At 71.1% G+C, this 115343-nt stretch carries 96 protein-coding genes, 5 tRNA genes, 1 pseudogene and 2 riboswitches (2 of these 104 cut by a window edge); of the genes and pseudogenes, 74 read left to right on the forward strand and 28 right to left on the reverse strand.

The window, feature by feature from the left end; all coding sequences use genetic code 11:
• From ACWGJY_RS04280 to ACWGJY_RS04295, 4 genes are all read left to right on the forward strand, one after another.
• Positions 1-210, forward strand: partial view of a DedA family protein gene (locus tag ACWGJY_RS04280; protein WP_453259266.1) — the 3' end only. Its footprint begins 486 nt before the window's first position; the window shows 210 of its 696 coding nt (coding positions 487-696); its start codon lies beyond the left edge, outside the window; it ends in the stop codon at positions 208-210.
• A 64-nt stretch (positions 211-274) separates the two neighbouring features.
• On the forward strand, positions 275-880 hold the full coding sequence (locus tag ACWGJY_RS04285; protein ID WP_453259267.1) for a phosphatase PAP2 family protein: 606 nt from the start codon (positions 275-277) through the stop codon (positions 878-880).
• A gap of 62 nt (positions 881-942) precedes the next feature.
• Positions 943-1632 (forward strand): phosphatase PAP2 family protein, encoded by a 690-nt coding sequence (locus tag ACWGJY_RS04290; protein ID WP_453259268.1) that lies wholly within the window; start codon positions 943-945, stop codon positions 1630-1632.
• Positions 1633-1786: 154 nt separating this feature from the next.
• On the forward strand, positions 1787-2095 hold the full coding sequence (locus ACWGJY_RS04295) for a hypothetical protein (protein WP_453259269.1): 309 nt from the start codon (positions 1787-1789) through the stop codon (positions 2093-2095).
• Positions 2096-2331: 236 nt separating this feature from the next.
• Here ACWGJY_RS04295 and ACWGJY_RS04300 read toward each other — a convergent pair whose 3' ends face one another.
• The 4 genes from ACWGJY_RS04300 to gcvT all read right to left on the reverse strand — a co-directional run bounded on the left by ACWGJY_RS04300 (position 2332) and on the right by gcvT (position 7198).
• A complete protein-coding gene (locus ACWGJY_RS04300) occupies positions 2332-3717 on the reverse strand; it encodes an L-serine ammonia-lyase (protein WP_453259270.1) in 1386 nt (461 codons plus the stop codon).
• Positions 3718-4206: 489 nt separating this feature from the next.
• Positions 4207-5466 carry a serine hydroxymethyltransferase gene (gene glyA / locus ACWGJY_RS04305; protein WP_453259271.1) on the reverse strand — a complete coding sequence of 420 codons (1260 nt, stop codon included), beginning with the start codon at positions 5464-5466 and terminating at the stop codon, positions 4207-4209.
• A 98-nt stretch (positions 5467-5564) separates the two neighbouring features.
• Positions 5565-5942, reverse strand: coding sequence for a glycine cleavage system protein GcvH (gene gcvH, locus ACWGJY_RS04310; RefSeq protein ID WP_453259272.1), 378 nt, complete (start codon positions 5940-5942; stop codon positions 5565-5567).
• 128 nt (positions 5943-6070) lie between these two features.
• Positions 6071-7198 (reverse strand): glycine cleavage system aminomethyltransferase GcvT, encoded by a 1128-nt coding sequence (gene gcvT, locus ACWGJY_RS04315; protein ID WP_453259273.1) that lies wholly within the window; start codon positions 7196-7198, stop codon positions 6071-6073.
• A 33-nt stretch (positions 7199-7231) separates the two neighbouring features.
• A riboswitch (glycine riboswitch) is annotated at positions 7232-7349 on the reverse strand.
• Positions 7350-7445: riboswitch (glycine riboswitch) on the reverse strand.
• Between the two features lie 261 nt (positions 7446-7706).
• Here gcvT and ACWGJY_RS04320 point away from each other — a divergent pair.
• The 9 genes from ACWGJY_RS04320 (at position 7707) to ACWGJY_RS04360 (ending at position 18286) form a co-directional block, all read left to right on the forward strand.
• A complete protein-coding gene (locus ACWGJY_RS04320; RefSeq protein WP_453259274.1) occupies positions 7707-8393 on the forward strand; it encodes an AAA family ATPase in 687 nt (228 codons plus the stop codon).
• A 92-nt stretch (positions 8394-8485) separates the two neighbouring features.
• On the forward strand, positions 8486-9283 hold the full coding sequence (locus tag ACWGJY_RS04325; protein ID WP_453259275.1) for an enhanced serine sensitivity protein SseB: 798 nt from the start codon (positions 8486-8488) through the stop codon (positions 9281-9283).
• Positions 9284-9344: 61 nt separating this feature from the next.
• Positions 9345-10145: an enhanced serine sensitivity protein SseB C-terminal domain-containing protein gene (locus ACWGJY_RS04330; protein ID WP_453259276.1), complete on the forward strand. Its 801-nt coding sequence runs from the start codon at positions 9345-9347 to the stop codon at positions 10143-10145.
• 407 nt (positions 10146-10552) lie between these two features.
• A complete protein-coding gene (locus ACWGJY_RS04335; protein WP_453259277.1) occupies positions 10553-11551 on the forward strand; it encodes an ABC transporter permease in 999 nt (332 codons plus the stop codon).
• Between the two features lie 122 nt (positions 11552-11673).
• Positions 11674-13422 (forward strand): ABC transporter substrate-binding protein, encoded by a 1749-nt coding sequence (locus tag ACWGJY_RS04340; protein ID WP_453259278.1) that lies wholly within the window; start codon positions 11674-11676, stop codon positions 13420-13422.
• Positions 13423-13498: 76 nt separating this feature from the next.
• Positions 13499-14509 (forward strand): ABC transporter permease, encoded by a 1011-nt coding sequence (locus ACWGJY_RS04345; RefSeq protein ID WP_453259279.1) that lies wholly within the window; start codon positions 13499-13501, stop codon positions 14507-14509.
• Positions 14506-15630 carry an ABC transporter ATP-binding protein gene (locus ACWGJY_RS04350; RefSeq protein WP_453259280.1) on the forward strand — a complete coding sequence of 375 codons (1125 nt, stop codon included), beginning with the start codon at positions 14506-14508 and terminating at the stop codon, positions 15628-15630. Before ACWGJY_RS04345 ends, ACWGJY_RS04350 begins: the two co-directional genes overlap by 4 nt.
• Positions 15627-16766 carry an ABC transporter ATP-binding protein gene (locus ACWGJY_RS04355; RefSeq protein WP_453259281.1) on the forward strand — a complete coding sequence of 380 codons (1140 nt, stop codon included), beginning with the start codon at positions 15627-15629 and terminating at the stop codon, positions 16764-16766. Before ACWGJY_RS04350 ends, ACWGJY_RS04355 begins: the two co-directional genes overlap by 4 nt.
• Positions 16767-16876: 110 nt before the next feature.
• Entirely contained in the window at positions 16877-18286 is a 1410-nt protein-coding gene (locus ACWGJY_RS04360) for a M1 family metallopeptidase (protein WP_453259282.1), read from the forward strand.
• 24 nt (positions 18287-18310) lie between these two features.
• Here ACWGJY_RS04360 and ACWGJY_RS04365 read toward each other — a convergent pair whose 3' ends face one another.
• Positions 18311-18946 (reverse strand): trimeric intracellular cation channel family protein, encoded by a 636-nt coding sequence (locus ACWGJY_RS04365; protein WP_453259283.1) that lies wholly within the window; start codon positions 18944-18946, stop codon positions 18311-18313.
• Between the two features lie 96 nt (positions 18947-19042).
• Here ACWGJY_RS04365 and ACWGJY_RS04370 point away from each other — a divergent pair, with 96 nt between their 5' ends.
• From ACWGJY_RS04370 to ACWGJY_RS04395, 6 genes are all read left to right on the forward strand, one after another.
• Positions 19043-19891, forward strand: coding sequence for a thioesterase family protein (locus tag ACWGJY_RS04370; RefSeq protein ID WP_453259284.1), 849 nt, complete (start codon positions 19043-19045; stop codon positions 19889-19891).
• Between the two features lie 116 nt (positions 19892-20007).
• The gene (locus ACWGJY_RS04375) at positions 20008-20475 is read left to right on the forward strand and encodes a CU044_2847 family protein (RefSeq protein WP_453259285.1); all 468 of its coding nucleotides are present in this window, start codon (positions 20008-20010) and stop codon (positions 20473-20475) included.
• The gene (locus ACWGJY_RS04380; RefSeq protein ID WP_453259286.1) at positions 20472-22646 is read left to right on the forward strand and encodes a VMAP-C domain-containing protein; all 2175 of its coding nucleotides are present in this window, start codon (positions 20472-20474) and stop codon (positions 22644-22646) included. Before ACWGJY_RS04375 ends, ACWGJY_RS04380 begins: the two co-directional genes overlap by 4 nt.
• A 42-nt stretch (positions 22647-22688) precedes the next feature.
• A complete protein-coding gene (locus ACWGJY_RS04385) occupies positions 22689-23702 on the forward strand; it encodes an AAA family ATPase (RefSeq protein ID WP_453259287.1) in 1014 nt (337 codons plus the stop codon).
• Entirely contained in the window at positions 23699-27940 is a 4242-nt protein-coding gene (locus ACWGJY_RS04390) for an SAV_2336 N-terminal domain-related protein (protein ID WP_453259288.1), read from the forward strand. The genes ACWGJY_RS04385 and ACWGJY_RS04390 overlap by 4 nt, the downstream gene beginning before the upstream one ends.
• Before the next feature lie 188 nt (positions 27941-28128).
• Entirely contained in the window at positions 28129-29298 is a 1170-nt protein-coding gene (locus ACWGJY_RS04395; RefSeq protein ID WP_453259289.1) for a cysteine desulfurase family protein, read from the forward strand.
• Between the two features lie 142 nt (positions 29299-29440).
• On the opposite strand, the gene ACWGJY_RS04400 is transcribed toward ACWGJY_RS04395, so the two are convergent.
• Positions 29441-30160 (reverse strand): N-acetylmuramoyl-L-alanine amidase, encoded by a 720-nt coding sequence (locus tag ACWGJY_RS04400; protein ID WP_453259290.1) that lies wholly within the window; start codon positions 30158-30160, stop codon positions 29441-29443.
• A 54-nt stretch (positions 30161-30214) separates the two neighbouring features.
• Here ACWGJY_RS04400 and mnmA point away from each other — a divergent pair, with 54 nt between their 5' ends.
• Positions 30215-31345, forward strand: a complete 1131-nt coding sequence (mnmA, locus tag ACWGJY_RS04405) for a tRNA 2-thiouridine(34) synthase MnmA (protein ID WP_453259291.1) — start codon at positions 30215-30217, stop codon at positions 31343-31345.
• Positions 31346-31585: 240 nt separating this feature from the next.
• Here the strand turns inward: mnmA and ACWGJY_RS04410 are convergent, their stop codons facing one another.
• The 3 genes from ACWGJY_RS04410 to ACWGJY_RS04420 form a co-directional block, all read right to left on the reverse strand.
• Positions 31586-31936: a PIN domain-containing protein gene (locus tag ACWGJY_RS04410; protein WP_453259292.1), complete on the reverse strand. Its 351-nt coding sequence runs from the start codon at positions 31934-31936 to the stop codon at positions 31586-31588.
• Positions 31933-32247: a hypothetical protein gene (locus tag ACWGJY_RS04415; RefSeq protein ID WP_453259293.1), complete on the reverse strand. Its 315-nt coding sequence runs from the start codon at positions 32245-32247 to the stop codon at positions 31933-31935. The genes ACWGJY_RS04410 and ACWGJY_RS04415 overlap by 4 nt, the downstream gene beginning before the upstream one ends.
• Before the next feature lie 66 nt (positions 32248-32313).
• Entirely contained in the window at positions 32314-33252 is a 939-nt protein-coding gene (locus ACWGJY_RS04420; RefSeq protein ID WP_453259294.1) for a GntR family transcriptional regulator, read from the reverse strand.
• A gap of 564 nt (positions 33253-33816) precedes the next feature.
• On the opposite strand from ACWGJY_RS04420, the gene ACWGJY_RS04425 reads away from it, so the two are divergent.
• From ACWGJY_RS04425 to ACWGJY_RS04490, 14 genes are all read left to right on the forward strand, one after another.
• On the forward strand, positions 33817-34536 hold the full coding sequence (locus tag ACWGJY_RS04425) for a VC0807 family protein (RefSeq protein WP_453259391.1): 720 nt from the start codon (positions 33817-33819) through the stop codon (positions 34534-34536).
• A 762-nt stretch (positions 34537-35298) separates the two neighbouring features.
• On the forward strand, positions 35299-36675 hold the full coding sequence (gene gdhA, locus ACWGJY_RS04430) for an NADP-specific glutamate dehydrogenase (protein ID WP_453259295.1): 1377 nt from the start codon (positions 35299-35301) through the stop codon (positions 36673-36675).
• A 169-nt stretch (positions 36676-36844) separates the two neighbouring features.
• Positions 36845-37387 (forward strand): LOG family protein, encoded by a 543-nt coding sequence (locus ACWGJY_RS04435; RefSeq protein WP_453259296.1) that lies wholly within the window; start codon positions 36845-36847, stop codon positions 37385-37387.
• A gap of 47 nt (positions 37388-37434) precedes the next feature.
• Positions 37435-38124: an SDR family oxidoreductase gene (locus ACWGJY_RS04440; RefSeq protein WP_453259297.1), complete on the forward strand. Its 690-nt coding sequence runs from the start codon at positions 37435-37437 to the stop codon at positions 38122-38124.
• 117 nt (positions 38125-38241) lie between these two features.
• Entirely contained in the window at positions 38242-38619 is a 378-nt protein-coding gene (locus ACWGJY_RS04445) for a MarR family winged helix-turn-helix transcriptional regulator (protein ID WP_453259392.1), read from the forward strand.
• A 151-nt stretch (positions 38620-38770) separates the two neighbouring features.
• Entirely contained in the window at positions 38771-40204 is a 1434-nt protein-coding gene (locus ACWGJY_RS04450; RefSeq protein ID WP_453259298.1) for an MFS transporter, read from the forward strand.
• Between the two features lie 315 nt (positions 40205-40519).
• Complete coding sequence (locus ACWGJY_RS04455) at positions 40520-41533, forward strand: methionine synthase (protein ID WP_453259299.1); 1014 nt, start codon at positions 40520-40522, stop codon at positions 41531-41533.
• A 31-nt stretch (positions 41534-41564) separates the two neighbouring features.
• A complete protein-coding gene (ligA, locus tag ACWGJY_RS04460; RefSeq protein ID WP_453259300.1) occupies positions 41565-43781 on the forward strand; it encodes an NAD-dependent DNA ligase LigA in 2217 nt (738 codons plus the stop codon).
• A gap of 156 nt (positions 43782-43937) precedes the next feature.
• Positions 43938-46046, forward strand: a complete 2109-nt coding sequence (locus ACWGJY_RS04465) for a putative bifunctional diguanylate cyclase/phosphodiesterase (protein WP_453259301.1) — start codon at positions 43938-43940, stop codon at positions 46044-46046.
• A gap of 562 nt (positions 46047-46608) precedes the next feature.
• Positions 46609-46905, forward strand: a complete 297-nt coding sequence (gene gatC, locus ACWGJY_RS04470; RefSeq protein WP_453259302.1) for an Asp-tRNA(Asn)/Glu-tRNA(Gln) amidotransferase subunit GatC — start codon at positions 46609-46611, stop codon at positions 46903-46905.
• A gap of 5 nt (positions 46906-46910) precedes the next feature.
• Complete coding sequence (gene gatA / locus ACWGJY_RS04475; RefSeq protein WP_453259303.1) at positions 46911-48404, forward strand: Asp-tRNA(Asn)/Glu-tRNA(Gln) amidotransferase subunit GatA; 1494 nt, start codon at positions 46911-46913, stop codon at positions 48402-48404.
• 5 nt (positions 48405-48409) lie between these two features.
• Positions 48410-48643 (forward strand): hypothetical protein, encoded by a 234-nt coding sequence (locus tag ACWGJY_RS04480; protein WP_159471643.1) that lies wholly within the window; start codon positions 48410-48412, stop codon positions 48641-48643.
• A 16-nt stretch (positions 48644-48659) separates the two neighbouring features.
• Positions 48660-50168: an Asp-tRNA(Asn)/Glu-tRNA(Gln) amidotransferase subunit GatB gene (gatB, locus tag ACWGJY_RS04485; RefSeq protein WP_453259304.1), complete on the forward strand. Its 1509-nt coding sequence runs from the start codon at positions 48660-48662 to the stop codon at positions 50166-50168.
• A gap of 74 nt (positions 50169-50242) precedes the next feature.
• A complete protein-coding gene (locus ACWGJY_RS04490; protein ID WP_453259393.1) occupies positions 50243-50932 on the forward strand; it encodes a TIGR03620 family F420-dependent LLM class oxidoreductase in 690 nt (229 codons plus the stop codon).
• Between the two features lie 73 nt (positions 50933-51005).
• Here ACWGJY_RS04490 and ACWGJY_RS04495 read toward each other — a convergent pair whose 3' ends face one another.
• Positions 51006-51848, reverse strand: a complete 843-nt coding sequence (locus ACWGJY_RS04495; protein WP_453259305.1) for a COG4705 family protein — start codon at positions 51846-51848, stop codon at positions 51006-51008.
• Positions 51849-52112: 264 nt separating this feature from the next.
• Entirely contained in the window at positions 52113-53117 is a 1005-nt protein-coding gene (locus ACWGJY_RS04500) for an aldo/keto reductase (RefSeq protein WP_453259306.1), read from the reverse strand.
• Positions 53118-53562: 445 nt separating this feature from the next.
• Here ACWGJY_RS04500 and ACWGJY_RS04505 point away from each other — a divergent pair, with 445 nt between their 5' ends.
• Together ACWGJY_RS04505 and ACWGJY_RS04510 are read left to right on the forward strand one after the other, a co-directional pair.
• Positions 53563-55821 carry an MMPL family transporter gene (locus ACWGJY_RS04505; protein ID WP_453259307.1) on the forward strand — a complete coding sequence of 753 codons (2259 nt, stop codon included), beginning with the start codon at positions 53563-53565 and terminating at the stop codon, positions 55819-55821.
• Between the two features lie 117 nt (positions 55822-55938).
• Positions 55939-56583: a hypothetical protein gene (locus ACWGJY_RS04510; protein WP_453259308.1), complete on the forward strand. Its 645-nt coding sequence runs from the start codon at positions 55939-55941 to the stop codon at positions 56581-56583.
• A gap of 543 nt (positions 56584-57126) precedes the next feature.
• Here the strand turns inward: ACWGJY_RS04510 and ACWGJY_RS04515 are convergent.
• The 3 genes from ACWGJY_RS04515 to ACWGJY_RS04525 all read right to left on the reverse strand — a co-directional run bounded on the left by ACWGJY_RS04515 (position 57127) and on the right by ACWGJY_RS04525 (position 59766).
• Positions 57127-57360 (reverse strand): DUF6191 domain-containing protein, encoded by a 234-nt coding sequence (locus ACWGJY_RS04515; protein WP_453259309.1) that lies wholly within the window; start codon positions 57358-57360, stop codon positions 57127-57129.
• A gap of 86 nt (positions 57361-57446) precedes the next feature.
• Positions 57447-58622, reverse strand: coding sequence for a PQQ-dependent sugar dehydrogenase (locus ACWGJY_RS04520; RefSeq protein WP_453259310.1), 1176 nt, complete (start codon positions 58620-58622; stop codon positions 57447-57449).
• A 103-nt stretch (positions 58623-58725) separates the two neighbouring features.
• The gene (locus ACWGJY_RS04525; protein ID WP_453259311.1) at positions 58726-59766 is read right to left on the reverse strand and encodes an aldo/keto reductase; all 1041 of its coding nucleotides are present in this window, start codon (positions 59764-59766) and stop codon (positions 58726-58728) included.
• 88 nt (positions 59767-59854) lie between these two features.
• Between ACWGJY_RS04525 and ACWGJY_RS04530 the strand changes: the two genes are divergently transcribed.
• From ACWGJY_RS04530 to ACWGJY_RS04565, 8 genes are all read left to right on the forward strand, one after another.
• Positions 59855-60817: a 2-hydroxyacid dehydrogenase gene (locus tag ACWGJY_RS04530; RefSeq protein ID WP_453259312.1), complete on the forward strand. Its 963-nt coding sequence runs from the start codon at positions 59855-59857 to the stop codon at positions 60815-60817.
• A 304-nt stretch (positions 60818-61121) separates the two neighbouring features.
• Entirely contained in the window at positions 61122-64040 is a 2919-nt protein-coding gene (locus ACWGJY_RS04535) for a putative bifunctional diguanylate cyclase/phosphodiesterase (protein ID WP_453259313.1), read from the forward strand.
• Positions 64041-64247: 207 nt separating this feature from the next.
• Complete coding sequence (locus tag ACWGJY_RS04540; RefSeq protein ID WP_453259314.1) at positions 64248-66119, forward strand: acetolactate synthase large subunit; 1872 nt, start codon at positions 64248-64250, stop codon at positions 66117-66119.
• Positions 66120-66158: 39 nt separating this feature from the next.
• Positions 66159-66683 carry an acetolactate synthase small subunit gene (ilvN, locus tag ACWGJY_RS04545; protein WP_453259315.1) on the forward strand — a complete coding sequence of 175 codons (525 nt, stop codon included), beginning with the start codon at positions 66159-66161 and terminating at the stop codon, positions 66681-66683.
• Between the two features lie 100 nt (positions 66684-66783).
• The gene (gene ilvC / locus ACWGJY_RS04550; protein WP_453259316.1) at positions 66784-67782 is read left to right on the forward strand and encodes a ketol-acid reductoisomerase; all 999 of its coding nucleotides are present in this window, start codon (positions 66784-66786) and stop codon (positions 67780-67782) included.
• A 270-nt stretch (positions 67783-68052) separates the two neighbouring features.
• Positions 68053-69645, forward strand: a complete 1593-nt coding sequence (serA, locus tag ACWGJY_RS04555) for a phosphoglycerate dehydrogenase (RefSeq protein ID WP_453259317.1) — start codon at positions 68053-68055, stop codon at positions 69643-69645.
• 300 nt (positions 69646-69945) lie between these two features.
• A complete protein-coding gene (locus tag ACWGJY_RS04560) occupies positions 69946-71085 on the forward strand; it encodes a PRC and DUF2382 domain-containing protein (protein ID WP_453259318.1) in 1140 nt (379 codons plus the stop codon).
• Positions 71086-71193: 108 nt separating this feature from the next.
• The gene (locus tag ACWGJY_RS04565; RefSeq protein ID WP_453259319.1) at positions 71194-71808 is read left to right on the forward strand and encodes a TetR/AcrR family transcriptional regulator; all 615 of its coding nucleotides are present in this window, start codon (positions 71194-71196) and stop codon (positions 71806-71808) included.
• 147 nt (positions 71809-71955) lie between these two features.
• On the opposite strand, the gene ACWGJY_RS04570 is transcribed toward ACWGJY_RS04565, so the two are convergent.
• Positions 71956-73323, reverse strand: coding sequence for a PucR family transcriptional regulator (locus tag ACWGJY_RS04570; RefSeq protein ID WP_453259320.1), 1368 nt, complete (start codon positions 73321-73323; stop codon positions 71956-71958).
• A 305-nt stretch (positions 73324-73628) separates the two neighbouring features.
• Here ACWGJY_RS04570 and ACWGJY_RS04575 point away from each other — a divergent pair, with 305 nt between their 5' ends.
• Positions 73629-74555 (forward strand): proline dehydrogenase family protein, encoded by a 927-nt coding sequence (locus ACWGJY_RS04575; RefSeq protein WP_453259321.1) that lies wholly within the window; start codon positions 73629-73631, stop codon positions 74553-74555.
• 248 nt (positions 74556-74803) lie between these two features.
• On the forward strand, positions 74804-76435 hold the full coding sequence (gene pruA, locus ACWGJY_RS04580; RefSeq protein ID WP_453259322.1) for an L-glutamate gamma-semialdehyde dehydrogenase: 1632 nt from the start codon (positions 74804-74806) through the stop codon (positions 76433-76435).
• A 62-nt stretch (positions 76436-76497) separates the two neighbouring features.
• On the opposite strand, the gene ACWGJY_RS04585 is transcribed toward pruA, so the two are convergent.
• Positions 76498-77181, reverse strand: a complete 684-nt coding sequence (locus ACWGJY_RS04585; RefSeq protein WP_453259323.1) for a Uma2 family endonuclease — start codon at positions 77179-77181, stop codon at positions 76498-76500.
• 351 nt (positions 77182-77532) lie between these two features.
• Between ACWGJY_RS04585 and ACWGJY_RS04590 the strand changes: the two genes are divergently transcribed.
• A complete protein-coding gene (locus ACWGJY_RS04590; protein WP_453259324.1) occupies positions 77533-77664 on the forward strand; it encodes a hypothetical protein in 132 nt (43 codons plus the stop codon).
• Between the two features lie 163 nt (positions 77665-77827).
• On the opposite strand, the gene ACWGJY_RS04595 is transcribed toward ACWGJY_RS04590, so the two are convergent.
• Complete coding sequence (locus ACWGJY_RS04595; protein WP_453259325.1) at positions 77828-79432, reverse strand: purple acid phosphatase family protein; 1605 nt, start codon at positions 79430-79432, stop codon at positions 77828-77830.
• Positions 79433-79561: 129 nt separating this feature from the next.
• On the opposite strand from ACWGJY_RS04595, the gene ACWGJY_RS04600 reads away from it, so the two are divergent.
• The 5 genes and pseudogenes from ACWGJY_RS04600 to cimA all read left to right on the forward strand — a co-directional run bounded on the left by ACWGJY_RS04600 (position 79562) and on the right by cimA (position 85843).
• Complete coding sequence (locus ACWGJY_RS04600) at positions 79562-80602, forward strand: 3-isopropylmalate dehydrogenase (protein ID WP_453259326.1); 1041 nt, start codon at positions 79562-79564, stop codon at positions 80600-80602.
• 368 nt (positions 80603-80970) lie between these two features.
• Positions 80971-82059, forward strand: coding sequence for a branched-chain amino acid aminotransferase (locus ACWGJY_RS04605; RefSeq protein WP_453259327.1), 1089 nt, complete (start codon positions 80971-80973; stop codon positions 82057-82059).
• A gap of 134 nt (positions 82060-82193) precedes the next feature.
• Positions 82194-82382, forward strand: a pseudogene (locus ACWGJY_RS04610) (TetR family transcriptional regulator C-terminal domain-containing protein); the annotation flags it as partial.
• Between the two features lie 152 nt (positions 82383-82534).
• A complete protein-coding gene (locus tag ACWGJY_RS04615) occupies positions 82535-83854 on the forward strand; it encodes an MFS transporter (RefSeq protein WP_453259328.1) in 1320 nt (439 codons plus the stop codon).
• 282 nt (positions 83855-84136) lie between these two features.
• The gene (gene cimA / locus ACWGJY_RS04620; RefSeq protein ID WP_453259329.1) at positions 84137-85843 is read left to right on the forward strand and encodes a citramalate synthase; all 1707 of its coding nucleotides are present in this window, start codon (positions 84137-84139) and stop codon (positions 85841-85843) included.
• An 88-nt stretch (positions 85844-85931) separates the two neighbouring features.
• On the opposite strand, the gene ACWGJY_RS04625 is transcribed toward cimA, so the two are convergent.
• Positions 85932-86573, reverse strand: a complete 642-nt coding sequence (locus ACWGJY_RS04625) for a YceI family protein (protein ID WP_453259330.1) — start codon at positions 86571-86573, stop codon at positions 85932-85934.
• A gap of 240 nt (positions 86574-86813) precedes the next feature.
• Between ACWGJY_RS04625 and ACWGJY_RS04630 the strand changes: the two genes are divergently transcribed.
• The 6 genes from ACWGJY_RS04630 to ACWGJY_RS04655 all read left to right on the forward strand — a co-directional run bounded on the left by ACWGJY_RS04630 (position 86814) and on the right by ACWGJY_RS04655 (position 93364).
• Positions 86814-89312 (forward strand): polysaccharide lyase 8 family protein, encoded by a 2499-nt coding sequence (locus ACWGJY_RS04630; protein ID WP_453259331.1) that lies wholly within the window; start codon positions 86814-86816, stop codon positions 89310-89312.
• 216 nt (positions 89313-89528) lie between these two features.
• Positions 89529-91112, forward strand: coding sequence for an acyl-CoA carboxylase subunit beta (locus tag ACWGJY_RS04635; protein WP_453259332.1), 1584 nt, complete (start codon positions 89529-89531; stop codon positions 91110-91112).
• 57 nt (positions 91113-91169) lie between these two features.
• Entirely contained in the window at positions 91170-91376 is a 207-nt protein-coding gene (locus tag ACWGJY_RS04640) for an acyl-CoA carboxylase epsilon subunit (RefSeq protein WP_453259333.1), read from the forward strand.
• 692 nt (positions 91377-92068) lie between these two features.
• A complete protein-coding gene (locus ACWGJY_RS04645) occupies positions 92069-92725 on the forward strand; it encodes a DUF4360 domain-containing protein (protein WP_453259334.1) in 657 nt (218 codons plus the stop codon).
• A gap of 210 nt (positions 92726-92935) precedes the next feature.
• Positions 92936-93151 (forward strand): Scr1 family TA system antitoxin-like transcriptional regulator, encoded by a 216-nt coding sequence (locus tag ACWGJY_RS04650; protein ID WP_453259335.1) that lies wholly within the window; start codon positions 92936-92938, stop codon positions 93149-93151.
• A gap of 12 nt (positions 93152-93163) precedes the next feature.
• Complete coding sequence (locus tag ACWGJY_RS04655; protein WP_453259336.1) at positions 93164-93364, forward strand: DUF397 domain-containing protein; 201 nt, start codon at positions 93164-93166, stop codon at positions 93362-93364.
• 94 nt (positions 93365-93458) lie between these two features.
• Here ACWGJY_RS04655 and ACWGJY_RS04660 read toward each other — a convergent pair whose 3' ends face one another.
• The 8 genes from ACWGJY_RS04660 to ACWGJY_RS04695 all read right to left on the reverse strand — a co-directional run bounded on the left by ACWGJY_RS04660 (position 93459) and on the right by ACWGJY_RS04695 (position 103844).
• Positions 93459-94037 carry a GTP-binding protein gene (locus ACWGJY_RS04660; protein ID WP_159469791.1) on the reverse strand — a complete coding sequence of 193 codons (579 nt, stop codon included), beginning with the start codon at positions 94035-94037 and terminating at the stop codon, positions 93459-93461.
• The gene (locus tag ACWGJY_RS04665) at positions 94018-94620 is read right to left on the reverse strand and encodes a DUF742 domain-containing protein (protein ID WP_453259337.1); all 603 of its coding nucleotides are present in this window, start codon (positions 94618-94620) and stop codon (positions 94018-94020) included. Before ACWGJY_RS04665 ends, ACWGJY_RS04660 begins: the two co-directional genes overlap by 20 nt.
• Before the next feature lie 84 nt (positions 94621-94704).
• Positions 94705-95118, reverse strand: a complete 414-nt coding sequence (locus ACWGJY_RS04670; RefSeq protein WP_018087204.1) for a roadblock/LC7 domain-containing protein — start codon at positions 95116-95118, stop codon at positions 94705-94707.
• Between the two features lie 10 nt (positions 95119-95128).
• Positions 95129-98257, reverse strand: a complete 3129-nt coding sequence (locus tag ACWGJY_RS04675) for a nitrate- and nitrite sensing domain-containing protein (protein WP_453259338.1) — start codon at positions 98255-98257, stop codon at positions 95129-95131.
• A gap of 401 nt (positions 98258-98658) precedes the next feature.
• On the reverse strand, positions 98659-99252 hold the full coding sequence (locus tag ACWGJY_RS04680; protein ID WP_453259339.1) for a GTP-binding protein: 594 nt from the start codon (positions 99250-99252) through the stop codon (positions 98659-98661).
• Positions 99233-99643: a DUF742 domain-containing protein gene (locus tag ACWGJY_RS04685; protein ID WP_030087818.1), complete on the reverse strand. Its 411-nt coding sequence runs from the start codon at positions 99641-99643 to the stop codon at positions 99233-99235. The genes ACWGJY_RS04680 and ACWGJY_RS04685 overlap by 20 nt, the downstream gene beginning before the upstream one ends.
• Positions 99644-99746: 103 nt before the next feature.
• Positions 99747-100160 (reverse strand): roadblock/LC7 domain-containing protein, encoded by a 414-nt coding sequence (locus ACWGJY_RS04690; protein WP_018087200.1) that lies wholly within the window; start codon positions 100158-100160, stop codon positions 99747-99749.
• A 9-nt stretch (positions 100161-100169) separates the two neighbouring features.
• Positions 100170-103844 (reverse strand): nitrate- and nitrite sensing domain-containing protein, encoded by a 3675-nt coding sequence (locus ACWGJY_RS04695; protein WP_453259340.1) that lies wholly within the window; start codon positions 103842-103844, stop codon positions 100170-100172.
• Between the two features lie 593 nt (positions 103845-104437).
• On the opposite strand from ACWGJY_RS04695, the gene ACWGJY_RS04700 reads away from it, so the two are divergent.
• The 9 genes from ACWGJY_RS04700 to ACWGJY_RS04740 all read left to right on the forward strand — a co-directional run bounded on the left by ACWGJY_RS04700 (position 104438) and on the right by ACWGJY_RS04740 (position 108433).
• Positions 104438-104626, forward strand: coding sequence for a hypothetical protein (locus ACWGJY_RS04700; RefSeq protein WP_453259341.1), 189 nt, complete (start codon positions 104438-104440; stop codon positions 104624-104626).
• An 83-nt stretch (positions 104627-104709) separates the two neighbouring features.
• Positions 104710-105483 (forward strand): fumarylacetoacetate hydrolase family protein, encoded by a 774-nt coding sequence (locus tag ACWGJY_RS04705; RefSeq protein ID WP_453259342.1) that lies wholly within the window; start codon positions 104710-104712, stop codon positions 105481-105483.
• Positions 105476-106957, forward strand: a complete 1482-nt coding sequence (gene gltX, locus ACWGJY_RS04710) for a glutamate--tRNA ligase (protein WP_453259343.1) — start codon at positions 105476-105478, stop codon at positions 106955-106957. Before ACWGJY_RS04705 ends, gltX begins: the two co-directional genes overlap by 8 nt.
• 83 nt (positions 106958-107040) lie before the next feature.
• Positions 107041-107778: an HAD family hydrolase gene (locus ACWGJY_RS04715; protein WP_453259344.1), complete on the forward strand. Its 738-nt coding sequence runs from the start codon at positions 107041-107043 to the stop codon at positions 107776-107778.
• A gap of 87 nt (positions 107779-107865) precedes the next feature.
• A tRNA-Gln gene (locus tag ACWGJY_RS04720) sits at positions 107866-107937 on the forward strand.
• Between the two features lie 57 nt (positions 107938-107994).
• Positions 107995-108067: transfer RNA gene (locus ACWGJY_RS04725), tRNA-Glu, on the forward strand.
• Positions 108068-108157: 90 nt separating this feature from the next.
• Positions 108158-108230: transfer RNA gene (locus ACWGJY_RS04730), tRNA-Glu, on the forward strand.
• A gap of 16 nt (positions 108231-108246) precedes the next feature.
• Positions 108247-108318: transfer RNA gene (locus ACWGJY_RS04735), tRNA-Gln, on the forward strand.
• A gap of 42 nt (positions 108319-108360) precedes the next feature.
• Positions 108361-108433, forward strand: a tRNA-Glu gene (locus ACWGJY_RS04740).
• Positions 108434-108932: 499 nt separating this feature from the next.
• On the opposite strand, the gene ndgR is transcribed toward ACWGJY_RS04740, so the two are convergent.
• Complete coding sequence (ndgR, locus tag ACWGJY_RS04745; protein ID WP_026169203.1) at positions 108933-109649, reverse strand: IclR family transcriptional regulator NdgR; 717 nt, start codon at positions 109647-109649, stop codon at positions 108933-108935.
• Between the two features lie 174 nt (positions 109650-109823).
• Between ndgR and leuC the strand changes: the two genes are divergently transcribed.
• The 5 genes from leuC to ACWGJY_RS04770 all read left to right on the forward strand — a co-directional run bounded on the left by leuC (position 109824) and on the right by ACWGJY_RS04770 (position 113381).
• On the forward strand, positions 109824-111254 hold the full coding sequence (gene leuC / locus ACWGJY_RS04750; RefSeq protein ID WP_453259345.1) for a 3-isopropylmalate dehydratase large subunit: 1431 nt from the start codon (positions 109824-109826) through the stop codon (positions 111252-111254).
• A gap of 3 nt (positions 111255-111257) precedes the next feature.
• The gene (gene leuD / locus ACWGJY_RS04755) at positions 111258-111851 is read left to right on the forward strand and encodes a 3-isopropylmalate dehydratase small subunit (RefSeq protein WP_453259346.1); all 594 of its coding nucleotides are present in this window, start codon (positions 111258-111260) and stop codon (positions 111849-111851) included.
• A 136-nt stretch (positions 111852-111987) separates the two neighbouring features.
• Positions 111988-112233, forward strand: a complete 246-nt coding sequence (locus ACWGJY_RS04760) for an SCO5555 family protein (protein WP_453259347.1) — start codon at positions 111988-111990, stop codon at positions 112231-112233.
• Between the two features lie 125 nt (positions 112234-112358).
• Positions 112359-113012, forward strand: a complete 654-nt coding sequence (locus tag ACWGJY_RS04765) for an HU family DNA-binding protein (protein WP_453259348.1) — start codon at positions 112359-112361, stop codon at positions 113010-113012.
• A 165-nt stretch (positions 113013-113177) separates the two neighbouring features.
• Positions 113178-113381 carry a hypothetical protein gene (locus ACWGJY_RS04770; RefSeq protein ID WP_453259349.1) on the forward strand — a complete coding sequence of 68 codons (204 nt, stop codon included), beginning with the start codon at positions 113178-113180 and terminating at the stop codon, positions 113379-113381.
• Here ACWGJY_RS04770 and cofC read toward each other — a convergent pair.
• Positions 113362-114159, reverse strand: a complete 798-nt coding sequence (gene cofC, locus ACWGJY_RS04775; protein WP_453259350.1) for a 2-phospho-L-lactate guanylyltransferase — start codon at positions 114157-114159, stop codon at positions 113362-113364. The genes ACWGJY_RS04770 and cofC overlap by 20 nt on opposite strands.
• Positions 114160-114290: 131 nt before the next feature.
• Here cofC and ACWGJY_RS04780 point away from each other — a divergent pair, with 131 nt between their 5' ends.
• Entirely contained in the window at positions 114291-115157 is an 867-nt protein-coding gene (locus ACWGJY_RS04780; RefSeq protein WP_453259351.1) for a lysophospholipid acyltransferase family protein, read from the forward strand.
• Positions 115154-115343, forward strand: partial view of an NAD(P)H-dependent glycerol-3-phosphate dehydrogenase gene (locus tag ACWGJY_RS04785; protein ID WP_453259352.1) — the 5' portion only. The gene runs 812 nt beyond the window's last position; 190 of the gene's 1002 nt are visible here — the first part of the coding sequence; the start codon lies at positions 115154-115156; the stop codon falls past the right edge of the window. Before ACWGJY_RS04780 ends, ACWGJY_RS04785 begins: the two co-directional genes overlap by 4 nt.

A 115343-nucleotide genomic window follows, 5' to 3' on the forward strand; every position in this document is an offset into this window, starting at 1 on the left:
TGGCAGATCGCCGGCGGCCTGCTCTGGACGCTCGGCCTCACCCTCGCCGGATACGCCCTGGGGGCGTCCGTACCGAACGTCGACCGCTACCTGCTGCCGCTGGTCGCCCTGGTGGTGCTGGTGTCGCTGGCCCCGCTCGCCGTCGAACTGCTCCGCTCCCGCAGGCGCCCGGAGACGACGACCGGCCCCACGCCGCCGCCCGGCGCCTGAACCACCACACCCGTCCGTCCCGCACCACCGCACCGAAGCCGCCGAGCCGCCAAGGAGAACCCCCGTGAACCACCTCGCCTTCGGGGGAGCCTCGATCGACGGCGGCCCGTACACCCGGATCACCGCGCTTGCCCAGCACGTCCCGCACGGCCTCAACACCGTCATCACCTACTGGACCGACTACGGCCTCGCCCTCTTCGCCGTCCTGATGCTGATCAGCTGGTGGCGGGCGCGGCACGGCGCCTGTGGTGCCATGGCGACAGCGCTGGCCACCCCCGTCGTCGTGGTCGCCGCCTTTCTCGTCAACGACCTCGTCAAGACCTTCTTCGACGAACAGCGGCCCTGCCAGACGCTCCACACCGTCACCGTCGAGGCCTGCCCCGGGCCCGGCGACTGGTCCTTCCCCAGCAACCACTCCGCCATCGCGGCGGCGGCCGCGGTCGCCCTGCTGCTGTGCGACCGGCAGCTGGGCCGGATCGCCGTACCGGCCGCGCTCCTGATGGCGGCCTCACGCGTCTGGGTCGGTGCGCACTACCCGCACGACGTCCTCGCCGGCCTGCTCGCCGGCGCCCTCGTCGCCTGGGGTCTCACCCCGCTCGCCGCCCGCGCGGCCCCGGTCGTCGACCGGATCCGCGCCACCCGGCTGCGCCCCCTGGTGGCCGCGCGGTGACGCCGTCCGGGCAGGAACGGGGGCCGGGACCGCAGCGGCCGCGGCCGGAGACGGAGCCCGCCGTGCGCCCCGGGCCCCGGCGCCGCCCCGCCACCGCCGCGCTCCTCACCTTCGCCGCCGTCTGCGCCGCGCTCTTCGCCGCCGTGGCGGTCACCGTGTGCGTACGGCACGGCGCCCCGCTCGCCCCCGAACGGGCCGCCATCCGCTGGTCCACCGCCCACCACGGGGAGCCGCTGCGCACCATGGCCCGTGCGCTGACGGCCACCGGCACCGGGCCGGTGCCGTATCTGCTGGCGGTGGTCGCCGGCCTGCTGGCGGGCCGGGGCGCGGCGGGCCGGCTCCGCGCCGTGCTCTGCGCCGTCGCCGTCCTCGCCGTCGGGCAGGCGATCCGTTACGGCCTGATGGAGCTGATCGCCCGCCCCCGTCCGCCGGCCGCCGGCTGGGCCGGGCACGCCTCCGGATACGCGTTCCCCTCCGGCCATGCCACCACCTCGGCACTGGCCGCCGGAATCCTGGCCTGGGGCATCGCCCAGCGGGTCCGTCCGGCCGCCGCCCGCACCTGGTGCGCGGTGCTCGCCCTCTGGGCCGCCGGAGTCGGCCTCACCCGCGTCTACCTGAGCGTCCACTGGCCCGGCGACGTCCTCGCCGGCTGGCTCCTGGCGGCCACCCTGCTCGCCCTCGCGCTGCTGCTGGAGCCGCTCGCCTTCCCCCGTCGCACCGCTGCCGACGCGGGCCGGCAAGAGCGCCCATAGCGCACATTCCCATGAAGAGCTGACGATCGGACCAGATCTTCCCCAAGGCGGCATGGACGCCTCCCGCACCGAGCAGCACTGTCCTGGGCGCCGGGGCGATTCCGCGCGGCGCCGCTCATGGCACGTACCACCGCACCGCCAGGGGGACTCACCGATGAACCAGCCACTCGACGCTTCGCCGCCGCGCCCGTCGGCCGGCACGACCGCCGCCTCCAGCGCCCCCCACGGCCGTTGCCCGGCCGCCGACGCCAAGGACCCGACCCCGTGCGAGGGGCCGCGGGACGCCGCCACCCTCGTCGACCGCCAGGGCAGGGAGGTCGCCGGCTGCGTCCACCACTGCGCCCGGCTGCTGGCCGGCCTCGAAGGCGCCCGCGTCCACCCCTTCGTCCCCACGATCCAGGCCCTGGAGATCTACTCCCGGGCCCGTGAACTCCCGCCCTTCGCCTGGGAGATCGGCAAATAGCCGACCGGTCCGGGCCCACCGGCGCTTGGCCCACCGGCGCTTGGTCCACCGGCCCTTGGCCGACCGGTCCGGGGCGCACGGTCCGGGGCCGCACGGTCCGGGGCCGCACGGGCTCGGGGCGCAGCGCTGCGGGTTCACCGCTCAGGTCACCCGGCCCGGCGGATCACCTCCGGGTCCGCCCCCGGCGGACGGCGGGCGCCGTCCCGCCCCCGCCCGCCGTCCCCATGCTCATTTCCTCAGCACTCGATGATGTTGACCGCCAGCCCGCCCCGCGCGGTCTCCTTGTATTTGACGCTCATGTCGGCGCCGGTCTCCTTCATGGTCTTGATGACCTTGTCGAGGGAGACATGGTGGCGGCCGTCGCCGCGCAGGGCCATGCGGGCGGCGGTGACGGCCTTGACGGCGGCCATGCCGTTGCGTTCGATGCAGGGGATCTGGACCAGGCCGCCGACGGGGTCGCAGGTCAGGCCGAGGTTGTGCTCCATGCCGATCTCGGCGGCGTTCTCGACCTGTTCGGGGGAGCCGCCGAGGACCTCGGCGAGGCCGCCGGCGGCCATGGAGCAGGCGGAACCGACCTCGCCCTGGCAGCCGACCTCGGCGCCGGAGATGGAGGCGTTCTCCTTGAAGAGCATGCCGATCGCGCCGGCCGCGAGCAGGAAGCGGACCACCCCGTCCGCATCGGCGCCGGGCACGAAGTTGATGTAGTAGTGCAGGACGGCCGGGATGATGCCGGCGGCGCCGTTGGTGGGAGCGGTCACCACCCGGCCGCCGGCGGCGTTCTCCTCGTTGACGGACATGGCGTAGAGGGTGGTCCACTCCATGGCGTGGGCGGTGGCGTCACCTTCGGAGCGCAGCTGGCGCGCGGAGTGGGCGGCGCGGCGGCGGACCTTGAGCCCGCCGGGCAGGATGCCCTCGCGGTTCATGCCGCGGCTGACACAGGCCTGCATGACCTGCCAGATCTCCAGCAGCCCGGTGCGGATCTCGTCCTCGGTGCGCCAGGCCTTCTCGTTCTCCAGCATGAGGGCGGAGATGGACAGCCCGGTGTCGTGGGAGAGGCGCAGGAGTTCGTCGCCGGTGCGGAAGGGGTGGGTCAAGGCGGTGTCGTCGGGCACGATCGGGTTCTCGCCGGCGACGGCGTCCTCGTCGACGACGAAGCCGCCGCCCACGGAGTAGTAGGTCTTCTCCAGCAGGGGGGCGCCGGCCGCGTCGTAGGCGAAGAGGGTCATGCCGTTGGCGTGGTAGGGCAGGGCCCGGCGGCGGTGCAGGATCAGCTGGGACGACTCGTCGAAGTCGATCTCGTGGGCGGTGCCTATTTCGGCACCGAGCAGGCGCAGCCGCTTGGTGTGCCGGATGCGTTCGACTTCGGCGTCGGCGGATTCGACGTCGACGGTGCGGGGGGAGTGCCCCTCCAGGCCGAGGAGCACGGCCTTGGGGGTGCCGTGGCCGTGGCCGGTGGCGCCGAGGGAGCCGAAGAGTTCGGCACGGACGTTGACCGTCTGGGCGAGCAGGCCGTCCTTCTTGAGGCGTCCGACGAACATCCGGGCGGCGCGCATCGGGCCGACGGTGTGGGAGCTGGAGGGGCCGATGCCGATGGAGAAGAGGTCGAAGACGGAGATGGCCACGGGGGCTGACTCCCTTGTCTGCTCGTGGTGGACGGTGGAGCAATGGGGCAGGAGGTACGTTTCTGCGCCGTTGGTCGAGCGTAACGCGGACCCGGCCGGGTGCCGCCGGACGTAAACCGTCGGGATTCCGTCGCCGGGGGTAACGGCCGGTGTCGGCAGGGACACGGGAAGCAGGGGGCGCCGCCGGCGCACGGGACCGCCCGTCGAGGAGGCCGGCCCGTGCCCGGTCCGCTCCCGGTCCGCCGGAGCGGTCCCGGCCCGGACTGCCGCCTCCCCGTGGAGGGGCTGCTGCCCTGCGCCGCTTCGGCCATGCACGCCGCGGGAATGCCGGGAGGCACCGTGGGGCGTGGAAGAAGTGGAAGAAGGGGAGAGCCGTCGTACAGACCGTGAGCCCGGGGCCAACCGCCCCGGGCTCACCGCTCGTTCACCCGCCGCCCGCCGGTTGCCGGCGGGCGACCGGCGGGCGGCGGACTCAGCGCATGAAACGCGTCACAGGGACGGGTACAGCGGGAACTTGTCCGCCAGCGCCGTGACCCGGGCCTTGAGGGCCCCGGCGTCGTAGGCCGGCTTGAGGGCCTCGGCGATGATGTCGGCGACCTCGTGGAAGTCCTCGGTCTGGAAGCCGCGGGTGGCCAGCGCGGGGGTGCCGATGCGCAGGCCGGAGGTGACCATCGGGGGCCGGGGGTCGTTCGGGATGGCGTTGCGGTTGACGGTGATGCCGACCTCGTGGAGGCGGTCCTCGGCCTGCTGGCCGTCGAGCTCGCTGTTGCGCAGGTCGACGAGGACGAGGTGGACATCGGTGCCGCCGGACAGGACGGAGACCCCGGCCTCGGTGACGTCGGGCTGGACGAGGCGTTCGGCGAGGATGCGGGCGCCGTCCAGGGTGCGCTGCTGGCGCTCCTTGAACTCTTCGGAGGCGGCCACCTTGAAGGAGACGGCCTTGGCCGCGATGACGTGCTCCAGCGGCCCGCCCTGCTGACCGGGGAAGACCGCCGAGTTGATCTTCTTGGCCAGCTCCTGGGTGGAGAGGATGACGCCGCCGCGGGGGCCGCCGAGGGTCTTGTGGGTGGTGGTGGTCACGACGTGGGCGTGCGGCACGGGCGAGGGGTGCAGGCCCGCGGCGACCAGGCCGGCGAAGTGCGCCATGTCGACCATCAGGTAGGCGCCGACCTCGTCCGCGATCCGGCGGAACTCGGCGAAGTCCAGCTGCCGCGGGTACGCGGACCAGCCGGCCACGATCAGCTTCGGGCGGTGCTCCTTGGCGAGGCGCTCGACCTCCTCCATGTCGACCAGGTTGGTCTTCTCGTCGACGTGGTAGGGCACCACGTGGTAGAGCTTGCCGGAGAAGTTGATCTTCATGCCGTGGGTCAGGTGCCCGCCGTGGGCGAGGTTGAGACCCAGGATGGTGTCGCCCGGCTTGATCAGGGCGAACATCGCCGCGGCGTTGGCCTGTGCGCCGGAGTGCGGCTGGACGTTCGCGGCCTCGGCGCCGAAGAGGGCCTTGATGCGGTCGATGGCGATCTGCTCGACGACATCGACGTGCTCACAGCCGCCGTAGTAGCGGCGGCCGGGGTAGCCCTCGGCGTACTTGTTCGTGAGGACGGAGCCCTGGGCCTCCATGACGGCGACGGGGGCGAAGTTCTCCGACGCGATCATTTCGAGGGTGGACTGCTGGCGGTGGAGTTCGGCGTCGACGGCGGCGGCGACATCGGGGTCGAGCTCATGGAGGGAGCTGTTCAGAAGCGACATAAGTCTTCCCGGGGAGTCAGGGGGCGCGAGGGGGGTCTCCCCGGACGGAGTCCGGGGGAGCTTCCCCGCGGGTGGTGGCGGAGGAGGAGCGGGGCAGCTCAGCTCTGGATGAAGGCGGCGTACTCGTCGGCCGAGAGCAGCTCGGCGGGCTCACCGCCGGTCTTCACCTTGAACAGCCAACCACCCTCGAACGGGGCGGAGTTCACCAGCGAGGGGTCGTTGACGACATCCTCGTTGATCTCGGTGATCTCACCGTCGACGGGCGAGTAGAGATCGCTGACCGACTTGGTCGACTCCAGCTCGCCGCAGGTCTCGCCCGCCGCGACCGTGGTGCCGACCTCAGGGAGCTGCACGTAGACGACGTCGCCGAGCGCGTTGGCCGCGTGCTCGGTGATGCCGACCGTCGAGACGCCTTCCTCGGCGCCCGACAGCCACTCGTGCTCCTTGCTGTAGCGCAGCTGCTGGGGGTTGCTCATGGCTCGATTCTCCTGTACGCGAGGGTGTGGTCGTGACGGGGGTCGCCCCCTGGCGTGGCCCGGGGGGAGGGTCTTGCACAGTGAGACGCGCGGGCGCGCGCCGCTGCCGGGTCTGCCGCGGTCAGCCCTTACTTCTGGCGCTTGTAGAACGGCAGAGCGGTGACCTCGTACGGCTCATGGCTTCCACGGATGTCCACGCAGACACCCTCGGTACCCGGCGTGGCGTAGGCCGCATCCACATAGGCGAGGGCGACCGGCCTGCCCAAGGTGGGGGAAGGCGCCCCGGAGGTGACCTCGCCGATGACCGTGCCGTCGGCCGTGACGACCGGGTACCCGGCGCGCGGGACCCGGCGGCCCTCGGCGAGCAGGCCGACCAGCTTGCGCGGCGGGTTCGCCTCGGCGCGCCCGGCGGCCGCCGCCAGCGCCTCACGGCCCACGAAGTCCCCGCCGTTGGCGGTCTTCTCGAACTTCACGACCCGGCCCAGACCCGCATCGAACGGCGTGGTCGCGGTGGTCAGCTCATGCCCGTACAGCGGCATGCCGGCCTCCAGGCGCAGGGTGTCGCGGCAGGACAGGCCGCAGGGCACCAGACCGGCGTCCTTGCCGGCCTCGGTCAGCGCCTCCCACAGGGCGACCGCGTCGGCCGGCCGGACGAACAGCTCGAAGCCGTCCTCACCGGTGTAGCCGGTACGGGCGATCAGCGCCTGGACGCCGGCGACCGTGCCGGGCAGGCCCGCGTAGTACTTGAGACCGTCCAGATCGGCGTCGGTGAGCGCCTTGAGGATGCCGGGGGACTCGGGGCCCTGCACCGCGAGCAGCGCGTACGCGTCCCGGTCGTCGCGGATCGCGGCGTCGAAGCCGCCGGCCCGCGCGGTCAGCGCGTCCAGCACCACCTGGGCGTTGGAGGCGTTGGCGACGACCATGTACTCCTGGTCGGCCAGGCGGTAGACGATGAGGTCGTCGAGGATGCCGCCCTCGGCCTCGCAGATCATGGTGTAACGGGCGCGGCCGGTCTTGACGCCGCCGATGTTGCCGACCAGCGCGTAGTCGAGAAGGTCGGCGGCCTGCGGGCCGCTGACGGTGATCTCGCCCATGTGGGAGAGGTCGAAGAGACCGGCGCGGGTGCGGACGGCGACATGTTCGTCGCGCTCGCTGCTGTAGCGGAGCGGCATGTCCCAGCCGGCGAAGTCGGTCATGGTGGCGCCGAGCGCGCGATGGGTGGCGTCCAGCGCGGTACGGCGGGGGGCATCAGTCATGGTTCTGGGCTCCCAGGCATGGGTGACAAGACGTTCTCCCCATCTGTCATCGGAACCTGAGAGGTTCACCGGGATCCCGCGAACGGACCCGGTTTGCACCTTGGGTGGAGCCGCCCCGTAGGCCGGGCAGTGGCTCGCTTTTCAGATCTGCCTCGCCCGCGCGGTATAGGGGCCTGAGAGATTCAAGGGAGGACTTGCTCCTTCGGCGCCCCGCCATGGCGGCCGGGGACTCTCCCGCGCGGGTTCAAGCGGCCGGTATGGAGTTGGCGGTGCACAAGTGAGACGCGATGTGCACGTGGCGGCCACATCATTGCACGGGATCGCCGGATACAGGAGCCCTGGCGGCTGCCCCGTCCGTGACGTGGGCAGATCGGCCGATCACCTTGCTCGGCATTACCTTTTCTTGACACTCTGCGGGTACGGGGACGGACTCGAACCGGAGCAGAACCGGACGGGGAGGGCGATCACGGTGCACAGTGAAGCGGCACGGGGGGCCACGTCAGGGGTCGTGCCCCCGGGCGTCGCGCCGAAGGCGCCGCCCGCCACGGTGCCCCGGACCGGACGGCCGCCGCGGTCCGTGGTCCGGGCGGGCCGCGGCGCCCGGATCGTGGACCTCCGGGGCGGGGGACGGGCGCGGGGCGCCGCCGAGCTGCGGTTTCCGGCCGGTGACCTGGTGGTGGTCTCCGGGCTGCCGGGCAGCGGCAAGAGCACCCTGATGCATCGTGTGGTGCCGCCGCTGGACGCGCACGGTGCCGCGGTGCACCGCATCGATTCGCAGGACGTACGCGAGCGCTGGGAGGGCGGCAGACTGCGCGGCCTGCCCTACGCCCTCTACCGTCCGCTGGTCCGGGCCGCCCACTATCTGACGCTTCGCCGTGCGCTGCGCTCCGGCGGCAGTGTGGTGGTGCACGACTGCGGCACCCTGGCGTGGGTGCGCGGCTGGATCGCGCGGTCGGCGGTGCGCGGCGGCCGTGGGCTGCATCTGGTGCTGCTCGATGTGGCGCCCGAGGCGGCGCTGTCCGGCCAGGAGTCGCGGGGGCGCGGGGTGTCGGAGTACGCCTTCGCGCGGCACCGCAGGGCGGTGGGCCGGCTGGTCGGCGCGGCGGAGGCGGCCCGGCTGCCGGACGGGGTCGGCTCGGCGGTGCTGCTCGACCGGCGGGCGGCGAGCGCCCTGGAGACGGTCAGCTTCGACTGAGCGGAGCGGCACCCCGCCCCCCGGGTTCCCCCTCCCGCGCTCTCGTCTAGGGTCTTTGGCCAGATGGCGCGGTTCGGAACGGGTGGGTACACATGACATTTCCGCAGCAGGGGATACCGCAGCTGGCGTGGCCGGCGAACGAGCTCGAAGAGGTGCTGGCCGCATCGGTCGGCCATCCGGGCGCCGGCGGCCGGATCGTCGAGGTGCTCGGCCGCAGCCGGGTGTGGGTGCCGCTGCCGAACGGCGGTGGCCCCGAGAGCGCGGGCCCCGGCGCCCGCGGCCTCGATCTGCCCACCGTGGAGCTCGGTGGCGCGGCCTACGTCCCGGTCTACAGCTCCGAGCAGGAGTTCTTGCGGACGGTCGGCTCGCACCTGTCCTTCACCGTCGCCCCGGCCCGGGAGTTCGCGCGCGGGCTGCCGCCGCACATCGGCATCGCGGTCAACCCCGACGGCACGATAGGCGTCCCGCTGCCGCCGCCCGCGGTGGCCGAGCTGTGCCGGGAGGCCCGCCATGAGCCGGCCGGTCTGCCGAGCGGCGGCCGGGTGCGGCTCTTCGAGCCGGACTGGCAGGACGAGCCGGTGGATTTCCTGGCCGCCGCCGGACTGGAGTTCTCCGGCGCCGGAATTGTCCTGACTGCCCGGCGTGCCCTGGCAAGTGTCGAGGGCGACACGCCCGCACTCTTCGTCGGTGTGCAGATCGGGGCGGACCTGACCGCACTGCACGACGGCACCGCCCGCGAGACGGTACTGTCAGCCCTCGGACGTGCGCTCGGCGCAGTACCGCTGCCCTGGCCCGTACAGCTCGTCATGCTCGACATCGCCCAGGGTGACCCGGTCGCCGACTGGATGCTGGAGCGTGTGCGGCCCTTCTACTCCCGGGACCACTCGTAAGCTGGTTGGATGACGGGCGGGCGCACCCACACGTGCCCTGCTGACAGAAGGGACGGACCACGTGAGCGCGGGTGCGCATCAGGGGCCGGCGGCGGCCGGACAGCTGGAGCAGCTGCTCCAGCAGGTCTCGCCCGGCCGTTACGACGCCTATGAGGCACTGCTGCACGCGCTCGCCGCGGGCCAGGTCTGGATGCTGCTGTGGCACGGCCGGGCCGGCTCGGCCGATGCGCAGTACGGGAACATGGAGGTCGAGGGCCTCGGCTATGCGCCGTGCGTGACCTCCGCACCCGAGCTCGCCGCCTCCGGCTGGAACCGCGACCACGAGGTCGTCACCGGACCGGAGATCGCCGCCTCGCTCTTCCCCGACCGCTGGGGCCTGTGGCTGAACCCCCATGCCCCCGGCGGCGGCGTCGGCATCCCGTGGCTGGATCTGCGCCGTATCGCCGGTGGCCTGGACCGGCTGCCGGCCGGCCCGCTGCGGATCTCGGAACCGGTCATCGACATCCCGCAGTTCTATGCGCTGCTGGCCCAGAACGCCCACCGGACGCCCGCCGTACGGTCGTTGCGCCGGGCCTGGGTGCAGCCCGCACTCGGTGCCCCATATCTGGCGATCGGTCTGGATCTGTACGACACCGGTCAACAGGCAGTGGATTCGGTGCGGTTGATGATCCAGCAGTCGATCGGCGCGGTTCCGGACGGGCTGCCCGTCTCCACCGTGGCGATGAACGACGACTACGACCCGGTCGGCATGTGGATGCGGGCCTTGGCGCGCCCCTTCTTCGACCGCGACGGCTACGCCCAGCCGCCGGGGCAGCAGGCCCCCGCGCCGTCGTACGGCTACGGCTACCCCCGCCCTTACTGACAGTGCGCCGCCGGCGTCCGGGAGTGCCTGCCGGGTGTCGGCCTTGTGGTGAATTCCCCCTTCATGTCGCGCAGTTGAGGCCCTCTTCCGCGCGTGATCGCCCCGCTGAGGCCGAACTGCTGTCCGTATAACGGAAAGCAGTGGGACACATCACAGTTACGCATCCTTTCCCTGTCAGGGCTGGTGACTGATCGCGAAAGGGATGAAGACTCCGGAAACAACAGGGCCTCGGTCCTTTGTACGAGCGTCATCCCGTACGGCGTCGCGTGAGCCTCCGGATTTTCCATTGTGCGAACTTCCGTGATGCCCGCAGGACTTGCACCACATTGCACCAGTGAGGCGAACCAGGCCGCTATCCGCGGCGGGCAGGGGCCGGCCACCGTCGGCCGAGAGGGGTCAAAGGCACTGTGACCGCACCGATCGAGACCACCGGGGCGGCTGCTGAGGCGCAGCCGGAAGCGGTGCTGAAGGGCGTCGAAGGAAAGCGGATCGAGGGGCGTTCGCTCGGCCAGATCGCATGGCTGCGCTTCCGGCGGGACAAGGTCGCGGTGGCCGGTGCCATCGTTGTCATCCTGCTCATCCTCATCGCCGCGCTCTCCCGTCCGATCCAGGGCTGGCTGGGCCTGGACCCGGACGCGCCGCAGCAGTCGCTGATCGACCCCAACACCACGCTGCCCAAGGGAGACCTGGGCGGGATGAGCCCGGACCACCCGCTGGGCGTGGACCCGAAGTTCGGCCGCGACCTGCTCGCCCGGGTGCTGGAGGGCTCCTGGGTCTCGCTGATCGTGGCCTTCGGCGCGACGCTGCTGTCGGTGGCGATCGGCACCGTCCTCGGTGTCGTCGCGGGCTTCTACCGCGGCCGCGTCGACGCGGTCATCAGCCGGCTGATGGACATCTTCCTGGCGTTCCCGCTGCTGCTGTTCGCCATCGCGATCTCCGCCTCGCTGCAGGGGGGCGCCTTCGGGCTGTCCGGCCTGCCGCTGCACCTGTCCGTCCTGATCTTCGTGATCGGCTTCTTCAACTGGCCGTACATGGGCCGCATCGTGCGCGCTCAGACGCTGTCGCTGCGCGAGCGGGAATTCGTCGACGCCGCCCGTGGCATGGGGGCGCGCGGTCCCTTCATCCTCTTCCGTGAGCTGCTGCCCAACCTGGTGGGTCCGATCGTCGTCTACTCGACTCTGCTGATTCCCTCCAACATCCTCTTCGAGGCGGCCCTGAGCTTCCTGGGCGTCGGCATCCAGCCGCCTCAGGCGTCCTGGGGCGGCATGCTCAACCAGGCGGTCAAGTACTACGAGGTGGACCCTCAGTACATGATCGTCCCCGGCCTCGCGATCTTCGTCACCGTGCTGGCGTTCAACCTGCTCGGTGACGGTCTGAGGGACGCACTGGACCCGCGCAGCCGCTGATGGCTGCCGGCTCCCGCTCGGAAGCCTCAACTGCGTTACTGCATATCTGAGTTACTGCAATTCAGCGTTACTGCAATCTGACGTGTGACGTTTCTCGACGAACGAAGGGGACACCGACCATCATGCGAAGGTCAGTTCCGGTCGCGGCGATAGCGGCCATCACCAGTGCGGGCCTTTTGCTGGCCGGCTGCAGCGGGGGCACGGATTCCGGCAGCTCCGGGAGCGCGAATGCCGCGACCAAGGGGATTGTCAATGCCTCGGACCAGAAGGGCGGCACGCTCACCTACGCGATGAGCGACGCGCCCGAATCCTTCGACCCGGGGAACACGTACTACGCCTTCATCTACAACTTCAGCCGCCTCTACGCGCGTCCGCTGATGACCTTCAAGCCGGCACCCGGCAAGAAGGGCAACGCACTCGTCCCCGACCTGGCCGAGTCGGTGGGCAAGCCGACGGACGGCGGCAAGACCTGGACGTACAAGCTCCGCAAGGGCGTCAAGTACGACGACGGGTCGGCGGTCACCTCCCAGGACGTCAAGTACGCGGTCGAGCGCAGCAACTTCGCCCGCGACACCCTGTCCCTGGGGCCGAACTACTTCCAGCAGATCCTCAAGGACAACGACGGCGGCTACAAGGGTCCCTACAAGGACAAGAGCAAGGCCGGCCTGAAGTCCATCGAGACCCCGGACGACCAGACCATCGTCTTCCACCTCAAGAAGGCGTTCGCGGAGTTCGACTACCTGGTCAGCGCGCCGCAGACCGCTCCCGTCCCGCAGGCCAAGGACAAGGGCGCCGACTACACCAAGTCGGTGGTCTCCTCCGGCTCGTACAAGTTCCAGAGCTACCAGGAGGGCAAGCAGCTCACCCTGGTCCGCAACCCGAACTGGTCGGCCGCGACCGACCCGCTGCGCAAGCAGCTGCCGGAGAAGATCGTCCTCAAGCTGAAGGTGGCCCAGTCCACCATCGACAAGGACCTGCTGGCCGGCAACACCCTTGTCGACCTCTCCGGCAAGGGCGTCGACGCGCAGACCCAGGCGCAGCTGCTGACCGACTCCAAGGAGAAGGGCAACACCGACAACTCGCTCGGGCAGCGCCTGGTCTACACGGCGCTCAACACCAAGGTGAAGCCGTTCGACAACGTCGAGTGCCGCAAGGCCGTCGAATACGCCATCGACAAGAAGGCCGCGCAGACGGCCCTCGGCGGCCCGATCCGGGGCGACATCGCCTCCACGGTCCTGCCGACCGACCTCGACGGATACCAGAAGTTCGACCTGTACCCGCAGAAGTACTCGGGCGACAAGCTGGACCTGACCGAGGCCAAGAAGCACTGGGCCAAGTGCGGCGCCGGCAAGGTCGACACCACCATCCTGGCGCGCAGTGACCGCCAGGAAGAGGTGGACGCGGCGACCTCGGTGATCGACTCGCTGAAGGCGATCGGCGTCAACGCCAAGATCCAGCAGTACCCGACCAGCAAGTACTTCTCGGACTACGCCGGTGTGCCGACGTTCGACAAGAAGAACAACGTCGGTCTGATCATGATGCAGTGGGGCTCGGACTTCCCCACCGGCTACGGCTACCTGCAGCAGATCCTGCACGGCAAGGCCATCGGCGCCTCCGGCAACACCAACCTGTCGCAGCTGGACGACCCGGAGATCAACAACCTCCTGGACACGGCCATCGCCAATACCGACAAGGCCGCGCGCGAGAAGGCCTACGCCCAGGTCGACAAGAAGGCGATGGAGCAGGCCGCGGTCGTTCCGCTCACCTACTTCAAGGTCCTGATGTACCGCTCGCCCAAGGCCACCAACCTGGTGTCGACCTCGGCCTTCAGCGGTCAGTACGACTACCTCAACATCGGCGTCAAGAAGTAAGCCCCGGAAGGCAGGTGAAGGCATTGGTGCCCGCGGGCCGAGCTGAACCGCTCGCGGGCGCCGACGCCGCATCCCCGTGTTCTCGTACATCATCCGCAGGTTGATCAGCGCGGTGATCCTGCTGCTGATCGTCAGCGCGGTCACCTTCGGCATCTTCTTCCTGCTGCCGAAGATAGCCGGGCAGACCACTGACCAGCTTGCCCAGCAGTACATCGGAAAGGCCCCCACACCTGCGGACATCGCCGCGGTGAAGAAGAATCTCGGCTTTGACAAGCCCGTGTACGAGCAGTACTGGGACTTCCTCAAGGGCATCTTCGTCGGCACCGACTACAAGTTCGGCCCGGAAGCGGCGCGTTGCCATGTGCCGTGCTTCGGCTACTCCTTCAAGACCCATATCGAGGTCTGGCCCGAGATCCAGTCGCGGCTGCCGGTCACCGCCTCCCTCGCGCTGGGCGCGGCGGTCGTCTGGCTGGTCTCCGGTATCGCCACCGGTGTGGTGTCCGCGCTGCGCCCCGGTTCGGTCTTCGACCGGCTGTCGATGGGCATCGCGCTGGCCGGTGTCTCGCTCCCGATGTTCTTCACCGGGGCGCTGGCGCTGGCGCTGTTCACCTATCAGTGGCCGATCTTCGAACGCAGCGACTATGTGCCGCTCTTCGACAACCCCTTCCTGTGGGCCAGAACCCTGGTGCTGCCCTGGGTGACCCTGGCCTTCCTCTATTCGGCGCTCTACGCCCGCCTCACCAGAGCCGGGATGATGGAGACCCTGAACGAGGACTACATCCGCACCGCACGGGCCAAGGGCCTGGGGGAGCGCACGGTCGTCGTCCGGCACGGCCTGCGTGCCGCGCTCACCCCGATCATCACGGTCTTCGGCATGGACCTGGGCCTGCTGCTGGGCGGCGCCCTGATCACCGAACAGGTCTTCTCCCTCCAGGGGGTGGGCGCCTTCGCGGTACAGGCGATCACCGACAACGACCTGCCGAAGGTCCTCGGCGTCACCCTGCTCGCCGCGTTCTTCATCGTCCTTTGCAACCTGGTGGTAGACGTTCTGTACGCCGCCGTCGACCCGCGGGTGAGGCTCTCGTGACCGACTCCTCCGAGGACAGGACCCGGACGGCCGAGGCCGCCACCGCCACCGCCGCCGGGGCCGCGCCGGACCCGGCCACGCCCCCGGCCGCCTTCCTGGACGTGCGCGGTCTGAAGGTGCACTTCCCCACCGACGACGGCATCGTGAAGTCCGTCGACGGGCTCTCCTTCACGCTGGAGAAGGGCAAGACGCTCGGCATCGTCGGCGAGTCCGGCTCCGGCAAGTCCGTGACCTCGCTCGCCGTGATGGGCCTGCACCGCGCCTCGCGCCGGCAGCGCCGCACGGTGGACATGTCCGGCGAGATCTGGCTGGACGGCAAGGAGCTGGTCTCCGCCGGTCCGGACGAGGTGCGCCGGCTGCGCGGCCGCGAGATGGCGATGATCTTCCAGGATCCGCTCTCCGCGCTGCACCCCTTCTACACGATCGGCCAGCAGATCGTGGAGGCGTACCGCGTCCACAACGACGTCGACAAGAAGACCGCGCGCAAACGGGCGGTCGAGATGCTCGACCGGGTCGGCATCCCGCAGCCCGACAAGCGGGTGGACGACCATCCGCACCAGTTCTCCGGCGGGATGCGCCAGCGCGCCATGATCGCGATGGCGCTGGTCAACAACCCCGAGCTCCTGATCGCGGACGAGCCGACCACCGCACTGGACGTCACCGTCCAGGCGCAGATCCTGGACCTGATCCGCGATCTGCAGAAGGAGTTCGGCTCGGCGGTCATCATCATCACCCATGACCTCGGGGTGGTCGCCGAGCTGGCCGATGACCTGCTGGTGATGTACGGCGGGCGGTGCGTGGAGCGCGGCCCGGCCGAGAAGGTCTTCTACCAGCCGCAGCACCCCTACACCTGGGGCCTGCTCGGCTCCATGCCGCGCATCGACCGTGACCAGACGGACCGGCTGATCCCGGTCAAGGGCTCCCCGCCCAGCCTGATCAACGTCCCGTCCGGCTGCGCCTTCAACCCCCGTTGCCCGTACGCGGATGTGCCCGAGGACAACCTCACCCGTACGGTCCGCCCCGAACTGCGCGAGGCCGGCGGCGGGCACTTCTCCGCCTGCCATATGCCGCAGGAGGAGCGGGAGCGTATCTGGACCGAAGAGATTGCGCCGAAGCTGTGACCGAGACGACTGACGACCAGAACAAGAAGATTCCGCTCCAGAAGACGGCCGGTACCCCCGCGGAGCGCTCCGCGGGGACCTCCTCCGACGCCGCGCCGCTGCTCAGGGTCCGCGGTCTGGTCCGGCACTTCCCGATCACCAAGGGCCTGCTCAAGCGGCAGGTCGGGGCGGTGCAGGCGGTCGACGGCATCGACTTCGACGTACGGCCCGGGGAAACGCTCGGCGTCGTCGGCGAGTCCGGCTGCGGCAAGTCGACGATGGGGCGGCTGATCACCCGGCTCGACGAGCCGACCGGCGGCTCCATCGAGTTCCAGGGCCAGGACATCACCCATCTGTCGCCGGGCAGGCTGCGGCCGATGCGCCGTGACGTCCAGATGATCTTCCAGGACCCGTACGGTTCGCTGAACCCGCGGCACACCATCGGCGGGATCGTCTCCACCCCCTTCCATCTGCAGGGCGTCGAGCCCGAGGGCGGGGTGAAGAAGGAGGTGCAGCGGCTGCTGGAGCTGGTGGGCCTGAGCCCGGAGCACTACAACCGCTATCCGCACGAGTTCTCCGGCGGCCAGCGCCAGCGCATCGGCATCGCCCGCGCGCTGGCGCTCAAGCCCAAGCTGGTGGTCGCCGACGAGCCGGTCTCCGCGCTGGACGTGTCGATCCAGGCCCAGGTCGTCAACCTCATGGACGACCTCCAGGAGGAGCTGGGCCTGACGTACGTCATCATCGCCCACGACCTCTCGGTCATCCGGCACGTCTCGGACCGGATCGCGGTGATGTACCTCGGAAAGATCGTGGAGTTGAGCGACCGCAAGGAGCTCTACGAGTCCCCGATGCACCCGTACACCAAGGCGCTGCTGTCCGCGGTGCCGGTGCCCGATCCCCGGCGCCGTACCCAGCGCGACCGGATTCTGCTCAAGGGCGATGTGCCCTCGCCGATCAATCCGCCCTCCGGCTGCCGGTTCCGCTCCCGCTGCTGGAAGGCGACCGAGGTGTGCAGCACCACCGAACCGCCGCTGGTCGCGCTGCGGACGGGGCACCAGGTGGCCTGCCACCACCCGGAGAATGCCGGGGACGCCGGGAACGGCGGGGACGCCGGGGACGCAAGCCCGGCGGCCGGTACGGCGGCAACCGGCAAGTAATACTGAGGACTTGGCAAAGTCCTGGGCAAAGCGCGACGGGAGAGTGCAGAGTCGGCACGGTTGTTCGATCTTGAGGCGAACTTTCATCCGTGTGTCCGAAGGGATGGCTCATGGCACTCTCCCGTTCCGCACGTCGCACCTCCCGCTGGCTCGCTCTGGCCACCGCGGTGGCCTCGGCCGCCACCATCGCCGCCGCGCCCGGTGCCTCTCCCGGCGCCCCGGGCGTCGGTGATCCGTACTTCCCCAAGCTGGGCAATGGCGGCTTCGACGCCCTGCACTACGACCTCGGCGTCAGCTACCAGCCCGGCAGCGGCCGCCTCGACGGCCGCACCACGCTCACCGCCAGGGCCACCCAGAACCTCTCCGCCTTCGACCTCGACCTGCAGAAGCTGACGGTCGATTCGATCCGGGTGAACGGCCGGCGGGCGCACTTCGCCAGATCCGGCGACGAGATATCCGTACGCCCCGACTTCACGCTGCGCCACGGCAAGACGTTCACCGTCACCGTCGCCTACCACGGCGTCCCCAAGCCGCTGAGCGGTCCGATCATCTTCGGCTCCGACTACGGATGGATGAAGACCAAGGACGGTGTCTTCGTTGCCTGCGAGCCGAACGCCGCCTCGACGTGGTTCCCCTCCAGCGACCACCCCGGCGACAAGGCGACCTATGACATCCGCATCGACGCCCCCAAGGGCCTGACCGGTGTCTCCAACGGCCGGCTGATCAGCTCCGGGGAGGCGCACGGCCGCTCGTACGCCCACTGGCGCGAGAGCCGGCCGATGGCGACGTACCTGGCCACCGCCACCATCGGCAAGTTCGACGTCCGTACGGGCACCACCCCCGGCGGCACCCCCATCTATGTCGCCACCGATCCGACGCTGCCCACGGGCAATGTCGATGTCTACGGTGTCACCGCCGCGGCCACGGACTACTGGTCGAAGGTCTTCGGCCCGTACCCCTTCGAGGAGACCGGCGCGATCGTCGACGACATGCCGCAGGCCGGCTTCTCGCTGGAGGTGCAGTCCAAGCCCGCCTACTCGGCCGTGCGCAACGAGACGACCATCGTCCACGAGCTGGCCCACCAGTGGTTCGGCGACTCGGTATCCGTCAAGCAGTGGAAGAACATCTGGCTCAACGAGGGCTTCGCCAGCTATGCGCAGTGGCTGTGGGCCGAGCACCGCGGCACCCAAAGCGCCCATGACGCCTTCCGCAAGGCGTACGACGCCCGGCCGGCGGACGACGCCTTCTGGAAGGTGAAGGTCGCCGATCCGCAGCGGGACACCATGTTCGCCCAGGCGGTCTACACCCGCGGTGCGATGACGCTGCAGGCGCTGCGCGAGCGGATCGGGGACAAGGCGTTCTTCAGGCTGCTGCCGGCCTGGACCGCCGCGCACCGCTACGGCAACGCGGACACCGCCCAGTTCATCGCGCTCGCCGAGAAGATCTCCGGGCAGCAGCTGGACGACCTCTTCGGCGCCTGGCTCAACACGGACCGCAAGCCGCTTCTGCCGGGCAACTAGAAACCCGGGTCCCTGCCGCCGCGGTCAGTCGGAGTCGTGCTGCCCGCCGCGGTTGCGGAGCTGCTGCGGGCGCGGCAGATGCAGCCCGAGGTAGACCGCCCCCATCCGCAGTGCGAACACCACCCCCGCCGAGACCGCCGCGGCGGGGGTGGCCCCGGCGCCGAGGTGGTGCAGCAGCAGATAGCAGCAGCCGCCGGCCAGCGCGGCGATCGCGTAGACGTCCTCCCGCAGCAGCAGCGGCGGGAACTCCCCGCACAGCACATCGCGGATGACCTCACCGGCGACCCCGGTCAGCACCGCCAGGATGATCACCGCGAGCGGGGTGGCGCCTGCCTCGATCGCGGCGCGGGCCCCGATCACCGTGACCACGGACAGTCCGACCGCGTCGACCACCAGCAGTGACTTGTGCGGCAGCTGCCAGAACCGCAGATAGGCCATGGTGCCGACGCCGACGCAGATGATCACGGTCAGCAGCACCCAGTCGTGCGTCCAGTACAGCGGCCGCCGGTCGAGGATGAGATCGCGCAGCGTGCCGCCGGAGATGGACGCGGCGAAGGCGAGCACCAGGCCGCCGAAGGGGTCCATGTTGGCGCGGTAGGCGGCCAGCACACCGCTCGCCGCGAAGGCCGCGACGCCGACGAGGTAGAGCACGTGAAGCATGGCGCACATCATGGCAGGCCCGGAAGGAGTGCTTCCGTCCGAGGTCGTCAAAACTGACACTACCGGTCGGTAACTATCCGGTGTAGCGTGCAACCCATGGCTCCGGTGACCCAAGGCAACAGCGAGTTCGACCGCGATACGGCGGTCACCCGCCGCGCCCCGGGCGTCTATGACGCCCACCTCTCCGCCGGCTGGACGATCATCCAGGCGGTCAACGGCGGCTACCTCCTCGCGCTGATGGGCCGCGCCCTGGGCGACGCCCTCCCGCACCCCGACCCGCTCTCGGTCACCGCGCACTATCTGACGGCTTCGGTCCCCGGCCCCGCGGTCATCCGCACCGACGTGGTCCGCACCGGCCGCACGCTGTCGACCGGCACCGCCACCCTCGTCCAGTTCGCGGAGGACGGCAGCGAGATCGAGCGGCTGCGGGTGCTCGCCGCCTACGGCGACCTCGGTGCGCTGCCCGACGACGTCCGCACCACCGCCAAACCGCCGGCCATCCCCCCGTACGAACACTGCCCGGGTGCCGACAGCGCCCCCGGCGGCCGCCCCGCCCTTACCGGCAGCACGGCCATCGCCGAGCGCCTCGCGCTCCGCCTGGACCCGGCGACCGCCGGCTGGGCCGTCGGTGCCCCCTCCGGCAAGGGCGAGATGCGCGCCTGGTTCGGCCTCGCCGACGGCCGCGAGCCCGACCCGCTCTCCCTCCTGCTCACCGTCGACGCGCTGCCGCCGACCGCCTTCGAGATGGGTCTGTCCGGCTGGGTACCGACCGTCGAGCTGACCGCCCACATCCGCTGCCGCCCGGCCCCTGGCCCGCTGCGCGTCGCCATCACCACCCGCAACCTGGCGGGCGGCTTCCTGGAGGAGGACGCGGAGGTCTGGGACTCCAAGGACCGACTGGTCGCCCAGTCACGGCAGTTGGCGCGGGCGCTGTTGCGGGAGTAGGGGGCGCGGCCGGTACGGCCTCCCGTCCTTTTCGCAGGTGGCTCACGGTGCGGAAGGGGAAAGTGTGACGCAAAAGAGCGGGCGGTCGCCGCGCGGCACATGACAGACTGAGCGGCATGGGGGACGTGGCTCTCAGAATTGATGATGCAACCGTCGTGTGGCTGCGGGCCGAGGGGCCGGCCGCGGCCGGCCGGTCCGGCGCACCCGAGCAGCCCGGCGGACAGCGGCCGCCCGGCGACGGCTCACCCCGGCATCCCGACGCCGACGGTGAGCTGGAGCTGCCCGACGCGTTCGGCTCCGCCCAGCCGGTCAGCGTGGACAGCCGGATGAGCCGGGCGCTGACCCGTGGCGGCGAGGCCCTCGAAGAGGCCCTGCGTCCGCTCAGCGGCGTGCTCGGCCAGATCCACCGCTCGATCTCCAGCGGCAGCCACCGCCCCGACGAGGTCACCGTGGAGTTCGGCGTCACGCTCGGATCCGATCTGAGCCTCGGGGTGTTCTCCGGCAACGGCGAGGCCAGCTTCAAGGTGTCCGCCACCTGGAACCTCGGCAGCGGCGCGGCGGAAGCAGGCGGGACGACGCCGTGAGCGCAGGCGCCGGTCCGGACACTCCGCTCCAGCTGTCCTTCGCCTCGGTGCGGCACGGTGACCGGGCCGTCGGCGCGGGCGTACTGGTCGCCGAGCGTCTCGTCCTGACCTGCGCACATGTCGTCAACAGCGCACTGGGCAGAAGCCGTTTCGCCCAGGACACCCCCGGACCGGGCGACACCGTCACGCTCCGGCTGCCCCATGTCGTGGCCGGCCGCGACCTGCCCGCGCGGGTCGTACGGGAGATGTGGGTGCCGCCGCGGGCCACGGCGGCGGGGAGCGAGCCGGTCGCGCCCGGACGGGTGCCGTACCACGGCGATCTCGCCGTACTGGAGCTGACCGGTGCCCCGCCCGAGGGCGCCGAGCCCGCACCGTTCCTGCAGCACAGCTACGCCAACGAGACCATCGCGTTATGGGCCAGCGGCAATCCGCTGCCCACGGTGCGTGCCGTGCCCCGCGTCTCGGCGCCGCCCTGGATCGCCCTGGACGTGCTCGGCGGCGCCCAGGTCACCGAGGGCTTCAGCGGCGGGCCGCTGTGGGACCGCGCGCGGCAGGCCGTGGTCGGCCTGGTCGCGGCCGTGCACCGGGCCCCGGAAACGGCGGCCGCCGGGACACCGCCGACGACGATGTACGCCATCAGCGTCCCGGCCATCGAGGCCGAACTCCCCACGCTTCCGCCCTCGGCGGTGCCCACCGCGCGGCGTGGCGTACAACAGCTGCTCACCGCGCTGGAGCGGGTGCTGAAGGGCCGCGCGGCGGTCCTGGCGTGCGAGGAGCAGCTCGCCGCCCGGCTCGGCAGGACCTCGGCGGGCCCGGCGGCCGACCTGGAACGTCTCGTCGGGCTGGCCGTGAGCGTCCGCCGCGGCATCCCCGAACTCCTCGACCTGGTACGGGACCACGAGCCGCCGGCCGCCGCCGACCCTTACGACCCGCACCCCCGGCCCGGCCTCCACGGCGCCCGCGAGGACTGGGAGCGGCTGCGGCGTGCCGCCCGTACGGTCCGCCCCGGTGAGCACCTGACCACCCGCCAGCGCCGTGACCTTTCCGGTCTGCTGGCCCACTGCCGCCGTACGGATCCGCGCACCCTCCTGGAGCGCGTACTGCCGCACGCCCCGGAGCTGCCCGCCGTCACCGGCCTGGCCGACGCGATGGACGCGCTGGAGGGCTTCAGCTCCACCACCGGTGCGCCCGTGCCACCGCTGCTGCAAGGTGTGGTGCGGATCAGCGCCGAGGAACGCGCCGCCGGTGCCTATCCGGCCGAGGACCTGGATGCCTGGGTCGAGCGGGTCGCCGCCCGGTCGGGTGTCGACGAGGCGGCGGTCAGCCAGTTCCGCGCCGATGTCGCGGCCGCCACCCCGGTCCGCACCCCGGCACCCGGTCTGCCGGGCACCGGCACCCCCGCCGCCGCCCCGCGCGTACAGGTGGAGCTGCTGCCCACCCCCACCGGGCGCCGTTTCACCTACCAGATCTGGGCCTTCGCCGACCGCCAGCCGCACCGTCTCGCGCTGGTCCGCGATGCCGAGGCGGGCAGTGAGCAGGTGGTCGACGACATCCGCCGGGTGCTGCGCACCGAGGTCCGGGAGGATCCGGAGACCGCCCTGGTGGAGTACTTCCTGCCGTCCGCATGGCTCGGTCTCGACGTCGACTCCTGGGAGTCGCCCGACAGCGACGAGGACGGGCCGTTCGCGCCGGGGATCACCCGGCGGGTGGTGGTGCGCACCACGGAACGGTCCCGGGAGAGCTACGCCGGCTGGAAACAGCGCACCGCGGCCCTGCCCCACGCCAAGCGGCTGGTCCTCGACCACCGGCACACCGACCGGATGGTCGCCCGCGCGCAGCTCGAAGTGCACCGGGACGCCGGGACGGTGATCGTGTGCTGTGCGCCGCACCATCACGGAACGCTGTTGCGGCAGTGCGTCCAGGCGGGCGTCCACACCGTGCTGTGGCACCGCGCCGAACACGGCGCGCACATTGCCCAGGACCTGCTGGCCCTGGTGGACGGCGCGAACCACACCGAGGTCCCCGAGGTGGTACGCCTGGAGCGAGCCAAGGCGATGGCCGACCCCGGGAGCGCCACCCACCACGGCCGCCGGCTGTCCCTGCTCTACGACGCGCCCGACCACCGGCCGCCGCAACTCGCCCCCGACGCCTGGGTGCTGACCCAGCCCTGAATCTTCGAGTGTGGACGCAGTGATGAACGAGGAGAACGTGCGGTGACCGGACAGAGCGCAGCAGGCGCACACGACGACCCGGGGGCGGAACCGGAGGGCTGGTGGGTGTTCCGCGGCCCTTCGGACCTGCCCGCCCCACCGCCCTGGCGCCGCTTTCCGGCCGGCCCCGGGACGCCGCCCCATGCGCCGTACCTCCTGGAGCGCAACGAGATCTCCGTCGTCAACGCCGCGCTGCATCTGCACCGTCCGCTGCTGGTCACCGGCCGCCCCGGGGCCGGCAAGAGCTCACTGGCCCGCGCCGTCGCCGAGGAGCTGGGGCTCGGTGACGTCCTGCGCTGGTCGGTCAACAGCCGCTCCACGCTCCAGGACGCCCTCTACCGCTACGACGCCGTGGGCCGGCTCCGGGAGGCCTCGCTGCGCCGCGAACGCGAGGCGCCGCACGGCGTGGCACGCCGCCCCCGGGCCCGGCACGCCACGGCGGCCGGCGACATCGGCCAGTACCTCCGCCTCGGCCCGCTCGGCAGCGCACTGGCGGCCGACCGTCCCCGGGTCCTGCTCGTCGACGAACTCGACAAGGCCGATATCGACCTGCCCAACGATCTGCTGGTCGTCCTGGAGGAAGGCGAGTTCGAGATCCCGGAGCTGGCCCGTCTCCCCGAGCACCAGCAGGAGGTACAAGTCCTGCTGAGCGGGAGCCGGGAGCGGGTCGCGGTCCACCGCGGGGTGGTCCGCTGTACCCACTTCCCGATCGTCGTCATGACCAGCAACGGCGAACGGGACTTCCCGCCCGCGTTCCTGCGCCGCTGCGTACGGCTGGATCTGCCGGAGCCGACGGGCGACCGGCTGCGGAAGATCATTGAACACAATCTGGGCACGCAGGCGGTCGCCGCCGCGGAGGACCTCATCGAGGTCTTCCACCAGCGCGCGCAAACCCAGACACTGGCCACCGATCAGCTGCTGGCCGCCGTCCATCTGCGCATCAGCGGCGCCGACCTCTCCAAGGAAGAGCTTCTCGCCGCCGTCCTGCACCGCCTCGACGAGCCCATGTCGCCATGATCGACCGACTGCGACGGACGATGGCCGCCGGCGGTTACGACCTCGGGCCCACGGAACTCCTCGATGTGCTGTGGCTGACGCGGGTGATGGAGGGGCGTGCGGCGGCTGCGGCCCCGGGGGAGTCGGGGGAGCCGGGGGAGCGTGTGGACGGGGTGGCGAGCGAAACCGGAGGCGGGACCGGGGGCGGCGCCGGTGACGGTGAGGGGTGCGCGGAGGGCGGGGGCGAAGAGGGTGCGGCGGGCGGACTCGCCGAGGGGGCCGGCCCGTCCGGTGGGCCGTCCGGGCCCGCGGAGTCCGCCGGTCCCACCGGGCCCGCCGGTCCCATGGACTCCGCTCACCCCGCCGAGCCTTCCGAACAACCCGGAACCGCCGGGGAATTGGTGCCCCCGACACCCCCGGGCCCGCCCCGTCGCGCGCTCTATGCCATGGGGAGCCAGAGCGGCGAGCCGGGCGCGGACCACGCCCGCCCCGCCCGGGTGCCCGGTGGACGTGCGCTGCCCGATGCCCAGCAACTGGGCCGGGCACTGCGTCCGTTGCGCAGGTCCCGGGACCACCCGCACCGCACCGTCACCGATATCGAGGCAACCGTCCGGCTCGCCGCAGAGACCGGCTTCCTCGACGTCGTCTCCCGCCCCGAGCAGGAACGGCGCTGGTCGGCCGTGCTGTTGGTGGACTGCTCGCCGTCCATGCAGGTGTGGGGGCCGCTCGCGGCCGAGCTGCGTGCGCTCCTCGCCCGGAGTACGGTCTTCCGCTCCGTCCGGATCCATCCGGTCGACCCGCGGAGGCCGGGCGGCCCGTCGGGCGCACTGCCGTCCGTGGGTGCGACGGTGACCTTCCTGCTCACCGACGGTACGAGCCCGGGATGGCGTGGCCCGCAGGCCGTACGCGCCCTCGCCGCATGGGGCCGCGATGGCCCGCTGGCCGTGCTGAACCCGCTGCCCCGGCGGCTGTGGCGCGGCACGGCCCTGGATGCCCGGCCACGGCTGCTCGCCGCGCCGGGCGAGTTCGGCCCCCTCGGACGGCTCATCGTCTGTGACGCGCTGAGCGGGGAGCGCGATCCGGACGCCGAGGGCCTCCTTGCGCTGCCCGTCCTGCATCCGACCGCCTCAGCGCTGGAGCAGTGGACCGGCCTGCTCACCCGCCCCGGTGTGCCGCATCTGATCGACACGGTGCTGCTGGACGAAGCGCCGGTGCGGGAGTGGCCGGCCGAACCTCATGGCACGGCCGAGGAGTTGCTGGCCCACTTCCGTGGGACGTTCTCCCCCGAGGCCTATCGGCTCGCCGTCCGTCTCTCCGCGATCCGGCCCCTGACCACACCCCTGATGCAGCTGGTGCGGGCCGCCACCATGCGTGACGCGGGGCCCACCCATGTTGCGGAGATCCTGCTCGGCGGCCTCCTGGAGCGCACCGAACAGGAGCGGGATGCCTGCGCCGCCCGCACACTGGACGGTGCCCTGGGCGCGCCGCCACCGGGCCAACTCGACCAGCCCGTGTACGACTTCCGTCCCGGCGTCCGCGAGCTGCTGTTCAGCGGGCTCGGCGCCGAACAGGCCGTGGAGGTCGTCGAGGCGGTCGGCCGGTCCCTGGAGCCGTACATGGGACGGCTGCCGGACTTCCCGGTTCTCATGGGGGACGAGGAAGGGGAGCTGAGTCTGCATGCGTCGGCGCGGGCGTTCGCGGTACTGGCCAGTCCGGTGCTGGAGCGGATGGGGGGCGTGGTGCCCGAGCGCACGGACCGCCGGGTGCCACAGCAGCGTCGCCTCGCGCCCCCGCCGCAGTCATTGCGCTCCGGGGCGGACCGGGCAGATTCGTCTCGGCCGCTGGAGCCCGCGCACGAGCCGGCCGGGCCGCGGGCCGATGTGGTGGCGCTGCCGCCGGCGCCGGAACCCTTCGCCGGACGTACCGAACAGATCTCCCGGCTGGCCGCCGGGCTGCTGGGCGGTACGGGCGAAGCCCCGCCCTGCTGGGCCGTTCACGGGCCGTCCGGCGTCGGCAAGACTGCCCTCGTGCTGCGGGTCGCGCAGGAGGTGGCGGACCACTTCCCGGACGGACAGCTGTTCGTGGACCTGCGCGGCAGCGCCGGCGAGCGGCCGACGACGACCGCCGTCCTCGAAGCGCTGTTGCGCGCGCTGGGCGTGCCGGCCGAGCGCATCCCCCTGTGGCGCGACGGCCGGGCCGCCCTCTACCGCTCGCTGCTGGCCGAACGCCGCGTCCTCGTGGTGCTGGACGACGCCCCCGGCAACGACGCGTCCGACACGGAGGGGGTGGCCCCGCTGCTCCCCGGCCGCGGGGGCGGACCGGGTACCCGGGGCGGACCGGGTGCCCGGGGCGGACCGGGTGCCCGGGGCGGCGCCGTACTGATCACCGGCCGGGACCGCCTCCCGCTTCCCCCGCCCGCCGAAGCCGTCCCGCTGGCCCGGCTGACGGCGGCCGAGGCGGCGGCGCTCTTCACCGGGCCCGGGGCCGCGACGCTCCCGTGGCTGGACGCGCAACTCTCCCCGCCGGCACAGCGGGCCCTGCGCCTTCTCGCCGTGGCGGACGTGGCGGACGTGGCGGACACCGCGTCCGCCACGCTCTCCTTCGGTGCCGCAGCCGCCCTGCTCGGCGCCACCGCACAGCAGACCCGCTCGTCGCTGGGCGAGCTGCTGACAGCCGGTGCGCTCCGGAAGACCCGCGCCGGCCGCTACCGCTTCACGCACGGACTGCGGCACCTCGCCCGCCGGGCCGCCGGTCACGAGCTGACCGAGGCGGAGCACGACGCGGCACTGTCCCGGCTGCTGACCTGGTACCTGGCCGTGGGCCGGCAGGTGCACGCACTCCGGTACCCGGGTGAGCGGCTGCTCCGTGACCTCGGCCGGGCCACCTCCTCCGCCCCCCTGCCCACGGCGCAGGACGGCACCCAGGCCCTGTCGGCCTGGGCCGACGAGACCCCGCAGCTGCTTGCGCTCGTCCGCCAGGCCGCGGTCCGCACCCCGCGGATCGTCCGTGATGCCGCCGATGTCCTGCTGCTCGCCCAGGTGACGGCGGATTCCGGGACGCTCTCCGCCGCGTATGAGCCGGCCGCCCGGACCGTGGCGGAGCGGGCGGCGCGGGAGGGGGACGCACAGGCAGAGGGCCGGGCCAGGGTCGCCCTCGCCGAGGCCTATCTCGCCCTGGGCAAAAGCGCCGAGGCCGAGCCGGAGGCGCGGCGGGCCCAGCAGCTGACCGACCGCTCCCGCGATCCCCTCACGCGCTGCCGCGCGGCGTATGCGCGCGGGATCACCGCCCTCCACCAAGGCCGGCACGACACGGCGGAGCGGCATCTCACGGCGGCCTGGGAACAGTGCCGTCACCGCGACGACCAGCTGGGCGAGGCGGCGGCGCTCGCCGCGCTGGCCCGGCTCTGGGCGGCGGCCGGCAACAGCAGCGATGCCGTCCTGTTCGCCGAGCGGAGCGTCAGTATCCACCGCCGGGCCGGCGGCGGCTCCCCACGGCTCGCGCACGGCCGGTACGCGCTGTCCGAAGCGCTGTCGGCGGCCGGCCGGCACGCCGATGCGCTGCGTGAACTCTTCCAGGCACTGCCCCTGTTCGAGGAGGACCGCCAGCGCCTCTGGGCGGGGCGCACCCGCTGCCGGATGGCCGAGGCGATGGTCGCCCTGATCCGCCCCGGTGAGGCGGTGAGTGCCGCCGAGGACGCGGCGAAGCGGCTGCTGGTGCCGGGCGGGGAGCGGTGGCGCGCCGACGCGCTGACCGCGCTGGGGCACGCCGAGACCGCCCTGGGCCACAAACAGGGCGCCCAGGCGCACTGGCGGGAGGCGCTCGCCGTCCACGAGGCGTTCGGCGCCCCGGAGGCCCGTGGCATCCGCGCGCTGCTACGGGGCGCGGAGCGGGAGCCGTCGGTCGGCCGGGGCCGGCCCGGCCTCTCGCGCTCCGCGGAGACCGCGCGCGCCGGCACCGTCCTGCGTGACCTGACGGCGGCCGTCCGCACCCTGAGCGATCAGCTGCGGCTGCGGATCACGGGTGCGGAGACCGGCGGAACGGCGGCAGAGCTGGCCGCCCACCTCAACACCCTCGACGCCATCGAGGCCGAACTCGCCGGCCTGCTGGCCGACTTCACACGTACCGGCCGGCCCCCGCGCGCCGACCTGAGCCGCTGCCGCGCTTCCCTGGAGACGCTCACCTCGTCCGCAGCGCTGGCGGAGGCGACAGCCGGCGCGGCCACCGCGGTCCGCAACCTCAGCCGCCGCCTCGCGCCCTAGACATGTGGCCCGGCCCGCCGTCCCGTTTGCGGGAACTCCGCCGCCGCCGTCCAACGGAACGGGCCGTCCCGGGGCCGCTCACAGGAGCCCCGGGCCGCGCGGGCGACGGCTCCGCGGGCGCGACGCTCCCGCGCGCTGCGCATGCGCCCCCGGAGCACGCCGCGCCGGCTCGTAGAATCGTGCGCACCATGGTTTACCTCGACCACGCCGCCACCACCCCGATGCTCCCGGACGCGGTGCAGGCGTTGACCGCCCAGCTGACCGTCACCGGCAATGCCTCCTCGCTGCACGCCGACGGCCGGCGGGCCCGGCGTACCGTCGAGGAGGCGCGCGAGTCCCTCGCCGTCTCGCTCGGCGCCCGCCCGAGCGAGATCGTCTTCACCGCGGGCGGCACCGAGGCCGACAACCTCGCGGTCAAGGGCCTGTACTGGTCGCGCCGGGCCGCCGACCCGGCCCGTACCCGCGTCCTCGCCAGCCCCGTCGAGCATCACGCCGTCCTCGACGCCGTGGAGTGGCTCGCCGAGCACGAAGGTGCCCGGGTGGAGTGGCTGCCGGTCGACACCTACGGCCGGGTGCCCGCCGAGGCGCTGCGCACGGCCCTCGTCCGCAACCCCGACGATGTCGCGCTCGCCACGGTCATGTGGGCCAACAACGAGATCGGCACCGTCCAGCCGGTCCGGGAACTGGCCGAGGTGGCCCGGGAGTTCGGCGTACCGCTGCATGCGGACGCGGTGCAGGCGTTCGGCCAGCTGGAGGTCGACTTCGCCGCCTCCGGGCTCGCCGCGATGACGGTCTCCGGCCACAAGATCGGCGGCCCCTACGGCATCGGCGCGCTGCTGCTCGGCCGGGAGTACGCCCCGGTGCCGGTGCTGCACGGCGGCGGCCAGGAGCGGCACGTACGCTCCGGCACCCTCGACACCCCCGCCATCGCCGCCTTCGCCGCCGCCGGCCGGTATGCCGTCGCCCACCGCGAGGACTTCGCCCGCGACATCGGCGCCCTGCGCGACGACCTGATCAAGGCCGTACGCGCCGCCGCCCCCGACGCCGTCCTCGGCGGCGACCCGGACCCCGCGGGCCGCCTCCCCGCCAATGCCCACTTCTCGTTCCCCGGATGCGAGGGCGACTCCCTGCTGCTCCTCCTGGACGCCCAGGGCATCGCCTGCTCCACGGGCTCCGCCTGTACCGCGGGCGTCGCCCAGCCCAGCCACGTCCTGCTGGCCACCGGCATGTCCCCGGAGCTGGCCCGCGGCACCCTGCGGTTCTCCCTGGGCCACACCTCCACGGCGGAGGACGTGGCAGCACTGGCCCAGGCCATCGGCCCGGTCGTGGAACGGGCGCGGAGCGCGGGCCTGAGCTGAGGCCTGCCGGCCTGCCGGGTCTGAGCCAGGGCCCGTCCTCGATGCGGGCGCTGCGCCGGTGAGCCGGGGTATCCCCATGGCGCTCCGGCGGCCGGGGTGTCCCCATGGTGCTCCGGCGCCGCGCCCGCAGCGGAGCCCCCGGCTACCGCTCCCGCGAAGGCTTCCCCACGGGCTTGCGCAGCTCGGCCCGTACGAGCCCCAGATACCGGCCCCAGTCCCAGTGCCGCCCCGGATCGGTGTGATCCGTCCCCGGCACCTCCACATGCCCCACGATGTGCTCCCGGTCGGCCGGCAAGCCGTACCGCCGGCATATCGCGGCCGTCAGTCGCGCCGACGACGCGTACATGGCATCCGTGAACGACTCCGGCCGGTCCACGTACCCCTCGTGCTCGATCCCGACGCTCCGCTCGTTGTAGCCGCGGTTCCCCGCATGGAACGCCACATCCAGCTCGCGGATCATCTGCGCGATATGCCCGTCCTTGCGGACGACGTAGTGGGCGGCGGCCTCGTGGTCCGGATCCTGGAACACGTCCAGCGCGGTCGCGAAGCTGCCCTGGACGACATGGATGACCACCCGGTCGATCCCGTAGTCCGCCGGCCGGTCCGCCCGCCGGTAGTTCTCCGGGGACGCGGCGACCCACTGCGCGCCCCGGAAGTCCACCACCCCCGCCGCGCGCGGCTCGCCATGGCCCGGCAGCCGCCACCACAAGTGCGCCGGCTCACCCCACCCCGCGAGCGCCGCGACCCCGGCGGCCACCGCTCCGCCGCCCCCGATCCACAACGCCCGCCGCCGCGTGAGGCCGGGCGTGGCCCCCTGGCCGTCGCCCTGCTCCGCGTCGCTCTCCCCGTCCCTCTTCCCCATGCGCTGCACAACGCTTTCCCCCCGGTCCGCGGTTCCGTCTACCCTGGACGGGCTATGACTGATGACGCCCCCCGCCGCCTCCGCGTACTCGCCGCCATGTCCGGCGGTGTCGACTCCGCCGTTGCCGCGGCCCGCGCCGCCGAGGCCGGCCATGACGTGACAGGCGTGCACCTCGCACTCTCCGAGAATCCCAAGTCGTTCCGCACCGGCGCCCGCGGCTGCTGCACGATCGAGGATTCGCACGACGCCCGCCGCGCCGCCGATGTCATCGGCATCCCCTTCTACGTCTGGGATCTCGCCGAACGCTTCCGCGAGGACGTCGTCGACGACTTCATCGCCGAATACGAGGCCGGGCGCACCCCGAACCCCTGCCTGCGCTGCAACGAGAAGATCAAGTTCGCCGCGCTCCTGGACAAGGCCCTGGCGCTGGGCTTCGACGCCGTCTGCACGGGCCACTACGCCACCGTCGTCCTGCGCGAGGACGGCACCCGCGAGCTGCACCGCGCCTCCGACATGGCCAAGGACCAGTCGTACGTCCTCGGCGTCCTCGACGACCGCCAGCTGGCGCACGCCATGTTCCCGCTCGGCGACACCCTCACCACCAAGGCGGAGATCCGCGAAGAGGCCGCCCGCCGCGGCCTGTTCGTCGCCAAGAAGCCCGACAGCCACGACATCTGCTTCATCGCCGACGGCGACACCCAGGGCTTCCTGGCCAAGCGGCTCGGCACGGCCCCGGGCGACATCGTCGACGAGTCCGGCGCGGTCCTGGGCACCCACGAGGGCGCGTACGGCTTCACGATCGGCCAGCGCAAGGGCCTGCGCATCGGCCACCCGGCCCCCGACGGCAAGCCGCGCTACGTCCTCGACATCTCCCCGGTCGACAACACCGTCACGGTCGGCTCCGTCGACTCCCTCGACGTCACGGCCCTGACCGCCATCCGCCCCCGCTGGTGCGGCCGCCCCCCAACGGCCGGACCTGCGGCCTACACGGCCCAGCTCCGCGCCCACGGCGGCGAGACCGAGGTCACGGCCGAGCTGGTGGACGGCACCGAGCTCCAGGTCTCGTTCACCGAACCGGTCCGCGGCGTGGCCCCCGGCCAGGCGATCGTCCTCTACGACGGCAGCCGCGTGGTCGGCTCGGCGACCATTGCCACCACGGAGCGGCGGGTGCGGGCGGAGGTGTAAGCGGTCCCGCGAGTCCGTAAGCAGCCCCGTGGGTCCTTCCGTGCGCGACCCGCGGTTTCGTGGCGGGCGCCTGCGCGCCATGCGGCACACCGCCGCTCCGCAACCGCGACGATCGCGAGTGCAGAGCGGCGAATGCGGGCGGGGACCTCCCCGAGGCCGGGCTTACACGGCGGGTTCCCAGGGGTTGACCACTGCGGCGCCGGTGCGCTCGAAATGCTTGGCGTTCCGGGTGGCCACGGTTCAGTCGTTGGCCAGGGCTGTTGCGGCAATCAGCGCGTCGGCCGGGTCGATGTTCGTCCCGGCGGCCTTCAGCTGGCGGTGCAGTGCGACGTAGGTGATCGCTTCAGGCTCACCGATGGGGACGATGCGCATCCGGTACTCCTGCCGTACCTCGGCCAGAGCCTGGGCGTAGCGTTCTTGCCGGTAGGCATCGGGTGTGGCCGCGACGCCTGCCTCGATCTCCCCGATCGTGATCACGCTGACGTAGCGCAGAGGTCGTGGCGTCGTATGAAACCAGGCGAGGACACGCTCGTCGGGCCTCGCCCGGGTGGTCAACTCGGCGATCACATTCGTGTCGAACAGGAAGCTCACTCGCCTTCCTCCTGCTCGTCATAGGACCGGGCACCGAACTCCAGCCCCTCGAAGGGAGTCGACAGGAGAAATTCCTCGAATCCGTCGAACCCCAAGGTGATCCACCGGTGGACCATCTCGGGCAGAGCGCCGATCTCTGTCTCTGCCAGCTCGGCGTCGAAGTGGTGCCGCTGATGCTCCGGCAGCGCCTCACGGATTTCGCGAATGGTGTGCAGCGGATGCGTGTCCTTGCGTGCACTGGTGGGGTGCGGCTCGTCATGGGGCGGTGAAGACGTCATGGGCGACCCCTTCTCGGCGAGTGCGGAACTCATTTCTGTCCTTTCAGGCTACGGCCTTGGGTAGTGACGTGGTCGGAGGATGGTCGGTGTATGGCCCGTTCAGGCGGCAGGTCGCGCTTCGGACGAGGTACGGCAGTCGCGGCAGCGGCCCGGGTGACCGGCACGGAAGGCGCGGTCGCAGCCGTCGCAGTTCTGGAGCGGGACGACGGGTGGGCGACCTGGCTCCGGGAGCGGGGCCGTACGGGCCGGTGGGCGCAGGGCGACCAGGCGGTGAGCCAGCAGGCGGGCCGGGCGGCGGCTGAGGTGTGCGGGGAGGCCGGTGGTCAGGGTCGCGATGACCTCCTGCGGGGGCACGCCCCGGTCGAGCCAGTCCGCGACGGCCGGGGCCAGAGTGGCGATCTCGCGCTCGGAGAGGCGCAGACGGCGGTCCTGGTGGTGGAGACAGGTCAGGAGATGGGCGGCCTGGGGATGTGGCGCGGCTGCGGGTAGGGCTGCGGGCCCGGCTGCGGGTGGGGCCGCGGGTGTGGCTGTGGGTGTTGTGGGCTTCGGCTCGGGTGCGCTTGCCGGAGTGCGGGCCGAGCACGGCTCCGGGACGGGGGCCGGGTGCGAATCCGGGACGGGGGCCGGGTGCGGCGCCTCGGGTGGTGCCGGAGCCGTTTCCGGGACCGGTTCGGGGACCGGTCCCGGGGGGCTCCCCGGCAGGTCGTACGCGAAGGTGCGGGTGACGATCCGGCCGCGCGGCCCGCGCTCGACGCGCCGCTCCAGCCAGCCTTCGTCCGCCAGCTCGCGTAATGCCTCGGCGATGGTGGTCTTGCCCTCGGCGAAGTGGACGCAGAGCGCCTGAATCGTGATCGGTGCGCCGTCGGGGAGGGACAGGATGTACGCGGCGACCCCGACCGTGACCGCGCTACCGGCGCGCTGCGCAAGGCGGTTGGCGAGGACGGTGAAGTGGGCGGTCTGGCGCGTACGGATGTGAATGACGCCGCCGGAAACACGTGAGGGCGCGGATGAGGGCGCGTTAGAATGCGCTGAAGTCATCGGGAAGGTCTGTTTCCTTGTGATCAGGCCCTCGGACCGGGATTGCCGTCCCGCCGGGGGCCGTTTTGCGTGCCGTTGTGGTGCCGCTGTCGCAGTGCAACTGCGCCGAGCCTAACCGCATTTCGGACGCTTCCGTGCCCAAGTCACCCGATAGGGTGAGGAGTTGGGCGGCGGTAGGTAAGGGGGGGTTCTCTTCCCGGGTTCTTTGGTGAGCCGTCCGGCTCACCGCCGGACGGTGGGCCGGGACCTGGTGCCGCCCCACCGGTATCCGCTCGGACGGCTTCCGGCGCGACCTGCGCAGGGGCGACGAGGGACCTGACGGGCCGGGGGCCGCCGGGAACCGGGGAATGTCATCTCGGCACTGACAAATGTCATGGAGAAGCGAGGACAGTCGAAACTGTTGCGGTGTGCGGCCGTGCCCGAAGCTGAACGTGTCGAGGAAAACGTCGTTCAGAGAGCAACTTGGGGGAGCCCGCCGTGAACCGCAATGAGAGCGAGAGTCAGAGCCAGAGCCGGGGCGGAAGCCGGAGCCGGAACCAGAGCCGGGAGCAGGGGCAGGTCGTCGTGGACGGCGCGACGCCGAATCCGCTGGCGCAGAGCCTGTTGCCGCTGGTCCTGGACGTGGGGATTCCGCTGGCGTCGTACTACATCCTCAGCGACGGGTTCGGGCTGAGCGAGGTCGCGGCGCTGGCCTGGAGCAGTGTGGTGCCGGCGCTGCGTACGGTCTGGGGCCTGGTGCGGGGCGCCGGGGTCAACGGCCTTGCGCTGGTGATCCTCATCGTCAATGTGATGGGCCTGGTCATGAGCACGATGACCGGCGATCCGCGGCTGATGCTCGCCAAGGACAGCGGTGTGAGCAGCATCGTCGGCATCGCGGTGATCGCCTCCGTGTTCATGGGGAAGCCCCTGATGACCGCCGGCCTCAAGCCGTTCGTGACGAAGGGGAATGCGGCGAAGAACGCCGCCTGGGACCGGCTGATGGCCGGGTCCGCACCGTTCCGACGGGCCGAGCGGAGGTTCTCGCTGATATGGGGGACCGTGCTGCTGGTCGAGTGTGTGGCACGGGTGGTCGGCGCCTACACCCTTCCGGTGCACACGATGGTCTGGCTGGGGACCGTGCTGATGCTGGTCGCCATCCTGTTCGCGATGGTCATCGGGGGCGGCAGCTGCGCCGATCCGATGGAGAAGATGGTCAAGGCCGAGACGGAGCGCGACGCCGGGCACGGGGTGGGGGAAGCGGCAGCGGGCGCGACCGCCGCCGTGCCGGCCGTGACCGGAAGCTGAAGACCCCAGGGCCCCGAGGCGGCGCCCTCCCTTTGCGGGTGCCGGTACCCCGACCACAGGCAGGCAGGCAGGCAGGCGGGCAGCGCGGCGGGCCGCGGCCAAGGCTCCACGAGAGGCCACAGGACCGGACGTTGCGGAGGTACGGGAGAAGCGGGGCCGTCATGAGGCGGACCGTCGAATCTTCCGCCCGGCAGGGGCGTGCGAGGGGGCGGGCGGGCCGGGACCAGCCGCATCACGGGGGTGGGCTGGTCCCGGCCGGTCCTGTGCAACCGGCCGTCATCCACGGGGCCGGAAGGAGCGGGTGACGGAAAGGACGGGCATCTCGTCGAACGGCCGGCGTCTGTGCGGGGGCACGCGGGACATGTGGGGCATGCAGGGCGCGTGAGGTGCGGCAAGAGTGTCCGCCGGTCAACTGTGAGGTGTTGCACAGTGCACGGCGGGGCGGGGGGTGCGCGGTGCGGGGAGCGGTGCAAGAGGAGCCATACCGGTGCGCTGACCTGCGGGCATGGGGTGGGGGCGGGGCGCGCCGGGGGTGTCGGGGAGTTGGCGGAATTGCGTAAGGGAACGCCGTGTCGCGCATCCCACAGCCGACCGGCGGGGTGGTGACCATAAAGTCGACAACGCGACGGGACGGGACGCCAGAGGTTGCCGGATCGAGGAGTGGTGACGATAAGGACTCACAAGGAGCTGTCGCACTTGTGAGGACTCGTCAGGGTCCGGACCACAGGCGGCCTTTCCGCGGCCACGAAGGGAACGGAAGTCATGTCGACTGTTCAATCTGAGGTCAAGCCCGGGGTTCATCCGACCGGGCCGGCATCCCTGTACGCCGAGCTGGTCCGGCGGAATCCCGGGGAGCCGGAGTTCCACCAGGCGGCACTGGAGGTGCTGGAGACGCTGGCGCCCGTGCTGAAGGCCCGCCCGGAGTTCGCCGAGGCGAGGATCCTGGAGCGGGTCTGCGAGCCGGAGCGGCAGATCATGTTCCGGGTCCCCTGGCAGGATGATTCCGGGGCGATTCACGTCAACCGGGGCTTCCGGGTGGAATTCAACAGCGCGCTCGGCCCGTACAAGGGCGGTCTGCGCTTCCACTCGTCCGTGAATCTGGGGATCGTGAAGTTCCTCGGCTTCGAGCAGATCTTCAAGAATTCCCTGACCGGGCTGAACATCGGCGGCGGCAAGGGCGGCAGCGACTTCGATCCGCACGGTAAGTCGGATGCCGAGGTGATGCGCTTCTGCCAGTCGTTCATGACGGAGCTGCACCGTCATCTCGGCGAGCACACGGACGTACCGGCGGGCGACATCGGCGTCGGAGGCCGGGAGATCGGCTATCTCTTCGGCCAGTACCGGCGGATCACCAACCGCTGGGAGGCCGGTGTGCTCACCGGCAAGGGGCTCGCCTGGGGCGGTTCCAAGGCCCGTACGGAAGCCACCGGCTACGGCAATGTGCTGTTCACCGAGGAGATGCTCAAGCAGCGCGGTGAGGAGCTGGACGGGCAGCAGGTGGTGGTCTCCGGATCCGGCAATGTCGCGATCTACACCATCGAGAAGGCGCAGGCGCTCGGCGCCAACGTGCTGACCTGCTCGGACTCCGGTGGCTATGTCGTCGACGACAAGGGCATCGATCTGGCGCTGCTGCGGCAGATCAAGGAGGTCGAGCGCGGCCGGATCAGCGAGTACGCCGAGCAGCGCGGGGTGTCGGCCACCTATGTCCCCGGCGGGCGGGTGTGGGATGTCGCATGCGACGTGGCGCTGCCGTCGGCGACCCAGAACGAGCTGGACGCGGACGCCGCCCGGGTCCTGGTCCGTAACGGCGTCAAGGCGGTCTCCGAGGGCGCCAACATGCCAACCACCCCCGCGGCGGTGACGCTGCTCAAGGGGGCCGGTGTGGCCTTCGGCCCCGGCAAGGCGGCCAACGCGGGCGGTGTGGCGACCAGCGCCCTGGAAATGCGGCAGAACTCCTCGCGCGAGGCGTGGTCCTTCGAGCGCACGGAGGGCGAGCTCGCGTCGATCATGCGCGCGATCCACCACCGCTGCTACGAGACCGCGGAGCGGTTCGGGCTGCCCGGTGACTATGTCGCGGGCGCCAACATCGCCGGTTTCGAGCGGGTCGCCGAGGCGATGCTGGACCAGGGGCTGATCTAGCGGGAGGGCACGGGCGGCGGGGCGTCCCGTGCGGGCATCGCCCCACCGCCCGGCTCGGCCCGTACGGGCATCGCCCCGGCCGCCAACCCCCTCCCGTACGGGCATCGCCCCACCGCCCGGCTCGCCCCGTACCGGCGCCGCTCCACCGCCCGGCTCGTAAGGTGACGGCATGAATATCTGCGTCTTCTGCTCCGCCGCCGACCTCGACGACCGCTATGTGATTCCCGCCCGCCGGTTCGCCGAGCTGATCGGCAAGGGCGGGCATGCGCTGGTCTGGGGCGGGTCGGACACCGGTCTGATGAAGGTCATGGCCGACGGCGTGCAGGAGGCCGGCGGCAAACTGATCGGCGTCTCCGTGGAGTTCCTGGCGCACAAGGCGCGTGAAGGCGCCGATGAGATGGTCGTCACCAAGGACCTCGCCGAGCGGAAGGCGCAGCTGCTGGCGCGCGCCGACGCCGTCGTCGTCATGGTCGGCGGTACGGGCACGCTCGACGAGGCCACCGAGATCCTGGAACTGCGCAAGCACGGGATGCACACCAAGCCCGTGGTGCTGCTGAACACCGGCGGTTTCTACGACGGGTTGAAGGAGCAGTTCCAGCGAATGGAGTCGGAGGGCTTCCTGCCGATTCCGCTCACCGACCTGGTCTTCTTCGCGGCGGACGGCGTCGGTGCGCTGGCCTACCTGGAGGAGAAGGCGGGCATCCAGGCCTGAGCCGCCGTGTCCCGCGCCCCCGCCGGCCGCTCGTTAGGATCGGACCCATGGGTACGCATTTGATCACGGGCGCAGGGTCGGGCATCGGAGCGGCGGTCGCACGGCGGCTCGCGGAGCGCGGGGAGGACCTGTGGCTGCTGGCGCGCAACGCGGTCCGGGCCAAGGAGCTGGCCGCGCAGTTCCCCGGCGCCCGCACGCTCGTGGGTGACCTCGCGCACCCCGAGAAGCTGTCCTGGGCCTTCGGACAGCAGCCGCTGCCGGACCGTATCGACTCCCTCCAGCACATCGCGGGCGTCGTCGAACTGGGCGCGGTCGGCGATCTCCCGGCCAAGTCCTGGCAGCGGCAGCTGACCGCCAACCTGGTCGCGCCCGCCGAGCTCACCCGGCTGCTGCTGCCGCTGGTGCGGGTCACCCACGGGCATGTCGTCTTCGTCAACTCAGGTGCCGGGCTCCGGGCGAACGCCCAGTGGGGCGCGTACGCGGCGAGCAAGCACGGTCTGAAGGCGCTGGCCGACTCGCTGCGGGCGGAGGAGCACGACAACGGCGTGCGGGTGACCTCGGTCTACCCGGGGCGTACGGCCACGCCGATGCAGGAGAGCACCCACCGCCAGGAGGGCAAGGAGTACGACCCGGCCCGCTGGATCGATCCGGAGTCGGTCGCGACGGCCATCCTCACGGCCATCGATCTGCCGCGGGACGCGGAGATCAACGATGTGTCGGTGCGGCCCGGACGCTGAGCTTCGGGGCGGCCGCCCCGAAGGCTTGCCGCCGTGGCGACGTAGGCTGCATGAGTGACCACTGAAGCGAAGTCGACCGCGGCGGCGGGGTGCGGGTTCCGGGAGATCCGGGGGCTCGTGACGGAACTGGGCCGCCGGCTGGACGCCCATCAGCGCAGCCGGATCGCCGAGCTCGATCTGACGCCGACGCAGGCCAAGGCGCTGGAGGAGCTCGGCGAGCCGAAGACCGCGCGGGAGCTGGCCGGGGTGCTGTGCTGCGAGCCGCCGAATGTCACCTATGTCATCTCCAAGCTGGAGAAACAGGGCATGGTCGTACGCCGTCCGCACCCTCTGGACGGGCGGGCCAAGCAGCTCGTACTCACCGATGCGGGGCGGGAGTTGCGGCTCGGGCTGCTGCGGCGGATGGGGACCGCCTCGCCGCTCGACCACCTTTCGCACGAGGAGCGGGCCGCGCTGCGCGACGGCCTGCTGAAGGCGCTGGGACGGGGCGACTGACCCCGTCGTCGCAGTACTGGCGACTGACCCCGTCGTCGCAGTACTGCTGAAGCGAGGTCCCGGGATGCCCCGGGGCCTCTTTTGTTTCCGTTCAGTAAAGTTATAGCTGTAACCATTGCCGAGGTGAATGGCTACAGCTTTAACTAAATCCATGATCACTGAGAAAACGGCTCCGGGCAGGACGGCGAGCCCCGGCGAGGCCGATGACGGCGCCCGGCCCTCCGGGTCGCACCTCCGGCCGCGCGCCCGCGGCGGTGCCCAACTCCTCGTGCTGGCCCTCGGGTTCGTGATGGCGAGCCTCGATACCGGCATCATGAACGTCGCCGCCCACGAGCTGCGGGCCCGGCTCGGGCTGAGCATGTCCGGCCTCACCTGGGTCGTCGACGGCTATGTCCTCGCCTTCGCCGCGCTGCTGCTGCTCGCCGGCTCGCTGGCGAAACGGTTCGGCGCCCGCCGGATCTACCTCGTCGGACTCGCCGTGTTCACCGGCGCGTCCCTGCTGGGCGCCGTCGCGCCGAACGGCGCCGTCCTGGTGGCGGGCCGCTTCGCCCAGGGTGTGGGCGCGGCACTCTTCATGCCCAGCTCGCTGTCGCTGCTGATGCACGCCTTCCCCGAGCCGGCCCGCCGGGCGAAGATCCTCGGCATCTGGTCGGCGATCGTCTCCACCTCCGTCGGGCTGGCGCCGACCATCGGCGGCCTCTTGGTCGGCACCCTCGGCTGGCGGAGCATCTTCCTCGTCAACCTCCCCATCGGCGTGGCGGGGTTGCTGCTGACCCGGCGGGTCGTCGCGGCCGTCCCGGGCCGCGGCTCGGCACTCGGCGGCAGCGGCCATGTCCTGGGCCTGCTCGCCCTGGGGTCGCTGAGCTACGCGCTGATCGAAGGGCCGGGCAAGGGCTGGTCCGCGCCCTTCGTCCTGGCGGCGTTCACGGTCGCGGTGCTCGCGGGGGCCGGATTCCTCGTCCGCGAGCGGGTCACCCGTACCCCGGTGCTGCCGGTCGCGCTGTTCGCGGACAGCAGCTTCACCGCGGCCAATGTGGTCGGCTTCCTCTTCAACTTCGCCTTCTACGGGGCGCTGTTCGTCCTCGGGCTCTTCCTCCAGACCGCGCGCGGCGCGAGCCCCGTGACGGCGGGGCTGCAGCTGCTGCCGGCCGTTCTGGTCATCCCGGCCGGCAACATGCTCTACGCGCGGATCGGGCCTCGGATCGGCAACCGGGCCGCGCTGGCCGCCTCCCTGGCGCTCTCCGCCGCGGGCTATTGCCTGTTGTTCCTGGTCCTTGCGCCCGGCCTGCCGTACTGGGTGATCGCGGTGATCCTCGCCGTCGCCAACATCGGCAGCGGGGTGAGTTCCCCGGCGCTGACCGGCGTGCTGATGGCGGCCGCGGGCCGCGAGCACGCCGATATCGGCAGTGCGACCCTCAACGCCAACCGCCAGATCGGCTCCCTGGTCGGTATCGCCGGCATGGGCGCGGTGCTGACGAGCGCGGGTGGTGGCCATCGGGGCGCCGGCTACGCCTTCGTGCTGACGGCGGGCGCGCTGGCCGTCGCGGCGGTGGCCGGCCGGCTGGGCATACGCACCCGGGGGTGAGGGGCAGGCGGTCCGGCGTGACGGGTGTACCCGGCCCGGCGTGACGGGCATACGTACCGGAGCGTGACCGCCGTACGCATCCGGGAGGGGCGGGCGGCAGCGCGTCAGGGGCCGCCCTGCCCGCCCCTCCTGCCCGCCCCCTCCGGTGCATCCGGCCATCGCCGCCACGGCCGGGTTGTCCTTGCGCCCGGCGTACCCCGCCCCTCCCTGCCTCGCCCCGCCCCGCCTCTCCCCGCCCCGCCCGGCACCGGTACGGCCGGCCGGTCCGCGGCCCTGGCGCACCCCGCGGGGAGCCGTGCCGCATACCCTTCCCGGGTGAGCGAGAACAGCAGGCAGAAGTGGGCCGCGGGCGCGGCAACCGGAATCGGGTCGATGCCGGGCGGTGACGCGCGGGAAGCGGCCAGAACCGTCACCGGATCGCTGGAGACCTTCCCTTGTCTGCCGGAGCTCCCGGCCCGGGGGCCCGGCGCCGACATGATCGGGCGGACCCTCGGGATGCTCGTCGAGGTCTACGGCCATGTGGAGCCCAGCGGCTGGCGGATCAGCGACCGGCCGGGCCGCGACACCCGGCGCGCCCACTCCTGGCTCGGGGAAGATCTCGACGCCCTGGAGGAGTTCACCCAGGGCTACGAGGGACCGCTGAAGGTCTCCGCGGCCGGCCCGTGGACCCTGGCCACCGCCCTGGAGACGCGCAACGGCGAGGCGGCCCTCGGCGACCCCGGCGCCTGCCGGGACCTGGCGGCGTCCCTGGAGGAGGGGCTGCGCGCCCATCTCGCGGACGTACGGCGGCGGGTGCCGGGCGCCCACGTCGTGCTGCAGCTCGACGAGCCGTCGCTGACCGCCGTGCTCCAGGGGCGGGTGAAGACCGCGAGCGGCTACCGCACCCACCGGGCCGTGGACCGGACGGTCGTCGAGGGCGCGCTGCGTGATCTTGTCGCGGTGGCAGAGGGCGGGCCCGTGGTCGTCCACTCCTGCGCCCCCGAGGTGCCGTTCGGGCTGCTGCGGCGGGCCGGTGTCACGGGCATCTCGTTCGATTTCTCGCTGCTCACCGAGCGTGAGGAGGAAACGATCGGGGAGGCCGTCGAGGGCGGTACGACGCTGTTCGCAGGCGTGGTGCCGGGCGTGGACAGCCGATTGTCAGACCCTGCCGGTAGCGTCATGGGTGTCAGGACGCTGTGGCGCAGGCTGGGGCTGACACCGGGGACTCTCAGCGAGTCCGTGGTCATCACTCCCTCGTGCGGACTCGCGGGTGCTTCGCCCGCTTATGCCCGCTCGGCGCTCGCCCACTGCGTCCGGGCGGCGAGATCACTCGCAGACAACCCTGAGTGACCGCACTCAAGGACCACGGGAGGACAAAACGGTGGCTGGCGAACAGCACGCAGCGCAATCCGAGGTGCCCGCAGCGGCGCGGGAGAAGCACGCGCAGCTCGCTGAGCAGATCGAGGAGCATCGCTTCCGGTATTACGTGAAGGACGCCCCGGTCGTCAGCGACGCGGAGTTCGACAGGCTGCTGCGTTCCCTGGAGGCCCTGGAGGACGAGCACCCCGGGCTGCGCACCCCCGATTCGCCGACCCAGAAGGTTGCCGGCGCGTATGCCACGGAGTTCACCGAGGTCGAGCACCGCGAACGGATGCTCTCCCTCGACAACGCCTTCGACGACGAGGAGTTGGCGGCCTGGGCCGAGCGGATCGCCGGTGAACTCGGCGGCGGTCCCCAGGACGCCGGCTACCACTTCCTGTGCGAGTTGAAGGTCGACGGCCTCGCCGTCAACCTCACCTACGAGCAGGGCCGGCTGACCCGCGCCGCCACCCGTGGCGACGGCCGTACGGGCGAGGACATCACACCCAACGTCCGTACGATCGCCGAGATCCCGCACCGGCTCAAGGGCGACCGGATCCCGGGTCTGGTCGAGGTGCGCGGGGAGGTCTACTTCCCGATGGAGAAGTTCCTGGAGCTCAACGAGCGGTTGGTGGCCGAGGGGAAGCCCCCGTTCGCCAACCCCCGCAACGCCGCGGCCGGTTCGCTGCGCCAGAAGGACCCCAAGGTCACGGCCGGCCGCCCGCTGCACATGGTCGTCCATGGCATCGGCGCCCGCGACGGCCTGGAGACCGACCGCCAGTCGGAGGCCTACGACCTGCTCGAGGAGTGGGGCCTGCCGACGGCCACGCACAACAAGGTCGTCGACTCCCTGGAAGCGGTGCGCGAGTTCATCGCCCGCTACGGCGACGCCGACACCCGCCGTACGGCGGTCGAGCACGAGATCGACGGCGTGGTCGTCAAGCTGGACGAGATCCGGCTCCAGGGGCGGCTGGGTTCGACCTCGCGGGCGCCGCGCTGGGCGATCGCCTGGAAGTACCCGCCGGAGGAGGTCAACACCAAGCTGGTCGACATCCGCGTCGGCGTCGGCCGGACCGGGCGGGTCACGCCGTATGCCGTGGTCGAGCCGGTGACGGTGGCCGGCTCCGAGGTGGAGTTCGCGACCCTGCACAACCAGGACGTGGTCAAGGCCAAGGGCGTGTTCATCGGCGACACCGTCGTGATCCGCAAGGCCGGCGATGTCATTCCGGAGATCCTGGGCCCGGTCGCCGATCTGCGGGACGGCAGCGAGCGGGAGTTCGTGATGCCGGCCGACTGCCCCGAGTGCGGGACGCCGCTGCAGCCCGCCAAGGAAGGCGACATCGACCTGCGGTGCCCCAACGCCCGCGCCTGCCCCGCCCAGATCCGTGAGCGGCTGTTCTATCTGGCCGGCCGCAAGTGCCTGGACATCGAGAACTTCGGCTATGTCGCGGCGACGGCGCTCAGCCAGCCGCTGGAGCCCGCCGAGCCGCCGCTGACGGACGAGGGAGATCTTTTCGGCCTCTCCATCGAACAGCTGCTGCCCATCAAGTCGTATGTCCTCGACCCCGATTCCGGTCTGCCCAAGCGCGATCCGAAGACCGGCGAGGAGAAGGTCGTCACCTTCTTCGCCAATCAGAAGGGCGAGCCCAAGAAGAACGCCCTGGCCATGCTGGAGAACATCCAGGCCGCCAAGCAGCGCCCGCTGGCCCGGATCATCACGGGTCTGTCGATCCGGCATGTGGGCCCGGTGGCCGCCGAGGCGCTGGCGCGGGAGTTCCGCTCGATCGACCGCATCCGGGACGCGGACGAGACGGAGCTGGCCGCCGTCGACGGCGTCGGGGCCACGATCGCCGCCTCGTTGAAGCAGTGGTTCGCCGTGGACTGGCACCAGCAGATCATCGAGAGCTGGCGGGCGGCCGGCGTCCGAATGGAGGAGGAGCAAACGGGTGATGAGGGCCCGCGTCCCCTCGAAGGCGTCACCGTCGTCGTAACGGGCACACTTCAGTCACACACCAGAGATGGCGCGAAAGAGGCCCTCCAGAACCTCGGAGCGAAGGTGACCGGTTCCGTTTCGAAGAAGACCGGATTCGTAGTGGTGGGCGACAACCCCGGTTCGAAGTACGACAAGGCCATGCAATTGAAGGTCCCCGTGCTGGACGATGATGGCTTCGCGGTGCTGCTGGAGCAGGGTCCTGACGCAGCGCGAGCGGTAGCTGTCACTCCGCCTGAGGAGGAGTGAGGTGTCACCCCATCGGCGCATACCAGATTGATCCGCAACGCCGGGTCGCATTCGGGCAACCGTCGCCGATCGCTGCCCGTTGGGGCCATCCGCGGCCTACTGTTGAGGAATGCGCCTGCCGTGGCGCGGGCACAGCCGGCTGTGAGAGGGATCGGAATGAAACCGACCGACAGCGCCGCTCCGGCGTCGCGGCTCCGGCGGCTCGTCGTGCCCGCGCTGCCCGCGACCATCGTCCTCGTGGCGGGCCTCGCGCTCGCCACGGGCGTCATCGTCACCCTCGGCGAAGGTGACGCGCTGTTCCCCGGCGGCTCCATAGGCTGGTCGCTGGCGGTCCTCACCGGCATCATCGTCGGCCATCTGGTCGCCCTCGGCCGGGACCGCTGGTGGGGCGGCACGGGCTCCGGCGCCGCCCTGGCCCTCGCCGTCCTGCTGCTCTACGGCTGGGTGCCCGCCACCCTCGTCAGCCTCTCCGTTGTCGTTCTCGTCGGCACCGCCCGGCGGCACCGCTGGCGACAGGCCGTGGTGCACGGCGCCGTGGACATCCTCGGCATCGGTGCCGCGGCGCTCGGCCTCGCCACGTTCGGCGTGGTCTCCAGTGTCCGCCACCCGTGGGCCCCGCCCGTCTGGAACCTCTCCGTCCTCCCCGAAGTCGTCGTCACCGCCGCCGGCTACCTCTTCGTCAGCCGCGGCCTCCTGTGGGCCAGCCTCGCCCCGCGCACCGGCCAGCTGCCCGCCATCCCCCGAACGGCCGTCCTGCGCCAGGCACTCGTCGGCATCGCGCTGCTCGGCATCTCCCCGCTGATCGCCGTCTGCGCCGTCCACGCCCCCCTGCTGCTGCCGCTGTTCGCGGTCCCGCTCATCGCGCTGGACTCCACCCTCTTGATCGCCCGCGCCCGTGCCGAGGAGCAGCTGCGCGACCCGCTCACCGGCCTGCCCAACCGCCAGTGGCTGCTGGAGCGCACCTGGACCGCGCTGGACGACGCCGAGCGCGTCGGCTCCCGCGCCGCACTGGTCCTCATCGACCTGGACCGCTTCCGCTCCGTCAACGACACCCTCGGCCACCTCGCCGGCGACCGCCTGCTGCTGCAGATCGCCGACCGCCTGCGGCACGCCCTGCCGCGCGGCGCCGAGGCGGCCCGGCTCGGCGGCGACGAGTTCGCGGTCCTGCTGCCCACCACCGATTCGCTGACCAGCTCCCAGCGGGTGGCCCGCAATCTGGTCTCCGCCCTCGGCTCCCCGCTGGACCTCGACGGACTGACCCTCGTGCTAGAAGCCAGCGCGGGGGTCGCCGTCTTCCCCGACCACGCCCTCGATGCCGAAGGGCTGCTGCGCCGCGCCGATGTGGCCATGTACCAGGCCAAGCGGGACCGCAGCGGCGTCGAGCTGTACGAGGCCAAGCGGGACGGCAACACCCCCGATCGCCTGGGCCTGTTGGGCGATCTGCGCCGCGCCCTGGACGCCGGCGACGTCGAGCTGCACTACCAGCCCAAGGTCGGCTTCGACGGGCATGTCGCCGGGCTGGAGGCGCTGGTCCGCTGGGTGCATCCGGACCGCGGCCGGGTGCCACCGGACGAATTCATCGCCATCGCCGAGTCCTCCGGGCTGATGCCGCGGCTGACGGAGTACGTCCTCGAGACCGCGCTCGCCCAGGTGGCGCGCTGGCGCGCGATGGGCCTGGAGGTGCCGGTCGCCGTCAATGTCTCCCCGCGCGATGTGCACTCCCCGGGCTTCGCCGGAGCGGTCGCGGCCCGGCTCGCCCGGCACCGCGTCCCACCGGGCGCCCTCCAGCTGGAGATCACCGAGCACGTCCTCCTGGAGGACCCGCAGCGGGCCGCCGACACCCTCGCCGGGCTCACCGCGCACGGCGTGAAGATGTCCCTCGACGACTTCGGCACCGGCTACTCCTCCCTCGTCCATCTGCGGCGCCTCCCGGTGAGCGAGCTGAAGATCGACCGCTCCTTCGTGGCCCGGCTGGCGGTCGACACGGAGGACGCCGAGATCGTCCGCTGCACCCTCGACCTCGCGCACTCCCTCGGCCTGCTGGTCGTCGCCGAGGGCGTCGAGGACGACGAGACCTGGGAGCGGCTGCGTGATCTCGGCTGCGACGCCGTACAGGGCTGGCTGGTGGCCGCCGCGATGCCACCGGACGAGACCACGGCCTGGCTGAGAGCCCGCGGTGAGCGTGGCTGGCAACGTGAATCGGAGACGGCCGCCCTGGCGGCGGAGAAGGCCGCCGAGCGCCCTTCGGGACAGGTCTTGAACTGACCCGGCCACCGGCCGTCCCGTGTCCCCGCTCCGAAGAACCCGCACAGCCGCCCTCAGCAGCACACCGGCCCGGCGAGCCCGGACCGCCCGGCGACCCCGGACCGCCCGACGGGAGCGGTGCGTCCGGCCGGAGCGGCGCGCCATGCCGGAGCGGCGCGTCCGGTGCGAGAGACGCCTCCGAGGTGTCCGACGCGTCCGTCCCTTCCGTCCCGTCCGACGCGTCCGTCTCGTCCGCCGAACCCATCCCGTCCGCCGAACCCATCCCGTCCGCCGAACCCATCCCGTCCGCCGAACCCATCCCGTCCGCCGAGGCGGAGGGGGCTGCGGAGGCGGATGAGCCGTCCGGACCGGAGGCTTCCTGACCGGCCGCGGCACCCTCCGGCAGATCGTGGAAACCTGCCGCGGCCGACGCTCGTACCCGCCCCCGGCGAAACGGTTTCGCGGCAGCTCTTGCGTACGCCATAGGATTGGGCCGGAAAAGTTCACAGGAGCATTCGACGAGAAGACTCCGCCTGGACTCTCCGCCCGGAACACTCCGCCCAGAACACCAGAGGATCGCTGCATGCCTGGCATCACGCGCGAGGAGGTCGCCCACCTCGCCCGGCTGGCACGTCTGGAGCTGAAGGCAGAAGAGCTCGACCACTTCGCCGGACAGCTCGACGACATCATCGGCGCGGTCGCCCGCGTCTCCGAGGTCGCCGACCAAGACGTACCGCCGACCTCCCACCCGCTGCCCCTGACCAACGTCATGCGGGCGGACGAGGTCCGTCCGTCGCTGACCTCCGAGCAGGCGCTCTCCGGCGCCCCGGCCCAGGAGCAGCAGCGTTTCAAGGTGCCGCAGATCCTGGGGGAGGAGTGACCGACATGGCAGACCTGATCAAGCTCACCGCCGCCGGGATCGCGGCGAAGATCGCGGCCGGCGAGGTCACCGCCGTCGAGGTGACCGAGGCCCACCTGGCCCGTATCGACGCCGTCGACGAGAAGGTGCACGCCTTCCTGCACGTCGACCGCGAGGGCGCGCTCGCCCAGGCCCGCGCCGTGGACGAGAAGCGCGCCCGCGGCGAGAAGCTCGGCCCGCTGGCCGGCGTCCCGGTCGCGCTCAAGGACATCTTCACGACGGAGGGGATTCCCACCACCGTCGGCTCGAAGATCCTCGAAGGCTGGATCCCGCCGTACGACGCCACGCTCACCAAGAAGCTCAAGGCCGCCGACGTCGTCATCCTCGGCAAGACCAACATGGACGAGTTCGCCATGGGGTCCTCCACCGAGAACAGCGCCTACGGCCCGACCGGCAACCCCTGGGACCTCACCAAGATCCCCGGCGGCTCCGGCGGCGGCTCCAGCGCCGCCCTCGCCGCCTACGAGGCCCCGCTGGCCATCGGCACGGACACCGGCGGCTCCATCCGCCAGCCCGCGTCCGTCACCGGCACGGTCGGTGTCAAGCCCACCTACGGCGGCGTCTCCCGCTACGGCATGGTGGCCTTCTCCAGCTCCCTGGACCAGGGCGGCCCCTGCGCCCGTACGGTCCTGGACGCGGCCCTGCTGCACGAGGCCATCGCCGGGCACGACCCGCTGGACTCCACCTCCATCGACGCCCCCGTGCCGCCGGTCGTCGAAGCGGCCCGCAACGGCAGCGTCGAGGGCATGCGCGTCGGCGTCGTCAAGCAGTTCCGCGGCGAGGGCTACCAGGCCGGTGTCATCCAGCGCTTCGACGAGTCCGTCGCGCTGCTGAAGGAGCTGGGCGCGCAGATCGTCGAGCTGGACTGCCCGTCCTTCGACCTGGCGCTGTCCGCGTACTACCTGATCGCGCCCTCGGAGTGCTCCTCCAACCTGGCCCGCTTCGACGCCATGCGCTACGGCCTGCGGGTCGGCGACGACGGCACGAAGTCCGCCGAGGACGTCACCGCCCTGACCCGTGAGGCCGGCTTCGGCGACGAGGTCAAGCGCCGCATCATCCTCGGCACGTACGCGCTCAGCTCCGGCTACTACGACGCGTACTACGGCAGCGCCCAGAAGGTCCGCACCCTGATCACGCGCGACTTCGAGAAGGCCTTCGAGCAGGTCGACGTGATCATCTCGCCGACCACGCCGACCACCGCCTTCCCGATCGGTGAGCGCACCGACGACCCGATGGCGATGTACCTCGCCGACGTGTGCACCATCCCCACCAACCTGGCAGGCAACGCAGCCATGTCGCTGCCCTGTGGACTGGCCCCCGAGGACGGGCTGCCGGTGGGTCTGCAGATCATCGCCCCTGCCATGGCCGACGACCGGCTCTACAAGGTCGGTGCCGCGGTCGAGGCCGCGTTCACCGCCAAGTGGGGTCACCCGCTGCTCGAGGAGGCACCTGCACTGTGAGCGCCATGACCAAGAAGGCCAAGAACTTCAAGAAGTCCAAGTCCGGTCTGTACCTGTCGATCGGCAGCACCGCGTTCGGCGCCATCAGCGTCGCGAAGCAGGCCAAGCTGGCCCGTCAGGAGAGCGACACCCTCCGGCTGGTCGACGCCGCCGTCTCGGCCGCGGCGATCGTCACCGGACTGGCGATCCTCTACCGCGAACTGAAGCGCCTGGGCGACGACGACGTCCTGCTGGGCTGAGAGGGAAAGTTTCACCGTGACTGTCACTGACCTGGTGTCGTACGAGGACGCCCTCGCGACGTACGATCCCGTCATGGGCCTGGAGGTCCATGTCGAGCTCGGCACCAAGACCAAGATGTTCTGCGGGTGTTCCACCACCCTGGGCGCGGACGCCAACGCGCAGACCTGCCCGACCTGCCTGGGCCTGCCGGGCTCGCTGCCGGTCGTCAACGCGATCGGCGTCGAGTCCGCGATCAAGATCGGCCTGGCGCTGAACTGCTCCATCGCCGAGTGGTGCCGCTTCGCCCGGAAGAACTACTTCTATCCGGACATGCCGAAGAACTTCCAGACCTCCCAGTACGACGAGCCGATCGCCTTCGACGGCTACCTCGACGTACAGCTGGAGGACGGGGAGATCTTCCGGGTGCACATCGAGCGCGCCCACATGGAGGAGGACACCGGCAAGTCCACCCACATCGGCGGCGCCACCGGCCGTATCCACGGTGCCCGGCACTCCCTCCTGGACTACAACCGCGCCGGTATCCCGCTCATCGAGATCGTCACCAAGCCGATCGAGGGAGCGGGCGAGCGGGCCCCCGAGGTCGCCAAGGCGTACGTCGCCGAGCTGCGCGAGCTGATCAAGGCGCTGGGCGTCTCCGAGGCCCGTATGGAGCAGGGCCAGATGCGCTGCGATGTGAACCTGTCGCTGCGTCCGCAGGGCACCGAGAAGTTCGGGACGCGCTCGGAGACCAAGAACGTCAACTCCCTGCGCTCCGTGGAGCGCGCGGCCCGCTTCGAGATCCAGCGCCACGCCGCGGTGCTGTCCTCCGGCGGCACGATCGTCCAGGAGACCCGGCACTTCCACGAGGAGGACGGCTCCACGACGGCCGGCCGCATCAAGGACAACGCCGAGGACTACCGCTACTTCCCCGAGCCGGACCTGGTGCCGGTGGCCCCCTCCCGCGAGTGGGTCGAGGAACTGCGGGCCACGCTCCCCGAGCTGCCGCGGGTGCGCCGTAACCGGCTGCGCGAGGAGTGGGGCATCTCCGAGCACGACATGCAGTCGATCCTCAACGCGGGCGCGGTCGACCTGATCACCGCCACCGTCGACGCCGGCGCGGACTCCGCCTCGGCCCGTAAGTGGTGGATGGGCGAGCTGGCCCGCCGCGCCAACGAGGACGGCGTGGACCTGGCCGCCCTGCCGATCACCCCCGAGCAGGTCGCCCGGGTGACCGCGCTGGTCGCCGACGGCTCGCTCAACGACAAGCTGGCCCGCCAGACCATCGAAGGTGTGCTGGCCGGCGAGGGCGACCCGGACACCGTCGTCGACCAGCGCGGTCTGAAGGTCGTCTCCGACGAGGGAGCCCTCGGCACCGCCGTCGACGAGGCGATCGCCGCCAATGCCGCCATCGCCGACAAGATCCGCGGTGGCAAGGTGGCCGCGGCCGGCGCCCTGGTCGGCGCGGTCATGAAGGCGACGCGCGGGCAGGCGGACGCGGCCCGGGTGCGTGAACTCATCCTGGAGAAGCTGGGCGTCGAGGGCTGACGCGGCACCGATCCGGACGTACGAAGCGGCCGTCTTCCCAGGGGAGGGCGGCCGCTTCGCGTACCCGCCACCCGATCGGCCCGGCCCGGGAATGCCGGGACGCCTCCGCCGCGCACGCCGCCGCGCAGACCCTCGCCGAGGCCTACGGGGGCCGCTTCCTGCTCGGCCTGGGCGCCGGCCACGCGCCCCTGGTCGGCCGGCGGGGGCACACCTACGCCAAGCCGCTCGCGGCCATGCGCGAGTATCTCGACGCGATGGACGCCACGCCGTACGACGGGCCGGTGGCCGACCCGCCGCCCGCCCGGGTGCTGGCGGCACTCGGCCCGAAGATGCTGGAGCTCGCGGGAACGCGGACGGCCGGCGCCCACCCGTACTTCGTGACCACGGAACACACCGCCCGCGCCCGCGAGATTCTCGGCGCCGGCCCGCTGCTCGCCCCCGAGCAGGCCGTCCTCCTGGAGTCCGACCCCGCGACGGCCCGCTCCCTGGCCCGCGAACACCACACACGCTTCTACCTGGAGCTGTCGAACTACACCGGCAATCTGCGACGGCTCGGCTTCGGGGACGACGACTTCAAGAACGGCGGCAGCGACCGGCTGGTGGACGCGATCGTGGCATGGGGCGACGTGGACGCCATCCGTCGGCGCGTACAGGAGCATGGCGACGCGGGCGCCGACCACGTGGCGATCCAGCCCCTCGCCCCGAACCGCGGCCTGGGCCTGGAGCAACTACGGGAACTGGCACCGGCGTTGACCGGTTCCTGAGGCCGGGCGCCGGGCGCCGGGCGCAGGGCGCCGCGCACGGAGATTCCGGGCGCGGCTTTCCCCCCGTCCGGCCTCAGGCGGTACCCGCGGCGGTCTGCTCGGACGGCGTGTCCTTGTGACTGACCGCCAGGTAGCCCACGAGCAGCACGATCGGCACCGTGAGTGCGAGGGTGACCGGTCCGGTTCCCCAGCCGAGGCCGCCGCGAGCGGTGGAGACGCCCATCCAGTCGGCGAACGAGGCACCGAGCGGGCGGGTCAGCACATACGCCCACCAGAAGGCGGCGACGGCGTTCAGCCCGAGGAAGCGCCCCGACAGCGCGGGCACCGCGATGAGCGCGGCGAACAGGATGCCGGAGGGGAGGTACCCCAGGTGGAGGGTGCCCGCGGTGAGGTCGCCGACCGCGGTGCCCAGCGCGAACGTGGTGAGCACCGTCGCCCAGTAGAACGTTTCACGGCGGCGGGTGCGGATGCTGTGGATGGACAGCGTTCCCTCGGTCCGGTACCAGGCCGTCAGGAGGGCGGCCAGCGCGAGGGAGAAGGCGACGGCGGAGACCGTGTAGGGAATGCCGGCGATGACGTGGACGACGTCGGCGGCCATGGTGCCGAACACGCTGACCATGACGATCGCGGTCCAGTAGGTCCACGGCCGGTAGCGGGTGGCCCGGAACTGGAGGACCAGGAAGACCACGAACCCGGCCAGTCCGAGGGCGCCCGCCGGTATCGGCCCGAGCGTCCGGCCGAGGTAGTCCGAGGCCGTCTCGCCCATGCCGGTGGTGAGTACCTTCACACCCCAGAACAGGGCTGTGACCTGCGGTACCTTGCTCCAGCCGGGTCCGTGTCCCGGGTGGGGCAAGGGCTCTTGCCCCTGAGGTTCCCCCAGGGGCAGGGTCTGTGCCCCGCTGCTCCACTGCGCCATCGTGCTGTCCGCCCTCCCGGCGCGGTGCGCCGTATCGGCAACCAACTGCTTTTCGGGCGCCGGGCAGCGGACCGCGCGCGGTCGGTGGCCGCTGCCCAGCCATCGTCTACAAGACTGTAGACGATGGTGGATGCGGGTCGTGCACCGCCGTGGCCGGGAGTCCGGGAGTCCGGGAGACCAGGAGTCCGGGAGGCCAGGAGTCCGGGAGGCCAGGAGTCCGGGAGGCCGGCCGCACCGGACTCGGTGCCGGGCGCCGGGCCGTATTCAGTGGCCCAGGCGCTCCAGGGCGGCGAGCGGATAGCGTTCGCCCGCCACGGCGCCGTCGGGCACCGCCGCCCGGAGCCGGGCCGCCTGCTCCGGGTCCAGCGCGATGGCGGTCGCCGCCGCATTCTCCTCCAGGTAGCTGCGGCGTTTGGTGCCGGGGATCGGCACGATGTCCTCGCCCTGGGCGAGCAGCCAGGCGAGGGCGGCCTGTGCCGGGGTGCAGCCGAGGGAGCCGGCGGCGGTGCGCACGGCCTGGACGAGCCGCAGATTGCGCTCGATGTTCTCCTCGGCGAACCGCGGCCACCGGCGCCGGGCGTCCTCGGCGGTGAGATCCTCGCGGGAGCCGAGCGCGCCGGTCAGCATCCCGCGCCCGAGCGGCGAGTACGCGACGATGCCGATGCCGAGTTCCCGGCAGGTCGCCAGCATCTCGCCTTCCACGACGTCGCGCGTGAAGAGGGAGTACTCCAGCTGCACGGCGCTGATCGGGTGCGTGGCATGGGCCCGGCGCAGGGTCTGAGGACTCACCTCGCTGAGGCCGAGATGGCGTACGGCGCCGGCCGCGACGAGCTCGGCCATCGCACCGACCGTCTCCTCGACGGGGACGGCCGGGTCGCGGCGGTGCACGGAGTAGAGGTCGATACGGTCCGTACCGAGGCGCCGCAGCGAGGCGTGGCATGCCTCGCGCACCCAAGTGGCGGACGTATCCACCGCGTTGACCCGCCCGGTGACGGTGTCGTGCCGCAGCCCGAACTTGGTCGCGACGACCAGCCCGTCCCGCTGCGACGCCGTACGGCTGCCCAGCCAGCGTCCGATGAACTCCTCGTTGGCGCCCTGTCCGTAGGCGTCCGCGGTGTCCAGCAGGTTCACGCCCAGCTCGGACGCGCGGTCGAGGGTCCGCACGGACGCGGCGTCGTCCGGGACCCCGTACGAGCTGGACATCCCCATGCAGCCGAGGCCGAGCGCACCGACGCCCGGCCCGTGCGTGCCGAGTGGGCGTTGCTTCATCGTCGTCCCGCTGCCGGCCGGGCGGTGAGGTGGCCGCCCTGGCTGCCGCAGTAGCCGGACGTGCACCGGTCGGGACCGTGAGAGACGTGCTGGGCCGCTGTGCTGGTCATGACTCTCCTGGCAAGTCGTCCAGCAGGCTCTCCGTCTCCTCGGGGGAAGGGCCTGCGACCGCAGCATCCCATACACCCTCGAACGAGGAAGGCGGGCGGGTGAAGACCGCGAGCGGCTACCGCACCGACCCCACCCTTCCCGGCTCTTTGTGGGGAAGTCCACAAACACCTCAAAGGATCTCCCCGGACTGGCACCCTGCACGGAAGAAGGAAGAAGCGGGTCCGCCGCTGCCTCACGGGTCTGCGGTGGCCCCGCCCCGTCCCCGTACATCCGCGCTCGGCACCACCCGCTCCCGGGAGATATCGACGCCCAACCCGGGAAGCAGACGAGGTCCGTGACCGCTCTGGCTCGGTGGTGTCTCAGGCGCCGCATCGTGGTGATCGTTCTCTGGCTCGCCGCCTTCTCGGGGGTCGCCGTCGCCGCGGGGCTGACCGGTTCCGCGTACTCGAACAACTACGAGGTGCCCGGGACCGAATCCGGACGGGCCTCGGCCCAGCTGGCCCGCGCCTTCCCCGGACAGTCCGGCGACAGCGACAGCATCGTGTGGCACACGGACTCCGCAACGGTGCGCTCCGCCGCGGTCCGCACGACGATGACGCACACCCTGGAGAAGATCGCCGGGCTGCCCGGCGTCTCCGAGGTGCAGAGTCCGTACGGCCCGCACGGCGCGCGCGCCTCCGGCGGCCGGGGCGCGCAGCAGATCAGCAAGGACGGGCACACCGCCTACGCCCCCGTGGTCTTCGACCGTGCCACCGACGAGCTGGACCCCGCACAGGTCCGCACGGTCGTCACCACCGCGCAGAGCGCGTCCGGCGGCGGCCTCCAGGTCGAGCTGGGCGGCGCCGGGATCGCACTGACCGAGGCGCCGCGCGCCCAGCTCCCGGAGATCATCGGACTGGGCGCGGCGGCCGTGGTGCTCTTCCTTGCCTTCGGTTCGCTCGCCGCGACCCTCCTGCCGATCGTCACCGCGCTGGCCGCCGTCGGCACCGCCTCGGCCGGCATCACCCTGCTCAGCCACGTGATGACGGTCGCCGACTTCGCCCCGATGCTCGGCATGCTGATCGGTCTCGGCGTCGGGATCGACTATGCGCTGTTCATCGTCACCCGGCACCGCAAGGGCCTGCGCGCGGGTCTGCCGGTCGGTGAGGCCGCCGTCCGCGCCGTCGCGGTGTCCGGGCGCGCGGTCGTCTTCGCCGGGGCCACCGTCTGTATCGCCCTGCTGGGCATGCTGATCCTGCGGCTGGGCTTCCTCAACGGCGTGGCCCTCGCCGCTTCGCTGACCGTCGTGCTGACGGTGGCGGCCGCCGTCACCCTGCTGCCGGCGCTGCTCGGGCTGATCGGGATGCGGGCGCTGAGCCGTCGCGAGCGCCGGCGGCTGGCCGAGGACGGACCGCGGCCCGAGCGGCCCGCCGGAATCGCCGCCCGCTGGTCCGGATTCGTCGAGCGGCATCCCAGGCTGCTGGGGGTGGCCGCGGCGGCCGTCATGCTCGTGCTGGCCCTGCCGACCTTCACACTGCACCTGGGCACCTCCGACCAGGGCAACAACCCGGCCACCTCGACCACCCGCAAGGCGTACGACCTGCTGGCGGGCGGCGGCCCCGGCGCCGGACACGGCAGCGGCTTCGGCCCCGGATTCAACGGGCCGCTGACGCTCGTCGGCACCCTGGACGGTGCCAAGGACCGGATCGCCTTCGACGAGCTGCCGCACCGGCTGCGCGACACCCCCGGCATCGCCCAGGTCGGCGCCCCCGAGTACAACGGCAGCCACAGCACCGGCGTGATCACCGTCGTACCCACCAGCGCGCCGCAGTCCCGGCAGACCTCCGACCTGGTGCAGCACCTGCGGACGGAGGTGCTGCCCGCGGCCGCGGAGGCGAGCACGCTGCGGGTACGGGTCGGCGGCATCACCGCGAGCTATGACGACTTCGCGTCCGTCATCGTCGGCAAGCTGCCGCTCTTCATCGGTGTCGTCATCGCGCTCGGCTCGCTCCTGCTGCTGCTCGCCTTCCGCAGCATCGGTATCCCGCTGAAGGCCGCGCTGATGAATCTCGCGGCCGTCGCCGCGTCCTTCGGGATCGTTGTCGCGATCTTCCAGTGGGGCTGGGGCAGCGAAGCGCTGGGGCTCGGCAGCGCCGGGCCGGTCGAACCGTTCCTGCCGGTCATCATGGTGTCGGTGCTCTTCGGCCTGTCCATGGACTACCAGGTGTTCCTGGTCTCCCGGATGTACGAGGAGTGGCAGCTGACGCACGACAACTGCCGGGCGGTACGGGTCGGCCTCGCCGAGACCAGCCGGGTGATCAACTCGGCGGCGGTCATCATGATCGCGGTGTTCGCGGCCTTCATCCTCAGCGGCGACCGGACCATCGCGATGTTCGGCATCGGCCTGGCCTCCGCCGTCGCCCTGGACGCGTTCGTGCTGCGTACGCTCCTGGTGCCCGCCCTGATGCACCTGCTGGGCGGCGCCAACTGGTGGCTGCCGTCCCGGCTCGACCGGTGGCTGCCCCGGATCGGCATCGAGCCGCCGCCGGAGCCGGGCGCGGCGGCGGGGCCGCCCGGACCGCAGGACGGGGAGAAACCGCTGGTAGGGGTGTAGGGCCCGCCCCGGACGGGCCCCTTCGAGGGGGGCCTCGCCCGGCGTGTCGCCGTCCGTCGCCCGCCCGCTGCCGCGGTTCTCATCCGACTCTCAGACACGGCACCTACGGTCGCGACCATGGGAACGACCAGGACGACCGAGAACCGAACCGACGACGAGACGACCGGGCCGGCGCAGGGGGCCAAGGAGACTGCTGCGATCCCGGAGACCACCGAGGCGGAGGCGGCCGCCAAGGCCGGCGCCAAGGCCGACGAGCACGCCGACGACAATGCCGTCCTCGCCGCGCAGGACGAGGAGAGTGACCTCGACGCGGACGATGACGCCGGCCATGACCAGCACACCACCACCGGGCCCGCCGCCGGCGTCGCCGCCGGGGCCGGTGCCGTCGTCGCCGCGGGGCTCGGCCTCGCGTCCGTCACCGGCACCTGGCTCGGCACGACGCTGGCCGAGCGCGCGAACCTGATGGGCCAGATCAAGATCCAGTCGGGCAAGGCCCAGGCCGCGGACCAGATCTCTGCCGTCTACGGCGCCTCCTGGCACACCAATGCCCTGGTCAACGGCGTCTTCGCGCTGCTCGCCGCGATCGCCGCCGTGCTGGTGCTCACCCGCGAGCGCGCCACCTGGGTGCGGGCCGTCGCCTGGGGCGGGCTGGCGCTCGGTGTGCTGGGCATCCTGATCTCCGCGGGCATGTACCTCGACCTGTTCGGGAACATGCCCACCGTCCCCAAGGCCCCCACGGGTGCCGGGCCCACGGCTCCGTAAGGCCACCCGGGGCGCTCTTCGAGCGCGCCGTAAGGGTGCCGCGGGCGGTGCCTGAGGAGCCCGGCAGCAGCATCGCGGGTTTCCGGGCACCGCCCGGGGCCGGAGATCGGGAACTCTCCCGATGTGGCGGACCCCCCTTGGCGACGAGGCTTGAGCACATCGGCAAGCCGTCGGGACACCACCTCACCGTCGTCAGGGGAGAGACCATGTACCGCTCCGAGCAGGTACCGCTCCGAGCCGGCGATCCGGGTCCGTCACGAAGCGCTGCGCCGCGAGGCCGGCCGGCAGCGCCCGGCGCGCGAGGCGGACGGGGCCCGGAGGCCGGGCGCCGCGGCGCCGCCCGTTCCGGGGCGGACGAACCCGGAGGGCGGGTGACCACCCGCGGCCGGTGGGCGCGGATCCGCCGCGCCACCGCCTGACCGCGAGGCTCCCGTGCCGTCCCGGGCACCGGACCCGCGGGCCGTCCCACAGCCGTCCGCCCGGCCCCGGGTGCTCCTCGCACCGGGCCGGGCGTTCCGCCTGCCGAAACCCCCTGCCGGACGGTCAGATCCCGGTGCGATGCTGACGAGCGCGGAGACCAGGGCCGTGGCCGGCCGGGGTGCCCTCGTCCGGGGCCGGCCGGGGTGCCCTGACGACGACGGTCCCCGAGGAGAGGTCGATCGGGCCCGTGCCGGGATCGCCGTCGCCCACGTCATCGACGACGAGCGACATCTTCTGCCGCTCCTCGTCGGTGTGCTTGCGCCCCGGCGCGAACAGTTCCTCCGCGATGTTGAACATGGTGCCGTGCCCCCTCTTCGGTTGACGCGCACCCGTCCCCCTGCCCGAGTGTAGGCAGCAGGGCACCCGGAAAGGGGATCAGCCGGTCAGCTCACCTGGAGGCGGAGAATCCGGTCATCGCCCTTGCGCGGCCTGCCCCGGCCGTCCGTATTGCTGGTAACCAGCCACAACGCACCGTCCTCGGCGGCCACGACGGTCCGCAGCCGCCCGTAGGTGCCCGTCAGGAAGGCCTGGGGAGCCGCCACCGGCCTCGTCCCGTTCAGGGGGATCCGCCACAGTCGTTCACCGCGCAGCGACGCCATCCAGATCGAGCCCTTGGCGTAGGCGATGCCACTGGGCGAGGCGTCCGCGGTCCTCCACTCCTCGACCGGGTCCACGAACCCGGCACCCGCCGCCGCGCCCTTGGCCTTGCCCTCGGCCTCCGGCCAGCCGTAGTTCCTGCCCGGCTCGATGAGATTGAGCTCGTCCCAGGTGTTCTGCCCGAACTCCGAGGCCCACAGGCGTTTGTCCCGGTCCCAGGCCAGCCCCTGCACATTGCGGTGCCCGTAGTCGTACACCACCGAGTCCGCCTCGGGGTTGCCGTGCGCCGGTTCGCCGTCCGGCGTCATCCGGAGGATCTTGCCGCCCGGCGACTTCTTGTCCTGGGCCAGTGCGGTCTCGCCGCTCTCACCGGTACCGGCGTAGAGCATCTTGTCCGGGCCGAAGGCGATCCGGCCGCCGTTGTGGATCCGGCCCTTGGGGATGCCCTTGAAGATCGTGTCGGGCGCACCCAGCTGATTGCCCTGCGGGCGCTTCTCGTCGTAGATCATGCGGGCGATGCGGTTGTCGGACACGGTGGTGAAGTACGCGTACACCTCGTGGTCCGCCCCGAACGCCGAGGACACCGCGATCCCCAGCAGCCCGCCCTCGCCCCCCGGGTCCACGCCCGGCACCGACCCCAGCTCGGTGATCTTCCCGCCGTGCGCCGCAACCCGGACGATCTTCCCGGTGTCACGGGAGGAGACCAGCAGATCCCCGCCCGGCAGCACCGCCACGCCCCAGGGCGACTTCAGCCCGGTGGCCAGGGTGCCGGTCACCTTCACCGACCCCTTGGCGGGCGGTGCGGGGGACGACGGTGCGGCGCTCGGCGAGGCGGCGGCGCCGGGGCCCTTGGCCGGGGCGGACCCCGCCCCGCCCTGGGGCTGCGCGCCGCCGGACGAACAGCCCGCCGCCAGGAGCAGCGAAGCGGCGGCCAACACGGCGGTCCCAGAACGGCGTCGCACGGCAGAGGTCCTCTCGTCGGCAGGGCGTGGACAAGAACACCACATCGCGGCCCCCGCCGCGCCGTGGACGGCTCGTCGGGGCCCCCGCCGCGCCGTGGACGGCTCAATACCAGGACCCGCGCGCCGGCGGCAGCGAGGCTATCTCCGCCAGGTCCTCGCGGGTGAGTGCCAGCTCCGAGGCCTTGGCGTTCTGCGCGGCCCAGCTTTCCTTCTTCGTGCCCGGCACCGGAACCACGTGCCGGCCCTGCGCCAGCGTCCACGCCAGCGCCACCTGCCCCGGCGTGGCACCGTAGCGGGCGCCGACCCGCCGCAGCCCGGCCACCACCGGCTGGTTCGCGGCCATCATCTCCGCGGTGAAGCGGGGGTGGCGGGCCCGTATGTCCTCCGGTTCGAAGCCCTGCCCCGGGGTGAGGGTGCCGGTCAGATAGCCGTTCCCCAGCGGCATCGCCGCCAGGAAGCCGACGCCGCGCGACGCACACCACGGCAGCAGCTCCTCCAGCGCCTCCGGCGACCACACCGACAGCTCCGCCTGCACACTGCTGACCGGGAACACCTGCTGGATGCGCTCCAGTTGGGCCAGCGTGCCGTCGTGCATCCGGGAGCGGGGGCGCGCCCTGCCGCCCGCCGGGCGCCGCTCCGCACGGGCCGCGCGGGCCGGCCGTACCGCCCGCGCGCCCACCGCGCACAGCCCCAGCGACCGCACCTTCCCCGCCGCCACCAGCTCCGCCATCGCTCCCCAGGTCTCTTCCACGGGCACCTCGGGATCGGCCCGGTGCAGCTGGTAGAGATCGATACGGTCGGTCTGCAGCCGGCGCAGCGAGGCGTCACAGGCGCGCTTGACGTAGCCGGGCCGCCCGTTGGCGACGATGTGCTGCTCGCCCACCAGCAGCCCGCACTTGGTCGAGACGAACGCGTCCGCCCGCCGCTCCTTGAGCACTCGCCCCACCAGCAGCTCGTTGGTGAACGGGCCGTACATATCGGCGGTGTCCAGCAGGCTGCACCCCCGGTCCAGCGCGGTGTGCACGGCCCGCAGCGAGCTGTCCAAGCTGCGCTGCGACTCGGTGTACCCCCAGCTCATCGGCATACAGCCGAGCCCTATGGCGCCCACTTCGAGAGCCGCCGCACCGATTGTCCTGCGCTCCACCTGGTTGTGCCTCCATCCCCTCGCCCCCGGTCAAGGGCCAGACCAAACTAACGTCTGAGCAGAACGTCTCTTCGCATAGCCTGCGGCCATGGCAACCGCAGACCGGCGTACCGAAGCGAACGACGTATGGCTCCCGATCCCGCCCGGCGAGATCGACGGCCTCCCCGACGGCTTCCCTTACGTCCACTGGGACGCCGGCCCCGACTACCCGGCCGACCCCGCCCGGTGCGCGTTCTACGCCGTCCCCTACATGAAGGACGCGGAGGTCTGCCTGCGTGCGCTGTCCCGGATGAGCCGGGTACGGGTGGTGCAGACCCTCACCGCCGGTATCGAGCACATGCTCCCCGGGCTGAAGTGGATGCCGTCCGGCGCTCTGCTGTGCAACGCCCGGGGGCTGCACGACGCCAGCACCGCCGAGCTGGCGCTCACCCTGATGCTGGCGGCGCTGCGCGATATCCCCGGGTTCGTACGGGGCCAGGACGCGGGGGAGTGGCGGAAGGGCTTCCAGCCTGCGCTTGCCGACAAGTCGGTCCTCATTGTGGGCTATGGTTCGATCGGCAGTGCCATCGAAGACCGGCTCACACCTTTTGAATGTGCGCGGGTGGCGCGCGTCGCACGCACCGCTCGTGACACTGTGCGCGGTCCTGTGCATCCACTCTCCGACGTGTCCGCCCTCTTGCCCGACGCGGACGTGGTCGTGCTGGCAACTCCGCTCACCGAAGCGACGCGTGGCCTGGTCGGAACCGATTTCCTGGCCCGGATGAAGGACGGCGCACTGCTGGTGAACATCGCGCGCGGCGCCGTCGTCGACACCAAGGCGCTCCTTGCCGAACTGGAATCCGGACGGCTGCGCGCGGCACTCGATGTCACCGATCCGGAACCCCTGCCCCCCGGGCATCCGCTGTGGCACGCTCCTGGCGTGCTCATCACTCCACACGTCGGGGGCCCCAGCTCTGCCTTCCTGCCCCGTGCGAAGCGGCTGCTGCGCGACCAGTTGACGCTTTTCGCGGCCGGCGAGCCGCTGCGGAACGTGGTCGTCACCGCCGACTGACCGGTTGCGAGTAGCGCTACGAGGCCGTACGAATGCAAAGAGTGTTCGCAAGTCGCTGACAGTCACGCTCCGTAGAGATGCTATGTCCCTGAGTGACGGAACTGGTGTATCGTCCCGAGCGGGGACGACGCCGGGAAGGATGCGGCGCGTGCGAAAGATCCGGAACTCGAGGGGGGCGACGGGCGATGTACAGCCGATGGATGATTCGCGAGAAGCGCGATCCACGAGCGCCCACGGGAATACTGCGAGGTCCCCAGGCGCACCGCTCGCGACGACGCCTGGTCCGGGTGAGGGGAAGAGTCCGGTGAGCGCCCCCGGGGCGATGCTCTCCCGGCCGCCGGCGTCGGCCGGCAATCCGCCGGGCGCGGTGCCGCAGATCGTCCTCGCCGTCGCCTGCGGCGGCTATGCCGTCGGCGCCGCTTTCGGCTGGGGATCGCCTGAAGTCGCCGCGTTCATGGGGGACTTCGGCCTCAGTTTCGCGGCGTTCCTGGCAGCCTTCTCCTGCGGTCTGTACGCCCGCAAGAGCCGCAGCCGGTTCCGCCCGGCCTGGATGCTCTTCGCCGCCTCGTCCGGGATGGCCGGACTCGGCAACGGCGTATGGGGCTGGTACGAGGTCGTCCAGCGCACCGCGGTGCCCAGCCCGTGCCTGGCCGACTTCTGCTTCCTGCTGTTCGCGCCACCGGCCATCGTCGGTCTGCTGGTGCTCGCCAAGAGGCCGGTGACCAGGGCCGGTTGGGTCTGCCTGGGCCTCGACTCCTGGCTGATCGCAGGATCGCTGGTCACCCTCTCATGGAGCCTCGCGCTCGCACACACCGCCCACTTCCAGGGCCGCAGCGTGGCCCAGAGTGCCCTGTCGCTGGCCTATCCGCTGCTGGACATCGTGCTGGTGAGCATGGTGCTCGCGCTGCACTTCCGGCGCTCCTCCGTGCACCGCTCGGCCATCAACACCGCCGTCGCCGCGCTGGCGCTGACCGTGCTGTGCGACGCCCTGTTCAGCTCGCCGCTGCTGCGCGAGCACTACCGCTCCGGGCAGATCCTGGACGCCGGGTGGTTCGCCGGCTCGATACTGCTCGCGTATGCGCCCTGGGTCGCCCGCCGCGTGGGCGAGGAGTGCCCCGAGGAGGACGTCAAGCCCGCCGCCCGCCCGGTCCCGCCGCCCGGCAGCCGCCCGATCGCGGGCTCCCTCGCCGCGCTGACCCCCTACCTCGCCGCCGCCGTCTGCACCCTGGGCATCCTCACCAACGTCCTCGACGGGCGGCGCATCGACCGCGTGGTGCTCTTCACCGGCTGCACGGTCGTGCTGGCGCTGGTGGTCCGTCAGGGCATCATGCTGCTCGACAACATCACCCTGACCCAGGAACTCGCGCAGAAGGAGAACCACTTCCGCTCCCTGGTGCAGGGCTCCAGCGACGTCATCATGATCGCCGCCCCGACCGGTGTGCTCCGCTATGTGAGCCCCGCCGCCGCAGGTGTCTACGGGCGCGACGCCGAGGAGCTGGTCGGCTCCGAGCTGGCTTCACTGATCCATCCCGACGACCTCGGCCGGGTGGTGCACGAGGTCCGCAGATTCCTCGCCGCCGCCCCCGAGGACGAACCGACCACCCGTATCGAGTGCCGCTTCCGCGCCGGCGAGCAGCGCTCCGGCGGCGACGGCTGGCTGAACGTCGAATCCACGGTCAACCGCCACCACGGCGGCCTGATCTTCAACTCCCGCGATGTCACCGAACGCGTCCGGCTGCAGGCCCAGCTCCAGCACAACGCCTCACACGACGCGCTCACCGACCTGCCCAACCGCGCGCTGTTCACCGAACGCGTCACCCAGGCCGTCACCGGCCGCCGGGCCAGCGACCACGACACCGCCGTGCTCTACATCGACCTGGACGGCTTCAAGCAGGTCAACGACACCATCGGCCATCAGGCGGGCGACGAACTGCTGGTGCAGGCCGCCCGCAGGCTCGGTGACTCGGTGCGCTCCGGGGACATAGCGGCGCGGCTGGGCGGCGACGAATTCGCCGCCCTGATCACCGGCGACGGCACCCGCGACCACGCCGCCCGCGAATTCCGTATCCACGAGATCGCCGACCGGCTGCGCATCAAGCTCACCGAGCCCTACCGCATCGACGGCCGGGACGTCCGGGTGGCGGCCAGTATCGGCGTCGCCTTCGCCGACCCCGGTGTGAGCCCCGCGGGCCTGCTGCGCAACGCCGACCTCGCGATGTACCGCGCCAAGCAGGCCGGCAAGGGCCGGGTGGAGTTGTACGCACCTCAGATGCAGAGCGAGGTGGCACACCGTGCCGAGCTCGCCAGCAAGCTCCGTACGGCCCTGCACGACGGCGCGTTCACGCTGCTGCACCAGCCGGTGGTGGAGCTGTCCGGCGGCCGGGTCACCGCGGTCGCGGCCCACGCCCGCTGGCGCTCCGCCCAGGGCATCCTCTTCACCCCGGCCGAATTCCTGCGGGTCGGCGACCGCGGGCGGCTCACCGACGACGGCGACCGCGCCGCGGAGCTGGACCGCTGGCAGCTGGAGGAGGCCGTCGAACAGGCCGCCGCCCGTCACCGCGCCGGGTTCACGGTCCCGGTGGCGGTCCGGCTCCCCGCCCGTCGGCTGATGGACCATGCGCTGTCCCCCAAGGGCGTCGAGTCGCTGCTCACCCGGCACGGCCTGCCCTCGCGCGCGCTGGTGCTGGAACTGTCCGAAAGCGATTCCCGGATCCCGCTCGACGACCTGGAGCGCCGGTTGGTCGCGCTGCGCCGCCTGGGCGTACGGATCGCCCTCGACGGCTTCGGCAGCGGATATGCCGCCATCAGCGCGCTGCGCCGGCTCCCGGTCGACATCCTGCGGCTGGACCGCGGGCTGGTCGACGGCGTGGTGGAGTCCGCCCGGCTGCACAAGATCACCGCAGGACTGCTGCGGATCGCCGGCGACCTGGGGATGCAGTCCGTCGCGGACGGCGTCGATCTGCCCGAGCAGGTTCTCGCGCTGCGCTCCATGGGCTGCACGCACGGCATGGGCATGGCCTTCTCCGGACCGCTCGACGAACACCGGCTGCGGCGGTCCCTGTCGCACGCCCACTATCCGGTGCCGGAGCTGCCGGGCCAGAGCCGGGCGGTGGTGCTCACCGGCAGCGGACTGCCCGTCCGGCACGGCCCACTGGCGGGTCCGGATTCGCTCGCGCATCCGCCATTGCGCTCAAATAGTGAGACCCCCGTCCCACCCACTTGACACTCAGTGCGCGGCGGGGGGAAGGTCAGTGCCATGCGCACCCGAATTCTCGTACTTGGAAAGCGCGTCGGCTGAAGCCGGGTCACTGACGAAACCCGGTAACCGCACCGACGCGCTCCCCTCGCTTGCCACCTGGCACGGGGGGTTTTTTGTTGCACACGACCTCACAAATCCCGTCAAAACCCTCAGCTTCGAGAAGAGACGCAGATGACCGAGCAGGCCTCCGGGGCCCACCATCCGCAGCCGCGGGCCCGTCACTCCGGCGGACCGCAGCAGCCCGCCACCGTCGAGCACGTCACGGGCGCGCAGTCCCTGATCCGTTCGCTCGAGGAGGTCGGGGCCGACACCGTGTTCGGCATTCCCGGCGGTGCGATCCTGCCTGCGTACGACCCGATGATGGACTCCTCGAAGGTCCGGCACGTCCTGGTGCGCCACGAGCAGGGCGCCGGCCATGCGGCCACCGGATACGCCCAGGCCACCGGCAGGGTCGGGGTGTGCATGGCAACTTCCGGTCCGGGTGCCACCAACCTCGTCACCCCGATCGCCGACGCCCATATGGACTCCGTCCCGCTGGTCGCGATCACCGGCCAGGTCGCGTCCAAGGCGATCGGCACGGACGCCTTCCAGGAGGCGGACATCTGCGGCATCACGATGCCGATCACCAAGCACAACTTCCTGGTCACCGACCCTGCCGAGATCCCCCGGACGATCGCCGAGGCGTTCCACATCGCGGCCACCGGCCGCCCCGGCCCGGTCCTGGTCGACATCGCCAAGGACGCCCTCCAGGCGCAGACCACCTTCGTCTGGCCGCCGCACACCGAGCTCCCCGGCTACCGCCCGGTGACCAAGCCGCACGCCAAGCAGATCCGCGAGGCCGCCCGGCTGATCGCCGAGTCCAAGCGCCCGGTGCTCTACGTCGGCGGCGGGGTGATCAAGGCCGGCGCCACCGCCGAGCTGAAGGTGCTCGCCGAGCTGACCGGCGCCCCCGTCACCACCACCCTGATGGCGCTGGGCGCCTTCCCCGACAGCCACCCGCAGCATGTCGGCATGCCCGGTATGCACGGTGCGGTCACCGCCGTCACCGCGCTGCAGAAGTCGGACCTGCTGATCACCCTCGGCGCCCGCTTCGACGACCGCGTCACCGGCAAGCTGGACTCCTTCGCGCCGTATGCCAAGGTCGTGCACGCGGACATCGACCCGGCGGAGATCGGCAAGAACCGCGTCGCGGACGTGCCGATCGTCGGTGACGCCCGGGAGGTCATCGCCGATCTGATCGTCGCCGTCCAGGCCGAGCACGACGCCGGCCACAAGGGCGACTACAGCGCCTGGTGGAAGGACCTCAACCGCTGGCGCGACACCTACCCGCTCGGCTACGACCAGCCCGACGACGGCAGCCTCTCCCCGCAGCAGGTCATCGAGCGGATCGGGCAGCTCGCCCCCGCCGACACCATCTACGCCGCGGGCGTCGGCCAGCACCAGATGTGGGCCGCCCACTTCATCGGCTACGAACAGCCCTCGACCTGGCTGAACTCCGGCGGCGCCGGGACGATGGGGTACGCCGTCCCCGCCGCGATGGGCGCCAAGGCCGGCCGGCCCGACCGTACGGTCTGGGCGATCGACGGCGACGGCTGCTTCCAGATGACCAACCAGGAACTGGTCACCTGCGCGCTGAACAACATCCCGATCAAGGTCGCGATCATCAACAACGGCGCGCTGGGCATGGTCCGCCAGTGGCAGACCCTGTTCTACAACCAGCGTTACTCCAACACCGTGCTGCACTCCGGCCCCGAGGCCGACGGCCTCGTGACGGCCGGCAAGGCCAGCGGCGGCACCCGCGTCCCGGACTTCGTGAAGCTGTCCGAGGCGATGGGCTGTGTCGCGATGCGCTGCGAGGACCCGGCCGAGCTGGACGCGGTCATCGCCAAGGCCAATGCCATCAATGACCGCCCGGTCGTGATCGACTTCATCGTCCACGAGGACGCCCAGGTGTGGCCGATGGTCGCCGCCGGTACCTCCAACGACGAGGTCATGGCCGCCCGGGGTGTGCGTCCCGACTTCGGCGACAACGAAGACGACTGACCCAGGACGACACGGACGCACGGAAGAAGAGAGAAGACCATGTCCAAGCACACGCTCTCCGTCCTGGTGGAGAACACCCCCGGCATCCTCGCCCGGATCGCCGCGCTGTTCTCCCGCCGCGGCTTCAACATCGACTCGCTCGCGGTCGGGGTCACCGAGCACCCCGACATCTCCCGCATCACCATCGTCGTCAGCGTCGAGTCGCTGCCGCTGGAGCAGGTCACCAAGCAGCTCAACAAGCTCGTCAACGTCCTGAAGATCGTCGAGTTGGAGCCGGGCGCCGCGGTCCAGCGCGAACTGGTCCTGGCCAAGGTCCGCGCCGACAACGAGACCCGCTCGCAGGTCGTCGAGATCGTCCAGCTCTTCCGCGCCAAGACCGTGGACGTCTCGCCCGAGGCCGTCACCATCGAGGCCACCGGGTCGAGTGAAAAGCTGGAAGCGATGCTCAAGATGCTGGAGCCGTTCGGGATCAAGGAGCTGGTGCAGTCCGGCACCATCGCCATAGGCCGTGGCGCCCGTTCCATCACGGACCGCTCGCTGCGCGCCCTGGACCGTTCGGCCTGACCCCGCGGTCCGCCGGGACCGTATGGCGAGACCACCCGACCTTTCCCACCCCGCCCGACGTACTGTGTGGGCACCCGCTAGATCCAAGGAGATACCCGAAGTGGCCGAGCTGTTCTACGACGACGATGCCGACCTGTCCATCATCCAGAACCGCAAGGTCGCGGTCATCGGCTACGGCAGCCAGGGCCACGCCCACGCGCTGTCCCTGCGCGACTCGGGTGTCGACGTGCGGGTCGGTCTGCACGAGGGCTCCAAGTCCAAGGCCAAGGCCGAGGAGCAGGGCCTGCGCGTGGTGACCCCCGCGGAGGCGGCCGCCGAGGCCGACGTCATCATGATCCTGGTGCCGGACCCGATCCAGGCCAAGGTCTACGAGGAGTCCATCAAGGACCAGCTGAAGGACGGCGACGCGCTGTTCTTCGGCCACGGCCTGAACGTCCGCTACGGCTTCATCAAGGCTCCGGCCGGTGTGGACGTGTGCATGGTCGCCCCCAAGGGGCCGGGCCACCTCGTCCGCCGCCAGTACGAGGAAGGCCGTGGCGTGCCCTGCATCGCGGCCGTCGAGCAGGACGCGACCGGCAACGGCTTCGCGCTGGCCCTCTCGTACGCCAAGGGCATCGGCGGCACCCGCGCCGGCGTCATCAAGACGACCTTCACCGAGGAGACCGAGACCGACCTGTTCGGTGAGCAGGCCGTCCTGTGCGGTGGCGCCTCGGCGCTGGTCAAGGCCGGTTTCGAGACCCTGGTCGAGGCGGGCTACCAGCCCGAGATCGCGTACTTCGAGTGCCTCCACGAGCTCAAGCTGATCGTGGACCTGATGTACGAGGGCGGCCTGGAGAAGATGCGCTGGTCGGTCTCCGAGACCGCCGAGTGGGGCGACTACATCACCGGCCCGCGGATCGTGAACGAGAACACCAAGGCCGAGATGAAGAAGGTGCTCGCCGAGATCCAGGACGGCACCTTCGCCAACAACTGGATGGCGGAGTACAACGCCGGCCTGCCGAAGTACCACGAGTACAAGAAGGCCGACGAGAACCACCTGCTGGAGACCACCGGCAAGCAGCTGCGCAAGCTGATGAGCTGGGTGGACGACGAGGCGTAAGCCGAACGGACAGGGGGTCGCGAAACAGCTCGCGGCCCCCTCGTCCATGCGCCCGGCCACGGCCGCCGCGGCGCCTTGTCCACCGCGTGGAACCACGCACGGGTGATCCTTCCGCAACGGCACAGGACGCGCCCCCCGCCGCCACTACACTGCAATGCACAAGCGCGTCAGGCTCACAGCGTCGTGCGTCTTCCACGCGGCTTTCCCCCTTCACCGCCTTCGGCCGTCGGGACGGCCGTCCGCGAAGGACTAGTGAGGACTGAAGACCACGTGAGCTCGAAACCTGTCGTATTGATCGCCGAAGAGCTGTCGCCCGCCACGGTCGACGCCCTCGGTCCGGACTTCGAGATCCGGCACTGCAACGGCGCGGACCGCGCCGAGCTGCTCCCTGCGATCGCCGATGTCGACGCCGTCCTCGTGCGCAGCGCGACGAAGGTCGACGCCGAGGCCATTGCCGCGGCCAAGAAGCTGAAGGTCGTCGCCCGCGCGGGTGTGGGCCTGGACAACGTCGACGTCTCCGCCGCCACCAAGGCCGGCGTGATGGTCGTCAACGCTCCGACCTCCAACATCGTCACCGCCGCCGAGCTGGCCTGCGGTCTGCTGGTGGCCACGGCCCGCAACATCCCGCAGGCCAACACCGCCCTCAAGAACGGTGAGTGGAAGCGCAGCAAGTACACCGGCGTCGAGCTGAGCGAGAAGACCCTCGGTGTGGTCGGTCTCGGCCGGATCGGCGTCCTGGTCGCCCAGCGGATGTCGGCGTTCGGCATGAAGGTCGTCGCCTACGACCCCTACGTCCAGCCGGCCCGCGCCGCGCAGATGGGCGTCAAGCTGCTGACCCTGGACGAGCTGCTGGAGGTCGCGGACTTCATCACCGTGCACCTCCCCAAGACGCCCGAGACCGTCGGTCTTATCGGCGACGAGGCGCTGCACAAGGTCAAGCCGTCGGTCCGGATCGTCAACGCCGCGCGCGGCGGGATCGTCGACGAGGCGGCGCTGGCCACCGCGCTGAAGGAGGGCCGGGTGGCCGGCGCGGGCCTCGACGTCTACGCGACCGAGCCCTGCACCGACTCGCCGCTCTTCGAGTTCGACCAGGTCGTCGCCACCCCGCACCTCGGTGCCTCGACGGGGGAGGCGCAGGAGAAGGCCGGTATCTCGGTCGCCAAGTCGGTGCGCCTGGCGCTGGCCGGCGAGCTGGTGCCGGACGCGGTCAACGTCCAGGGCGGGGTGATCGCCGAGGACGTCAAGCCGGGTCTGCCGCTGGCCGAGCGCCTGGGCCGGATCTTCACCGCGCTGGCCGGCGAGGTCGCCATGCGGCTGGATGTCGAGGTGTACGGCGAGATCACCCAGCACGACGTCAAGGTGCTCGAACTCTCCGCGCTCAAGGGCGTGTTCGAGGATGTCGTGGACGAGACGGTGTCCTACGTCAACGCCCCGCTGTTCGCGCAGGAGCGCGGCGTGGAGGTGCGGCTGACGACCAGCAGCGAGTCGCCCGAGCACCGCAATGTGGTGACCGTGCGCGGCACCCTCGCGGGCGGCGACGAGGTGTCGATCTCCGGCACGCTCTCCGGCCACAAGAACACCCAGAAGATCGTCGCGGTCGGGGACCACTCCATCGACCTGTCGCTCGCGGACCACATGGCCTTCCTGCGCTACAGCGACCGCCCCGGTGTCGTCGGCACCGTCGGCCGGATCCTGGGCGAGGCGGGCATCAATATCGGCGGGATGCAGGTTTCCCGGGCCGATGTCGGTGGCGAGGCGCTGGTCGCGCTGACCGTCGACGACACGATTCCGCCGAATGTGCTCAACGAGATCGCCGAGGAGATCGGCGCGACTTCCGTGCGCGCGGTGAACCTCGGCGGCTGATCCGTAGGTTTTCGCAGGTCAACGGGCCTGGACCCCGCTTGGGCGGTGTCCGGGCCCGTTCGCGTGCCCGCATCGTACGGACGCCGGCACGTTCCGCGACTCCACGTCCGGAGATGTCTCATGCGTCAACCATTCACCCGAATGGCGTATTCGGTGGTCGGCTCGCGGGGACCGTCGGCGCCGTCGTGGGGCCGCCGGAGCCGCCCACCGCCGCTCCCGCCGAGTCGCAGCGGGGATGCTCGCGTCGCGCAATGGGACTGTGCGTGCCTCCGCCGGTGCGTGCGGAAGGAGAGAGACGCCATGAATGCACCCCTGGGTGACGCCCCGCAGAGCCTGACCGGCCTGCATGTGGTCGATGCGGACGGCGCGAAGCTGGGCACGGTCCAGCAGGTCTACCGGGACGATGCCACCAACGACCCCGAGTGGATCACGGTGCGTACCGGGCTGTTCGGGATGAAGGAGACCTTCATTCCGCTCGCCGGGGCCCGTCGGACCGGCGATGAACTGCATGTGCCGCACTCCAAGGAAACCATCAAGGCGGCGCCGCGGATCGACGCCGACGGTCATCTCGACCCGTCCGAAGAAGCCGGGCTCTACCGCCACTACGGGATGGCCCGGCCGGGCACGTCCGGCTCCGGTGGACCCGAGGGTGTTGCCGGTGACACCGCGCGCTCCGACACGGTCGCGTCGGCCGGGCCGCCGCCCCGGATGACCGGCGGTGCGACGGGCGTGACGGGCATGACGGGCATGACGGGCATGACGGGCGCGACGGGCGCGGCCAGGGAGCCGGGTGAGTCGGATACGCCGAGCGGGGCAGGGGCGTCGGGCGCGGCCGGCACGGCGGACGGGGCGGGCAGGACGGAGACCAGGGCCCGCACGAGGAGCAACGCCGCTTTCCCCACCCGCGCGGACGGCGAACGGAACAAGCTGACCGACCGGCCGATGGCGGGTGCCGGTGCCGGTGCCGGTGCCGGTGTGCGGTCGGGGCCGGGGTCGGGCGACCGCGGGGAGGCGGACACCGTGCACGGCAAGGAGCAGGCCCCCGAGGTGGTGCTCTCCGAGGAGCGGATGCAGATCGGCACCGAGGAGCACGAGAGCGGGCGGGCCCATCTGCGCAAGCGGGTGGTGACCGAAGAGGTGCACCGCACCGTCCCGGTCACCCACGAGGAGGTGCGGGTGATCCGCGAGCCGATCACCGAGGACGAGCGCCGGACCGGCCGGACCGCCCCACGGATCGGGGAGGGCGGGGAGGTCGAGGTCGTCCTGCACGAGGAACAGGCCACCATCAGCAAGAAGACCGTGCCGGTCGAGCGGGTGCGGCTGGAGACCGAGCGGGTGACCGAGCAGAAGGAGGTCAGCGCCGAGATCCGCAAGGAAGAGGTGGAGATCGACGACGGCACGCACCGGCGCAAGGGGCCCGGACCCGACCCTCGCCGGTGACCGTGCGGATGCCGTGGTGTGCGGCCGGAGGAATGTATACGCCCGTTTAATACGCCCGTTTAATACGGACGTCTGGTACGAGCGTATATGCGGCGATAGGCTGCCTCCATGGGACACCGTGAAGATCTTCTGGAGGGCGCCAAACGCTGCCTCCTGGAGAAGGGGTATGCCCGCACCACCGCCCGCGATATCGTGGCCGCCTCCGGCGCCAACCTCGCCTCCATCGGATACCACTACGGCTCCAAGGACGCCCTGATGCGCCAGGCGGTCATCGCGTCCGGCGAGGAGTGGGGCATGAGCGTGGCCCAGCTGCCGGCCGTCGGTGACGCGGCGAAGGCACCGGACGCGGACCCGCTGGAGCGGTTCGCCGCGACCTGGGACTCGGTCCTGCAACGGATCGCCACGGAACGGGAGTTCATCGCCGCGCAGGTCGAGGTGCTGGGGCTGCTGCCGCGCGACGCGGCGCTGCGTGAGGCGATCGGCGAGGTGCTCCCGGAGGGCGGTGAGGGCCTCGTCGCGCTCTTCGAAGGAGTCCCGGACACCGAGGTCGGCCCGGAGGCGGCGCGCATCGTCGGCTCCTTCTACCGGGCCCTGCTCACCGGCCTGATGGTCCAGTCGCTGCTCACACCGGACGCGATGCCCTCCGGCCGGGACCTGGCGACCGCGCTGCGCCGGGTCACCGCGGGCGAGGTGCTGGGGGGCGAGGTGCTGGGGGAGGAGTGATCTGCGGCGGTGCCGGCCGTGGCCCCGGTGTCCCCGGCACCTGCCGCCCGGCGCCTGCCGCCCGGGACCCGGACCCGTCACCCGGACACCCGGGTGATGCCCTCCCGATCCGGTGACCGGCCGGGCGTGCGCACGGCAGAGCGGCCGTCACAGCCGTGCCGCCTTGAGTGCCATGTGCAGAAGCAGCCGGTGCTCGCCGTCGTCGAGATCGAGGCCGGTCAGCTTCTCCACCCGGCCCAGGCGGTAGTAGAGCGTCTGGCGGTGGATGCCCAGGGCCTGTGCGGTGCGGCTCGCCTGGCCCGCGCAGTCGAGGAACATCTCGGCGGTACGGGCGAGTTCGGCGTGTGCGGGAGTCAGCAGCGGGCCGACGGCCGGGTCGGGTGCGGTGCCCGGCAGCGCGGTCAGCATGCGGTACGGGCCGAGGGCGTCCCACTGGGTGACCGGGCCCAGCCGGGGCTCGGCGCGGGCCGCGCGGGCCGCATCCAGCGCTTCGCGCCAGGCGGCCGGGAGGTCGGTCAACTCCGTTGTGCCGACGCCGATTCCGGCGGCGCCGGGGCAGGGCGGCGGGGGGTGTCCGGCGGGGCCGCCACGCGAGGTGCTGCGCGGCGAGTGGCCGCCCTCGGCCGGCGCGGCGCCCGCGCGCGGGGAGCGCAGCAGATGCTCGGCCACGGCATGGGCCGGGGCGAGCGCGCCGGCCGAGCGCAGCCGCACCAGCGCGGCCAGGGCGGGCCCGGTGGCCGCGGACTGCCCACGGCCCCCGGCCCCGGAGGGGCCGTGGTGTCCGCTGTCGTGCAGTGCGGCGGAATCCGTCTCGTCCGTGCCCTCCGCCGGGGCCGCCGGGGCGCCCGCCCGCAGTGCGCACGCCGCCAGCAGGCCCGGCAGGCTGGGCAGCGGCGCCGCGTCCGTGTCCGAGGTGTCCCAGGGCAGTACCGCGACCAGGGTGAGCGGGACCCCCGGGGTGAAGCGCAGGGTGTCCCGCAGCGCATCGCGCAGCGCGGCCGCGGCGGCCGGCCGGCCGGTGGGCGGTGAGGCCAGCAACTCCCGCAGCAGATCGCCGAGTTCGGAGCCGGCGCGGGCCTCGTCGGCCAGCAGCGCGCCGATCCGGGCGGCGGTCTCCATCGCCTGCGCGATCCGCGGGTCGGGCGGCACCCCACGGCCGCCCAGTTCGAGGTCGGTCAGATGCCCGTCGTCCAGCAGCCAGACATATCCGTGCACGATGCCCCGGTGGCGTACGGGCAGACAGATCCGCCCCTTGAAGACGCCGGCCGCCGGGTCCGGCGGAATGCGCAGTGCCGTTCTGGCGCGGGCGATCCCGAACGCCTCGAACCAGGCCCGTACCGCCGCCGACGAGCGGCGCTGCAGGATCGAGCGGGTCCGTACGGGGTCCATGACCTCGTCGTCGTCCCCTTCGTGTGCCCCGAACGCAATCAGTCCGAAATCCCGGTCCTCCAGCGTCGCCGGTGCGCCGAGCGCCGCCGAGATCTCGTCCACGAGCTGCTGGTAATCGCCCCGCATCCGCCGCCCGGCTCCTCTCCTGTCGTCACCTCACCGGCACCACCGGCACCACCGGCACCACTGGCATCACCGGAACCACCGGCATCACCGGCACCTGGGACACCTCTCACGCCGCTGTCACCCCTGACACGGCTGTTCCTCTTTCATTCTCATACATCTGTCTGAGATCCCAACCACGAAGGCGTGACAGCTGTCGATGGCCGGGAAGTGGCGCGATCCTTAAGTTTCAGGTGGCTCAATCTTGCCGACGCGTTAGCCCGTCCGGCGTCCGCCGGTACTTGTCACCCTGAATCGTGGAGGTGCCCATGCTGGGTCCCGTGCTCCTCGCCGCAGCGCGCAGCGACAGCATCCGCCGCATTGTCGCGGCCGCCCCGGTTACCCGGCCCGTCGTGGACCGGTTCGTCGCCGGCGAGCGCCTGGACGAGTCCATGGCGGCCGTGCGGAACCTGGCCGCCCGCGGCCTGGAGATCACCCTCGACCACCTGGGCGAGGACATCACCGACCCGGCCGAGGCCCTGCGCAACCGCGATGCCTATCTCCAGCTGGCGGCGGCCCTCAAGGAACAAGGGCTCGGCGTCAAGGCCGAGATGTCGGTCAAGCTGTCCGCTTTCGGGCAGGCCCTGGCCGGCGGCCACGAGCTGGCGCTGAAGAACGTCACTCCGGTGGTCGAGGCCGCCGCCGAGGCCGGAACGACCGTGACCCTCGACATGGAGGACCACACCACGGTCGACTCCACCCTTGCGATCCTCGCCGACCTGCGGGAGCGCTTCCCCCAGACGGGCGCGGTGCTGCAGTCCTATCTCTTCCGCACCGAGGACGACTGCCGCGAGCTCGCCGGGGAAGGCTCCCGGGTGCGGCTGGTCAAGGGCGCGTACAAGGAGCCCGCGACCGTCGCCTTCCAGGACAAGCGGGAGGTCGACAAGGCGTATGTGCGCTGCCTGAAGATCCTGATGGGCGGGGAGGGCTACCCCATGATCGGGTCGCACGACCCGCGGATGGTGGCCATCGCCCAGGAGCTCGCGCACCGCAACGGACGCAAGCCGGCCGACTACGAATTCCAGATGCTGTACGGCATCCGCGAGGCGGAGCAGCAGCGACTGGTCGCCAACGGGCACCGTATGCGGGTGTACATCCCCTATGGCACCGACTGGTACGGCTACTTCATGCGCCGGCTCGCCGAGCGCCCCGCGAACCTCGGGTTCTTCCTGAGGTCGCTGGCGACGCGAGGCTGACGGCCATGGGCCGGCGCGTTTTTGGCCGGGGGTCCGGGGTTGTCCCCCGGGAGACCGCAGCCTGAGGGCGTCGGCGGCCCGAGTCCGACCGCCTCTGGCCGATCGCCCCACGGGGCGGGCGCGGGTGGATGCTGGAAGCCCGGGGTGCATCCCGGACGGCACCGCCCGTGGTCGCCCACCCGAAGCGGCCGCGGCCGCACCACCGACGTACGAACACGACGATCGAGATCGAAGGAGACACGGCCGCTATGGACGCTGTGACCCAGGTCCCCGTGCCGGTGAACGAGCCGGTCCACACCTACGCCCCCGGCAGCCCGGAGCGTTCCCGTCTGGAGGCCAGGCTCAAGGAGCTGGCCGGCAACCCGATCGAGCTGCCGATGACCATCGGCGGTGAGCGCCGGATGGGCGGCGGCGAGCGTTTTGACGTCGTCCAGCCGCACCGCCACGCCTCCCGGCTCGGTACGTTCGCCAATGCCACGGTCAAGGACGGCCAGGACGCGGTCGACGCCGCGCTGGCCGCCGCCCCCGCCTGGCGTGCGATGTCCTTCGACGACCGCGCCGCGATCATCCTCAAGGCCGCCGATCTGCTCTCCGGCCCCTGGCGCGAGACGATGGCCGCCGCCACCATGCTCGGCCAGGGCAAGACCGCCCAGCAGGCGGAGATCGACACCCCCTGTGAGCTGATCGACTTCTGGCGCTTCAATGTGCACTTCGCACGCCAGATCCTCGCCGAGCAGCCCCCGGCGAACTCCCCGGGCGTCTGGAACCGCTCGGACCACCGCCCCCTCGAAGGCTTCGTCTACGCGATCACGCCCTTCAACTTCACCGCGATCGCCGGCAACCTCCCGACCGCGCCCGCCCTGATGGGCAATGTCGTGGTCTGGAAGCCGTCCCCGACGCAGACCCTCGCCGCCGTGCTGCTGATGCAGCTGCTGGAGGAGGCCGGACTGCCCAAGGGCGTCATCAACCTCGTCACCGGTGACGGCAAGGACGTCTCCGAGGTGGCGCTGACCCACCCCGACCTGGCGGGCATCCACTTCACCGGTTCGACCAAGACCTTCCAGCACCTGTGGAAGACGGTCGGCGTCAACATCGAGAACTACAAGACCTACCCGCGGCTCGTCGGCGAGACCGGCGGCAAGGACTTCATCGTCGCCCACCCGTCGGCCGACCGCGCCGTGCTGAAGACCGCCATGACCCGTGGCGCCTTCGAGTTCCAGGGCCAGAAGTGTTCCGCGGCCTCCCGTGCGTACGTCCCGGCCTCGCTGTGGAACTCGGGCCTCAAGGAGGAGTTCGCGGCCGAGGTCGACTCCCTGTCCATGGGCGATGTCGCGGACCTGACGAACTTCATGTCCGCCGTCATCGACGAGCGCTCGTTCGCCAAGAACAAGGCGGCGATCGACCGCGCCAAGGCCGACCCGACCGTCGAGATCGTGGCCGGCGGCACGTACGACGACAGCGAGGGCTACTTCGTCCGCCCGACGGTCCTGGTCTCCACCGACCCGGAGAACGAGATCTTCAAGGACGAGTACTTCGGCCCGATCCTCGGTGTCTACGTCTACGACGACGCCGACTATGACGCGATGCTCACCCAGATGGAGTCCGCCTCGGCGTACGGCCTGACCGGTTGCGTCATCGCCCAGGACCGTGCCGCGGCCGCCGCGACCTGCGAGAAGCTGCGCTTCGCGGCCGGCAACTTCTACATCAACGACAAGCCGACCGGCGCCGTCGTCGGCCAGCAGCCCTTCGGCGGCGGCCGCGCGTCCGGCACCAACGACAAGGCCGGCGCCAAGCAGAACCTGATGCGCTGGACCTCCACCCGCTCCATCAAGGAGACCCTGGTCCCGCCGACGGACTACCGCTACCCGCACATGGGCTGAGTGCCCGCGCATACTCCGACGGCCCGGCCCCTCTCCCCGGGGGCCGGGCCGTCGGCGTTGCGTCAGGCGCTGCGCGGCGGGCCGGTGATCGCTTCGCCGATGACGAAGCCCTTGGCGGGGCCTTCGGGGATGGTTACTTCGGTGCCGTACGGCACCCGGTGGCTCTCGGCGTAGGCCGCTCTCTCGGGGGAGGGCGATGACAGCACGGTGACGGTGCCCTGGCCGTCGTAGTCGTCGATGATCACGTAGACGGGGATGCCGGCGCCGGCGTATGCACGGCGCTTGCGGATGCGGTCGCGCTTCTTGCAGTCATGACCGGGTGAGACCACCTCGGCGACGAGTGCTACACAGCGGACATCGAGTCCGATGCCGTCTTCTGCGATGAATTCGGTGTCGCCTGCCGAGGCGACGATGGCGTCTTCGAGGGCGATGAGGGCGTCCGGAATCCAGACCTTACGGCCGTGGATGATGTTGGTGTCGTTGGTGACGGCGTAGGCACTCGACTGCTTGTCGAGGTACTGGGTGAGCTGTCGGCGCAGCTGGAAGCTGATCCTGCTGTGACTGTGGCGACCGGTGGGCGACACCTCGATGGACCCCTCGATGATCTCGGCGTGGTAGCCCTCGGGGAGTTCCATGGCTTTCCATGCCTGCCACAGGACCTCGTCCAGGTCGGGTCCGGGGGGCGTGGTCTCCGGTGTCGTGATCTCCGGCGTCTTCACGGGCGCCTCCTGCGCGAGTGCGGTCATGGTGCAGCACCTCCTCCTAAGTGTGGGCGGGCTCGGCCTGGTGGCACAAGCGACACCGCCACGCTAGGAGCGCCGAGAGGTCCATGACCGGCATATATCCGTGGATCACTCGTTCGAGCACACGGCCGCCGTCTCAGATAGTAGGAAGCCCAAGTAATTGTGCAGACATCACGGCCGAGCTGTCCTAGCTTTGTAGGAGCCGAACGCATCGCTCCATCGAGCGAAAGCGGATGTGGCCCGGTGCGTGAGCGCAGGTGACCCCTGCGGTGCCGAGGCCCCCGCCCCTTCCGGCCGCTTTTGGATCGACGCATCCCATTTGTTCTCGGGGCTCTGGCATTGGAGACGTGAATCATGGCTGAGACCGCCGTCCGCAGGACCCGTCACGCCGCCCGTACGACCAGCGACGCCGACCGCCGCAACGCCGCGGCCGCTCTCCAGCGTGCCCTCGACCGCCGTGACAACGGCGGCTCCACCGGGCACTGAGATGCTGCGCGCGCGACCCGGGCCGGTGCTGTCGAAGTCGGCGTCGGTGCCCTGCCGCTGCTGCTGGCGGATCCGGCTGTCCGTGGCCCGCTGGATCTGTCACCCGTAAACCGTCCGGGGGCGCCCGGAATGCGGGCGCCCCCGCGAGTCGTCGTCCGCCGCCTCACTGCACGGGCGAGCGGGTCACCTCGAAGTGGTCGATCCGCTCACCGGACTCGGCGAGGGCGGTGACCTTCATCCGCGGGCGATGGCCCGGCGAGACCTCGACGGCGATGAAGGAGTAGCCGGTGTAGCGGACCCGGGACCACTCCACGGTGTCCTTGTTCTTCACCTTGCCCTTGGTCCAGTGGTAGGTGTCGACGTGGTCGACGTCCTTGACGTGGCCCTCGTAGCTGTCGGGTGCGGGGAAGTCGTAGAGGGCCCGACCCGCGCCGCCGGCGGTCACGTACACGATGCCCTCGCGGGTGGCGTCGACCCGCTCGCCGATCGGCATCTTCTTGCTGACCCGGCCGCCCTTGAGGGCGTCGGTCCGCTCGTAGACGTGGTTGTGGCCGTTGATGACCAGGTCCACCTGGTGCTTCTCGAAGAGCGGCAGCCAGGCGTCGCGCACCCCGCCGTCGGAGGCGTGCGAGTTGGTGGTGGAGAAGGCGCAGTGGTGGAAGAAGACGACGAGGAAGTCGATGCCGTCGGTGCCGCGCAGCTGTGCCAGTCTGCGGTCCAGCCAGCGGGTCTGCCGGCCGCCGGTGTAGCCCTGGTTGGCGGGGATCTCGTACGAGACATCGTTGGCGTCCAGGGCGATGACCGCGACATTGCCGTAGGTGAACGAGTAGACGCCGGGGGCGTTCTCGGCGTCCGGGCCGTTCCCGGGCAGTGTCCAGCGGGCGTTCTGGCCGCCGTAGCCGTGCGGGGAGTACCAGGCCTCCATGTCGTGATTCCCGGTGGTGACCATCCACGGCACGGACTTGGCCACCGACTCGGTCTGCGCGAGGAACTGGTCCCAGACCCGGGCGTCATAGGTGTCGTGCTCGGAGCCCTCGCCGTCCGGGTCCGCGTAGCAGATGTCGCCCGCATGCAGGTGGAAGGACGGGTTCTGGCCCAGGATCAGCTGGTCGTTGGCGAGCGCGTGGTAGCTCACGCCCTGGTCGCCGAAGGCGGTGAAGACGAACGGCTCGGGGCGGGCCGGGGCGGTGCGGAAGGTGCCGACGGTGGAGAAGTGGCGCGGGTCGGCCGGGTCGAAGCCGTCGTGGCCGACGCCGTAGTAGTACGTCGTTCCCGGCCGCAGCCCGTCCAGCGCGGCGTGCAGGTAGTACTGCTGCACGGCCGGCAGCTTCGCGGACAGCGACGGGGTGTGCAGGTCGCGCACCTCGGCCTCGATCTTGCGCCCCAGGTCCCACGGCTCGAGCCCCACCCGCAGATACGGCCGCCGGACCGCGAGCGGCACCTGCCAGCTCACCCGCATCTGGCTCCTGGGGTCCGCACCGAAGGCCAGATGGCGGCCGAACGGGGCGACCAGCGCACCGTCGACGCCGGCCGCGGCGGTCGCGGTCAGCAGGGTGGGGGAGGCCTGGGCCGAACCGGCCGGCAGACCGGCGGCCGCCACCACTCCCGCGGTCGCGGCCGAGGTGCGCAGCAGTCCGCGGCGGCTCAGCTTCGTACGGAGGTAGTCGTGCTGCTCGGGCATGCTCATCCGGGCCGCCAACTGCTCCGGTATGCCGACACGCGGGGTGGGGGAGGGCTGGGGGCCGGTCGCCCGGGTGTTTCCAGTCATGCCGCCGAATGTCGCAGCGCGACCCGACCGCGAGCCGGACGCGGGGTGAACGGCAGCTGACCGACTCCCTTCTTGTCCGTATGGCGGACGTGACGTGTCAATCAATGGGACGGAGAGTAGGGTCCCACCATGTCTCGCAGCATTCGCCTCGCAGTGATCCCCGGTGACGGTATCGGCCAGGAAGTCGTGGCCCAGGGCCTCAAGGTCCTGACCGCGGTCCTCCCGCAGGACGTCAAGCTGGAAACCAAGGAGTACGACCTCGGTGCCCGGCGATGGCATGCGACCGGTGAGACCCTGCCGGACGCGGAGCTGGAGTCGCTCAAGCAGCACGACGCGATCCTGCTCGGCGCGATCGGCGACCCGTCCGTACCCTCCGGGGTGCTGGAGCGCGGTCTGCTGCTCAAGCTCCGCTTCGCCTTCGACCACTTCGTCAACCTGCGCCCGTCGAAGCTCTTCCCGAACACCACCACGCCGCTCGCCGGCCGCCCCGACATCGACTTCATCGTCGTCCGCGAGGGCACCGAGGGCCCGTACACCGGCAACGGCGGCAGCCTGCGCACCGGCACCCCCGCCGAGGTCGCCACCGAGGTCAGCCTCAACACCGCCTACGGCGTCGAGCGCGTGGTCCGGGACGCGTACGAGCGGGCCAACGCCCGCCCGCGCAAGAAGCTGACGCTGGTGCACAAGAACAATGTCCTGGTGTACGCGGGCCACATGTGGAAGAACATCTTCGACAAGGTCGGCCAGGAGTACCCCGAGGTCACCACCGACTACCTGCATGTCGACGCCGCGACGATCTTCTTCGTCACCCAGCCCGAGCGGTTCGACGTGATCGTCACCGACAACCTCTTCGGCGACATCCTCACCGACCTCGCCGCGGCCGTCGCCGGCGGTATCGGCCTGGCGGCCTCCGGGAACATCAACCCGACCGGCGAATTCCCCTCGATGTTCGAGCCGGTGCACGGCTCCGCGCCGGACATCGCGGGCACCGGCAAGGCCGACCCGACGGCGACGGTCCTCTCCGTGGCCCTGCTGCTGCGCCACCTCGGCTTCGAGCCGCAGGCCGCCCGGATCGAGGAGGCCGTGGCGGCCGACCTGGAGGCCAGGGACGGCTCGGCACGCAGCACGGACGAGATCGGCGACACGCTCGTCGCACGCGTAGCGGGCTGAGGCCCGGCAGCGCACACACGCACCACGGACAGCGCCGGGCCACCCCAGGGCCCGGCGCTGTCCGTGTCGGTCCGCTCTGGGTTTACCGCCCGGTGGGTGCGACCATCGGAACCGGACCGCGCACTCGGTTCCGGCGGCGGAGACCCACGGGCGATAATCGGACGTGGCATCGCCGCTCGCGAGGAAACTCGGACGTCCCAGTAACGACCGGTACGTCCAGGACGTCGTGCGCGGTCGCCATCACACCGGTGCCGCATGGTGAGGGCCGACCCCTTGCCCCCGGCCGGAGGGCTGGGCCGGTGACGCTCCTCCAGCAGGCGCTGGGAGGTGCCCCAGGTCTCGGAACACGCAGTGAAGGACATGCATTGATGACGACGCCCACGATCGAGCTCAAGCCCTCCTCGCATCCGCTCGCCGACGCGGAGCGGGAGCAGATCCTGGCCGCCCCCGGCTTCGGCCGCCACTTCACCGACCACATGGTGACGATCAAGTGGACGGAGGGCCGCGGCTGGCACGACGGCCAGCTCGTGCCGTACGGGCCGCTCTCCCTGGACCCGGCGACCAACGTCCTGCACTACGCGCAGGAGATCTTCGAGGGCCTCAAGGCCTACCGGCAGCCCGACGGCTCCGTCGCCACGTTCCGCCCCGACGCCAACGCCCGGCGCTTCCAGGCCTCCGCTCGCCGGCTGGCCATGCCGGAGCTGCCCGTCGAGACCTTCATCGAGGCGTGCGACCTCCTTGTCCGGCAGGACAAGGACTGGGTGCCCGCGCACGGCGGCGAGCAGTCGCTCTACCTGCGCCCGTTCATGATCGCCACCGAGGTCGGGCTGGGTGTGAAGCCCGCCAACGAGTACCTTTTCGTGGTCATCGCCTCGCCTGCCGGGGCGTACTTCGCCGGTGGCGTCAAGCCCGTCTCCATCTGGCTGTCCGAGGACCGGGTGCGTGCCGTCCCCGGCGGTATGGGCGACGCCAAGACCGGCGGCAACTACGCCGCGTCGCTGCTCGCGCAGGCCGAGGCCGCCGCGCACGGCTGCGACCAGGTCGCCTACCTCGACGCCGTGGAGCACAAGTGGGTCGAGGAGCTGGGCGGCATGAACCTGTACTTCGTGTACGGGGACAAGATCGTCACGCCCACGCTGACCGGCTCCCTCCTCGCCGGAGTCACCCGCGACTCCCTGCTGTCCGTCGCCCGCGACCTGGGCTACGAGTCGGAGGAGGCCCGGGTCTCCATCGACCAGTGGAAGGCCGACACGGAGAACGGCACGCTCACCGAGGTCTTCGCCTGCGGCACGGCCGCCGTGATCACCCCGGTCGGCACGGTCAAGAGCGCGGGCGGCGAATGGACCCAGTCCGGCGGTGAGCCCGGCAAGGTCACGCTGAAGCTGCGGGACGCGCTCCTCGACATCCAGCGTGGTATCGCCGAGGACACCCACGGCTGGATGCACCCGCTGGGCTGACCCGGTCCTCCCGGAGCATGACCGAGGCCGCCACCGGCACGATGCCGGGGGCGGCCTCGGCCGGGTCCGGGCCGGCTCAGCCGGCCTGCGCGGGGGGCCTTGGCCGGGGCGGCCGGGGGAGCGGGCGGTACGGCGCGCGGGGCCGCGACAAGGGCGAGTTCCGCCCCGTCGACGCCGAACGCTTCGCCACCCGCACCCGCGCCCTCCTCGACGGCTTCGGCACCCACCTCGTCGTCGGCCTCCCCGGCGCCGGCCGGGAACAAGTGAGCGGCCATGTACGGGACTTCCTCGACGAGTCGCGCTCCGCCGCCCCGCGGGACTGACGGGACCGTGCAGTACGGCTCCGCGACGACGCCGACGAGGGCGCATCGCGCACCTGACCGGCCTCCTTGTGACCACAACGCACGTAAGTAGCTGCGATCGTTGCCGACCGCGCTCTTGCCGAAGGCTGCCGGGTCCGCGACCGTGAGCGGCTATGGGACGAGAGCAGTGGAAGAAGATCTGGGTCGGGTCGGCCGGCAACATGGTCGAGTGGTTCGACTGGTTCGTGTATGCCAGCTTCGCGGTCTACTTTGCGGATTCCTTCTTTCCCCGGGGCAATGACACCGCGAACCTCATGAACACCATGGGGATCTTCGCCGTCGGCTTCTTCATGCGCCCGGTGGGCGGCTGGGTGCTCGGCCGGGTCGGGGACCGCAAGGGCCGGAAGGCCGCGCTCACGCTGACCGTCACCTTGATGTCCGCCTCCGCGATCCTGATCGCCGTCGCGCCGACCTACGCGGTCGCGGGCTACGGCGGGGTGGCCGTACTGCTCCTGGCCCGGATGCTGCAGGGGCTCTCGGTCGGCGGGGAGTACGCGGCCAGCGCCACCTACCTCACCGAGGCCTCCGCCCCCGGGCGGCGCGGCTTCGCCTCCAGCTTCCAGTATGTGTCGATGACCGCGGGACAACTGCTCGGCCTCGGGCTGCAGATCGTGCTGCAGCGCACCCTGTCGGACGACGCGCTGCACCACTGGGCCTGGCGGATCCCGTTCATCGTCGGAGCGCTGGGCGCCGCCATCGTCTTCTATCTGCGCCGCAACATGCTGGAGACCGAGGTGTACGCCGAGGACGAGGGCGCTCACGCCGACCCGGCGCGCGGCACCCTCAAGGCGCTGCTGGCCCACAAGCGCGAGGCGTTCCTGGTCATGGCGCTCACCATGGGCGGCACGGTCGCGTACTACACCTACACGACCTACCTCACCAAGTACCTCTCGGGCAGCGCCGGGATGGACAAGCCGACCGCCTCGCTGGTCAGCTTCTGCGCCCTGTTCCTCTTCATGTGCCTGCAGCCGCTGGCGGGGAAGCTCTCCGACCGGATCGGCCGCCGGCCACTGCTGATCACCTTCGCGGTCGGCTCGACCTTCCTGACCGTGCCGATCATGACGCTGCTCCGGCACGCCGGCAGCTTCTGGCCGGCGCTGGGGCTCTCGATGCTCGCGCTGGTCGTGGTCACCGGCTACACCTCGATCAACGCCTGTGTGAAGGCCGAGCTGTTCCCGACCGGCATCCGTGCGCTGGGCGTCGCGCTGCCGTACGCCCTCGCCAACGCGCTGTTCGGCGGCACCGCGGAGTATGTGGCCCTGTGGTTCAAGGACGGCGGCATCGAGTCCGGCTACTACTGGTACGTCGCCGGCTGCGCCGCCGTCTCGCTGATCGTCTACGTCACGATGCGCGAGACCCGGACCATCGATCTGCACCGGGTGGGCCGGCAGGACGCGGGCGCGGGCAGTGACACGCGCGTGCTCGCATCCTGAGACGGGCCGGGCGCCGGGGGTGGTCGTGTGCCAGACTGCCCCCGTGCTCTCGTTCGCCATGATTATTGGCAGCAGGCGCGCCGGTCCGCAGTGACCGCCCCGTACGAACCGAGTACGGCGTGGCCATCGTCGTCCCAGACCCGCGCGCAGACCTCTCGCACCCGCGAGAGGTTTTTTCGTTTCCGGCCCACAGTTCACCGGAGGCGGAGCGTGCGGGAGCATGGAGGGGCGGTGGAACCGGTTATTCCGGTAGACCGAGATCCCGACAGGAGCCAGACCAGCATGACGGACGCACCCACACCCCACCCGTCTCCGGCCACCACCCCGGCCGGAGCCGCTGCGCGGCGCCCCTCCCCGAATTCGTCTCCCGCCCCCCGCCCCGACGGCGCGGTGTCCGACGACTTCCATGTCTTCGACACCACGCTCCGCGACGGTGCGCAGCGCGAGGGCATCAACCTCACCGTCGCCGACAAGCTGACCATCGCCCGGCACCTCGACGACTTCGGCGTGGGCTTCATCGAGGGCGGCTGGCCCGGCGCCAACCCGCGGGACACCGAGTTCTTCCAACGGGCCCGCGAGGAGATCGACTTCCGGCACGCACAGCTGGTCGCGTTCGGCGCCACCCGCAAGGCCGGGGTCCGGGTCGAGGACGATCCGCAGGTCGCCGCGCTCCTGGCGTCCCAGGCCCCGGTGATCACGCTGGTCGCCAAGTCCCATGTCGGGCATGTGGAGCTGGCGCTGCGGACCACCCCACAGGAGAACCTCGCGATGGTGCGGGACACCGTCGCCCACCTGTGCGCCCAGGGCCGCCGGGTCTTCCTCGACTGTGAGCACTTCTTCGACGGCTATGCGCTGGACCCGGTCTACGCCAAGCAGGTCGTGCGCACCGCGAGCGAGGCCGGCGCCGATGTCGTGGTGCTCTGCGACACCAACGGAGGCATGCTTCCGGCGCAGGTCACCGCCGTCGTCCGGACCGTCCTCGCGGACACCGGCGCACGACTGGGCATCCACGCCCAGGACGACACGGGCTGCGCCGTCGCCAACACCCTGGCCGCGGTGGACGCGGGCGCCACGCACGTCCAGTGCACCGCCAACGGCTACGGCGAACGGGTCGGCAATTCCAACCTCTTCCCGGTCGCCGCCGCACTGGAGCTCAAGTACGGGCGCCCGGTGCTGCCCGAGGGCAAGCTCGCCGAGACCACCCGGATCTCGCACGCCATCGCCGAGGTCGTCAACCTCATCCCCTCCACCCACCAGCCCTACGTCGGTGTCTCCGCCTTCGCCCACAAGGCCGGACTGCACGCTTCCGCGATCAAGGTCGACCCGGACCTCTACCAGCACATCGACCCGGCGCTGGTCGGCAACACCATGCGGATGCTGGTCTCCGACATGGCCGGGCGGGCCTCCATCGAGCTCAAGGGCAAGGAGCTGGGCATCGACCTCGGCGACCACCGCGAGCTGGTCGGCCGGGTCGTCGAGCGGGTCAAGGAACGCGAGCTGGCGGGCTACACCTACGAGGCCGCGGACGCCTCGTTCGAGCTGCTGCTGCGGGCGGAGCTGCAGCGGTCGGAGGGGGGCCGGCCGCGCAGCTACTTCACGGTCGAGTCCTGGCGGGCGATCGTCGAGGACCGCCCGGACGGTACGCACGCCAACGAGGCGACCGTGAAGCTGTGGGCCAAGGGCGAGCGGATCGTCGCCACCGCCGAGGGCAACGGCCCGGTCAATGCGCTGGACCGGGCGCTGCGGGTCGGCCTGGAACGGATCTATCCGCAGCTGGCCCACATGGAGCTGGTGGACTACAAGGTCCGCATCCTGGAGGGCGCCCTGGGCACCGGCTCGATCACCCGGGTCCTGGTCTCCACCAGCGACGGCCGGGGCGAGTGGTCCACGGTCGGCGTCGCGGAGAACGTCATCGCCGCGTCCTGGCAGGCGCTGGACGACGCCTATGCGTACGGGCTGCTGCGGGCCGGCGTCGAACCGCAGGAGTGAACGCCCCGTCGGGGGTGTGACCGCGGCCCCGTACGGCCCTCGGGGGAGGGGCCGTACGGGGCCGCGGTCAGGTGGCGGGCCGATACGGTCAGGCCTGCGGGGCCGCCTTGACGGCGGAGATGTCGAAGGTGAGCTTGATCTTGTCGCTGACCATCACTCCGCCGGTCTCCAGCGCGGCGTTCCAGGTCAGGCCCCAGTCGGAGCGCAGGATCTCGGCGCTGCCCTCGAAGCCGACCCGCTCGGCGCCGTAGACATCGGTGGCCGAACCGTGGAACTCCAGGTCGATGGTGAGCGGCTTGGTGACGTCGCGGAGGGTCAGTTCGCCGGTGATGCGGTAGCGGTCGCCGGACACGCGCGCGGCGGCGGTGCTGCGGAAGGTCATCAGCGGGAACGTCTCGGCGTCGAAGAAGTCGGCGCTGCGCAGATGGCCGTCGCGGTCCGCGATGCCGGTGTCGATGCTGGCGATCTTGATGTCGAGGGAGGCGCTGGAGCGGGACGGGTCGGCGCCGTCGAGGTGGAGCGCGCCCTCGTACTCGCCGAACGCACCGCGGACGTTGGTGACCATGGCGTGCCGGACGGTGAAGCCGATGCTGCTGTGTGCCGGGTCGATGGTGTAGTCGCCGGTCAGCGCCGCGAGCGCGGGGTCCGCGTCGAGGACGGCAGCACTGGCGGTCGCGGGGGCGGTGGTGTCGCCGGTGTCGGCGGTGCGCTTGCGGTGGAACAGAGCCATGGCTCCTCCTCGAAGACGGCGCACCGGGTGGGTGCGCAGATTTGTTTAAGCTTCAACGAGATTCACCGTAGCGGGATCTGGTTCAATATTCAACCTCTTCGTCGGCCGGGCTCCGCCGGACGGGTGGCGAGCGGTGTTCCGGCGCGGTCATTGCCGCCCCGCGACGGCTCGTGCTAGACCATCGGGAACTCCCAAGTGCGCAGCGCCACACCCCTGTTGACGCCATGGAGAGGACCGACCGTGCCGCCTGTACCCGCCACGTCCGTCTGGTCACGCCGAGGAATTCTCGCCACCGCTACCGCCACCGCCGCCGCGAGCGCGCTCGGCCTCACCGCCCGCCCCGCCGGTGCCGCTCCCGGGCCGGCCGTCGCTCCCGGGCCGGCCGCCGCTCCCGGGGACGAGTTCACCACCCTCCGCGGCCGCTGGTGCGAGCTCACCCTCGGCAGCGGCTTCGACCCCGCCGCACCGCCCTACGCCGCTGCCCTCAAGGAGACCGGCGACCTCGCGTGCACCTTCCGGGCGAGCATGCGGCCGGCCGCGGGATCCCTCTGGCCGGACTGCCGCTACGACCCGCCGTCCGGCATCACCCGGAGCTACGGCCGGCTCGCCACCATGGCCCAGGCCTACGCCCAGCCCGGCACCGGCCACACCGGCGACCCCGGCCTCGCCGAGGCCCTCGTCACGGGGCTCGGCCACCTCGACGCCACCGTCTACCACTCCGCCACCGCCCTCCCCCAGCTATCGCTGGGAGGTGCCCCCTCCGGCAACTGGTGGGAGTGGCAGATCGGCAGCCCCAGACTCCTCCTCGACACCCTCGCCGTCCTCGACGACCGCCTGCCCGACGGCGGCCTCCCCGCCGGTCTGCGCGACCGCTGCCTGGCCGCCGTCGACCACTTCGTCCCCGACAGCATGCTCGGCGACTACACCGGGACCAGCACCGGCGCCAACCGCGTCGACCTGTGCCGGGTGGTCGCGCTGCGCGGCGTCCTCGGCCGCGCCCCCGCGAAGATCGCGCTGGCCCGCGACGCCCTCTCGCCGGTCTTCCCCTACGTCACCAAGGGCGACGGCCTCTACGCCGACGGCTCTTTCGTCCAGCACACCTGCGTCGCCTACTCCGGCACCTACGGCTATGTCCTGCTGGACGGCCTGGGCCGGCTGTTCACCCTGCTCGCCGGATCGTCCTGGCAGGTCACCGACCCGGCACGGCAGATCGTCCTCGACAGCGTCGAGCACGCCTACGCCCCGCTGCTCCACAACGGGCTGATGATGGACAGCGTCAACGGGCGGGCCGTCAGCCGCGGCTACCTCCGCAGCGACGAGCGGCACGTCCTGCGCAGCGACCACTACCACGGCCATGCGCTGATCGCCGCCATCGCGCTGCTCGCCCAGACCGCGAGCGGCGCCGAGCGGGAGCGCTGGCACGCCATGGTCAAGGGCTGGATCGCCCGCGACCGTACGCTGCCGGTCCTCACCGACCGGCAGTACCCGGTCGCCGACCTCAGCCGCCTGCGGAAGATCGCCGACAGCTCCGCGCCCGCCGCTCCCGAACCCGTCGGCCACCGGCTGTTCCCGGCCATGGACCGCGCCGTGCACCGCCGCCCCGGCTGGGCCGCCGGCCTGGCCATGGCCTCCGACCGGATCGCGTACTACGAGAACGGCAACGGCGAGAACCCGCACGGCTGGCACACCGGCGCCGGGATGCTCTACTGGTGGGGCGCCGACTTCGGCGGCGACCAGTACACCGACGCCTTCTGGCCCACCGTCGACCCCTACCGGCTTCCCGGCACCACCGTGTCCACCAAGCGGCTGGCCGACAACGAAGGCGGCGGCTGGGGCGAGCCCAAGCCCGCCGCGCGCTGGGTCGGCGGCACCACCGACGGCGAATTCGCCGCGATCGGCCAGGACCTGCGCGGTCTGGCCTCGACCCTGACCGCCAGGAAATCGTGGTTCGCGCTCGCGGACTGCGTCGTCTGCCTGGGTGCCGGCATCACCGCGCGCGACGGGGTGCCCGCCGAGACCGTCGTCGACAACCGCTGCCTGGGCGAGACCGGCACCGCGCAGCTCACCGTCGACGGGGTACCGCAGCCCGGCACGCTCGGCACGACCCGCTCCTTCCGCCGCGCCCACTGGGCCCACCTCGCCGGACACGGCGGCTATGTCTTCCCCGGCGGCGCACCCCTCAAGGCGCTGCGCGAGGCCCGCACCGGCTCCTGGCACGACATCAACACGACCTCCTCCACCGAGCCCTTCACCCGCCGCTATCTCACCCTCTGGCACGACCACGGCACCGACCCGGCCGACGCGGGCTACGCCTACCTCCTCATGCCGGGCGCCACCGCCCGCGCCCTCGCCGCCCGCGCCGCCGACCACCGCTGGCTGACCCTGCTCGCCAACGACGCCGGCCGGCAGGCGATCGCCGTCGACCCGCTCGGCGTAACGGCCGCCAATTTCTGGCGGGCGGGCAGTGCGGGCCCGCTCACCAGCAGCGGTCCGGCGAGCGTGCTGGTCCGCGAGCGGCACGGACGGTGGCCGGCCGGCCGTACCCGTACCGCGCGGCTGTGTCTCGCCGCCCCGGAACGTACCGGCGATCCGCTGGAGATCACCTGGTCACGGCCGGTGCGTGCGGTGCTCGCCCACGACCCGGCGATCGAGGTGCTGGCCACCGGGCGCGCCCTGCGGCTGCGGCTGACGCCCGGCACCGGCTGTGCCACCCACCGCTGCACGGTGCGGCTGGGCTGACTGGTTCCGGCCCTGACGGGTCATCCGGTCACGACAACATCACTCCGCCGCCGTTTGTCGGCCTCATACAGAAGCGGGGCGCCGCCGCCACCCGAACGGACGCCGGGACGCGGGGCCCGTACAGCACGGTTCTGTACTGCCTGCCCACCAAATCGCATGCGACGTTGTACGAAACCGACATCGGTGTGGGGCGCCTCGCCCACGTACCGTCGGTACATGACCACTGTCGAAGATGTGCCCGCCGGCGCCAACGACGCCCGCGGGCGCGTCGCCGAGCTGCACGCCATCCGTGAGCAGGTCCGGCGAGGCCCCAGCGAGCGTGCCACCGAAGCGCAGCGTGCCAAGGGCAAGCTGACGGCTCGCGAGCGGATCGAGCTGCTGCTGGACGAGGGTTCGTTCAACGAGGTCGAGCCGCTGCGGCGGCACCGGGCGACGGGCTTCGGCCTGGAGGCGAAGAAGCCCTACACCGACGGTGTGATCACCGGCTGGGGCACCGTGCACGGCCGGACCGTGTTCACCTACGCGCACGACTTCCGGATCTTCGGCGGCGCGCTGGGCGAGGCCCACGCCACCAAGATCCACAAGATCATGGACATGGCCATCCAGGCCGGTGCGCCGCTGGTCTCGCTGAACGACGGCGCCGGCGCCCGTATCCAGGAGGGCGTCTCCGCGCTGGCCGGCTACGGCGGCATCTTCCAGCGCAACACCAAGGCCTCGGGCGTCATCCCGCAGATTTCGGTCATGCTCGGCCCCTGTGCCGGCGGCGCGGCCTACAGCCCGGCGCTGACCGACTTCGTCTTCATGGTCCGCGAGACCTCGCAGATGTTCATCACCGGCCCCGACGTGGTGCGTGCGGTGACCGGCGAGGAGATCACCCAGAACGGCCTGGGCGGCGCGGATGTGCACGCCGAGACGTCGGGTGTGGCCCACTTCGCCTACGACGACGAGGTCACCTGCCTGGAAGAGGTCCGCTACCTCCTCTCCCTCCTGCCGGCCAACAACCGGGAGAACCCCCCGGTGGTGCCCTGCGAGGACCCCGCCGACCGCTCCGGTGACGCACTGCTGGACCTGGTGCCGGCCGACGGCAACCGCCCGTACGACATGCGCAAGGTCATCGAGGAGATCGTCGACGACGGCGAGTTCCTGGAGGTCCACGAGCGCTGGGCGACCAACATCATCTGTGCGCTGTCCCGGCTCGACGGGCGGGTCGTGGGCATCATCGCCAACCAGCCGCAGTCGCTGGCCGGCGTGCTGGACATCGAGGCGTCCGAAAAGTCCGCCCGGTTCGTCCAGATGTGCGATGCCTTCAACATCCCGCTCATCACGCTCCTCGACGTCCCCGGCTTCCTGCCCGGCGTCGACCAGGAGCACGGCGGCATCATCCGGCACGGCGCCAAGCTGCTCTACGCCTACTGCAACGCCACCGTCCCGCGGATCTCGCTCGTGCTGCGCAAGGCCTACGGCGGCGCCTACATCGTCATGGACTCGCAGTCCATCGGTGCCGACCTCACCTATGCCTGGCCCACCAACGAGATCGCGGTGATGGGTGCCGAGGGCGCCGCCAACGTCATCTTCCGCAAGCAGATCGCCGAGGCGGACGACTCCGAGGCCATGCGGGTGCGCATGGTCAAGGAGTACAAGTCCGAGCTGATGCACCCCTATTACGCGGCCGAGCGCGGCCTGGTCGACGACGTCATCGACCCCGCCGAAACCCGTCACACGCTCATCCGTGCCCTGGAGATGCTGCGCACCAAGCACGCGGACCTGCCGGCCCGTAAGCACGGCAACCCGCCCCAGTAGCCGCACCCCGCACCCCGCACCAGGCACTACGCCCACCGCGACGACGGAGAAGACATCGTGAATCCTGCCCACCGCAACGACCCGATCCGCGTGGAGAAGGGCCAGGCCAGCGAGGAAGAGCTCGCCGCCCTGACCGCCGTCCTCCTGGCCCGCGCCGCCCACCGGCCGACGGCCGCCCCGGCCCGCCCGCACGCCACGGCCGCCCGCTGGCGCCGCCTGGAGCGTCAGAACGGCTTCCACGGAGCGACCAGCTGGCAGCGCTGAACGCCTTACCGAACGGCGAGGGGCCCGCACTGCGGGCCCCTCGCCGTGTGGTGGCTTGTGTGCCGTGTCCGGCCGGTGGGGGCTGGTGCCGGGGTTGATGACGACTGGGCTGCACGCGCGGCCAATGCCCTGCCAAGGGGCGCGCGCAGTGGTGGCCGTAACGGTCATCGGTAGGGCGGGACGGTCGCCGACGTGCGGCGGTCGGAGGGGATGTCCGGTGCCCCGCCCGCAGGACCGGAGCGAACGCCGGGGTGCCTTCTGCACGTACCAGGGCCGCCCGCGCCGTGGGGGCACCTCCCGGCCGAAGGCTGGGGGAGGGGTACCGGGCGTCCCCTCCGACCCACCACCCACAGCGACTGGGCGCACCGGCCCCAGCCACAGGCAACGTGCACCCGTCCCCGCCGCGAGCCGACCACGTGTCCGGCCTGAGCCACACCCCACGCACCCCACTCCCAGCAATCGCATGAGGGATATACCGCTCAACAACCCACCAATGACTGCGATATGAGGCCTCATCACTTTTCGGACTCGGTGTTCCGGTTTGGCATGTGGCGTCCGGATCAAGGCGTAGGTTCGCCCCAATTCTGGGGAGCAGAGCTGTTCAAGCCGCCATGACCGTGCTGGCATGCGCTCGTCAACCCACTCCTGGTGTTCCCGTAGTGCGGGCGCCAGGACGACCGGAAGGAACGTCCATGCTCAGCACGCTCAGTGCTGGTGCCGCCGTGGCATCGTTGCTCCTCGCCGGATCGGCATCCCCCACCACCGCCACACGGTTCGGCGACGACCCGCCGACCGGCAAGATCACCATTACCGTCGCCACGGTCAACGGTTCGGGCTGCAGACCCGGCAGCGCCGCCGTCGCCATCGCCCCCGACAACACCGCCTTCACCGTCACGTACAGCGAATATCTCGCCCAGGCGGGTGCCGGCAGCACGCCGACCGACTCCCGCAAGAACTGCCAGATCGCGCTGAACGTGCATGTCCCGCAGGGCTTCACCTACGCGGTCGCCCGAGCCGACTACCGCGGCTATGCTTCGCTGGCTCCGGGCGCCAGGGGGCTGGAACAGGCGGGCTACTACTTCCAGGGCCAGCAGCAGACGGCCCGTAAGAGCCACACCTTCACCGGGCCCTACGACTCCAACTGGCAGACCTCGGACGAGACCGACGTCGACGCGCTGGTGTACGCACCCTGCGGCGAGGAGCGGTACTTCAACATCAACACCGAGATGAGGGTGGACGCCAAGTCGGCGGACCCCAAGGCCACCAGCTACATGGCCATGGACTCCACCGACGGCAGCATCAACACCATGTACCACTTCGCATGGAAGGAGTGCCCCGCCGGAACGTGACGGCGGGCCGGACGAACGGACACCGGGCCCGCACGCGCACTCGCGTGCGGGCCCTTCAGGCGCCCCCCGGCCAGATGAGCCACGCCTGCGTGCCCTTCGGCCTCCCGAACCAGCGCACCGCGCTCTCGGGCGAGCTGAGACTGAACTGCGTCCTGCCGCCGTCGCCGACCACCTGCGCCCGCCCGTTCTCGTACGCCAGTCCCCAGGGAGGTGTCGTTTCCGGTTTCAGGCCATCCCATCGTCTACGCCTCTGGCCCCGTTCCCCAGCTCGACACCGTGGAACTCGACACGGAGTACGGGTGTGATTTCCTGGACGCCGAGGCTCAGTTGGAGAAGTACCGGACAGTTCTGGACCGGATGGAGTCCCGCGCACTGAAACCGGGTGAGTCGCGTGACCTGATCCGCCGGGTCGCACAGAACGCCTGAGAGGGAAGGCACATGACTACGTACGACTGGCAGAAGTCTTCGTACAGTGCACAGGGATCAAACTGCCTCTACGTCGCTGCCCCCGACGGCCAGACGATCAAGCTGCGGGAGAGCGACGACCCGGATTTCATCCTGACCACCACTCCCGCCAATTTGAAGGCGTTCATCCTGGGCGTCAAGGCGGGGGAGTTCGATCACTTCATCGACGGCTGAGACGGCCGCCGCGAACGGCGAAGGCCCCCGCTACCTGGCAGGCAGGTGCGCGGGGGCCTTTCGCGATACGGCGTGTCCGGGGCCGTAGGCCCCGTCAGCGCAGCCGCGCCATCAGCGCGTGCTCCACGAGCGTGATGAGCGCGCTCTTGGCCTCGCTGCGGTGCCGGGCGTCGGTCACGATGATCGGCGCGTCCGGGCCGATCTGCAGCGCCTCACGCACCTCGTCGGGCGTGTAGGGCTGGTGTCCGTCGAAGCCGTTGAGGGCGATGACGAACGGCAGTCCGCTGTTCTCGAAGTAGTCGACCGCGGGGAAGCAGTCGGCGAGACGGCGGGTGTCGACCAGCACCACCGCGCCGATGGCGCCACGGACCAGGTCGTCCCACATGAACCAGAAGCGGTCCTGACCCGGCGTACCGAACAGGTACAGGATCAGGTCCTGGTCCAGCGTGATCCGGCCGAAGTCCATCGCCACGGTCGTGGTCGTCTTGTCCGGCGCGTGCGTGAGGTCGTCGATCCCCGCCGAGGCGGAAGTCATCACGGCTTCGGTACGCAGCGGATTGATCTCTGAAACGGCCCCGACGAACGTGGTCTTGCCCACGCCGAAGCCGCCCGCCACCACGATTTTCGCGGAGGTGGTGGAGCGGGCTGCACCGCTAGAGCTTGCGAAGTCCACTGAGCACCCTTTCGAGCAGTGTCACATCTGGCTGTCCGCCGGCGGTCTCGTCCCCGCCGGGCTGATGGATGGCGACGAGTCCGGCCTCCGCCAGGTCGGCGACGAGGATCCGGGCGACGCCGAGGGGGATGGAGAGTAGCGCGGAGATCTCGGCAACTGACTTGATCTCGCGGCAGAGGTGGCAGATGCGCTGGTGCTCCGGCAGCTGGCCCTGCAGCTTCGCGGGGTCGGCGGTCGTGCTGACCAGCGCCTCGATGGCGAGCTGGTAGCGCGGCCTGGTCCGGCCTCCGGTCATGGCGTACGGGCGCACGAGCGAGTTGTTCGCACTGGGTGCGGGCGCGGGCGCACGCCGCTGGGGCTGTACCGGCTGGATGCGCGGTGCCTGCGGCTGGTCGTACACCGACGGCTCGTACGGCTGGGAGTCGTACGGCCGGGGCTGCTGCTGCGGAGGCCGCTGCGGCTGCTGCCGCGGTGGCCGCTGACTGGGCGCAGACGGGAAGTTGAAGCGGTTGTGATGGGTCTCGCCCACAGGCCCGGACTCCTGCCCGGAACCATAGGGGTATCCGCTCGGGGGCGTTGCCACGTCTCCTCCTCCAACTTGCCTGTCTGACGCCGGTCACGCCACCGAACCATAAGGCGCGGTGGCGGGAAACGCACTGCCTGTCTGTTAGTTGAGAAGGCTGCCCTGCAGTTCGGCGCGCAGATCCGGTGTGAGCACCGTGCCCGCGCGGTCGACCAGCAGGGCCATCTCGTAGCCGACCAGACCGATGTCGCACTCGGGGTGCGCGAGCACGGCCAGCGACGATCCGTCCGAGACGGACATGATGAAGAGGAAGCCGCGCTCCATCTCCACCACGGTCTGGTTGACGCTACCGCCCTCGAAGATGCGGGACGCGCCGGAGGTCAGCGAGGTCAGGCCGGAGGCCACCGCCGCCAACTGATCGGCTCTGTCACGAGGGAAACCCTCGGACATGGCAAGGAGCAGCCCGTCCGCGGAGACCACGACCGTGTGGGACACCCCGGGGGTGTTGTCCACGAAGTTGGTGATCAACCAGTTCAGATTCTGCGCCGCCTGGCTCATCGGGCTCACACTAACGCTCCTGATCGTAGGTGCTGCCGGGGCCGAAGCCCTGTTGGTCATTCTGGGGGACCCCGGAGGGGTCCGTGCCGACGTTGCGTCCCTGCTGGACACCGCGGCGCAGGTTACTCAGCCTGCCGCGGACGTCCTCCGGGGCACGGGAGACCTGGGGGCCGCCCTGCGCCGTCTGCTCCGCGGCACCTTCGACCAGGTTGGCCTTGGGCACCCGCCGGGGGAGGCCGGAGGAGGTGACTCCGCCCGCCTTCGGCTCGCGCAGCCGCTCCGCCCGCTCCCAGCGCTCGTCGTTGGAGCTGCGCCAGTCGGAGCCGTCCTGGCCGGTCTCCGGCGTGCTCCCCGGCTGCTGCACCTGCGGTGCCTGCTGGTCGCGGCCTCCGCGGCGCGGAAGGCCGGCGTCCGTCCGCGAGGGGGCGTCGCTCGGTATGGGGCCCGGACGCTCGAATGGTACGCGCTCGGCGGCGTCAGCGGGAGCGGCAGTGGTATTCCGGCCGGATTCCGCTTCGGTACCGAAGTAGCCCTCGAATGCGGGGTGTTCGGCCCATTCGTCCGACTGTGCCGCTTCGTGGGAAACGAAAGGCTGCTGGCCGGTGGTGTCCGAATAGCTCTGCTCGCCGAATGCCCGGTGACCGTGCGGCCGGTCGTCGTAGAGCGGCTGATCCGCTTCCGCATATGCCTGGGAGGGGTAGTCCTGGTAGGCGCCGCCGGACTCCTGATAGGCGCCGTTGGACTTCTGGGGGTCACCGGCGGGCGGCACCTCGTCGCGGAAGAGCGGACGCTCGCCACCCTGGTACTCGGCTGCCTGCTCACCGGCCGTCTGGGCTTCCAGGGCGGCCCGGCGCTCCTCACGGAGCAGCGAGCGGCCCATCATGTCCAGGTCACCGGTGTCCGTGCGGCCGTAGCGGCTGTCGTCGAAGCCCAGCTCGGCGGCGGTGCGCTGATGGTCCTCGTACGACGGCTGCTGGTGCTCCGGAACGATCCGGGAGACCGTGAAGTCGTCGTCGTACTGCTCCTCGCCGCCACCACCGTGGGTGATCGCCTCGGGCAGCATGACCAGGGACGTGGTGCCCGCCTGCTCGCCGGAGGGGCGCAGCTGCACCCGGATCCCGTGCCGGTCGGCCAGCCGGCCGACCACGAACAGGCCCATGCGCTGGGAGATCGCGGCATCCACGCTCGGCGGGTTCGCCAGCTTGTGGTTGATGTCCGCGAAGTCCTCGGGGGTGAGCCCGATGCCCTTGTCGTGGATCTCGATCATCACCCGGCCGTCGGGCAGCCGGGTCGCGGCCACCCGCACCTTGGTCTGCGGGGAGGAGAACGTGGTGGCGTTCTCCAGCAGCTCGGACAGCAGGTGCACGAGGTCGGTCACGGCGGTGCCGTGGATCTCGCTCTCGGGGACGCCGGTGAGCTCTATTCGCTCGTACGACTCGACCTCGGAGATCGCCGCCCGCAGGACGTCGATCAGCGGCACCGGCTGGTTCCAGCGCCGGCCGGGCTCCTCGCCCGCGAGGATGAGGAGGTTCTCGCCGTTGCGCCGCATACGGGTGGCGAGGTGGTCGAGCCGGAAGAGGCTCTCCAGCTGGTCCGGGTCCGCCTCGTTGTTCTCCAGGTCGGTGATCAGCTCCAGCTGGCGCTCGATCAGGCCCTGGTTACGGCTGGAAAGGTTGGTGAAGATCGCGTTGACGTTGCCCCGCAGCAGGGCCTGTTCGGCGGCGAGCCGGACGGCCTCGCGGTGCACCTGGTCGAAGGCGCGGGCAACCTCACCGATCTCGTCGGTGGTGGAGATCGGGATGGGCTGGACGCGGGTGTCGACCCGGCCCGGGTCGGTCCGCGAGAGCTGGTCGACCAGCATCGGCAGCCGCTGCTCGGCGATGCCGAAGGCGGCGGTCCGCAGCTGGCGCATGTTGCGGCTCATCCGGCGGGCCATCCGGCCGGCCACGACGAACGCGATGATCAGCGCGGCCAGCACGATCCCGGATTCGGTGAAGGTGGACTGCTTGGCGTCGTCGGAGATCCGGGCCGCCTCGTTCACGGCCTTGTCCGCCAGGTCCTTCTCGAGGGACCGGTACATGTCGAACTTGCCGGTCGCAGCCGCGAAGTAGCTGTCGGTGGTGATGCCGCGGGCGCTCAGCGTCTCCGGCGCCGCGCCGGTGGCGATCAGCGTGGACATCTGGTCGATCGATGGCGGAGTGCGGAACGGCCGGCCGGCGGCCTGGGCCTGCGCCTTTGCCTGTGCGATCTTCTGCTGCCCGGCCCGCTTGAGCGCCCCGGCGTACTTGTTCAGCCGCTCGACGTCCTCGGGCATGCCGGCGGAGGTGAACTCGCCGATGGAGATGCCCTCCAGGTAGTGGTACGAGGCGAAGGCGGTCAGCTGCTGCTTGTGCTCCTTGCCGCCCGACGGGGTCGCCGGGTCGACCAGGAGGTGGGTGCCGATGGAGCGCTGGAGCGACTCGGCGGCCTTGGCCAGCGAGATGGCGTAGACCGTTCGGCCGTAGGAGGTGATGTTGCCGGTGCCCAGGCCGAGTTCGTTGGCGAACTCGTTGAGCGGGTGCTGGACCTCGACATAACCGTCTTCGGTCTGCACACCGGGCAGCCGGGAGGTGTAGGCGGCCTGGCGCAGCTTCTGGAGCTTGGGCTCGACTGTCGCGAACTCGGCGAGACGGCGCTTGAGGCCCGGCTTGTCCGGTATGGCCTTGGCGGCCTCGTGGAACGTGCCGGCGGCGGCGTCGGTGGCGTCCCGCGCCTGCCGGACGGCCGGGTCGTCCTTCTTGCCCTGCAGCAGCGGCGCCGCGGTGCGGTCCCGCTCGTCGATCAGGGCGTTGCTGTAGGAAAGCGCGGCGCGGACGAGCTTCGCGGTGTTCTCCGCATCCTCGGCGTCCTGCCAGGTGCCGAACAAGCTGCCCACCCGCAGGCCGCCGAAGGCCAGGGCGAGCAGTACGGGGATCAGCAAAATGGCGTTCAGGCGGGTCGCCACGCGCCAGTTGCGCGGGGAGTACTTACCGCCACTCACCGGAGGCTTCGCGACCGTATTTTCGGGCGCTTCGGAAGCCGGCAGGCCACCTTTGGATGGCGGGGTGAAGTTGCCCCGCCGCGATTCCTGCGGCTCGGGGCTCGCCTTGCTTCGCCTCACTCGACCAACAACCTCTCGGCGCCGGCACTGAATTGCTGTGCCGTTTCTTCTGATGCGTCCTACTCCGGAGTTCAGCGAATTTCAGCACGTCAGGGCGGTGCGTTCCAAACACTGGACAAAGTCGGAGCGGGGGCGAAAGGGCCTCAGATAAAAGGGGCGTTAAGGGCGAGCCGCGTCAAAATACAAGAGATCTGTGAGCGCAGCGAAGCCAGGCATGCGCGCGGGGTGCCGAAATCACGCTGATTCAGTGTTGAAACGTTATGAAGCAAAATTGCGGGCGTGTCGAAGGACACAGATCCACGCATGGATGCCGGGAACCCGGCCGGGGCAAGGTGGCGCATCCCGGCCGGTGACCACTGCCGTACGGCCCGCTCCCGCTGCGGAGCGGGCCGTCGGCGGAGCTACTTCAGCCGCGCCATCAGCGCGTGCTCCACGAGCGTGATGAGCGCGCTCTTGGCCTCGCTGCGGTGCCGGGCGTCGGTCGTGATGATCGGGGCCCCCGGGCCGATCTGCAGCGCCTCACGCACCTCGTCGGGCGTGTACGGCTGGTAGCCCTCGAAGCCGTTGAGGGCGATGACGAACGGCAGTCCGCTGTTCTCGAAGTAGTCGACCGCGGGGAAGCAGTCGGCGAGACGGCGGGTGTCGACCAGCACCACCGCGCCGATGGCGCCACGGACCAGGTCGTCCCACATGAACCAGAAGCGGTCCTGACCCGGCGTACCGAACAGGTACAGGATCAGGTCCTGGTCCAGCGTGATCCGGCCGAAGTCCATCGCCACGGTCGTCGTGGTCTTGTCCTGGACGTGGCTGAGGTCGTCGACGCCCGCCGACGCGGAAGTCATCACGGCTTCCGTGCGCAGCGGGTCGATCTCCGAGACGGCCCCGACGAACGTGGTCTTGCCCACGCCGAAGCCGCCCGCCACCACGATTTTCGCGGAAGTCGTGGCGCGGGCTCTGCTCTCGCCGGAGCCGCTGTCAGAGCTTGCGAAGTCCACTGAGCACCCTCTCGAGCAAGGTCACATCCGGCGTGCCGCCGGCCTCACCGCTGCCACCGGGCTGGTGGATGGCCACCATCCCGGCCTCCGCCAGGTCCGCGACCAGGATCCGCGCCACACCCAGCGGGATGTGCAGCAGCGCGGAGACCTCGGCAACCGACTTCACCTCACGGCACAGGTGGCAGATCCGCTGGTGCTCGGGCAGCAGTCCGGGCAGCTGAGAGGGGTCGGCGGTCGTGCTGACCAGCGCCTCGATGGCGAGCTGGTAGCGCGGCCTGGTCCGGCCTCCGGTCATGGCGTACGGGCGCACCAGCGGCTGGTCACCTTCGCTCCCGTACGGCGCTTGGCTGTAGGCGCCGTACGGGCCGGAAGTGGCGGGTGGCGGGGTCATGGGTCCTCCGGGCGGGACAACTGACTGTCGTCGGGTTGGGCCGGTGGGGGGTGCGGCACATGGGTGGTGGGGTGCTGAACGGTGCGGCGCTGCGGACGCCGCCTCAGTGCAGCAGGCTGCCCTGCAGTTCGGCGCGCAGGTCGGGCGTCAGGACGGTGCCCGCGCGGTCGACCAGGAGCGCCATTTCATAGCCGACCAGGCCGATGTCGCACTCGGGGTGCGCGAGCACGGCCAGCGACGATCCGTCCGAGACGGACATGATGAAGAGGAAGCCTCGCTCCATCTCCACCACGGTTTGGTTGACCGTCCCGCCCTCGAAGATGCGGGACGCGCCGGAGGTCAGCGAGGTCAGGCCGGAGGCCACCGCCGCCAACTGGTCGGCACGGTCGCGGGGAAAGCCCTCGGACATCGCGAGGAGCAGCCCGTCCGCGGAGACCACCACCGTGTGCGACACCCCGGGGGTGTTGTCCACGAAGTTGGTGATCAACCAGTTCAGATTCTGCGCCGCCTGGCTCATCGGACTCAACTAACGCTCCTGCTGGTGTGTGGGATCGACAATGCCGTGGGTGCCGGTGGACGACGTCCCGGCCTGCCGGCCTTGCTGGATACCCCGACGGAGATTGGTCAGCCGCCCCCGCACCTCGCTGGGCGCACGGGAGACCTGCGGACCGTTCTGGGTGGACTGCTGTTGCGCGGTGCCCGCGACGAGGTTCGCGCGCGGGACCCGGCGGGGCAGCCCGGAGGTGGTGATCCCGCCCGCGGCGGGCTGGCGGATCTGTTCCGCCTGCCGCCATGTCTCGTCGTTCGGCGAGCTGCGCCACTGCGTGCTCTCGGCGGGCGCCGCGCTGCGTGCACCGTTGACCGGTGCGTCATTGCGGGCGCCGCCGTGTGCGTCGCCGCCCTGGGCGGACCCGCGGCGCGGCAGCCGGGGCGCTTCGGGCTCGGCGGCACCCTGGGGCGGCACACCGGCCGCGGCGGCCGCGGGGTGGTTGAACCAGTTGGACTCGATGGTGTCGAAGATCGGCGTACGGCCGTCACCGGGACCGGCGTCCGCGCTGCCGAGGACGTCGGCGGACGGCGCACCGCCGTCCTGCGGCTGCGGCACCGGGAATTGGCCGGTGCCCTGCGACTCGTCGGCGTACGCGGCGCGGTCGGCGTCCGGCCGCGGGTACCGGCCGGTGTCGGCGTTCGGCCGCTCGTACTGCCCGGTGTCGCTGTCGGGCCGGGCGTACTGGCCGGTGTCGCTGTCGGGCCGCCGGTACTGCCCGGTGGTGCTGTTCGGCTGCTCGTACTGCCCGGTGTCGTACCGGTCCGTTGCGCTCTGGGGCAGGGCGAACTGCCCTGTGTCACCGGGCCCGTTGCCCGTGCCCCGGCCGGCCGGACGCGCGCCCTGCGGGCCGCGCCCGCCCTGGGAGCCGTCCGCGGCGGGCGGCGGACCGTTGAAGTCGGGACGGGCGAAGGCCGCGGTGTCACCGGGGCCGCCGCTCGGCGCGGGCCGCTCGAAGCTGCCGGTGGTCTCCGGCTCCACGTGGCCCCGCGGCCGGTCCTGCGCCTCACGGGGCGTCAGCGGCCAGTCGTCGGAGCCGCCGCGCTCACGGCGCGCGCCCCAGCTCGTACCGCCCGGCTGCTGAGCACCCTGGCCGCCCTGGCCGCCGGCGGACGGACCGCCCGGCAGCTCGGCCGCGGCGCCCCGCGCCGGCAGCTGCGGACGCTCCTCGCGGCGCGGTGCGCCGGTGGGCGGTGCCACGGTGGGCGCCGGGCCTTTGTCCGCGCCGCGGGTGGGCAGCGAGGGCCGAGAGCCGGCGGGGCGGCCGGTGGCCGGGCGGGCTTCGCCGCCCTGCGCCGGCGCGGCGGGGGAGCCTGCGCCGCCAGGCGCCGTACGGCCGGACGGTGCCGGGGCACCGAAGGCGTTCGGGGCGCCGCCGCCGGGCCCGCCGCGGCCGGGCAGCGCGGGGCGCCCGCCGGCCGAGGGGCCCGAACCGACCTGGCCGCGCGGCTGGAGCCCCGCGAGCCGGCTGGAGGGCGTGCCGCCGAGGTCACCGGTGCCGCTCTTGGCGTTGCTCGGCGCCGGCTTCTTGCCGCCCTGGGCGACATCGACCGGCAGCATGACCAGTGCGGTGGTGCCGCCGGAGTCGGAGGGCCGCAGCTGGATGCGGATGCCGTGCCGCAGCGACAGCCGGCCGACCACGAACAGACCCATCCGCCGGGAGACCGAGACGTCCACGGTCGGCGGGCTGGCGAGCCGCTCGTTGATCGCCGAGAGGTCCTCGGGCGACAGACCGATACCGGTGTCGTGGATCTCGACCAGGACGCGGCCGTCGGGCAGCGCATGACCGGTGACCTTGACCTTGGTCTGCGGGGAGGAGAACGAGGTGGCGTTCTCCAGCAGCTCGGCGAGCAGGTGCACGAGGTCGTTGACGACCCGGCCCGCGACCTCGGTCTGCGGAACGGCGTTGAGCTCGATCCGCTCGTACTGCTCCACCTCGGACGCGGCGGCACGCAGCACGTCGACCAGCGGCACCGGCCGCGTCCACCGGCGCCCCGGCTCCTCACCGGCCAGGACCAGGAGGTTCTCACCGTTACGGCGCATACGGGTGGCGAGGTGGTCGAGCTTGAAGAGGGAGGACAGCTGGTCGGGGTCGGCCTCGCGGGACTCCAGTTCGGAGATCAGCGAGAGCTGACGCTGGATCAGACCCTGGGAACGGCGCGAGAGGTTGGTGAACATCGCGTTGACGTTGCCCCGCAGCAGCGCCTGCTCGGAGGCGAGGCGGACCGCCTCGCGGTGCACGTCGTCGAAGGCCGCGGCCACCCGGCCGATCTCGTCCCGGCTGTGCACACCGACCGACTGGACGGAGGTGTCCACGTCCTGCGGGTCGGACTCGGACAGCTGCTTGACCAGCTCGGGCAGCCGGTCCTGGGCGACCTTCTGCGCGGTGTCCTGCAGCCGGCGCAGCGAGCGGACCATGGACCGGGCCACGACGAACGCGCCGACCAGCGAGACACCGAGGACGAGCAGGATCAGCGCACCGCTGACGATCGCGGACTGGGTGGCCTGGTTGCGCAGCTCGCGGGACTTCTGCTCCATCTCGGAGAGCAGCGAGGTCTCGATCCGCGACATTTCGTCGATCTTGACGGTGTCGGAGTCGTACCAGTCGAGGTACCGGTAGTCCTGGCTGCGGATGCCGGCGTCGCTGGCGAAGGCGCGGTGCGCAAAGGCGACCGCGGTCTTGATCTCGTCGTTGTTGCCGTCAAGGCCGCGGGTGAGCGCGCCGGCGTTGTTGGTGTAGATCTGCGAGAAGCGGTCGCGGGCAGCCTTCTCGCTGTCCTCGGCGTTACGGCCGGCCAGCCGGTCGTTGGAGGACAGCTGCGGGTGGCCCTTGTGGGCGAGGCCGGCACTGACCAGGGCGCGCTGGATCGACGCGTACTCCTTGGCCGACGAGAACGCCGCCAGCGCACGGGTACTGCGGATCATCTCCGGGTTGCTGGTCGCCTGCGCCATGTCCTGGGACAGCGACAGCAGCGAGTTGATCAGCTGGTTGTAGCTGGTGACGGTCCGCGCGGCGTTGTTGCCGTCCTTGTAGGCGGAGGAGCGGATCTCGTTGAGGGTGTTGAGCTGGCGGCCGATCTCCAGGACGGTCGCCCGGACGCCGGCCATGGTGGCGTCCTGGCCCTGGATGTCGCCGGTGGCCTGGTTGAACGACAGCTTGGCGCGGTCGGTCGCCTGCCGGGGCGCGACGACGTTCGCGTCGTCCTTGGTGTTGCCGCTGCCGGCCAGCGGACCGGCCGACTTGTCCCGCTCCACCTGCAATGCGTCGGCCAGCTCGGTCGCCTGGCGGGTCATCTCGGTGAGCAGCTGCATCTTGTCGAGCTGGTCGATGTTCTCCATCGACGTGCCGATGCGCATACCGCCCAGCGTGGTCGCGGCGACCACGGGAAGTGCGAGCAGGGAGACCAGGCGGGTGCTGATGCGCCAGTTGCGCAGCGCTATTCGCGAACCGGGGCCGGTGGAGCCCTTCGACGCCTTGGGCTTGCCGCTGTCCGCGGCGTCATTGCCCGGCGCCTGGCGGCCTCCGTCGACGGGCAGCGTGCTCCCGGCGGAACCGTTGCCCTGGGCGCGCTGGGGCGAGGAGGCGCGGTCTGTCCCGCCGCGCAGCTCCGGGTCCGCCGCAGCGCTGCCATCCCTCTTGAAACGTCCCTGCACTAGCGTCGCAACCTCTGGACCAGGCGTCCCACCTCGGCGGGACGGTGTCGAGTCGTATAGGGGACCGCTGAGTCCCCCATGGCGGTCGTGAGTGACCGGCGGACTGCCCTCTCTGGCCGAGAGAGCGGCACCACCGCGCGGCGCTACGTTGCGCCCTGCGCGCCGGCTGAAACGTGCGGCGGTCCGTGGAATTCCAGCACAGTGCAGGATCTCCAACAAGAGCGGAGCCGGCCACTGTGACGTGAGTGACGCAATGTACGGAGCACGTCACGACTTGTAGAACGTTCCGCTGTCGATAACGGACTTTTGCCCGCGAGTCGTTCAACTCCGCCGGCTGTCCCAGGTGCGGTGATCGGGAGCGGAACGTGCACTTCAATCCGCCATTGTCCGATTCGCCCAGGGATGTTGATCATGGGAAATGCGGCATTTGTCGCACAGTTCGTGAGCAAACTCACAGGAAGATCATTGAGTTTCCCCGAACGGCGCAGGGAATAGGCTGCATAGCCTGACGCTTTACACAGTTGCCCCATATGACAAGGCAGCTTTCGAGAAGCCCTTTCCCGACCTTTGATGACGCGAGGCATGCAGCAGTGATGACGACGACGATGTTCCGCAACATAGCCAACCCGCGGCGCACCACCCTGGCCCACCTCGACGACGCCGAGCAGCTCGGCACCGAGGCACTTCAGGCACCGGAGCACACCGTCGACCTCCCGGCCCGGACCGCCAATCCCCGCCGCACCGTCCTGATGGACGCCCCCGCGCAGGACGTCACGGCGTAGCACGTCGCCGGATCGGCAGCGGCCCCGCGATAGCCTGGAGTGTCAACTCCGGCCAGTGATCAATTGAGGGGCAGCGGCAACCCGTGCGCATCGCCAGATTCTCCATCGACGGCAACGTCGGCTTCGGCGTCCTCGAAGGCGACGAACTCGACGTCATCAAGGGGCATCCCTTCGCAGAATTCGAGCGCTCGGGCCAGAAGGTCCCCCTCGACAAGGTCCGGCTGCTGCCGCCGGTCCTGCCCAGCAAAGTCGTGGCGATCGGCCGCAACTACGCCGAGCACGCCGCCGAGCTGGGCAACACCGTCCCGGATGTACCGGTCACCTTCTTCAAGCCGTCCACCTCGGTGACCGGCCCCGGCGACCCCATCGCCTACCCCTCCTTCTCCCAGGAGGTGCACCACGAGGCGGAGCTCGCCGTCGTCATCGGCAGGATGTGCCGGGAGGTGCCCCGCGAGCGCGCCAAGGACGTCATCCTCGGCTACACCTGCGCCAACGACGTCACCGCACGCGATGTGCAGCAGCGCGAGACGCAGTGGGCCAGGGCCAAGGGCTTCGACAGCTCCTGCCCGCTCGGCCCCTGGGTCGAGACCGGACTCACCCCCGAGGACATCGCCGCGGGCCTCACGGTCCAGTGCACGGTCAACGGCGAACAACGCCAGCTCGGCCGCACCAGCGACATGGTCCGCCCGGTCGAGGACCTGATCGTCCACATCACCGAGGCGATGACCCTGCTCCCGGGCGACGTCATCCTCACGGGCACCCCCGCCGGGGTGGGCCCCCTCAACGTCGGCGACGAGGTCGCCGTCACCATCGAAGGCATCGGCACTCTCACCAACAAGGTGATCAAGCGTGGCTAACGCGACCCCCGTCCGCGTCCGTTTCTGTCCCTCCCCGACCGGTAACCCCCATGTCGGCCTGATCCGTACGGCCCTGTTCAACTGGGCCTACGCGCGGCACAACAAGGGCACCCTGGTCTTCCGCATCGAGGACACCGACGCGGCCCGCGACTCCGAAGAGTCTTACCAGCAGCTGCTGGACTCCTTCCACTGGCTCGGCTTCGACTGGGACGAGGGCCCCGAGGTCGGCGGCCCGCACGCGCCGTACCGCCAGTCGCAGCGGATGGACCTCTACAAGGACGTCGCCGACAAGCTCCTCGCCGCCGGCCACGCGTACCACTGCTACTGCACCACCGAAGAGCTGGACGCCCGCCGCGAGGCGGCCCGCGCCGCGGGCAAGCCCTCCGGCTACGACGGCACGTGCCGCACGCTCACCGACGGGCAGAAGGCCGCGTACGAGGCCGAGGGCCGTACCTCCATCGTCCGCTTCCGGATGCCCGACGAGCCGGTCACCTTCACCGACCTGGTGCGCGGCGAGCTGACCTTCACCCCGGAGAACGTCCCCGACTACGGCATCGTCCGGGCCAACGGCGCGCCCCTCTACACGCTCGTCAACCCCGTCGACGACGCCCTGATGGAGATCACCCACGTCCTGCGCGGCGAGGACCTGCTGTCCTCCACCCCCCGCCAGATCGCCCTGTACAAGGCGCTGATCGAGCTGGGCGTCGCGAAGGGGATCCCGGCCTTCGGCCATCTGCCCTACGTCATGGGCGAGGGCAACAAGAAGCTCTCCAAGCGGGACCCGCAGGCGAACCTCAACCTCTACCGCGAGCGCGGCTTCCTCCCCGAGGGCCTGCTCAACTACCTTGCGCTGCTCGGCTGGTCCTTCTCGGCGGACCAGGACATCTTCTCCGTCCCCGAGCTGATCGAGAAGTTCGACATCGCGGACGTCAACGCCAACCCGGCCCGCTTCGACCTGAAGAAGGCCGAGGCGATCAACGCCGACCACATCCGGCAGCTGGACGTGAAGGACTTCATCAAGGCCTGTGAGCCGTGGCTGAAGGCCCCGCACGCCAACTGGGCCCCCGAGGACTTCGATGAGGCCGCCTGGCAGGCCATCGCCCCGCACGCCCAGACCCGCCTCACCGTCCTCTCCGACATCACCGCCAATGTCGACTTCCTCTTCCGCACGGAGCCGGTCGAGGACGAGGCGTCATGGACGAAGGCGATGAAGGGCGACCCGGCCGCGCTGCTCACCACGGCCCGCGCCACGCTCGAAGCCGCCGACTGGGCGTCCGGCCCCGAGCCCCTCAAGGAGGCCGTCCTGGCCGCCGGCGAGGAGCACGGCCTCAAGCTCGGCAAGGCACAGGCCCCTGTCCGGGTGGCCGTCACCGGCCGCACGGTCGGCCTGCCGCTCTTCGAGTCCCTGGAGATCCTCGGCAAGGAGCGCACCCTCCAGCGCATCGACGCGGCCCTGGCCAAGCTGGCCGGCTGACCCCGCCGCTGTACCCACGGGCCCGGCAGCCGCACGGCTGCCGGGCCCGTGGCGTATCCGGAGCGCTCCGCTACATTGCCGGTATGCCCGTCCGCGCCGTCCTGTGGGACCTCGACGACACCCTCTTCGACTACACCGGCTCGGACCGTGCCGGTGTGCTGCGGCACCTCCGGGACGAGGGGCTCCTCGCCGCGTACGGCGGCGAGGAGGCGGCACTGGAGCGCTGGCGGACGGTCATGGAGACCGAGTTCGCCCGCCTCCTCGCCGGCGAGGTGGGCTTCCTCGACCACCGCAGGGCACGGGCCAGGACCTTTCTGGGCGCCGCGCTCCCCGACGCCGAGGCGGACGCCTGGTTCGGCCGGTACATCGCCCATTACGAGGCGGCCTGGGCGCTCTTCCCGGATTCCGCGCCCGCACTGGAGGCACTGGCGCCGCTGGTCCGGCAGGCGGTGCTGTCCAACGCCGCCACCGCCAACCAGGAGCGCAAACTGGCCGCCCTCGGAATCCGCGGGTCCTTCGAGGCGGTGTTCTGCGCCGATGAACTGGGGTGTGCCAAGCCGGCCGCGGAGGCATTCCACGGCGCCTGTAAGGCGCTTGGCCTAACGCCCGGCGACGTCGTCCACGTCGGCGACAAGCTCGACATCGACGCGCTCGGCGCCCGGGACGCCGGGCTGACCGCCGTATGGCTCGACCGCACGGGCACGGGGGAGCGGGCCGGAGAGGAGCTGCCGACGGGGGTGCTGCGGATCGCGAGCCCGGCGGACCTCCCCGGGCTGTTGCGCGGGACTATCGGTTTTGGTGCGCCGTCCACGATCAGGTAATGTTCTTCCTGCGCCGCCCGAGAGGGCCGAAAGGCCCGGCCGGAAAGCGCAAACCAAACAAACCCCCCACCGGGGGTTGAGTTTTGGTGGGCTATGGTGTAATTGGCAGCACGACGGTTTCTGGTTCCGTTAGTCTAGGTTCGAGTCCTGGTAGCCCAGCAAGAGATCTTTCGGTCCACTGCGATCGTGTGGAAGGTTTCTTGATCGCAGTACCAGGCCCCCGTTGTGTAGCGGCCTAGCACGCCGCCCTCTCAAGGCGGTAGCGCCGGTTCGAATCCGGTCGGGGGTACAGATCCTTATCTCTCCGTCTCCTTCGGGTCGCTCCCGGATGCGACGATGCAGAGCCCACGCGACTCCGGTCGCGTGGAGGATCGCTAGGGCCCCCGTTGTGTAGCGGCCTAGCACGCCGCCCTCTCAAGGCGGTAGCGCCGGTTCGAATCCGGTCGGGGGTACTGGTCTAAACCACCATGGGCTATGGTGTAATTGGCAGCACGAGTGATTCTGGTTCATTTAGTCTAGGTTCGAGTCCTGGTAGCCCAGCGCGGTACGTGTCCTCCGGACACGTCAACTGCAGGAAAACTTGCCCCCGTTGTGTAGCGGCCTAGCACGCCGCCCTCTCAAGGCGGTAGCGCCGGTTCGAATCCGGTCGGGGGTACAAGTAGGAGAAGCCCCCCGCATCATGCGGGGGGCTTCTTCGTGTCAACCGCCGCTGCCGAAGCGCTTGTTGGGCTCCGCCGCTGCCCTCGGGCCGGCGCAGGCTCGGCAGCACCGGCTCGTAAGGCACCGGCTCGTAAGGCACCGTCAGGGCCACCGCCGCCTCCACCTGTTCCGCCGGGGTCGCGGCCTCCTCCACCAGGTCGAGAGCGGCGACGGCGAGCTGCGCCGCCCGCTGTGCACAGGGCGGCAGATGCACGGTGATGCACGGTGTCGCCGACGTGGCCGGGGCGGTGCAGTGCGGCGACGGCGGCCACGCGCGCCGTTCCGAGGCGGGAGAGCGGGTCCCGGGAGCCGTCCTCGACGGCGGCGAGGACATCCCGGGCGGTGCCGCTCACGGGCATCCGGCCGGCCTGGATCGGGACGGCGGTCTGAGTGCCGGGGTGCGGACCCGCCCCGCCCGGCCCCCGGGGGAGGCGGGACGGGGCCGCGCGGCCGCGTCAGCCGGTGCGGCGCAGGCCCTCGGAGAGGCGGGCCGCGGCGTCGATGACCGCCTGGGCGTGCATCCGGCCGGGGTGGCGGGTCAGCCGCTCGATCGGGCCGGAGACCGAGACGGCGGCCACCACGCGGTTGGAGGGGCCGCGTACGGGGGCGGAGACCGAGGCCACGCCGGGCTCGCGCTCGCCGATCGACTGGGCCCAGCCCCGGCGCCGTACGCCGGACAGGGCGGTGGCGGTGAAGCGCGCGCCCTGCAGACCGCGGTGCAGCCGCTCGGGCTCCTCCCAGGCCATCAGGATCTGGGCGGCCGAGCCGGCCTTCATGGGGAGCGTGGAGCCGACCGGGACGGTGTCCCGCAATCCGGACAGCCGCTCCGCCGCCGCCACGCAGATCCGCATATCGCCCTGCCGGCGATAGAGCTGGGCGCTCTCGCCGGTCACATCGCGTAGATGGGTGAGCACCGGGCCGGCCGTGGCCAGCAGGCGGTCCTCGCCGGCCGCCGCGGCCAGCTCGGACAGCCGCGGGCCGAGGATGAACCGGCCTTGCATGTCCCTCGCCACCATCCGGTGGTGCTCCAGTGCCACGGCCAGCCGGTGGGCCGTGGGTCGTGCAAGCCCTGTCGCCGCGACCAGCCCGGCGAGGGTGGCCGGACCGGACTCCAGGGCACTCAAAACCAGAGCTGCCTTGTCGAGAACGCCGACGCCGCTAGAGTTGTCCATGCAACGATACTCGCGTCTCACACTGTGAAACGCAAGTTCAATTTTCCGGGGAAGTCGTCAATCTGTAGGTGTGGCCCTCGACCAGGGCCCGGCGTACGGCCCGGCAAGGGGATTTCTGCGGGCATCGCGCACAGACGAGAAAGGCCGGCACTGTGGCCGGCCGGAGGGAAAGCGATGGGACGGACACTCGCGGAGAAGGTCTGGGACGACCATGTCGTCCGGCGCGCGGAAGGCGAGCCCGACCTCCTCTTCATCGATCTGCACCTGCTGCACGAGGTCACCAGCCCGCAGGCGTTCGACGGCCTCCGCAAGGCCGGCCGCCAGGTGCGCCGCACGGACCTGACCATCGCCACCGAGGACCACAACACCCCGACCCTCGACATCGACAAGCCGATCGCCGACCCGGTCTCGCGCACCCAGCTGGAGACGCTGCGCAAGAACTGTGCCGAGTTCGGCGTCCGGCTGCACCCGCTGGGCGATGTCGAGCAGGGCGTTGTCCACGTCGTGGGACCGCAGTTGGGACTGACCCAGCCCGGTACCACCGTGGTCTGCGGCGACAGTCACACCTCCACCCACGGAGCCTTCGGCGCGCTGGCGTTCGGTATCGGCACCAGCCAGGTCGAGCACGTCCTGGCCACCCAGACGCTGCCCCTGGCGCCGTTCAAGACCATGGCGATCACCATCGACGGCGAGCTGCCCGAGGATGTGACGGCCAAGGACCTCATCCTGGCGATCATCGCCAGGATCGGCACCGGCGGCGGCCAGGGCTACGTTCTGGAATACCGCGGCCAGGCCATCGAGAAACTGTCGATGGAAGCCCGGATGACCATCTGCAACATGTCCATCGAGGCGGGCGCGCGGGCGGGCATGATCGCCCCCGACAACACCACCTTCGACTACCTGCAGGGGCGCGACCACGCCCCCCGGGGCGAGGACTGGGATGCCGCGGTCGCGTACTGGAAGACGCTGCGCACCGACGACGACGCGGTCTTCGACGCCGAGGTGCACATCGACGCCTCCGCACTGGCGCCGTTCGTCACCTGGGGCACCAACCCCGGCCAGGGTGCGCCGCTTTCGGCCAGCGTCCCCGACCCGGCTTCGTACGAGGACGCCTCGGAGCGCTTCGCCGCCGAAAAGGCCCTGGAGTACATGGGATTGACGGCGGGTCAGCCGCTGCGCGAGATCGGCGTGGACACGGTCTTCGTAGGTTCGTGCACCAACGGCCGGATCGAGGACCTGCGCTCCGCGGCCTCGGTCCTGGAGGGCCGCAAGGTCGCCGACGGCGTACGGATGCTGATCGTCCCCGGCTCGGTCCGGGTCTCCCTGGAGGCCGTCGCCGAGGGGCTGGACAAGGTCTTCACCGCGGCGGGCGCCGAATGGCGGCATGCGGGCTGCTCGATGTGTCTGGGTATGAACCCCGACCAGCTGGCGCCCGGTGAGCGCTCCGCGTCCACCTCCAACCGCAACTTCGAGGGGCGGCAGGGCAAGGGCGGCCGTACGCATCTGGTCTCGCCGCAGGTCGCCGCCGCAACGGCGGTTCTCGGCCATCTGGCCTCACCGGCCGATCTGTCCGCTGCCGATGTCGCCACGCCCGCGGGAGTCTGAACCATGGAAGCTTTCACCACCCACACCGGCCGGGCCGTCCCGCTGCGCCGCAGCAATGTCGACACCGACCAGATCATCCCTGCTCACTGGCTGAAGAAGGTCACCCGCGACGGCTTCGAGGACGGGCTGTTCGAGGCCTGGCGCAAGGACGGGGAGTTCGTCCTCAACCAGGAGCGGTACCAGGGCGCCACGGTGCTGGTCGCCGGCCCCGACTTCGGTACCGGGTCCTCGCGCGAACACGCCGTCTGGGCGCTGCAGAACTACGGCTTCAAGGCCGTCATCTCCTCGCGGTTCGCGGACATCTTCCGCGGCAACTCCCTCAAGAACGGCCTGCTGACGGTGGTCCTGCCGCAGGAGACCGTGGACCGGCTCCAGCAGCTGCTGGAGGCCGATCCGGCCGCCGAGGTGACGGTCGACCTGGTCGGCAGGCAGGTACGCGCCGAGGGTGTGACCGCCGACTTCGAGCTGGACGAGAACGCCCGTTGGCGCCTGCTGGAAGGGCTGGACGACATCAGCCTCACCCTTCGGGAGGAGTCGTCCATCGTGGACTACGAGGCGAACAGGCCGTCGTTCAAGCCGCGTACTATCGAGGTCTGACCTCGGGTTTTATGGCTCAAAGCTATATTGCGTACGATGCGCCCCCTGTGCAGTTGGCAGGGGGCGCATCTGCGTGTCAAGGCGACTGTTGAGGCCCCGTGAAGCGACAACTCGGCGCAGATGGCACAATTAGCGCATGGAACGCGACGACCAACTCGAGCTCTACGGTCTCGTCGCCGACCGGCTCAAGGACGCACATACAAGAGTGCGCACACTGCAAGTCCCGGAGGGCGTACGGATGGCGCTGACCCGGAAGCTGCTCGTCATCACGGCCGCGGCTAAACACGATCTTGCGGACGCGGCAAGGCGTCTGGAGTGGTTCATGGAAGACCTCGACGAAGGTCGTTATCCCGAAGATGCGCGTGCCGACGGAAGTCCGTGAAGGTCGAGTTCGTTGCGGCACAAGGGTGATTAGCCCGTTTCGTGTTTGATTTGCGGTATATATCTGCCTAACGTGCGAAAAAGCTTGGAAACTTTCGTTCCAGCAATGTCTCCGAAGGGGAAGACGTGAACAAGGCGCAGCTCGTAGAAGCCATTGCCGACAAGCTCGGCGGCCGCCAGAACGCCGCGGACGCGGTGGACGCCGTACTGGACGCAATCGTCCGTTCAGTTGTCTCCGGCGACCGCGTTTCGGTCACCGGATTCGGCTCGTTCGAGAAGGTCGACCGTCCGGCCCGCTATGCCCGCAACCCGCAGACGGGTGAGCGCGTACGGGTCAAGAAGACCTCGGTGCCGCGCTTCCGCGCCGGTCAGGGGTTCAAGGACCTGGTGAGCGGCTCGAAGAAGCTCCCCAAGGGCGGAGAGGTCTCCGTGAAGAAGGCGCCCAAGGGCAGCCTCTCCGGTGGCACCGCCATCAAGAAGGCCGCGGCCAAGAAGGCGACGGCGAAGAAGGCCACGGCGAAGAAGGCCGCCGCGAAGAAGACGACGGCGAAGAAGGCCACCGCCACGAAGTCCGCGGCGAAGAAGACCACCACGGCCAAGAAGGCCACCGCCACGAAGTCCGCGGCGAAGAAGACCACCACGGCCAAGAAGGCCACCGCCAAGAAGGCCACGGCGAAGAAGACCGCCCCCGCGAAGAAGGCGACGGCGAAGAAGGCCCCCGCGAAGAAGGCCACCGCACGGAAGACCACCGCCAAGAAGACCACCGCGCGCAAGCGGTAATTCAGCAGCGGCGACGCCATGCGTCGGGCCGGTCTCCCTTCGGGGAGCCCGGCCCGCGGTGCGTTCGGGGCCCACCGCCGGCGCCGCTTTCGGGACCCACCCGACGCCACGGGCCCCTACGGGCGGGCGAAGGCGCCGGGGACCTGCTCGTCTAGGCTCTCTCCCATGCAGGCCACCGCGTATACATACGACTCCGAGACCCGCTCCGGCAGTGTGCTGCTGGACGACGGCACCCCGCTGCCCTTTGACGCGCCGGCCTTCGACGCCGGTGGTCTGCTGCTGCTGCGGCCCGGCCAGCGGGTCCGTATCGAGGTCACCGGCGAAGGGGACGGCCGGCATATCGCCCTGATCACGCTCCAGACGCTCTGACCTGCGGCGGCAGCAGTCGTGGTGAGCCGTCCGGCGCGTCGGGCCCCGTTGCCTCGCCACCCGCCGGAGCCGCCGCATCACCCGCCGGAGCCGTCGCACCACCCGCCGTCACCCCCGCGCCACCCGTCAGACGCGGCGCCTGGAGTGCCGTGTGCGGGCCCACGCCCAGCGCCAGCGCGGCCAGCAGATCCTCGCCGGTGTCCACGTCCCGGCGCACCGAGGGCACCCCGGGCGTGATGATCTCCCGCGCCCCGGATGCCAGGTGACGGGCCCGCGACGCACTTCCGAATGCCGGTTCCAATTCCACTCCGGAAGTCGCGGTCAGAAGTGTTGTCCCGATATCCGCGGCATCCGCGAGAAATGCACGGGGAAATAGCGAAGCGGAATGGAGCACCAGTTCCAGTTCGGCGGGGCGCAGCGCCGGAAGGTCGGCGTTCAGCGCGGCGACCGCCGCGTGGGGGCGGCGCGCCCGGACGGCGTCCGCGCCATGGGCCAGTGCCGCGTTGAGCCCCGCGGCCGGTGTGTCGGGCACGATGCGCGCTCCCAGCGCCGCCAGCCGCTCGCCGGCCAGCCGGTCATCCGTGACAACCGCCACATCCCGGACGTCCTTGCAGGCCAGCGCCGCTGCGACGGTGTCCAGGGCGAAGGCGAGGGCCAGTCTGGGCCGGAACTCCTCACCGGCGGCCCGGGAGAGCCTGCTCTTGGCCCGCACCAGCGGCTTCAGCGGCACCACCAGGCTCCAGCCCACATCCGCTCCGTCTCTTCGCATCGGCGCCATTCTCACCTGCTGCCGCCGCCCTCCGGGAGCGTCGGGGTTACGGTGTCCTCGACATAGCGGGTACCTGGGGCGACACTTGTGCGGCTGCCGGCCCGCAGCAGCTTTGCAGGTCCCACAAGGAGGGTGTCCCAGTGTCCCGCCGCAGAATCGGCTTCTGGTACCGCTTGGCCGCGGTCATCTGCAAACCGCCGCTCCTGGTTCTGTTCAAGCGGGACTGGCAGGGAATGGAGCACATTCCGGCCGACGGCGGATTTATCACCGCGGTCAACCACAACTCGTATCTTGATCCGCTCTCCTATGCGCACTATCAGTACAACACCGGGCGGGTTCCCCGATTCCTCGCCAAGGCCGGACTCTTCAAGAGCGGCTTTGTCGGCCTGATGATGCGCGGCACCGGACAGATCCCCGTCTACCGGGAAACCACCGACGCCGCGACCGCGTTCCGCGCCGCCGTCAGCGCCATCGAGAAGGGCGAATGTGTCGCCTTCTACCCCGAGGGCACCCTCACCCGCGACCCCGAGCTGTGGCCCATGCAGGGCAAGACCGGCGCCGCCCGGGTGGCATTGCTGACCAGGGCGCCGGTCATTCCCGTCGGGCAGTGGGGCGCCAATGACGCCATGCCGCCGTACGCCAAGGAAAAGAAGCTCCGTCTCCTCCCGCGCAAGACGCTGCGGGTGCAGGCGGGGCCGCCGGTCGACCTGAGCGCCTACTACGACCAGGAACCGACCGCCGAGGTGCTGCGGGCCGTCACCGAGGTCATCATGACCGCGATCACCGAGCAGCTGGCCGCCGTCCGCGGCGAGCCCGCGCCGTCCGAACCGTACGACTGGCGCAGGGCGGTCGCCCGGGAGCGCCGCGCCACCCGGGAAGCCGCCAGGGCCGCCCAGGCCGCCACCGCGGCCACGGCCCCCGCCGAACCGGCCGCCGCCGCCGAACCGGCCGTCGGCCCGCAGCAGGCCCGAAGCACCCAGCAGGCACAGGAGGATGAAAGCAAGTGACGCGCTGCGCCGTCTACGGCACGGGGTCCTGGGGTACCGCCTTCGCGATGGTGCTCGCCGACGCGGGATGCGAGGTGACCCTGTGGGGGCGCCGGACGGCCCTGGTCGACGCCATCAACAACGGCCGTACGAACCCTGACTATCTGCCGGGGGTCGAGCTCCCCGCGTCCGTACGGGCCACCACCG

Source organism: Streptomyces sp. NPDC054765 (genome assembly GCF_053612065.1).

Excerpts from the sequence above, each read along its gene's own strand:
- ACWGJY_RS04560 (WP_453259318.1), top strand. The coding sequence starts at position 69,946 with ATGAATGCACCCCTGGGTGACGCCCCGCAGAGCCTGACCGGCCTGCAT.
- ACWGJY_RS04605 (WP_453259327.1), top strand. The coding sequence starts at position 80,971 with ATGACGACGCCCACGATCGAGCTCAAGCCCTCCTCGCATCCGCTCGCC.
- leuC (WP_453259345.1), top strand. The coding sequence starts at position 109,824 with ATGGGACGGACACTCGCGGAGAAGGTCTGGGACGACCATGTCGTCCGG.
- ACWGJY_RS04420 (WP_453259294.1), bottom strand. The coding sequence starts at position 33,252 with ATGACTTCAGCGCATTCTAACGCGCCCTCATCCGCGCCCTCACGTGTT.
- pruA (WP_453259322.1), top strand. The coding sequence starts at position 74,804 with ATGGACGCTGTGACCCAGGTCCCCGTGCCGGTGAACGAGCCGGTCCAC.
- leuD (WP_453259346.1), top strand. The coding sequence starts at position 111,258 with ATGGAAGCTTTCACCACCCACACCGGCCGGGCCGTCCCGCTGCGCCGC.
- ACWGJY_RS04515 (WP_453259309.1), bottom strand. The coding sequence starts at position 57,360 with ATGTTCAACATCGCGGAGGAACTGTTCGCGCCGGGGCGCAAGCACACC.
- ACWGJY_RS04325 (WP_453259275.1), top strand. The coding sequence starts at position 8,486 with ATGACATTTCCGCAGCAGGGGATACCGCAGCTGGCGTGGCCGGCGAAC.
- ACWGJY_RS04495 (WP_453259305.1), bottom strand. The coding sequence starts at position 51,848 with ATGGCGCAGTGGAGCAGCGGGGCACAGACCCTGCCCCTGGGGGAACCT.
- ACWGJY_RS04590 (WP_453259324.1), top strand. The coding sequence starts at position 77,533 with ATGGCTGAGACCGCCGTCCGCAGGACCCGTCACGCCGCCCGTACGACC.
- ACWGJY_RS04615 (WP_453259328.1), top strand. The coding sequence starts at position 82,535 with ATGGGACGAGAGCAGTGGAAGAAGATCTGGGTCGGGTCGGCCGGCAAC.
- ACWGJY_RS04340 (WP_453259278.1), top strand. The coding sequence starts at position 11,674 with ATGCGAAGGTCAGTTCCGGTCGCGGCGATAGCGGCCATCACCAGTGCG.
- ilvN (WP_453259315.1), top strand. The coding sequence starts at position 66,159 with ATGTCCAAGCACACGCTCTCCGTCCTGGTGGAGAACACCCCCGGCATC.
- ACWGJY_RS04700 (WP_453259341.1), top strand. The coding sequence starts at position 104,438 with ATGACGACGACGATGTTCCGCAACATAGCCAACCCGCGGCGCACCACC.
- cimA (WP_453259329.1), top strand. The coding sequence starts at position 84,137 with ATGACGGACGCACCCACACCCCACCCGTCTCCGGCCACCACCCCGGCC.
- ACWGJY_RS04435 (WP_453259296.1), top strand. The coding sequence starts at position 36,845 with ATGAATATCTGCGTCTTCTGCTCCGCCGCCGACCTCGACGACCGCTAT.
- gdhA (WP_453259295.1), top strand. The coding sequence starts at position 35,299 with ATGTCGACTGTTCAATCTGAGGTCAAGCCCGGGGTTCATCCGACCGGG.
- ACWGJY_RS04510 (WP_453259308.1), top strand. The coding sequence starts at position 55,939 with ATGGGAACGACCAGGACGACCGAGAACCGAACCGACGACGAGACGACC.
- ACWGJY_RS04760 (WP_453259347.1), top strand. The coding sequence starts at position 111,988 with ATGGAACGCGACGACCAACTCGAGCTCTACGGTCTCGTCGCCGACCGG.
- ACWGJY_RS04645 (WP_453259334.1), top strand. The coding sequence starts at position 92,069 with ATGCTCAGCACGCTCAGTGCTGGTGCCGCCGTGGCATCGTTGCTCCTC.
- ACWGJY_RS04360 (WP_453259282.1), top strand. The coding sequence starts at position 16,877 with ATGGCACTCTCCCGTTCCGCACGTCGCACCTCCCGCTGGCTCGCTCTG.
- ACWGJY_RS04415 (WP_453259293.1), bottom strand. The coding sequence starts at position 32,247 with ATGAGTTCCGCACTCGCCGAGAAGGGGTCGCCCATGACGTCTTCACCG.
- ACWGJY_RS04500 (WP_453259306.1), bottom strand. The coding sequence starts at position 53,117 with ATGAAGCAACGCCCACTCGGCACGCACGGGCCGGGCGTCGGTGCGCTC.
- ACWGJY_RS04450 (WP_453259298.1), top strand. The coding sequence starts at position 38,771 with ATGATCACTGAGAAAACGGCTCCGGGCAGGACGGCGAGCCCCGGCGAG.
- ACWGJY_RS04540 (WP_453259314.1), top strand. The coding sequence starts at position 64,248 with ATGACCGAGCAGGCCTCCGGGGCCCACCATCCGCAGCCGCGGGCCCGT.
- ACWGJY_RS04370 (WP_453259284.1), top strand. The coding sequence starts at position 19,043 with ATGGCTCCGGTGACCCAAGGCAACAGCGAGTTCGACCGCGATACGGCG.
- ACWGJY_RS04530 (WP_453259312.1), top strand. The coding sequence starts at position 59,855 with ATGGCAACCGCAGACCGGCGTACCGAAGCGAACGACGTATGGCTCCCG.
- ACWGJY_RS04625 (WP_453259330.1), bottom strand. The coding sequence starts at position 86,573 with ATGGCTCTGTTCCACCGCAAGCGCACCGCCGACACCGGCGACACCACC.
- ACWGJY_RS04375 (WP_453259285.1), top strand. The coding sequence starts at position 20,008 with ATGGGGGACGTGGCTCTCAGAATTGATGATGCAACCGTCGTGTGGCTG.
- cofC (WP_453259350.1), bottom strand. The coding sequence starts at position 114,159 with ATGGCGCCGATGCGAAGAGACGGAGCGGATGTGGGCTGGAGCCTGGTG.
- ACWGJY_RS04440 (WP_453259297.1), top strand. The coding sequence starts at position 37,435 with ATGGGTACGCATTTGATCACGGGCGCAGGGTCGGGCATCGGAGCGGCG.
- gatC (WP_453259302.1), top strand. The coding sequence starts at position 46,609 with ATGCCTGGCATCACGCGCGAGGAGGTCGCCCACCTCGCCCGGCTGGCA.
- ACWGJY_RS04565 (WP_453259319.1), top strand. The coding sequence starts at position 71,194 with ATGGGACACCGTGAAGATCTTCTGGAGGGCGCCAAACGCTGCCTCCTG.
- ACWGJY_RS04690 (WP_018087200.1), bottom strand. The coding sequence starts at position 100,160 with ATGAGCCAGGCGGCGCAGAATCTGAACTGGTTGATCACCAACTTCGTG.
- ACWGJY_RS04390 (WP_453259288.1), top strand. The coding sequence starts at position 23,699 with ATGATCGACCGACTGCGACGGACGATGGCCGCCGGCGGTTACGACCTC.
- ACWGJY_RS04685 (WP_030087818.1), bottom strand. The coding sequence starts at position 99,643 with ATGACCCCGCCACCCGCCACTTCCGGCCCGTACGGCGCCTACAGCCAA.
- ndgR (WP_026169203.1), bottom strand. The coding sequence starts at position 109,649 with ATGGACAACTCTAGCGGCGTCGGCGTTCTCGACAAGGCAGCTCTGGTT.
- ACWGJY_RS04295 (WP_453259269.1), top strand. The coding sequence starts at position 1,787 with ATGAACCAGCCACTCGACGCTTCGCCGCCGCGCCCGTCGGCCGGCACG.
- gcvH (WP_453259272.1), bottom strand. The coding sequence starts at position 5,942 with ATGAGCAACCCCCAGCAGCTGCGCTACAGCAAGGAGCACGAGTGGCTG.
- ACWGJY_RS04655 (WP_453259336.1), top strand. The coding sequence starts at position 93,164 with ATGACTACGTACGACTGGCAGAAGTCTTCGTACAGTGCACAGGGATCA.
- ACWGJY_RS04770 (WP_453259349.1), top strand. The coding sequence starts at position 113,178 with ATGCAGGCCACCGCGTATACATACGACTCCGAGACCCGCTCCGGCAGT.
- ACWGJY_RS04715 (WP_453259344.1), top strand. The coding sequence starts at position 107,041 with ATGCCCGTCCGCGCCGTCCTGTGGGACCTCGACGACACCCTCTTCGAC.
- gcvT (WP_453259273.1), bottom strand. The coding sequence starts at position 7,198 with ATGACTGATGCCCCCCGCCGTACCGCGCTGGACGCCACCCATCGCGCG.
- ACWGJY_RS04465 (WP_453259301.1), top strand. The coding sequence starts at position 43,938 with ATGAAACCGACCGACAGCGCCGCTCCGGCGTCGCGGCTCCGGCGGCTC.
- ACWGJY_RS04400 (WP_453259290.1), bottom strand. The coding sequence starts at position 30,160 with ATGGGGAAGAGGGACGGGGAGAGCGACGCGGAGCAGGGCGACGGCCAG.
- ACWGJY_RS04670 (WP_018087204.1), bottom strand. The coding sequence starts at position 95,118 with ATGAGCCAGGCGGCGCAGAATCTGAACTGGTTGATCACCAACTTCGTG.
- ACWGJY_RS04635 (WP_453259332.1), top strand. The coding sequence starts at position 89,529 with ATGACCACTGTCGAAGATGTGCCCGCCGGCGCCAACGACGCCCGCGGG.
- ACWGJY_RS04575 (WP_453259321.1), top strand. The coding sequence starts at position 73,629 with ATGCTGGGTCCCGTGCTCCTCGCCGCAGCGCGCAGCGACAGCATCCGC.
- glyA (WP_453259271.1), bottom strand. The coding sequence starts at position 5,466 with ATGTCGCTTCTGAACAGCTCCCTCCATGAGCTCGACCCCGATGTCGCC.
- ACWGJY_RS04600 (WP_453259326.1), top strand. The coding sequence starts at position 79,562 with ATGTCTCGCAGCATTCGCCTCGCAGTGATCCCCGGTGACGGTATCGGC.
- ACWGJY_RS04570 (WP_453259320.1), bottom strand. The coding sequence starts at position 73,323 with ATGCGGGGCGATTACCAGCAGCTCGTGGACGAGATCTCGGCGGCGCTC.
- ACWGJY_RS04365 (WP_453259283.1), bottom strand. The coding sequence starts at position 18,946 with ATGCTTCACGTGCTCTACCTCGTCGGCGTCGCGGCCTTCGCGGCGAGC.
- ACWGJY_RS04395 (WP_453259289.1), top strand. The coding sequence starts at position 28,129 with ATGGTTTACCTCGACCACGCCGCCACCACCCCGATGCTCCCGGACGCG.
- gatA (WP_453259303.1), top strand. The coding sequence starts at position 46,911 with ATGGCAGACCTGATCAAGCTCACCGCCGCCGGGATCGCGGCGAAGATC.
- ACWGJY_RS04595 (WP_453259325.1), bottom strand. The coding sequence starts at position 79,432 with ATGACTGGAAACACCCGGGCGACCGGCCCCCAGCCCTCCCCCACCCCG.
- ACWGJY_RS04585 (WP_453259323.1), bottom strand. The coding sequence starts at position 77,181 with ATGACCGCACTCGCGCAGGAGGCGCCCGTGAAGACGCCGGAGATCACG.
- ACWGJY_RS04480 (WP_159471643.1), top strand. The coding sequence starts at position 48,410 with ATGACCAAGAAGGCCAAGAACTTCAAGAAGTCCAAGTCCGGTCTGTAC.
- mnmA (WP_453259291.1), top strand. The coding sequence starts at position 30,215 with ATGACTGATGACGCCCCCCGCCGCCTCCGCGTACTCGCCGCCATGTCC.